The 114283-nt window shown below is 71.2% G+C and carries 100 protein-coding genes and 1 riboswitch (2 of these 101 running past the window's edge); of the genes, 45 read left to right on the top strand and 55 right to left on the bottom strand.

Going from position 1 to position 114283, the window contains the following annotated elements; genetic code table 11:
• Positions 1–641, bottom strand: the 5' portion of a protein-coding gene (locus AC3IYJ_RS27175; RefSeq protein ID WP_489397343.1) for a flavodoxin family protein. Its footprint begins 97 nt before the window's first position; the window shows 641 of its 738 coding nt (coding positions 1–641); its start codon is at positions 639–641; its stop codon lies off the left edge, out of view.
• A gap of 48 nt (positions 642–689) precedes the next feature.
• Positions 690–883: riboswitch (cobalamin riboswitch) on the top strand.
• 29 nt (positions 884–912) lie between these two features.
• Between AC3IYJ_RS27175 and AC3IYJ_RS27170 the strand changes: the two genes are divergently transcribed.
• The 5 genes from AC3IYJ_RS27170 (at position 913) to AC3IYJ_RS27150 (ending at position 4230) form a co-directional block, all read left to right on the top strand.
• On the top strand, positions 913–1614 hold the full coding sequence (locus AC3IYJ_RS27170; RefSeq protein ID WP_489397342.1) for an energy-coupling factor ABC transporter permease: 702 nt from the start codon (positions 913–915) through the stop codon (positions 1612–1614).
• Positions 1611–1955, top strand: coding sequence for an energy-coupling factor ABC transporter substrate-binding protein (locus AC3IYJ_RS27165; protein ID WP_489397341.1), 345 nt, complete (start codon positions 1611–1613; stop codon positions 1953–1955). The genes AC3IYJ_RS27170 and AC3IYJ_RS27165 overlap by 4 nt, the downstream gene beginning before the upstream one ends.
• 3 nt (positions 1956–1958) lie before the next feature.
• Complete coding sequence (cbiQ, locus tag AC3IYJ_RS27160; protein ID WP_489397340.1) at positions 1959–2708, top strand: cobalt ECF transporter T component CbiQ; 750 nt, start codon at positions 1959–1961, stop codon at positions 2706–2708.
• A 5-nt stretch (positions 2709–2713) separates the two neighbouring features.
• On the top strand, positions 2714–3544 hold the full coding sequence (locus AC3IYJ_RS27155; protein WP_489402947.1) for an energy-coupling factor ABC transporter ATP-binding protein: 831 nt from the start codon (positions 2714–2716) through the stop codon (positions 3542–3544).
• A gap of 89 nt (positions 3545–3633) precedes the next feature.
• A complete protein-coding gene (locus tag AC3IYJ_RS27150; RefSeq protein ID WP_489397339.1) occupies positions 3634–4230 on the top strand; it encodes a PadR family transcriptional regulator in 597 nt (198 codons plus the stop codon).
• A 64-nt stretch (positions 4231–4294) separates the two neighbouring features.
• On the opposite strand, the gene AC3IYJ_RS27145 is transcribed toward AC3IYJ_RS27150, so the two are convergent.
• The gene (locus AC3IYJ_RS27145) at positions 4295–4507 is read right to left on the bottom strand and encodes an EF-hand domain-containing protein (protein WP_266625258.1); all 213 of its coding nucleotides are present in this window, start codon (positions 4505–4507) and stop codon (positions 4295–4297) included.
• A gap of 255 nt (positions 4508–4762) precedes the next feature.
• Between AC3IYJ_RS27145 and AC3IYJ_RS27140 the strand changes: the two genes are divergently transcribed.
• Positions 4763–5584, top strand: a complete 822-nt coding sequence (locus tag AC3IYJ_RS27140) for a tRNA-dependent cyclodipeptide synthase (RefSeq protein WP_489397338.1) — start codon at positions 4763–4765, stop codon at positions 5582–5584.
• Complete coding sequence (locus tag AC3IYJ_RS27135) at positions 5565–6803, top strand: cytochrome P450 (protein ID WP_489397337.1); 1239 nt, start codon at positions 5565–5567, stop codon at positions 6801–6803. Before AC3IYJ_RS27140 ends, AC3IYJ_RS27135 begins: the two co-directional genes overlap by 20 nt.
• Before the next feature lie 101 nt (positions 6804–6904).
• Here the strand turns inward: AC3IYJ_RS27135 and AC3IYJ_RS27130 are convergent, their stop codons facing one another.
• The 8 genes from AC3IYJ_RS27130 to AC3IYJ_RS27095 all read right to left on the bottom strand — a co-directional run bounded on the left by AC3IYJ_RS27130 (position 6905) and on the right by AC3IYJ_RS27095 (position 16669).
• The gene (locus AC3IYJ_RS27130; protein ID WP_489397336.1) at positions 6905–8092 is read right to left on the bottom strand and encodes a YncE family protein; all 1188 of its coding nucleotides are present in this window, start codon (positions 8090–8092) and stop codon (positions 6905–6907) included.
• Positions 8089–8886 carry a polysaccharide deacetylase family protein gene (locus tag AC3IYJ_RS27125; protein WP_489397335.1) on the bottom strand — a complete coding sequence of 266 codons (798 nt, stop codon included), beginning with the start codon at positions 8884–8886 and terminating at the stop codon, positions 8089–8091. Before AC3IYJ_RS27125 ends, AC3IYJ_RS27130 begins: the two co-directional genes overlap by 4 nt.
• A 402-nt stretch (positions 8887–9288) precedes the next feature.
• On the bottom strand, positions 9289–9792 hold the full coding sequence (locus AC3IYJ_RS27120) for an ATP-binding protein (RefSeq protein WP_489397334.1): 504 nt from the start codon (positions 9790–9792) through the stop codon (positions 9289–9291).
• A gap of 242 nt (positions 9793–10034) precedes the next feature.
• Complete coding sequence (locus AC3IYJ_RS27115) at positions 10035–10802, bottom strand: enoyl-CoA hydratase/isomerase family protein (RefSeq protein ID WP_489397333.1); 768 nt, start codon at positions 10800–10802, stop codon at positions 10035–10037.
• Positions 10803–10906: 104 nt separating this feature from the next.
• Complete coding sequence (locus AC3IYJ_RS27110; RefSeq protein ID WP_489397332.1) at positions 10907–12151, bottom strand: L,D-transpeptidase; 1245 nt, start codon at positions 12149–12151, stop codon at positions 10907–10909.
• A gap of 112 nt (positions 12152–12263) precedes the next feature.
• Complete coding sequence (locus tag AC3IYJ_RS27105; protein WP_489397331.1) at positions 12264–13007, bottom strand: L,D-transpeptidase family protein; 744 nt, start codon at positions 13005–13007, stop codon at positions 12264–12266.
• Positions 13008–13133: 126 nt separating this feature from the next.
• Entirely contained in the window at positions 13134–15326 is a 2193-nt protein-coding gene (locus tag AC3IYJ_RS27100; protein ID WP_489397330.1) for a choice-of-anchor A family protein, read from the bottom strand.
• A gap of 161 nt (positions 15327–15487) precedes the next feature.
• A complete protein-coding gene (locus tag AC3IYJ_RS27095; RefSeq protein ID WP_489402946.1) occupies positions 15488–16669 on the bottom strand; it encodes a L,D-transpeptidase in 1182 nt (393 codons plus the stop codon).
• A 219-nt stretch (positions 16670–16888) separates the two neighbouring features.
• On the opposite strand from AC3IYJ_RS27095, the gene glgX reads away from it, so the two are divergent.
• Together glgX and AC3IYJ_RS27085 are read left to right on the top strand one after the other, a co-directional pair.
• On the top strand, positions 16889–19288 hold the full coding sequence (gene glgX, locus AC3IYJ_RS27090) for a glycogen debranching protein GlgX (protein WP_489397329.1): 2400 nt from the start codon (positions 16889–16891) through the stop codon (positions 19286–19288).
• Positions 19289–19454: 166 nt separating this feature from the next.
• Entirely contained in the window at positions 19455–20177 is a 723-nt protein-coding gene (locus AC3IYJ_RS27085; protein ID WP_489397328.1) for a CDP-alcohol phosphatidyltransferase family protein, read from the top strand.
• A gap of 55 nt (positions 20178–20232) precedes the next feature.
• Here the strand turns inward: AC3IYJ_RS27085 and AC3IYJ_RS27080 are convergent, their stop codons facing one another.
• Positions 20233–20706: an FAD synthase family protein gene (locus AC3IYJ_RS27080; protein WP_489397327.1), complete on the bottom strand. Its 474-nt coding sequence runs from the start codon at positions 20704–20706 to the stop codon at positions 20233–20235.
• A gap of 172 nt (positions 20707–20878) precedes the next feature.
• Between AC3IYJ_RS27080 and AC3IYJ_RS27075 the strand changes: the two genes are divergently transcribed.
• From AC3IYJ_RS27075 to AC3IYJ_RS27065, 3 genes are read left to right on the top strand one after another with little or no spacing between them, the layout of a single operon-like run.
• Positions 20879–22084 carry a glycosyltransferase family 4 protein gene (locus tag AC3IYJ_RS27075; RefSeq protein ID WP_489402945.1) on the top strand — a complete coding sequence of 402 codons (1206 nt, stop codon included), beginning with the start codon at positions 20879–20881 and terminating at the stop codon, positions 22082–22084.
• A complete protein-coding gene (locus AC3IYJ_RS27070) occupies positions 22081–23814 on the top strand; it encodes a lipopolysaccharide biosynthesis protein (protein WP_489397326.1) in 1734 nt (577 codons plus the stop codon). The genes AC3IYJ_RS27075 and AC3IYJ_RS27070 overlap by 4 nt, the downstream gene beginning before the upstream one ends.
• Entirely contained in the window at positions 23811–25040 is a 1230-nt protein-coding gene (locus AC3IYJ_RS27065; protein ID WP_489397325.1) for an MATE family efflux transporter, read from the top strand. The genes AC3IYJ_RS27070 and AC3IYJ_RS27065 overlap by 4 nt, the downstream gene beginning before the upstream one ends.
• A gap of 59 nt (positions 25041–25099) precedes the next feature.
• Here the strand turns inward: AC3IYJ_RS27065 and AC3IYJ_RS27060 are convergent, their stop codons facing one another.
• Both AC3IYJ_RS27060 and AC3IYJ_RS27055 read right to left on the bottom strand, forming a co-directional pair.
• The gene (locus tag AC3IYJ_RS27060) at positions 25100–25681 is read right to left on the bottom strand and encodes a TetR/AcrR family transcriptional regulator (protein WP_489397324.1); all 582 of its coding nucleotides are present in this window, start codon (positions 25679–25681) and stop codon (positions 25100–25102) included.
• 69 nt (positions 25682–25750) lie between these two features.
• Positions 25751–27259 carry a hypothetical protein gene (locus AC3IYJ_RS27055; RefSeq protein ID WP_489397323.1) on the bottom strand — a complete coding sequence of 503 codons (1509 nt, stop codon included), beginning with the start codon at positions 27257–27259 and terminating at the stop codon, positions 25751–25753.
• Positions 27260–27366: 107 nt separating this feature from the next.
• Here AC3IYJ_RS27055 and AC3IYJ_RS27050 point away from each other — a divergent pair, with 107 nt between their 5' ends.
• Positions 27367–27906: a WcaF family extracellular polysaccharide biosynthesis acetyltransferase gene (locus AC3IYJ_RS27050; RefSeq protein WP_489397322.1), complete on the top strand. Its 540-nt coding sequence runs from the start codon at positions 27367–27369 to the stop codon at positions 27904–27906.
• On the top strand, positions 27903–29018 hold the full coding sequence (locus AC3IYJ_RS27045; protein ID WP_489397321.1) for a glycosyltransferase: 1116 nt from the start codon (positions 27903–27905) through the stop codon (positions 29016–29018). Before AC3IYJ_RS27050 ends, AC3IYJ_RS27045 begins: the two co-directional genes overlap by 4 nt.
• Before the next feature lie 17 nt (positions 29019–29035).
• Here AC3IYJ_RS27045 and AC3IYJ_RS27040 read toward each other — a convergent pair whose 3' ends face one another.
• The 4 genes from AC3IYJ_RS27040 to gmd form a co-directional block, all read right to left on the bottom strand.
• Positions 29036–29515 (bottom strand): hypothetical protein, encoded by a 480-nt coding sequence (locus AC3IYJ_RS27040; RefSeq protein WP_489397320.1) that lies wholly within the window; start codon positions 29513–29515, stop codon positions 29036–29038.
• A 130-nt stretch (positions 29516–29645) separates the two neighbouring features.
• Entirely contained in the window at positions 29646–30320 is a 675-nt protein-coding gene (locus tag AC3IYJ_RS27035; RefSeq protein ID WP_489397319.1) for a hypothetical protein, read from the bottom strand.
• A gap of 94 nt (positions 30321–30414) precedes the next feature.
• Positions 30415–33189 (bottom strand): LamG-like jellyroll fold domain-containing protein, encoded by a 2775-nt coding sequence (locus AC3IYJ_RS27030; protein WP_489397318.1) that lies wholly within the window; start codon positions 33187–33189, stop codon positions 30415–30417.
• 262 nt (positions 33190–33451) lie between these two features.
• Positions 33452–34465 carry a GDP-mannose 4,6-dehydratase gene (gmd, locus tag AC3IYJ_RS27025; protein ID WP_489397317.1) on the bottom strand — a complete coding sequence of 338 codons (1014 nt, stop codon included), beginning with the start codon at positions 34463–34465 and terminating at the stop codon, positions 33452–33454.
• A 235-nt stretch (positions 34466–34700) separates the two neighbouring features.
• Here gmd and AC3IYJ_RS27020 point away from each other — a divergent pair, with 235 nt between their 5' ends.
• On the top strand, positions 34701–35678 hold the full coding sequence (locus AC3IYJ_RS27020; protein ID WP_489397316.1) for a GDP-L-fucose synthase family protein: 978 nt from the start codon (positions 34701–34703) through the stop codon (positions 35676–35678).
• 17 nt (positions 35679–35695) lie between these two features.
• Here the strand turns inward: AC3IYJ_RS27020 and AC3IYJ_RS27015 are convergent, their stop codons facing one another.
• Positions 35696–37171, bottom strand: a complete 1476-nt coding sequence (locus AC3IYJ_RS27015; RefSeq protein ID WP_489397315.1) for a sugar transferase — start codon at positions 37169–37171, stop codon at positions 35696–35698.
• A 380-nt stretch (positions 37172–37551) separates the two neighbouring features.
• Here AC3IYJ_RS27015 and AC3IYJ_RS27010 point away from each other — a divergent pair, with 380 nt between their 5' ends.
• Both AC3IYJ_RS27010 and AC3IYJ_RS27005 read left to right on the top strand, forming a co-directional pair.
• Positions 37552–39822, top strand: coding sequence for a M4 family metallopeptidase (locus AC3IYJ_RS27010; RefSeq protein ID WP_489397314.1), 2271 nt, complete (start codon positions 37552–37554; stop codon positions 39820–39822).
• Positions 39823–40048: 226 nt separating this feature from the next.
• The gene (locus tag AC3IYJ_RS27005) at positions 40049–41539 is read left to right on the top strand and encodes a nitronate monooxygenase (RefSeq protein ID WP_489397313.1); all 1491 of its coding nucleotides are present in this window, start codon (positions 40049–40051) and stop codon (positions 41537–41539) included.
• Positions 41540–41611: 72 nt separating this feature from the next.
• Here AC3IYJ_RS27005 and AC3IYJ_RS27000 read toward each other — a convergent pair whose 3' ends face one another.
• Both AC3IYJ_RS27000 and AC3IYJ_RS26995 read right to left on the bottom strand, forming a co-directional pair.
• The gene (locus AC3IYJ_RS27000) at positions 41612–42169 is read right to left on the bottom strand and encodes a hypothetical protein (RefSeq protein WP_489397312.1); all 558 of its coding nucleotides are present in this window, start codon (positions 42167–42169) and stop codon (positions 41612–41614) included.
• 209 nt (positions 42170–42378) lie between these two features.
• Positions 42379–43917 carry an MFS transporter gene (locus tag AC3IYJ_RS26995; protein WP_489397311.1) on the bottom strand — a complete coding sequence of 513 codons (1539 nt, stop codon included), beginning with the start codon at positions 43915–43917 and terminating at the stop codon, positions 42379–42381.
• 138 nt (positions 43918–44055) lie between these two features.
• Between AC3IYJ_RS26995 and AC3IYJ_RS26990 the strand changes: the two genes are divergently transcribed.
• Positions 44056–45066, top strand: coding sequence for an Lrp/AsnC family transcriptional regulator (locus tag AC3IYJ_RS26990; protein WP_489402944.1), 1011 nt, complete (start codon positions 44056–44058; stop codon positions 45064–45066).
• 22 nt (positions 45067–45088) lie between these two features.
• Here the strand turns inward: AC3IYJ_RS26990 and glgP are convergent, their stop codons facing one another.
• Both glgP and AC3IYJ_RS26980 read right to left on the bottom strand, forming a co-directional pair.
• Positions 45089–47725, bottom strand: a complete 2637-nt coding sequence (gene glgP / locus AC3IYJ_RS26985; protein WP_489397310.1) for an alpha-glucan family phosphorylase — start codon at positions 47723–47725, stop codon at positions 45089–45091.
• Positions 47726–47835: 110 nt separating this feature from the next.
• Complete coding sequence (locus AC3IYJ_RS26980) at positions 47836–48162, bottom strand: hypothetical protein (protein WP_489397309.1); 327 nt, start codon at positions 48160–48162, stop codon at positions 47836–47838.
• Positions 48163–48550: 388 nt separating this feature from the next.
• On the opposite strand from AC3IYJ_RS26980, the gene AC3IYJ_RS26975 reads away from it, so the two are divergent.
• The 4 genes from AC3IYJ_RS26975 (at position 48551) to glgB (ending at position 56156) form a co-directional block, all read left to right on the top strand.
• Positions 48551–50545, top strand: a complete 1995-nt coding sequence (locus AC3IYJ_RS26975; RefSeq protein WP_489397308.1) for an alpha-1,4-glucan--maltose-1-phosphate maltosyltransferase — start codon at positions 48551–48553, stop codon at positions 50543–50545.
• A complete protein-coding gene (gene treS, locus AC3IYJ_RS26970) occupies positions 50542–52236 on the top strand; it encodes a maltose alpha-D-glucosyltransferase (protein WP_489397307.1) in 1695 nt (564 codons plus the stop codon). Before AC3IYJ_RS26975 ends, treS begins: the two co-directional genes overlap by 4 nt.
• Positions 52237–52389: 153 nt before the next feature.
• On the top strand, positions 52390–53829 hold the full coding sequence (locus AC3IYJ_RS26965; protein WP_489397306.1) for a maltokinase N-terminal cap-like domain-containing protein: 1440 nt from the start codon (positions 52390–52392) through the stop codon (positions 53827–53829).
• Positions 53826–56156, top strand: a complete 2331-nt coding sequence (gene glgB, locus AC3IYJ_RS26960) for a 1,4-alpha-glucan branching enzyme (RefSeq protein ID WP_489397305.1) — start codon at positions 53826–53828, stop codon at positions 56154–56156. The genes AC3IYJ_RS26965 and glgB overlap by 4 nt, the downstream gene beginning before the upstream one ends.
• Here the strand turns inward: glgB and AC3IYJ_RS26955 are convergent.
• Both AC3IYJ_RS26955 and AC3IYJ_RS26950 read right to left on the bottom strand, forming a co-directional pair.
• Entirely contained in the window at positions 56134–56511 is a 378-nt protein-coding gene (locus AC3IYJ_RS26955) for a thioredoxin family protein (RefSeq protein ID WP_489397304.1), read from the bottom strand. The two genes, glgB and AC3IYJ_RS26955, sit on opposite strands and share 23 nt — an antisense overlap.
• Positions 56512–56578: 67 nt before the next feature.
• Complete coding sequence (locus AC3IYJ_RS26950) at positions 56579–56965, bottom strand: MerR family transcriptional regulator (protein ID WP_489397303.1); 387 nt, start codon at positions 56963–56965, stop codon at positions 56579–56581.
• Between the two features lie 398 nt (positions 56966–57363).
• Here AC3IYJ_RS26950 and AC3IYJ_RS26945 point away from each other — a divergent pair, with 398 nt between their 5' ends.
• A complete protein-coding gene (locus AC3IYJ_RS26945; protein WP_489402943.1) occupies positions 57364–57987 on the top strand; it encodes an XRE family transcriptional regulator in 624 nt (207 codons plus the stop codon).
• Positions 57988–58166: 179 nt separating this feature from the next.
• Here the strand turns inward: AC3IYJ_RS26945 and AC3IYJ_RS26940 are convergent, their stop codons facing one another.
• Positions 58167–59192: an ATP-dependent 6-phosphofructokinase gene (locus AC3IYJ_RS26940; RefSeq protein WP_489397302.1), complete on the bottom strand. Its 1026-nt coding sequence runs from the start codon at positions 59190–59192 to the stop codon at positions 58167–58169.
• A 365-nt stretch (positions 59193–59557) separates the two neighbouring features.
• Here AC3IYJ_RS26940 and pta point away from each other — a divergent pair, with 365 nt between their 5' ends.
• The 3 genes from pta to pyk all read left to right on the top strand — a co-directional run bounded on the left by pta (position 59558) and on the right by pyk (position 64400).
• Positions 59558–61639 (top strand): phosphate acetyltransferase, encoded by a 2082-nt coding sequence (pta, locus tag AC3IYJ_RS26935; RefSeq protein ID WP_489397301.1) that lies wholly within the window; start codon positions 59558–59560, stop codon positions 61637–61639.
• A 52-nt stretch (positions 61640–61691) separates the two neighbouring features.
• A complete protein-coding gene (locus AC3IYJ_RS26930) occupies positions 61692–62906 on the top strand; it encodes an acetate kinase (RefSeq protein WP_489397300.1) in 1215 nt (404 codons plus the stop codon).
• A gap of 63 nt (positions 62907–62969) precedes the next feature.
• Positions 62970–64400, top strand: a complete 1431-nt coding sequence (gene pyk / locus AC3IYJ_RS26925) for a pyruvate kinase (protein WP_489397299.1) — start codon at positions 62970–62972, stop codon at positions 64398–64400.
• A 113-nt stretch (positions 64401–64513) separates the two neighbouring features.
• Here the strand turns inward: pyk and AC3IYJ_RS26920 are convergent, their stop codons facing one another.
• The 4 genes from AC3IYJ_RS26920 to AC3IYJ_RS26905 form a co-directional block, all read right to left on the bottom strand.
• On the bottom strand, positions 64514–65824 hold the full coding sequence (locus AC3IYJ_RS26920) for a hypothetical protein (RefSeq protein ID WP_489397298.1): 1311 nt from the start codon (positions 65822–65824) through the stop codon (positions 64514–64516).
• A complete protein-coding gene (locus AC3IYJ_RS26915) occupies positions 65814–66401 on the bottom strand; it encodes a DUF6114 domain-containing protein (protein WP_489397297.1) in 588 nt (195 codons plus the stop codon). Before AC3IYJ_RS26915 ends, AC3IYJ_RS26920 begins: the two co-directional genes overlap by 11 nt.
• A gap of 133 nt (positions 66402–66534) precedes the next feature.
• Positions 66535–67185 (bottom strand): DUF6230 family protein, encoded by a 651-nt coding sequence (locus AC3IYJ_RS26910; RefSeq protein WP_489397296.1) that lies wholly within the window; start codon positions 67183–67185, stop codon positions 66535–66537.
• Positions 67186–67814: 629 nt separating this feature from the next.
• Entirely contained in the window at positions 67815–68819 is a 1005-nt protein-coding gene (locus AC3IYJ_RS26905) for a co-chaperone YbbN (protein WP_489397295.1), read from the bottom strand.
• A gap of 253 nt (positions 68820–69072) precedes the next feature.
• Between AC3IYJ_RS26905 and AC3IYJ_RS26900 the strand changes: the two genes are divergently transcribed.
• Positions 69073–69735, top strand: a complete 663-nt coding sequence (locus AC3IYJ_RS26900) for a TetR/AcrR family transcriptional regulator (RefSeq protein WP_489397294.1) — start codon at positions 69073–69075, stop codon at positions 69733–69735.
• Here AC3IYJ_RS26900 and AC3IYJ_RS26895 read toward each other — a convergent pair.
• The 5 genes from AC3IYJ_RS26895 to AC3IYJ_RS26875 form a co-directional block, all read right to left on the bottom strand.
• On the bottom strand, positions 69668–70222 hold the full coding sequence (locus tag AC3IYJ_RS26895) for a hypothetical protein (RefSeq protein ID WP_489397293.1): 555 nt from the start codon (positions 70220–70222) through the stop codon (positions 69668–69670). The genes AC3IYJ_RS26900 and AC3IYJ_RS26895 overlap by 68 nt on opposite strands.
• A 61-nt stretch (positions 70223–70283) precedes the next feature.
• Positions 70284–71984 carry a coenzyme B12-dependent isobutyryl-CoA mutase large subunit gene (gene icmA, locus AC3IYJ_RS26890; protein WP_489397292.1) on the bottom strand — a complete coding sequence of 567 codons (1701 nt, stop codon included), beginning with the start codon at positions 71982–71984 and terminating at the stop codon, positions 70284–70286.
• A gap of 98 nt (positions 71985–72082) precedes the next feature.
• Positions 72083–72412: a DUF3817 domain-containing protein gene (locus AC3IYJ_RS26885; protein WP_489397291.1), complete on the bottom strand. Its 330-nt coding sequence runs from the start codon at positions 72410–72412 to the stop codon at positions 72083–72085.
• A gap of 68 nt (positions 72413–72480) precedes the next feature.
• Positions 72481–72990 carry a MarR family winged helix-turn-helix transcriptional regulator gene (locus AC3IYJ_RS26880; RefSeq protein WP_489397290.1) on the bottom strand — a complete coding sequence of 170 codons (510 nt, stop codon included), beginning with the start codon at positions 72988–72990 and terminating at the stop codon, positions 72481–72483.
• Positions 72991–73076: 86 nt separating this feature from the next.
• Entirely contained in the window at positions 73077–74336 is a 1260-nt protein-coding gene (locus tag AC3IYJ_RS26875) for an MFS transporter (RefSeq protein WP_489397289.1), read from the bottom strand.
• A 75-nt stretch (positions 74337–74411) separates the two neighbouring features.
• Between AC3IYJ_RS26875 and AC3IYJ_RS26870 the strand changes: the two genes are divergently transcribed.
• Complete coding sequence (locus AC3IYJ_RS26870; protein WP_489402942.1) at positions 74412–75401, top strand: ArsR/SmtB family transcription factor; 990 nt, start codon at positions 74412–74414, stop codon at positions 75399–75401.
• 126 nt (positions 75402–75527) lie between these two features.
• Positions 75528–76544 carry a glycoside hydrolase family 6 protein gene (locus AC3IYJ_RS26865; protein ID WP_489397288.1) on the top strand — a complete coding sequence of 339 codons (1017 nt, stop codon included), beginning with the start codon at positions 75528–75530 and terminating at the stop codon, positions 76542–76544.
• Here AC3IYJ_RS26865 and AC3IYJ_RS26860 read toward each other — a convergent pair.
• From AC3IYJ_RS26860 to AC3IYJ_RS26825, 8 genes are all read right to left on the bottom strand, one after another.
• On the bottom strand, positions 76541–76789 hold the full coding sequence (locus AC3IYJ_RS26860; protein ID WP_489397287.1) for a hypothetical protein: 249 nt from the start codon (positions 76787–76789) through the stop codon (positions 76541–76543). The two genes, AC3IYJ_RS26865 and AC3IYJ_RS26860, sit on opposite strands and share 4 nt — an antisense overlap.
• Before the next feature lie 89 nt (positions 76790–76878).
• The gene (gene glxA, locus AC3IYJ_RS26855; protein WP_489397286.1) at positions 76879–78885 is read right to left on the bottom strand and encodes a radical copper oxidase GlxA; all 2007 of its coding nucleotides are present in this window, start codon (positions 78883–78885) and stop codon (positions 76879–76881) included.
• A 6-nt stretch (positions 78886–78891) separates the two neighbouring features.
• The gene (locus AC3IYJ_RS26850; protein WP_489397285.1) at positions 78892–80652 is read right to left on the bottom strand and encodes a glycosyltransferase family 2 protein; all 1761 of its coding nucleotides are present in this window, start codon (positions 80650–80652) and stop codon (positions 78892–78894) included.
• 189 nt (positions 80653–80841) lie between these two features.
• Entirely contained in the window at positions 80842–81483 is a 642-nt protein-coding gene (locus tag AC3IYJ_RS26845; RefSeq protein ID WP_489397284.1) for a TetR/AcrR family transcriptional regulator, read from the bottom strand.
• Entirely contained in the window at positions 81480–82160 is a 681-nt protein-coding gene (locus tag AC3IYJ_RS26840; RefSeq protein WP_489397283.1) for a DUF4166 domain-containing protein, read from the bottom strand. The genes AC3IYJ_RS26845 and AC3IYJ_RS26840 overlap by 4 nt, the downstream gene beginning before the upstream one ends.
• Positions 82157–82876 (bottom strand): hypothetical protein, encoded by a 720-nt coding sequence (locus AC3IYJ_RS26835; protein WP_489397282.1) that lies wholly within the window; start codon positions 82874–82876, stop codon positions 82157–82159. The genes AC3IYJ_RS26840 and AC3IYJ_RS26835 overlap by 4 nt, the downstream gene beginning before the upstream one ends.
• Positions 82877–83068: 192 nt before the next feature.
• Positions 83069–83365: an MTH1187 family thiamine-binding protein gene (locus AC3IYJ_RS26830; RefSeq protein WP_371617955.1), complete on the bottom strand. Its 297-nt coding sequence runs from the start codon at positions 83363–83365 to the stop codon at positions 83069–83071.
• On the bottom strand, positions 83362–83706 hold the full coding sequence (locus tag AC3IYJ_RS26825; protein ID WP_489397281.1) for a DUF3817 domain-containing protein: 345 nt from the start codon (positions 83704–83706) through the stop codon (positions 83362–83364). The genes AC3IYJ_RS26830 and AC3IYJ_RS26825 overlap by 4 nt, the downstream gene beginning before the upstream one ends.
• Positions 83707–83877: 171 nt before the next feature.
• Between AC3IYJ_RS26825 and AC3IYJ_RS26820 the strand changes: the two genes are divergently transcribed.
• From AC3IYJ_RS26820 to AC3IYJ_RS26800, 5 genes are all read left to right on the top strand, one after another.
• Positions 83878–84516, top strand: coding sequence for an AIM24 family protein (locus AC3IYJ_RS26820; protein ID WP_489397280.1), 639 nt, complete (start codon positions 83878–83880; stop codon positions 84514–84516).
• Complete coding sequence (locus tag AC3IYJ_RS26815; protein ID WP_489397279.1) at positions 84516–85166, top strand: AIM24 family protein; 651 nt, start codon at positions 84516–84518, stop codon at positions 85164–85166. The genes AC3IYJ_RS26820 and AC3IYJ_RS26815 overlap by 1 nt, the downstream gene beginning before the upstream one ends.
• 11 nt (positions 85167–85177) lie before the next feature.
• A complete protein-coding gene (locus AC3IYJ_RS26810) occupies positions 85178–85981 on the top strand; it encodes an AIM24 family protein (protein WP_489402941.1) in 804 nt (267 codons plus the stop codon).
• Between the two features lie 80 nt (positions 85982–86061).
• Positions 86062–86538 (top strand): MarR family winged helix-turn-helix transcriptional regulator, encoded by a 477-nt coding sequence (locus tag AC3IYJ_RS26805; protein WP_489402940.1) that lies wholly within the window; start codon positions 86062–86064, stop codon positions 86536–86538.
• Positions 86539–86663: 125 nt separating this feature from the next.
• Complete coding sequence (locus tag AC3IYJ_RS26800) at positions 86664–87278, top strand: PepSY domain-containing protein (protein ID WP_489397278.1); 615 nt, start codon at positions 86664–86666, stop codon at positions 87276–87278.
• A gap of 86 nt (positions 87279–87364) precedes the next feature.
• Here the strand turns inward: AC3IYJ_RS26800 and AC3IYJ_RS26795 are convergent, their stop codons facing one another.
• The 3 genes from AC3IYJ_RS26795 to AC3IYJ_RS26785 all read right to left on the bottom strand — a co-directional run bounded on the left by AC3IYJ_RS26795 (position 87365) and on the right by AC3IYJ_RS26785 (position 89757).
• Positions 87365–87439: a 50S ribosomal protein bL37 gene (locus tag AC3IYJ_RS26795; RefSeq protein WP_383947182.1), complete on the bottom strand. Its 75-nt coding sequence runs from the start codon at positions 87437–87439 to the stop codon at positions 87365–87367.
• 39 nt (positions 87440–87478) lie between these two features.
• Entirely contained in the window at positions 87479–88465 is a 987-nt protein-coding gene (gene meaB / locus AC3IYJ_RS26790) for a methylmalonyl Co-A mutase-associated GTPase MeaB (protein ID WP_489397277.1), read from the bottom strand.
• A 92-nt stretch (positions 88466–88557) separates the two neighbouring features.
• Complete coding sequence (locus AC3IYJ_RS26785) at positions 88558–89757, bottom strand: acetyl-CoA C-acetyltransferase (protein ID WP_489397276.1); 1200 nt, start codon at positions 89755–89757, stop codon at positions 88558–88560.
• A 137-nt stretch (positions 89758–89894) separates the two neighbouring features.
• On the opposite strand from AC3IYJ_RS26785, the gene mce reads away from it, so the two are divergent.
• Positions 89895–90338, top strand: a complete 444-nt coding sequence (gene mce, locus AC3IYJ_RS26780) for a methylmalonyl-CoA epimerase (RefSeq protein WP_489397275.1) — start codon at positions 89895–89897, stop codon at positions 90336–90338.
• Positions 90339–90359: 21 nt separating this feature from the next.
• On the opposite strand, the gene AC3IYJ_RS26775 is transcribed toward mce, so the two are convergent.
• Positions 90360–90638, bottom strand: coding sequence for a hypothetical protein (locus AC3IYJ_RS26775; protein ID WP_489397274.1), 279 nt, complete (start codon positions 90636–90638; stop codon positions 90360–90362).
• Between the two features lie 303 nt (positions 90639–90941).
• Here AC3IYJ_RS26775 and scy point away from each other — a divergent pair, with 303 nt between their 5' ends.
• From scy to AC3IYJ_RS26745, 6 genes are all read left to right on the top strand, one after another.
• Positions 90942–95498 carry a polarized growth protein Scy gene (scy, locus tag AC3IYJ_RS26770; RefSeq protein ID WP_489397273.1) on the top strand — a complete coding sequence of 1519 codons (4557 nt, stop codon included), beginning with the start codon at positions 90942–90944 and terminating at the stop codon, positions 95496–95498.
• 201 nt (positions 95499–95699) lie between these two features.
• Positions 95700–96638: a coiled-coil domain-containing protein gene (locus tag AC3IYJ_RS26765; RefSeq protein ID WP_384658720.1), complete on the top strand. Its 939-nt coding sequence runs from the start codon at positions 95700–95702 to the stop codon at positions 96636–96638.
• Positions 96639–96720: 82 nt separating this feature from the next.
• Entirely contained in the window at positions 96721–97755 is a 1035-nt protein-coding gene (locus AC3IYJ_RS26760; RefSeq protein ID WP_489397272.1) for an ABC transporter ATP-binding protein, read from the top strand.
• Between the two features lie 2 nt (positions 97756–97757).
• Positions 97758–98537: an ABC transporter permease gene (locus AC3IYJ_RS26755; RefSeq protein ID WP_489397271.1), complete on the top strand. Its 780-nt coding sequence runs from the start codon at positions 97758–97760 to the stop codon at positions 98535–98537.
• 134 nt (positions 98538–98671) lie between these two features.
• The gene (locus AC3IYJ_RS26750) at positions 98672–99829 is read left to right on the top strand and encodes an ABC transporter ATP-binding protein (RefSeq protein WP_489397270.1); all 1158 of its coding nucleotides are present in this window, start codon (positions 98672–98674) and stop codon (positions 99827–99829) included.
• The gene (locus tag AC3IYJ_RS26745; protein ID WP_489397269.1) at positions 99826–100689 is read left to right on the top strand and encodes an ABC transporter permease; all 864 of its coding nucleotides are present in this window, start codon (positions 99826–99828) and stop codon (positions 100687–100689) included. Before AC3IYJ_RS26750 ends, AC3IYJ_RS26745 begins: the two co-directional genes overlap by 4 nt.
• Positions 100690–100705: 16 nt before the next feature.
• Here AC3IYJ_RS26745 and AC3IYJ_RS26740 read toward each other — a convergent pair whose 3' ends face one another.
• Positions 100706–101047: an ATP/GTP-binding protein gene (locus tag AC3IYJ_RS26740; protein ID WP_250744750.1), complete on the bottom strand. Its 342-nt coding sequence runs from the start codon at positions 101045–101047 to the stop codon at positions 100706–100708.
• A gap of 263 nt (positions 101048–101310) precedes the next feature.
• Between AC3IYJ_RS26740 and AC3IYJ_RS26735 the strand changes: the two genes are divergently transcribed.
• Entirely contained in the window at positions 101311–102354 is a 1044-nt protein-coding gene (locus AC3IYJ_RS26735) for an LLM class flavin-dependent oxidoreductase (protein WP_489397268.1), read from the top strand.
• Positions 102355–102427: 73 nt separating this feature from the next.
• Here the strand turns inward: AC3IYJ_RS26735 and AC3IYJ_RS26730 are convergent, their stop codons facing one another.
• A complete protein-coding gene (locus AC3IYJ_RS26730; protein ID WP_030660337.1) occupies positions 102428–102820 on the bottom strand; it encodes an SCO5389 family protein in 393 nt (130 codons plus the stop codon).
• 219 nt (positions 102821–103039) lie between these two features.
• Here AC3IYJ_RS26730 and nucS point away from each other — a divergent pair, with 219 nt between their 5' ends.
• Entirely contained in the window at positions 103040–103711 is a 672-nt protein-coding gene (gene nucS, locus AC3IYJ_RS26725; protein ID WP_489397267.1) for an endonuclease NucS, read from the top strand.
• A 171-nt stretch (positions 103712–103882) separates the two neighbouring features.
• Here the strand turns inward: nucS and AC3IYJ_RS26720 are convergent, their stop codons facing one another.
• From AC3IYJ_RS26720 to AC3IYJ_RS26710, 3 genes are all read right to left on the bottom strand, one after another.
• Complete coding sequence (locus AC3IYJ_RS26720) at positions 103883–106378, bottom strand: ATP-binding protein (protein WP_489397266.1); 2496 nt, start codon at positions 106376–106378, stop codon at positions 103883–103885.
• Positions 106379–106564: 186 nt separating this feature from the next.
• Positions 106565–106888, bottom strand: coding sequence for an STAS domain-containing protein (locus AC3IYJ_RS26715; protein ID WP_031150506.1), 324 nt, complete (start codon positions 106886–106888; stop codon positions 106565–106567).
• 200 nt (positions 106889–107088) lie between these two features.
• Positions 107089–107937 (bottom strand): 3-hydroxyacyl-CoA dehydrogenase family protein, encoded by an 849-nt coding sequence (locus AC3IYJ_RS26710; RefSeq protein ID WP_330298610.1) that lies wholly within the window; start codon positions 107935–107937, stop codon positions 107089–107091.
• Between the two features lie 217 nt (positions 107938–108154).
• Here AC3IYJ_RS26710 and AC3IYJ_RS26705 point away from each other — a divergent pair, with 217 nt between their 5' ends.
• Positions 108155–108727, top strand: a complete 573-nt coding sequence (locus tag AC3IYJ_RS26705; protein WP_489397265.1) for a cob(I)yrinic acid a,c-diamide adenosyltransferase — start codon at positions 108155–108157, stop codon at positions 108725–108727.
• 242 nt (positions 108728–108969) lie between these two features.
• Positions 108970–110835: a glycosyl hydrolase family 18 protein gene (locus AC3IYJ_RS26700; RefSeq protein ID WP_489397264.1), complete on the top strand. Its 1866-nt coding sequence runs from the start codon at positions 108970–108972 to the stop codon at positions 110833–110835.
• Positions 110836–110935: 100 nt separating this feature from the next.
• Here AC3IYJ_RS26700 and AC3IYJ_RS26695 read toward each other — a convergent pair whose 3' ends face one another.
• The 4 genes from AC3IYJ_RS26695 to AC3IYJ_RS26680 all read right to left on the bottom strand — a co-directional run.
• Positions 110936–111385: a DUF2550 domain-containing protein gene (locus AC3IYJ_RS26695; RefSeq protein WP_489397263.1), complete on the bottom strand. Its 450-nt coding sequence runs from the start codon at positions 111383–111385 to the stop codon at positions 110936–110938.
• A gap of 156 nt (positions 111386–111541) precedes the next feature.
• Entirely contained in the window at positions 111542–111916 is a 375-nt protein-coding gene (locus tag AC3IYJ_RS26690; RefSeq protein ID WP_330298604.1) for a F0F1 ATP synthase subunit epsilon, read from the bottom strand.
• A gap of 129 nt (positions 111917–112045) precedes the next feature.
• The gene (gene atpD, locus AC3IYJ_RS26685) at positions 112046–113485 is read right to left on the bottom strand and encodes a F0F1 ATP synthase subunit beta (protein ID WP_330298603.1); all 1440 of its coding nucleotides are present in this window, start codon (positions 113483–113485) and stop codon (positions 112046–112048) included.
• A protein-coding gene (locus AC3IYJ_RS26680; protein WP_489397262.1) for a F0F1 ATP synthase subunit gamma crosses the window boundary here: on the bottom strand, positions 113485–114283 show its 3' portion. The gene runs 119 nt beyond the window's last position; the window shows 799 of its 918 coding nt (coding positions 120–918); its start codon lies off the right edge, out of view — the gene reads right to left on this strand; the stop codon is at positions 113485–113487. The genes atpD and AC3IYJ_RS26680 overlap by 1 nt, the downstream gene beginning before the upstream one ends.

Here is a 114283-nt window from a genome sequence, read left to right as displayed (position 1 = left end):
AGGGCCGCCAGGTGCATGAGGTTCCAGCTCATGAAGGCCGTGTTCCGGTTGGTGAAGTCGTTCTCGGGGCCGCCGGAGCCGGGGTCCAGGTACGAGGGACCGGGCCCGGCCTCCCCGATCCATCCGGCGTCGGCCTGCGGCGGGATCGCGTAGCCGAGGTGCTGGAGGCTGTAGAGGATGTTCATGGCGCAGTGCTTGACGCCGTCCTCGTTGCCGGTGATCAGAGCACCGCCGACGCGCCCGTAGTACGCGTACTGGCCCTGTTCGTTCAGGATCGAGGAGCAGGCGTAGAGCCGCTCGATGACCTGCTTCATCACCGAGCTGTTGTCGCCGAGCCAGATCGGGCCGCACAGCACGAGGATGTCGGCGTCCATGATCTGGCTGTAGAGCACCGGCCACTGGTCCTCCTCCCAGCCGTGCTCCGTCATGTCCGGCCAGACGCCCGTGGCGATGTCGTGGTCGACGGCCCGGATGAGCGAGGTCCGCGCTCCGGCCGCCTCCATCGCGGCGCGGCTCCTGGCGATCAGACCCTCGGTGTTGCTGGGCTCGGGTGACCGCTTGAGCGTGCAGTTCACGTACACGGCGGTGAGGTCGGAGTAGTCCACTCCCCCACCCTCCGCGCCGCCGGGCACGGTCGCCACCGGACCGCGCCCGTACGGGTTCCGGTTTGTTGCCGCCCGTGCCGCCGACTAGGGTCAATGGGCCTTGGTGTTCGGGAAACCGGTGAGAAACCGGTGCGGCCCTCGCCACTGTGATCGGGAAGTCCGGCTCCACTCCTGCGGGAAAGCCACTGGGCTGCGCGGGAGGTTCCGTGCTGCCCGGGAAGGCGGAGAGCGGACGTCAACCCGTGAGCCAGGAGACCGGCCGGGGCGCGTTGTCCATCCACGAGGTGCTGGAGAGGTCTCCCCACTCATGCATATAGCCGAGGGGTTTCTACCCCCTTTGCACGCGGCCGCCTGGGGCGCCGCGTCCGCTCCCTTCGTCGTCCACGGCGTCCGCTCGCTGACCCGCGAGGTGAAGGCCAACCCGGAAAGCACCCTGCTGCTCGGCGCGGCCGGGGCGTTCACCTTCGTCCTGTCCGCCCTGAAGATCCCCTCGGTCACGGGCAGTTGCTCGCACCCCACCGGGACCGGGCTCGGGGCGATCCTGTTCCGGCCGCCGATCATGGCGGTGCTCGGGACCATCACCCTGCTCTTCCAGGCCCTGCTACTGGCCCACGGCGGCCTCACCACCCTCGGCGCCAACGTCTTCTCGATGGCCATCGCCGGCCCGTGGGCGGGCTACGCCGTCTACCGGCTGCTGCGCGGCGCGGGCCTCCCGCTGATGGTGACCGTCTTCTTCGGCGCCTTCTTCGCGGACCTGGTCACCTACTGCGTCACCAGCGTGCAGCTCGCCCTGGCCTTCCCGGACCCGGCTTCCGGTTTCCTCGGCGCGCTCGTGAAGTTCGGCGGGATCTTCGCGGTCACCCAGGTGCCGCTGGCCGTGAGCGAGGGGCTGCTGACCGTCCTCGTGATGCGGCTTCTGATGGCGTCGAGCAAGTCGGACCTGGTCCGGCTGGGTGTCGCCCAGCTGACCTCCGGCCGTACCGGGAAGCAGGAGGCGGCGGCCGGATGAGCAGGAACGCGAAGATCAACACCCTGCTGCTGCTCCTGGTGGCCGCACTCGCCGTCCTCCCGATCGCGCTCGGCCTCGGCGAGGGCAAGGAGGAGCCGTTCGCGGGCGCCGACGCGCAGGCGGAGGCGGCTATCACCGAGCTCAAGCCGGACTACGAACCGTGGTTCTCCCCGCTGTACGAGCCCCCCTCCGGGGAAGTGGAGTCGGCGCTGTTCGCCTTGCAGGCGGCGCTGGGCGCGGGCGTGCTCGCGTACTACTTCGGCGTCCGCAAGGGCCGCCGCCAGGGCCTCGCCCAGGCCGCCGCCGGAGCCGGTACGGCCGCCGCCGCCCGGGAGTCGTAGGCGGTGCTGCCGATCGACGTGGCCGCGCACGGCAGTCGCTGGCGCGGCCGGCACCCCCTGGAGAAGGCCCTGCTCGGGATCGGGCTGACGGTCACCGCCGTCTGCCTGCCGCCCTGGCCGGGCGGCCCGCTGGTGGCCGCCGCCACGCTCGCCGTGCTGCTCGGCCCGGCGGGCGTGACCGGGCGGCAGCTGTGGCGGGCCTTCCGGATCCCGCTCGGCTTCTGCTTCACCGGAGCGCTGCCGCTGCTCTTCGCCGTGGGCGGCCCCCAGGGCCTGGTCGCCATGGCCCCGGACGGCCCGCGGCACGCCGCCGAGCTGCTCCTGCGCACCTCGGCGGCCTCGCTCGGGCTGCTGCTGTTCGCCTTCACCACCCCGGTCTCCGACGTGCTCCCCCGGCTGGTCCGGGCCGGGGTGCCGGCGGCCGTGGTGGACGTGGCCCTGGTCATGTACCGGATCACGTTCCTGCTCCTGGACTCCGTGGCCCAGGTCCACCGGGCCCAGGCGGCCCGCCTGGGGCACACCGGCCGGGCGGCGGCATGGCGTTCCCTGGCCGGGCTCGCCGCGACCTCCTTCGTACGGGCCTTCGACCGCGCGGCCAAGCTCCAGGCGGGGCTGGCCGGACGCGGCTACGACGGCTCGCTGCGGGTCCTCGTACCGGAGGCGGCCCTGTCGTGGCGGTTCCTGGCGGCCACGACCGCGCTGCTGGCGGCGCTGATCACCCTGACCCTCGTACTGAAGGGGCTGTACCCGTGAACCCGTTGGAGACCCCGACCCCCCTGATCGAGCTGGCCGGAGCGGGCTACGCCTACGAGGACGGCCCGGCCGTGCTGACCGGCGTCGACTTCTCCATCCCGGCGGGCCGGGCGCTGGCCCTGCTGGGCCGCAACGGCAGCGGCAAGACCACGCTGATGCGGCTGCTGAGCGGCGGCCTGCGGCCCGGTTCGGGCACGCTGTGGCTCGACGGCACGCAGGTCGCGTACGACCGCGCCGGCCTGACCCGGCTGCGGACCTCCGTCCAGCTGGTGGTGCAGGACCCCGACGACCAGCTCTTCGCGGCCTCCGTCGAACAGGACGTGTCCTTCGGCCCGATGAACCTGGGCCTGCCGGCCGCCGAGGTCCGCGCCCGGGTGGACTCGGCGCTCACCGCGCTGGACATCACCGCGCTGCGCGACCGCCCCACCCACCTCCTGTCCTACGGCCAGCGCAAGCGCGCGGCGATCGCGGGTGCGGTGGCGATGGCTCCGCGCGTGCTGATCCTGGACGAGCCGACGGCCGGGCTCGACCCGGACGGCCAGGAGCGGCTCCTGGCCGTCCTGTCGGGACTCCAGACCTCCGGCACCACGGTGGTGATGGCCACCCACGACGTGGACCTGGCGGTCCGCTGGGCCGACGACGCGGCGGTCCTGACCCCGTCCGGCATCCGCGTGGGCCCGGCGGGAACCCTCCTGTCGGACCCGGAACTCCTCGCCGCGGCGGGCCTGCGCACGGCCTGGTCCCCGGCGGTGACGGCCGTCCTGCGCGCGCACGGCCTGCTGGCGGCGGACGCCCCCGGGCCCCGTAATCCGGAGGCGCTGGCAGCCTGGCGGTAGGTAGGTTCGCGGTTCGTGAAGACCTTGAGGGCCACCCCGGACGGGTTCGGGAGCGAAGTGGCCGCCTGCCCCGAACCTAGGATGGCCGCATGTCGCTCCCGCACGCCATCCTCACCGCCCTGCTCGAGAAGCCCTCGTCCGGGCTGGAGCTGACGAGGCGGTTCGACAAGTCGATCGGGTACTTCTGGTCCGCGACGCACCAGCAGATCTACCGGGAGCTCGGCCGGCTGGAGGACGCCGGGCTGATCCGGGCGCTGCCCAGCGAGGTGCCCGTACGGGGGCAGAAGAAGGAGTACGAAGTGCTGCCCGCCGGAAGCGCGGAGCTGGCGCGGTGGGTCGGGGACAGCCAGGACCCGAAGCCGATGCGCGACCCCCTGCTGCTGCGGATCCGCGCGGCGGGTGTGGTCGGGCCGCAGAGGCTCGGGGTCGAGCTGCGGCGGCATCTGGAGCTGCACCGGGGCCAGTTGGCGGAGTACGAGGCCATCGAGGCGAAGGACTTCCCCGCGGGCCGGGACGCCGTCGAGGACCGGCTGCGCCGGCTCGTCCTGCACGGCGGGATCGCCCTGGAGAGCTTCTGGCTGGCCTGGCTGGAGGAAGCGCTCGCCGAGGTCCAGGACATGGAAGAGGCGGGGCCGGCGGCAGGGGCAAAGGAAAAGGAAAAGGAAACAGAAAAGGGCACGGCCTGATCCGCCTCCCGCCCCGCCCCGGCAGGGGGGCGGGCGGGGGCGGCGCGGGGGCTGCCCGCGGGGCTTACTTGTTCAGGGAGGCCCAGAACTCGTCGAAGCTCAGCAGGCCGTCGCCGTTGGTGTCCTTGGCGGCGATCACGGCGTCCGCGACCGCGCCGGTGACGTACGCGTCACCCATCGCCTTCATGGCAGCGCTGTACTCGTCGGCCGTGACGAAGCCGTCGCCGTCCGCGTCGAACTTGCCGAACGTCGCCCGTGCGCTCTCGATGTCCGCCACTGGGTCCACCCCTTCTTGGTGCTTGTTGACCGGCTCAGGGTAGCCGCACCCGGACACCCCTCGGGCCCCGGGTCCCGGTCGGACGGCAGATATGAATTCAATTACCCTTCCGTAAGGCGGAAGTTTATCATTACGGTCAACAATTCCCACTTCCACTTGTCACGCTCCGGGACCACGGCATAACGTACCGACATTGCCGCCACACCAGGAGCGCAGGGCTCCCAGGGACTAGTGGCAACAAGGGCGATCACACAGATGACGATCCATGTCGACGCATCATTCGAAGTTCTGCCCTTCACCCGCACCTGCCGCCATATCTGGGAAGACGGCGACCATGTGCTCATCGGAGTGAGTCCTGGAAACAGCTACTTCAGTTCCGAGCGCATCACCAGCCTTGCCCGATGGGCCACGACCCGCTTCGCCCAGGTGGACTTCGTCTACGCCGACCTCCACGTGGACCGCATGTTCGCCGCCTTCGGGTACACCGAGGAGCACGCCGGGAAGCGGGCGGCGAAGGAAATCAAGGCGGTCCGGCGCAGGATCCTCAGGGGCGTCGAGGAATCGGGGAACCCCCGTACCGAGATCCGGGTCCGGGCGCTTTCCGAGTTCCTGCCGAATCCCGTCTACCAGCTCCTCCACCGGCGAGTTCTGCATTTCCTGGAGACCGACGACGAGTTCCGCAAGAGCTGCGAGGAAATGGCCTTGCATTTTGTCGGTTCGAAGTTGCCGGAGGGTGAATCGATCACGGACTCGCAGTTGCAGGTCTGCTTCGATTACATGGCGGCCGAACTGCCCTTCTTCATCGACACCCCCAGCATTCTCGACGTGCCGTCGTCGGTGGCGGCCTACCACGTCAAGATGCCGCTGACGGATGTCCTCTTCGCGCGCGGCGGGGGACTGCGCGCGACCAGGAATCAGGCTTATGCCGTCGTAAGGCCTGAAACCCTCGAAACCTCCCAAACACCTCAAACAACTCAAACACCTGAAATACCTGAACCAGATCCGACCGACCCGAACCGCACGACCCCGGACACCTCACCAGCCGAAGGGACCGTCGATGACCGTCGAGCAGCTTGAGGGCGCCGGGCAGACCAGCGAGCCCCTCCTCGACTTCCCGCTCTCGCGGCGCGGTGACGTGCTGCCCGAGGAGTGCGCCTGGCTGCGCGAGAAGGCTCCGGTCGCGAAGGTCCGTACCCTCACCGGGGATCCGGCCTGGCTGGTGAGCAGCTACGCGCTGGCCAGGCAGGTGCTGGAGGACGAGCGCTTCAGCCTCCGGGACACGGCGAACGCCGGCGTACCGCGCCAGTACGCGCTGACGATCCCGCCCGAGGTCGTCAACAACATGGGCAACATCCAAAGCGCCGGACTGCGCGACGCGGTCATGAAGGCGCTCAGTCCGCGCCAGAAGGGCCTGCGGGACCGGCTGCGCGCCACGGCCGGGGAGCTCATCGACGGGATCGTGGCCGAGGGGGGTCCCGCCGACCTGCGGGCCGGGTTCGCGGATCCGTTCTCGGCGGCCCTGCACTGCATGGTGCTGGGGGTGCCGTTCGAGGACTGGCGGCGGCTGATGTCGGGGCTGGACGTGGCGTTCATGACCGCGCGCGAGCCGTTCGTCGACTCGGCGCTCAACTGGTACAAGGACGTCGGCTACTTCGCCGAGCGGCTCCGGGTCCAGCTCGCGCTGCCCGCCGGGGAGCGTACGGGGCTGCTGGGCACCTTCGCCGGGCTCAAGGAGGCCGATCCGGAGTCGGCGCACCTGACCGACGACATGTTCGCCACCGTAGCCGTCTCCCTCTTCGGCGCCGGCGCGGTCTCCACCTCCGCGTTCCTGAACCTGGCGGTCCTCGCGCTGCTGCAGAGGCCCGAGCTCATCGGGTACCTGCGCGAGCATCCGGAGCGCATGGGCGGTGCCGTGGAGGAGCTGCTGCGGTGGAACCTGTCCGTCGGTGACGGCCTGCCGCGCATCGCCATGGCGGACGTCCGGGTCGGCGACGTACTGATCAAGGAGGGTGAGCTCGTACTCGTCCTGCTGGAGGGGGCCAACTTCGACCCGGCGGCCTTCGAGCACCCGGACGAACTGGACCTGGAGCGCGAAAGCCCCGGCCCCCACCTGGCCTTCGGCGCCGGCCGGCACTTCTGCCCGGCGACCGCCCTCGCCCGGACGCACGCCGAGATCGCGCTGGAGGTGCTGGTGGAACGGTTGCCCGGACTGCGGCTCGCGGTGCCGGCGGAGAACCTGGTGTGGCGCACCGGCTTCATCAAACGCCTCCCGGAGCGGCTTCCCGTCGCCTGGTGACGGGAAGCCGGATGCCCGGGGGCGCACCGCGCCCATGAGGGTGCCCCGGGAGCCGTGCGTACGGGCTCCCGGGGCACCTGTGCTCGCCGCGTACGGGCTTCCTACCGGAAGATGCCGGTGTGGCCGAGCGAGTAGCGGCCGGGCTGCGGGTACACGGCGAGGCCGTGGGGGCCGCTGCCCACCGGGATCCTGGCGAGCTCCTTGCCGGTGACGGTGTCGATCGCGTAGACCTCGGAGTTGTAGCGGCCCGACAGCCACAGCACCTTGCCGTCGGCGGAGACGCCGCCCATGTCGGGGCTGCCCCCGTCCGGCAGTTCCCACTTCTTCGTCAGCTTGTTCTGGGTGAAGTCGAAGACGGAGATGGAGCCTTCGCCGCGGTTGGAGATGTACATCTCCTTGGAGTCGCGGCTGACGTACAGCCCGTGGCAGCCCTTGCCGGTGGGCAGCAGCTTGGGCTCGTCGAACTTGTCGCCGCTGAGCACCCACATGCCGTGCGCCATCATGTCCGCGACGTAGAAGGTCTTCCCGTCCGGGGAGACCTTGACGTCCTGCGGCATCGCGCCTTCGAAGGGCAGCTTCTGCTGGCCGATGACCTCCATCTTCTCGGTGTCGACCTTGAGCAGCTCGCCGGAGAACTCGCAGCTCACGATGAAGTAGCGGCCGTCGGCGGAGAAGTCGGCGTGGTTGACGCCGAAGCAGCTCACCGGGACGGTCTTCACCCGGTCCATCGTGTGCGGGTCGCGGAAGACCAGTTCCTTGTCCATCGAGGCCATGACGATCGCGTACTTGCCGTTGGGCGTGAAGTACAGGTTGTACGGGTCGTGCACCTCTACGGGCTTGCCGGCCTCGCCGGTGGCCGGGTTGATCGGGGTGAGCGTGTGGCCGCGGTTGTTGTTGACCCAGAGGGTCTTCATGTCCCAGGAGGGGACCACGTGCTGGGGTTGGACGCCGACCGGGATGGTGTCGATGACCTTGTACGTCGCCGGGTCGATGACCGACACCGTGTTGGAGCTGGTGTTCGGGACGTACACGCGGGACGGGAAGTTCTTGACCACCGGGGAGAGCTTGTTGGGCCGGTCGGCGGCGTACACGTCCTGGGGATCGAGGAGCGGCGGCATCCCGGTCAGGCCCGGCGGCACGGCCGGTACGGCCTTGGCCGGTACGGCCGGTCCCTTCGAGCCGAGCGCCTCGGCGGGTCCCTTGTCGGCTGATCCGCAGCCGGCCAGGGCGGCGAGGACCAGACCGGCCAGCAGCGCGGTGGCCTTGCGGGGAAGGCAGGTGGTCGTCATGGGGTCAGCAGCTCCGTGGTGGTCACCGCGCGCAGTTTGCGGCGCGCGAGTTCTTCGAGGAGGGGTGGCATCGCGTCGACCGTGTCCGCGTAGCCGAAGTGCAGGCTCACCACCGATCCGCCTTGGATCGTGCCGATGACGTTGCGGATGACGGCCGCGGCACCGGGCGAGGTGAAGTCGAGGGAGTCGACGTCGTACGAGAGGACGTGCGGGTAGCCCGCCCGCTGGGCCAGTTTTCGCACCAGCGGGCTGGCGTACTGGGTCTGCGACGGCCGGAACCAGGTGCCGATGGACCCGGTCAGCCGCTTGAGCCGGTCGGCGCAGCCGGTGATCTCGGCGTACGCCTCCGCCTCGGGCATGGTGTTGATCGCGAGGTGGCGCTGGGTGTGGTTGCCGAGCTCGTGGCCGCCGTCGAGGACCCGGCGGGCCATCTCCGGATGGCTGTCGAGCCAGGCGCCGATGGCCAGTACGGTGACGCGCGCACCCGCGCGCTCCGCTTCGGCGAGCACCGCCTTGGCGATGGCGGGGTCGCCGTTGCCGTGGAAGGTCAGCGCGACGGCGGGGCGGCCGCGCGGACCGTTGCCGATCTCCACGGGCTGCCCGGCGAACCGGCGGGGTGCGGGGGCCGCCTTCGCGGGCGCCGCCTTGGCCGGGACGGGTTTGTCCGGGGCCGCCTTCGCGGCGGACGGCGTTGTCACCGGGCGGCTGCCCGTGCCACAGGCGGCGGCGAGGGCACCGGCGGCGACCGCCGCGCCGGCGAGGAGAGCGGATCGGCGGTCCGGGTAGCAGAGCACCTGCCTATTTAAGGGGCGGATGCCCCCGTAAGTAATGATTGACCCAATTCAGGACCTTGGGCCAATCCGGCTGACCTGGGGATCCGTCCGCTATGTGATCAACGATTTACTCATAGCGATCGATACTTATTCATTGATTACGAGGTGAGTGGCCCACCTCACCTAAGATTTAGGTAGAAACTCTTACTATTTGCACACTTATGCCCGACTTGGGACTTTTGGCATTTGGTCCCTCGTCTGCCATAGTCGGAATCACGGCTTCCCATTGACCCGAGCGAAGCCCCCCGCCGAGGATCACACCCCCTTCGATCCTCGGCACACCCATGAAACCCCCGCAGCGCCCCACCACCGGCGACAGGGGGTTTCTGGCGTTCCAGGTGACATGCGGTCCGGGGGAGCCGGTCAGCGGTCGGCCACCCGCATCTCGAACCAGGTGATCTTGCCGCGCGGCAGCAGGTCCGCGCCCCAGCGGTCCGAGAGCTTGTCGACGAGGAAGAGCCCCCGGCCGGTGGTGTCCATCTCGTCGACCGGCATCAAGCAGGGCAGCCCGCGCGAGGGATCACCCACCTCCACGCGGATCCAGCCGCGGCGCCGGAGCATCCGTAAACCGAAGGACCGGGCCCCGGTGTGCCGGACGGCGTTGCCGACGAGCTCCGAGACCAACAGGACGGTGTGCTCGGCGATCTGCGGCGAGAGGCCCCACAGCCGCACCACCACGCACTGGGTGAGCCGGCGGGCCGTACTCGCCGACTCGGGCCTGGACGGCAGTGTCACTTGAGTCTCGGCCGGGTTCCCGTACAACTCCAGCAACTTGAGGCCCTGTTCGTCCTCCAGGGCCGCCGTGAGCCGCACGGCGGAAGCGCTACTGCGCTGCCGCGGCTGTTCCACACCCTCCAGACCCGCCATGCACCCATCATGGACGGCCGATACGGCCGTTCGGGCCGTTCCGCAGGAAAACACCCCCCGGAATCATGGATTCCGAAGGGGTGTTCCGGCATATGCGTTCGGCAACCGGAGTGCCATCGCACCCACCCCGACCTGCTGTAACGCATCGCTCAACAGTGATCACGCAGAGTGGATCAGCTTTTCTCCTTAAGGTTCCCTTAAGGCCTGGCTAATCCACCCACAGGGAGGACCGGCGTCCGCGGCTACGCGAACTTGGCCTTGCCCGGGCCCTCTTCGACGAAGCTGCGCATCCCGCGCTCGCGGTCCTCGGTGGCGAACAGGCCCGCGAACCAGCCCCGTTCGATGGTCAGCCCGCTGTCGATGTCGACCTCCAGGCCCGCGTCCACGCACTCCTTCGCCGCGCGCAGCGCAAGGGCCGGACCCTGCGCCAGCTTCGCGGCCCAGGCGTGCGCCTGCTCGTACACCTCGGCGGCCGGCACGACCCGGTCCACCAGGCCCAGCGCAAGCGCCTCTTCGGCCTTGACCATGCGGCCGGTGAAGATGAGGTCCTTGGCCTTGGACGGGCCGATCAGCCGGGACAGCCGCTGGGTGCCGCCGGCCCCCGGGATCAGGCCGAGCAGGATCTCGGGCTGGCCGAGCTTCGCGTTGTCGCCCGCGATCCGGTAGTCGGCGCACAGCGCCAGCTCGCAGCCGCCGCCCAGGGCGTAGCCGGTGACGGCCGCGACCACGGGCTTGGGAATGCGGGCCACGGCGGTGAAGGCGTCCTGCAGCCCGCGGGACCGCGCGACCATGGCCGCGTGATCCATCGTCTGCATCTCCTTGATGTCCGCGCCGGCCGCGAACACCTTCTCGCCGCCGTAGAGGACGACCGTACGGACGTCGGTCCGGTCGGTGGCCTCCACCGCGAGCTCGCGCAGCCGGTCCTGGGTGGCGATGTCCAGGGCGTTCATGGGCGGCCGGTCCAGGCGGATCGTGCCGACGCCTTCGGAGACTTCGAGAGAGATGGTCATACGGGAAGGTTAGCGTCGGTTAACGCGGGTGCGCCCGGTGCTGTGGGTCACAGCACCGGGCGCACCCGGACTCCGCACTACGCGGGACTACCCGGCGGGAGGGACTACTTGATCCACTCCGCCCAGTCCATGTTCCAGCCGTTGAGGCCGTTGTCGGGGGCCACCGTCTTGTCCTTGGAGTTCTTCACGACGACCACGTCACCGATCAGCGAGGTGTTGTAGAACCACGCGGCCGGCTGGTCGTCGTCGCCCGCGCCGCGCACGTCCTTGAGGCCCACGCAGCCGTGGCTGACGTTCTCGCTGCCGAACGTGCTGGACGAGGCCCAGTAGTTGCCGTGGACGAAGGTGCCCGAGTTGGTCAGGCGCATCGCGTGCGGGACGTCGGAGATGTCGTACTCGCCGCCGAAGCCGACCGTCGCGCCGTTCATCCGGGTCACCTTGTACTTCTCGCTGATGACCATCTGCCCGTTGTACGTGGTGTTCGCGGGGGCGCCGGCGGTGATCGGGACGTTCTTGACGACCTGGCCGTCGCGGACGACCTGCATCGTGTGCTCCGCCGCGTCGACCGTGGTGACCTGGGAGCGGCCGATGGTGAAGGTGACCGTACGAGTCTGCTTGCCGTAGACGCCCGGGCGGCCTTCGACCCCGTCGAGTGCGAGCTTCAGGGTGACCTTGGTGCCTGCCGCCCAGTACTTCTCGGGGCGGAAGTCGAGGCGGTCGTTGCCGAACCAGTGGCCCTCGACCGGTACGGAGGGCTCGGCCGTCACCGTGATGGCCTTCTCGACGGCTTCGGGGTTGGTGATGCCGCGGGAGAAGCTGATCGAGACCGGCATGCCCACGCCGACGGTCGCGCCGTCCTCGGGCGTGTACTGGCCTATGAAGGTGTTGGCCGGGGTGAGGGTCGTGAACGTGGTGTCCTTCGCGGACTCCCGGCCCGCCTCGTCCTTGGCCACCGCGTGGACCTTGTACTCGGTGGCGGAGGCGAGGTTGCGGGAGGGCTCCCAGCTCGCGCCGTCCTCGGCGAGCTTGCCCTCGACCGCGTTGCCCTTGGTGTCGGCGACCGTCACCGTACTGAGCTTGCCGCCGGTGCTGGATATCTTCAGGACGCCGCTGGTGGCGACCTCCTTGGCCCCGTCGTCCGGCTTGATGCTCACGACGGCCTTCGACGCCTCGGTGCCGGTCGTACCAGTACCCCCGGTGCCGCCACCGCTCCCGCCGGTGCCGCCACCGTTGCCGCCACCGCCACTGCAGGCGGTGGTGAACAGCAGGGCCGCGCCCAGCAGGAGGGCCGGCAGGCCGGTGCGGGCGCGGCCGCGAATCGGCTGCAGGTTCACTCTTGTTCTCCCCATGTCCCCCGCGCGCGGGCAGTCGCGCGCTTATTTCCAGGAAATCACAGGCGGGGATCACGGGATGGTACGAACGTGTCACCGTTCCGTCCCAAGAGTCGGGGTCGACGGCGTGTCAGCCCTCCGTGCCGGGCTTGGCCCCCCATACGTAGACGGCATCGCCCTCGGTGAGCAGGTCCCACAGCCGCGCGGCGTCGGGGACGGAGAGGTTGACGCAGCCGGCGGAGCCGCCGTGGGCGTAGAGGTTTCCGGGGCGTCCGTGGAGCGCCTGGCCCTCGTCGAAGAACTGCGCGTAGGGCATGGGGGCGTCGTTGTAGAGCGTGGACCTGTGGTCCTTGCTGCGCCAGTAGACCTCGTGCCAGCCGGTGCGGGTCTCCTGGTCGTCACGGCCGGTGCGCACGGGCACGGGCGGGAAGACGATCCTGCTGTCGCGCTGCACCCAGAGCAGCTGCCGCTCCAGGTCCACGCAGGTCACCCGGTGCGGGCGGACGGGGCAGGCGCGGGCCGCGTTGGGGTCGGAGCGGGCCGCGACGGCGACCATCGTCCGGTAGGTGACCAGTCCGGCGTAGCCGTCCGCGGGCCGGATCCCGTTCCCCTCCTGGAACCGCCGGATCGCCGCGCAGTCCCCCTCGTCCTGGACCCCGTCGGCCTTCCGCCGCAGGTACCCCTCCATCTCCCGCTGGTAGGGCCCGGTCCCGGCGGTGCAGGCCGTCGCGGCGTCCACCGGGGCGACAGGTCCGGTACCGGGGCCGGCTGCCGCGGCCGGGGGCGGCGGGCCGAGGACCGCCGCGAGGACCGCGGCCGTCGCGGCCGCCCTGCCTATCGCGCCTGCCGCGCGCGGCGCGTCGTCTGTGCTCATACGGGCCTCCTCGCGCCCGCCGGCCGGGCCGCTGGACCCGAGCCAACCGGACCGGGGCGGACCCGGCCCGCCGGGTGCGCCGGTAGGGTCACCGGCCCACCCGGAAGGATCAGCCGCAGCGGCTCATCAGGCGCTCGGCCGCGGCCTGGGGCCCTCTCCGTTGCCCTTGCCGTGTTCGTCGCGCTTGTTGTGGAGGGTGATCACCAGACGCCTGCCGGGGGTCTGCCCGTCCAGGTGCAGGGGGCCGGTGACGCGGTTGGGCGGCAGGACGTAGCCCTCGGGGACGTCCGTCTCGACCACGTAGTACCAGCCGTCCTCCAGGCCGTGGAACTCGCACACGCCCGCCCGGTCGGTGGCGCAGCCCGAGGAGACCTTGCGGTCCGCGTTGATCCCGCGGGTCTGGAGGCCCTTGGTGTTGTTGGACTCCTTCCAGACCTCGAACACCGCGCCGCGCAGCGGCTTCTTCGTCTTCGCGTCCTTCTTCAGGACCTTGATCGTCCCCTCGGGGTCGGGCTTCTTCGGCTTCTCGTTCGGGACGTTGAGGACGATGCCGGACTGCACGTCGCCCTCGTCGAGGTCGAACGCGACGACCGGGTCCTTCAGCAGCTCGTAGCCGGCCGGTGCCTGCGTCTCACGCCAGTAGTACCTCTCGCCGACCGGCAGCTGGACCGTGCAGCTGCCCTGCGCGTCGGTCGTGCACGAGCCGGGGAGCTTCTCGTCCGGGTCGGGTCGCACGGTCTGCAGGCCCGGGAGGTCGTTGGTCTCGCGCCACAGCTCGAAGCGGGCGCCGGGCAGGAAGGCCCCGGTGTCCTTGTCGGACTTCCGCAGCACCACCTCGGCGGCGGCCGGGATCCTCGTGTTGGCCATGCGGGCACGCGCACCGGCGGAGGCGTTGTCCGCGGTCAGCGTCAGCTCGGCGACCGGGTTGTCCGCGAGCTCGTAGCCGGTCGGCGCCTTGGTCTCGCGCCAGTAGTACGTGCCGATCGGGACCGTGCGGGAGCAGATGCCGCTCGCCGGGGTGACGCAGTCCTCTCCGACCTTGGTGTCCCCGCCCGGTTGCCCGAACTGGGCTCCGCGGATGCCGTTGGACTCCTGCCACAGCTCGTACGTGGCTCCGGCCAGCGGCCTGTCCTCGCCGTCCTGTTTGAGGACGGAGACCTGACCCACGACCGGGGGCGCGGCCCCGCAGTTCGGCAGGTCGCCGTTGAAGGGGTAGGCGTGCAGCTCCTGGCCACCGCCCCGGAGGCTGGTGTGGACGAGCTCTCCGGTGGTGAAGAAACGGCCGTTGGTGCCGGGCAGGCTCAGGACGGTGCGCGAGGTCTGCTCGCCGACGAGCACGCTGCCCTGGAACTGCCCGCTGCCGGTCAGCTCGACCGCGGTGGCGTCCGGGAAGTTCCACAGCAGCCGGGTGCGCAGGCCGTTCCACGCGTCGGCGCCCGGCCCGGTGTCGACGATGCTGCCGCTGAAGGTGCTCACCGTGCGGCGGGTGCCCAGCACGTTGACGAGGACGGTGGCGCCGGCCGGGATCCGCTCGAAGCGGATGCCGATGGCCCCGCCGGTCGCGCCCACCATGTCGAAGTCCACGTTGAAGACCTGGAGCCTGGAGCTGTTGTCCCCGGTGAAGACGGTGAAGCCGTTCTGGTTGACGGCGGTGCCCGTCGCCGGGCGCGTCCGTCCGTCGACCCGGGCGTAGCAGTGGCTCGCGGAGGTGAGCTCGTCGCGCAGGCCCGCGTACGGGGCGGCCGCGTTGGGGTCGGCCGTGAGGGGGCCGGTGACGGTGCCCGGACCCGGGGCGGTGCCCGCGTGGCGGACCACTCCGCCGTCGGAGATGAGCCGCTGGTTCGCGGCGATGTTGACGTTGCGGCCGGTGGTGAGGAAGTCCGATCCGGCCGGGGGCCGCACCAGCGAGCCCGCGCCGACGATGCCGATGTTGTAGCCGCCGCCGACCCCGGTCCCCAGGTTCTTGTTCTGGTCGAAGCTGCCGAGGACCACGACCTTGCCCTCGGCCTCGGCGGCGCGCTCGCGGACCAGGAAGTCGGCGCCGACGAAGATGTTGATGCCCTCGTCGTAGCCGTTGGGGTCGTTGCCGACCTCGATCGGCGGGAACGGATCGGGGCACCGGGGCCCGAGGCAGGGGCCGAGCCCGCCCGGCAGCGGGGCCCTGCGGGCCGCGGCCTCCCGGGCCGGCGCCGGCGGCTGCCCGCCGGGGCCCGGCGCGGCCTGCGCGGCCGACGCCGCCAGGGCCACCGGGGCCCCCGCGGCCAGCACGGCCGTGAGGGCGAGCCCCAGGGGGCCCAGGGTCCATTTCCTTGCTGACATGACGCTCCGTCCGTTGCCTGCCGCCGCGTGCGGGTGGGCCCGTACAGGCTGGCGGCGGGCTCCGGCGAGCCGGGCGGACCGACACCCCTGCGCTACGGCATTCCGGTACGACAATCACCCGACTGGGTCGAATGCCGGGGTCGGCGGCGACCGACGGGGCGTCAGCCGGTGGCGGAGCCGGCGACCCAGGCCGTCCAGGACATGTTCCAGCCGCCCAGCCCGTTGTCCGCGGCCACCGTCTTGTCCTGCGAGTTCACGACCTCCACCACGTCGCCGACCATGCTGCGGTCGAAGAACCAGCCCGCCGGGGTGTCCGAGCCGCCGCCCTTGTTGTCGCGCAGTCCGATGCAGCCGTGGCTGGCGTTGGTGGAGCCGAAGGTGTCCGGGCTGGCCCAGTAGTTGCCGTGCAGGAAGGTCCCGGAGCGGGTGAGGCGCATGGCGTGCGGGACGTCGGGGATGTCGTACTCCCCGCCGAAGCCGACCGTCTGCCCGTTCATCCGGGTGACGTCGAAGAGCTCCATCACCACCATCTTGCCGTTGTAGGTGGTGTTCTTGGGCGCTCCGGCGGTGATCGGCAGGGTGGACAGCAGCTCGCCGTCGCGCCGGACCTCCATGGTGTGGGCTGCCGCGTCCACGGTGGAGATCTGGGAACGGCCGACGGTGAAGCGGATGGTCTTGTCCTGGATTCCGTACGAGCCGGACGCGCCCTCCACGTCGCGCAGCTTCATCCGCACCGTGACCTCGGTGCCGGGCTTCCAGTACTGCTTGGGCCGGAAGTCGAGCCGCTCGTCGCCGAACCAGTGGCCCGCCACCTCCACGGCCGGGTCCGAGGTGATGGTGATGGCGCGCTCCACGTCGGCGCGTCGCTCGATGGAACGGTTGAAGCCGAAGGAGATGATCATGCCGGTGCCGACGGTCGAGCGGTTCTCTGGCTTGAAGTAGCCGATGAACCGCTCCTCGGGAACGTAGGTGGTGAAGGTGGTGTGCCGGGCCTGGCGGCGGTTGTGCCCGTCGAGGGCGACCGCGTCCACCGTGTACTTGGCCGCGAGCGCGAGCCGTCCGGCCCCCGGGGCAGGGCTCCAGCTGAGCCCGTCGTCCGCGATGGCGCCGGGCACCTTGTCCTCCTGGGCGTCCTCCACCTTGGTGACCACGACGCGTTCCAGCCGGCCCTCGGGCACGGTCACCGTCAGCGGGCCCTCGGCCGGGACGCCCTTGGCGTTGTCGTCCGGGGTGATCCGGATCGCCTCCTGCGGTGACCGGGGTTTGCCGGGCAGCTGGATCTCGATCGGGGAGCCGCCGTTCTCCGTGCATCCGGTCAGGCCTCCGAGGAGGCCCGCCCACATCGCCACGGCGGCCAATCCCGCCCCTGCCCGCCTCTTCAGATGAGTCACGCTCCTCCAACGACCGGGGCCCTCCGGGGGAAACGTGGGCGCGGCCCACGTTCCAGGCAGAACAGTCCGGGCAGAACAGTGGGAAGGACCAGACGGGGGCGGGCCCTGGCCGGGACGCCGGGGCCGCACTTGCCCTGCCCCCGCCGGTACCGAGAGCCGTGGAGGCGGGCAGTGTCGAGCGCAGCCGAGCAAGAGGCGGTGGAAGCCGTCGCGGGTGAGGTAGGGAGCGGTGGGACGGCCGCGCCCGTTCCGCACGCCGACGAGCAGGAGTTGCACCCGGAGGGACCCCCCGGGGCAACCGGAAACGGAAACGGAAACGGTGGCGAGAACGGGAACGGGAACGGAAACGGGACCCGCCAGCTGAGCGCCCTGCTCAGGGGCCGTCCGGCGCGGGCGCGGACCCTCCCGGGACCGCCGGTGTGGCCGGGGTCCTCGCATCCGCTGGGGGCCAGGTTCCACCGCGGTCCGGGCGGCGCCGCCGGGACCAACTTCGCGCTGTGGGCGCAGGGCGCGGAGGCGGTGGAGGTGTGCCTGTTCGACGAGGACGGGACCGAGACCCGGTGCCCGCTGACGGAGCTCACGCACGAGATCTGGCACGGCTTCCTGCCCGGCGTGCGCCCCGGGCAGCGGTACGGGTTCCGGGTCCACGGCCGCTGGGATCCGTGGACGGGGGCCCGGTTCAATCCGGCGAAGCTGCTCCTGGACCCGTACGCCCGTGCCGTGGACGGAGCCCCGGGCAATGACTACGGCGCCTTGCCGCCGGAGGTGTACGGACACGTCCGCGACTGGCCGCAGCAGTACATCGCGGACACCGTGCGCGACGACCGGGACTCGGCTCCGCACGTCCCCAAGGGGGTCGTGGTCCACGATGACGACGACTGGGCGGACGACGTCCGGCCGAAGACCCCGTGGGCCGATTCGGTCATCTACGAACTGCACGTGCGCGGGTTCACGATGCGCCATCCCGGCATCCCCGAGCACCTGCGCGGTACGTACGCGGGCCTCGCGCATCCGGCGGCGATCGAGCACCTGACCGGGCTCGGGGTGACGGCGGTGGAGCTGCTGCCGGTCCATCAGTTCGCGCACGAGGACCACCTGCTGCGCCGGGGGCTGCGCAACTACTGGGGCTACAACTCGATCGGCTACTTCGCCCCGCACGCCGGCTACTCCTCGAGCGGCACGGCCGGACAGCAGGTCGGCGAGTTCAAACGGATGGTCAGGGCCCTGCACGCGGCCGGGATCGAAGTCATCCTCGACGTGGTCTACAACCACACGGCGGAGGCCGGAGAGCTGGGCCCGACCCTGTCGCTGCGCGGGATCGACAACCGCGCGTACTACCGGCTCCAGTCCGACCAGCGCCGGTACGCCGATTACACGGGCTGCGGGAACACCCTGCACGCCGGGCGCCCGCACGTGCTGCGGCTGATCACCGACTCGCTGCGGTACTGGGTGACGGAGATGGGGGTGGACGGCTTCCGCTTCGACCTGGCGGCGGCGCTGGCCCGCTCGATGCACGACGTGGACATGCTGTCGCCCTTCCTCGCGGTGATCGCCCAGGATCCGGTGCTGCGGCGGGTGAAGCTGATCGCCGAGCCGTGGGACGTGGGATCGGGCGGTTACCAGGTGGGGGCGTTCCCGCCGCTGTGGACCGAGTGGAACGACCGCTACCGGGACGCCGTGCGGGACTTCTGGCGGGGCTCGCTGCCCGACGTACGGGATCTGGGGTACCGGCTGTCGGGCTCCAGCGATCTGTACGCGTGGGGCGGGCGGCGGCCGTACGCCTCGGTCAACTTCATCACCGCGCACGACGGTTTCACCCTGCGCGACCTGGTGAGCTACCAGTCCAAGCACAACGAGGCCAACGGGGAGGACGGCCGGGACGGCACCAACGACAACCGGTCGTGGAACTGCGGGGCCGAGGGCGAGACGGACGACGCGCGGATCGGTGCGCTGCGCCGCCGCCAGCTGCGCAACCTCCTCACCACCCTGCTCCTGTCGACCGGGGTGCCGATGCTGGTGGCGGGCGACGAGTTCGGCCGGACCCAGGGCGGCAACAACAACGCGTACTGCCAGGACAACGGGACGAGCTGGGTGGACTGGTCGCTGCTCTCGGACCCGTCCTGGCAGGGGCTGCTGTCGCTGACCCGGCGGCTGCTGGAGCTGCGCCGGGCCCATCCGGTCCTGCGGCGTCGGGCGTTCTTCTCCGGGAACCCGCAGGGCGCGGACGGGCTGCGGGACCTGGCCTGGTTCACCCCGGCGGGGGCGGAGATGACCGAGCGGGACTGGTACGCCCCGGCCGCCGCGGTGGGGATGTACCTGTCGGGGCGGGACATCCCGGGCCGCGACGAGCGGGGCCGTCAGGTGACGGACGACAGCTTCCTGGCGCTGCTGCACGCCGGGGACCGGCCGGTGACCTGGGTGCTGCCGGGGGCTCCGTGGGCCGATTCGTACGAGCTGGTCCTGGACACCGCCCGGGAGGACCAGGCGCTCGCCCCCGCCACCCGCCACCGCGGGGGCGAGACCCTGACGGTCCCGGCCCGCGCGGTGCTGCTGCTGAAGGTGGTGGGCTGAAGGCGGAGGGCTGAAGGCGGTGGACCGGGCCGGCCGGCGGGTCCGGTCGGCCGAACCGACGGATCCGGCCGAACCGGCGGACCGATGCGATGCCCCTCGGACACCCTGCGATGATGTGCCCTTCGTACGCACGCTCGCGTATACGGATGTTCGAGGAGTTGTGCAGATGGCCACTGTCGGGACCGCGCTGCGGGAGCTGCGCGGGGCGCAGAAGTCGGCGAAGGGGGTGTCGCTCTATTCGCGGTTCGTCAACCGTCCGGTCGGGCGGTACCTGGCCGCCGGGTCGTACGCGGTCGGGCTCACCCCGAACCAGGTGACCCTGATCAGCGCCGCCTTCAGCTTCGCCGCCGCGGCCGCCGTCGCGCTGAGCCCCCCCTCGTGGGGGCTGGGCATCGCGGTGTGGGCCGCGCTCGCGGTCGGCTTCGCCTTCGACTCCGCCGACGGGCAGCTGGCCCGGCTGCGCGGAGGCGGCAGCGCGGCCGGCGAATGGCTGGACCACGTCGTGGACTGCGCGAAGCTCACCTCGCTGCACGCGTGCGTGCTGATCGCCTTCTACCGCTTCCCCGAGTCCTACGGGACCTTCGGGGACGGCTGGCTGCTGGTGCCGCTGGGCTTCCAGTTCGCCTCGGTCGTCACGTACTTCGGGGGGCTGCTGACCGAGAAGCTCAAGCCCCGGCCGGCGCCGGGGAGCCCCGCCGCCACGCCCTCGACGGCACGCGCGGTGGCGCTGCTGCCCGTGGACTACGGGGTGTTCTGCCTGGTGTTCCTGCTGCTGGGTGGCGGGGAGTCGTTCCGCTGGGCGTACGCGGGGATGGGCGCGGTCGCCGCGCTGTTCCTGCTGGCGTTCCTCGCGAAGTGGTACCGGGAGCTCAGCGCCGTACCCAAGTAACGGGGGGGCGGGGACAGGGGCGGCGCCGGAGCGGGGGCCGATGGCGCCGGAGCGCTCAGCCCCGCTGCTCGGTCGCGAGCGGCTCCGCCAGGGCGGCCAGGGCGCGGCGCAGCTGGGTGCTGGAGGTGTGCACCGTGTACGGGAAGTAGACGACGTCGACCCCGTGCGCGGCGAAGTCCTTTTCCAGCCGATCCCCCTTGGGGGTTCCCCGCCAGTCGTCGCCCTTGAAAATGACGTCGAACCGGACCTGCTTCCACGTTTCTACTTTATCCGGGACAGTCTCGACAAATGCCGCGTCCACATATTTGACGCTGCGAACGATCTCAAGACGCTCGACCAGCGGGATCATCGGGCGCCGCCCCTTGGCGATTTCCGCCATTTCGTCGGAAACGACCCCGGCGACGAGGTAGTCGCACTGGCTCCGGGCGTGCCGAAGAATATTGAGATGTCCGATATGGAACAGATCGTAGGCCCCCGGCGCGTAGCCGACCCGGTACGGTCTGCGCGCGGGTGCAGCAAACTCGGACATATCCCGCTCCATCATCTATTACCCCACAAAAGCCACACCCCCCGGTGCGGCGGATTAGCAGACAATAGCGTGCACGTTCCACACCACGTCGGTGAACGAATAGGGTGACGTGCGCATCATCCTGGGGAGAAGGGGACGTCCCGTGTCGAGATCCGGCCACCGGCGCCTACTGCTGGTATCCACGAACTACGCCCCCGAGCACACGGGAATAGGCCCGTACGCCACCCAGATCGCGGAGCACTGGGCACATCTCGGTCACGAGACGCACGTCCTCACCGGCATGCCCCACTATCCCGCCTGGTCTCTCGACCCGGAGTACAAGGGGGCGCTCCGGCGCATGGAACAGCGCGCGGGAGTCATTGTGCACCGGCGCGCGCACACCGTGCCGCCGCGCCAGACCGCCCTCCGGCGCGCGCTCTTCGAAGGATCGATTCTGCTGCACGGCGCCGTGGCCCCGCCCCGGATGAAGAAGCCGGACGCGGTCCTCGCCCAGATGCCGAGCCTGGCCGGCGGCCTGCTGGCGGCCCGCCTCGCGGCACGCTGGAAGGTGCCCTTCGTCCCCGTGGTCCAGGACCTGATGGGCGCCGCGGCCGCGCAGAGCGGGATCAGCGGCGGCGACAAGGCGGCGGCCTGGGCCGGACGCGCGGAGGCGTACGCCCTCAAGCGCGCCGCCCTCGTGGGCGTCATCCACGAAACCTTCGTCGACCGGGTCGTCGGCATGGGCGTGGACCCGGCGAAGATACGTCTCGTCCCCAACTGGTCGCATGTGGCGCTGCCCACCAGCCCGCGCGGCCGCACCCGCCGCCACCTCGGCTGGGCTCCCGACCAGACGGTCGTCCTGCACTCCGGGAACATGGGGCTCAAGCAGGGGCTGGAGGTCCTCGTCGGCGCCGCCCGGCTGGACCCGAGCGTCCGTTTCGTCCTGATGGGTGACGGCAGCCAGCGCTCCGCCCTCGCCGACCTCGCGGCCGACGTCCCCAACCTCGACATCATCCCCCCTGCCGCCGACGGGGAGTTCCCGGATATCCTCGCCGCGGCGGACGTGCTCGCGGTCACGCAGCACGCCGCCGTGATGGACATGAGCGTGCCGTCCAAGCTGACCTCCTACTTCCAGGCAGGCCGTCCCGTCGTCGCTTCCGTGGCGGCGCTGGGCGGAACCGCCCAGGAGGTGGAACGTTCGGGCGCCGGGGTGCTCGTACCGCCGGAGAACCCCGAGGCCCTGCTGAAGGCCGTACGGGCCCTCGCCGAGGACCCCGCGGGCGCGGACGCTCTGGGTGCGGCCGGTCCGCGCCACGTGGCGGCGCACCTGAGCCGTGAGGCGGGCCTGGCCCGCATCGACGCACTGATGGACGAAGCACTTGGGGGTCCCCGGCCGTGATCGAGACCAACCGACCGGCAGCGGCTCCGGCCGAGGACGAACCGGACCTCCTCAGGGACCAGTTCCGCCAGCTCCTGCGCTACCGCCGGCTCATCGGCGCGGGCGTGGGCATCGGCCTGCTGGGCGGGGTCTACCTCGGCGTCTCCACGGCGGACACCTACGTGGCCACCGCCGACATCGTGCTGCGCGCGCCCACCGACGACCCGTTCAACCCGAGCCTCGCCCCCGACAAGGCGATCAACATCGGCTCGGAGCGCCAGGTCGCGCTCTCCAGCTCCATAGCCAACGAGGCCGCGAAGAAGCTCGGCGTCTCGGCCTCCGACTTCTCGGCCCTGCGCGCCGGTCTGCAGGTGACCAACCCGCCGCAGACGATGGTGCTGCGCTTCACCTACACCGCGAGCTCCCCCTCCGAGGCCGCGCGGCGCGCCAACGCGATGACCGAGGCGTACCTGCTCAAGCGGCAGGAGGCCCTCGACGTCACCCGCGACAAGATGGTCAAGGGGTACCAGGACCAGCGCGACCCGGTGGCCAAGCAGCTCGACGAGCTCGTCAAGCAGATCAACGGCATGCCGTCCGGTCCGGCCCGCGACGCGGCGTACTCCTCCAAGACCGACCAGCAGAGCAAGATCAACACGCTCAACAGCAACATCGCCAAGCTCCAGGCCCTGGACATGACCCCCGGCCGGGTCACCAGCGCCGCCGTCCCGCCCAAGGGCGCCGACGGCCCCGGCCTTCCGATGTCGCTCGCGCTCGGCGCGGCCGTCGGCCTGGCGCTCGGCCTGCTCGGCGCCTGGGTGCGGCTCGTCTTCGACCCCGCGCCGCGCTCCGAGGGCGACGTGGCCCGCGCCCTGCGCGCACCCGTACTGGGCTCCCTGCCCCGGGGCAAGGACGACGGCGGGCCGCTGCTCGCGGCCGGCGAGGAGGACCCCCGGCTGGCCGAGGAGTTCCGCTCGGTGGCGTTCCGGCTCGCCTACGACTCCCGGTTCGCCGACCGGCGCCGGCTCCTGGTGATCGCCCCGCGCGGCAGCAGCGAGACCGCCGCCGCCGTGGCCGTGAACCTGGCCGCCTCCTTCGCGGAGACCGGCAAGGACGTCCTGCTCATCGAGGCCGATCTGCGCACCCCGGTACTGGCGAGCCAGCTGCCGACGGACGCGGGCGGCCGGCCGCGCTGGAGCCAGCCGCAGGGCGGGCAGCACGGTGACGCCGAGTGGCCCGACGGGCGCCAGCTCGTGGTGGACGCCGGCGAATCGGGCTCCTTCGACCTGATCCCTGGCGAGCGGGTGCGCAACGTGCCGCGCGCGCTGACCTCCTCGCGCGCCTCCCGGCTGATCTCCGAGGCCGACTCCCCCAACTCCACCGTCGTGGTGCTCGCCCCGCCCGTCCTCTCCTACGCCGACGCGCTCGCGCTCGTGGACCGCGTCGACGGGGTCCTGGTGGTCTGCGACCCGCGTGCGGTGCACCGCAGCGACCTGTCCCGCATCCGCGAGCTGATCAGCGGCGCCGGCGGCACCGTACTGGGTGCCGTGCTGCACACCCCGCTGCCGGGCGAGAAGCGCGGCCGCGGCAAGGGCGGGGCCCCCGCCTCCGACACCCCGCCTCCGCCCCCGGCCCGGTCGCGCGAACCGCAGCCGATCCCTTACGAGGTGGCGGCGGCCGACGCCACGGCGCACATCCCCGGTGACGGCACGGACACGGTGGCCCTGCGTACGGTCCGCACGGGCCGGCGGTGAGCCGGCGCGGCCTCGCGGCGGTCGCCTCGATCCTGGACCAGGCCGCGTCCAGCGCCACGAACATCCTGGTGCTGGTGCTGGCCGCCCGGCTCTCCTCGGCGGCCGCTTTCGCCGACTTCTCGATGGTCTACGTGACCTTCACCGTGCTCCTGGGCCTGAACATGGCCTACGTCGGCCAAACCGTGGTCCTGGAGAAGGGCGAGGGGCTCGCCTCCGTGTGCCGCTCGGGGCTCGCGTTCACCGGGGCCGCTTCGGCCTCGGTGGGAGCCGTCCTGGCCCTGGTGGGGCTGCTGCTCCCCGGGGCCACCGGACGGGCCTTCCTCGCGCTGGGGCTCGTACTGCCCCTGGTGCTCCTCCAGGACGGGCTGCGCTACTGCTTCTCCGCCCTGCGCGCGCCCCAGCGGGCACTGGCCGCCGACGCGCTGCGCCTGGCCTGCGTGGTGACGGCGCTGCTCCTCCAGCCCGCGGGGACCTCGGCGGCCCGGCTGGTGCTGGTGTGGGGGGTCTCGGCGCTGCCCGCGCTCGCGCTGGGCCTGTGGCTGCTGCGGCCCTCGGTACGGGGAGCCGCGACAGATCTGCGGCCCTACCTGCGGCGCGGGCACCTCGGGCAGCGGTTCGTCGTCGAGTTCGCGGTGGGCAACGGCTCCAGCCAGCTCGCCGTACTGGGCCTCGGCGTCTTCGCGACCCCGCTGGCCGTGGGTGCGCTGCGCGGCGCCACCACCCTCTTCGGACCGCTGAACGTCCTCTTCAACTCCGCGAACTCCTTCGGCCCGCCCGTGATCGGCCGGGCCTCCGGCAAGCGCGGCGTGGTCCGGCTGACCGCCCTGATGGGCGGCGCGCTCGCCGTGACCGGGGCCGTCTGGGGAGCCGTCCTGTACGCGCTGCCCGACCGGCTGGGCCGTGAGCTGCTCGGCGACACCTGGACGGCGGCATCCGCGCTGCTGCCCGCGACGGGGGCGCAGTACGCGGTCATGGGCCTGGGCACCTGCGCGCTGCTGACCCTGCGGGTGCTCAACCCGAAGGCCACGCTCTCGCTCCAGGTCGTCTTCTCGCTGCTGTCGGTCGCCCTGCTGCTCGGCGGGTACGCGGTGTGGGGCGCGGCCGGGGCGGCGTGGGGCCTGGCGCTCGGCTCCGCCGCGAAGGCGGGCGCGGGGTGGCTGCGCGTGAGCCGCCTGCCGGCGCACGCTCCCACGGCCGCCGAGCCGGAGCAGGTCCGGGCGGCCTGACCCGGCCGGCGTCAGGAACCGGGCCCCGTACGCGGCTGGGCCCTCGTCCGGGATCCGGCTCAGGTGGGGTCGGAGCCGAAGCCCGCTTCCAGGAGGTCGAAGAGGGCGCGCATCGCGCCCTGCTGGTCGGCCCGGCCACGGACCAGGCTCGTGGTGTCCAGGGCGAAGCGGGCCAGGGCCGCGGACCTGAGGTCGCCCTCGGGCGCGCCCGATGCCTCGGCGATGGCCGCGGCCAGGGCGAACTCGTAGCGCTGCCACATCCGGTCCCAGTACTCCTGGAGTTCCGGCGTCTCGCGGACCAGGGTGAGGTGCGCGACGACCGCCGGGTCGTCCATACGCCGGCTCGCGCGCGTCGCCACGAGGTGGTCGCGCAGGGAGTGCAGGACGGAGCGGCCCGGCGCGCGGTCCCGTACGGCCGCGACGAGCGCGGCCTCGATGTCCTCGTCCTCGTCGAAGACCAGCGCTTCCTTGCTCGGGAAGTGCTTGAACAGCGTGGTCACGGAGACGTCGGCCGCCTCCGCCACCTCGCGGACGCCGACCTTGTCGTACCCGCGCTCCAGGAAGAGGCTCAGGGCCGCGTCGGCGAGAGCCTTGCGGGTCTGGGCCTTCTTGCGCTCGCGGCGTCCCACTGTCTCGGTCATGGCATCACTCTAACGTTGCGGTGTATCCGGTGCAAAAGTTGAGTGGTTGCACTTATCGCCGGGTCCGGGTCAGCGGAGCCGGGCGTCCTTGTCCTGGCGGTACGTGGCCACGAGCGCGAGGCAGATCCCGGCGATGGCCACCCGCCCCGAAGCCTGGAGCAGGGGACCGCGCAACAGGATGAAGGAGTACCCGGCGACCAGCGGCACCACCGTGGAGATCAGACTGCCCGGTGGCGAACGCCGGGTCGCGCGCTTCGCGTAGCGGCGGTCGACGCGGGCGGCGGCGTACCCCATGCCCAGGAGTCCCGCGCCCATCCCCAACGGCCCGAAGTCCAGCCACAGCTCCGCCCAGATCGGGGAGGAGAGGTTGGTGTTGACCGTGCCCATCCACTGGCCGACCATCACACCGGTGTCGCGGGGCTTGCCGGGCCACATCGTGCGCGGCACCGCGAAGAAGACGGATCCCGCGAGCTGGCGCCCGTAGAGGTGGCCGGGGCCCGAGTTCGAGTAGGTGATCGTGTTGGCGAACATGCCGATCTGGTCGTAGTCCTTGAGCGCCATCGGCTCCAGGAACGAGGTCGTCTCGACCGGCTTGTAGTTCTTCTCGTCGTACCGGAAGCGGTCCGCGAAGGGGAAGATCAGGAGCGCGACCACCACGGCCATGGACAGGGCCACCCGGTACATCGCGGCGCTCACCGGGAAGACCGTGAAGAGCAGCGCGAACATGACGGTCAGGAACCAGTAGCGCGGGTTCGAGATCGGGTTGTTGACGATCAGGTTGAGGACCGCGAGCGCCGACCAGACGACGATGACCGACACCTTGCGGCGGGCGTACTTCGAGGTGATCAGCCAGCGCGTGTACAGCAGCAGGGCGAGCAGGGCCGGGACGGTGCCGAAGCCGCGCAGCAGGGCCTGGCCGGCCTGGCCGTCCTGCGAGACGCCCGCCTCCTCGATGCCCGCGATGATCTCCTGGCGGCTGGAGAAGAAGACCGCCGGACCGCCGAGCTTGAGGATCAGGGCCGCACTGCCCAGGAACGCCAGCACCGTCAGCAGCTGGAGCCGCCGTCGGTGCGCCATGACCGGCCGCGGCTCCTTCTGCGAACCGCCCGCCCGCCCGGTCGGCCGGTGGCGGGCCAGCAGCACGCCCACGTCGAAGGCGGCGCAGCCGAGCAGGACGAGACCGATGGCGACGGTGAGGTCGGAGCGCGGGCCGACCACCGGGGTCGGGACCTGGCCCAGGACCGCCTGGGCCAGGGGGGCCACGCCCATGGCCATGTAGACGAAGAGCCAGAAGGAGCCCTGGAGCAGCTTGCGGCGGCTGGTGAGGACCATGGCGGACAGCCGGGCGCCCGCGTACATGGTGAGCAGCAGCTGGAGCCAGAAGGCCGCGTCGTGCTGGCCGGCACCGGACTGGACGGCCACGAAGAGCGGCAGGAAGACCGTGAATCCGAGCGCGAGCGGCACGGAGAGCGCCCGGGAGAGCAGGGTGCGCGGGGTGGTCACCCGGCCCCAGTGCTTCTCTTCGTCCGGATGCGGCGGGACGGGCCGGGCGACGGCCCCGCGTATGTCGGTTGCCACGCTTGCCCCCACCCCTGTGCCTGATTCGCGCGCAGTCTAGTCTGAGCGCTCGGCGTCCGGGGAGGCGCCCGTGGGTCGCACGACGGGGCGGACGATGAGGGGTAGCTGTGCGTGATCTTCCTGCCTTCACGCTGGCCGGATACGACAAGGGGCGCGGGCTGCTGACGCAGGCGCTCTGGTTCGCCGTGATGAACACGCTGTTCATGAGCTGGCTGTGCCCGGCGCGGCTGCGGGTCTCGCTGTTGCGCGCCTTCGGTGCCCGGATCGGCGAAGGCGTGCTGATCCGCCACAAGGTGCGGGTGCTGTGGCCCTGGAAGCTGACCGTGGGCGACCACGCGTGGATCGGCGAGGGCGCCTGGATCCTGAACCTGGAGCCGGTGACGATCGGCGCGCACGCCTGCCTCTCGCAGGAGGCGCTGCTCTGCACCGGCTCGCACGACCACCGGGCCGCCGACTTCCGCTACCGCAACGCCCCGATCACCGTCGAGGACGGCGCGTGGGTGGCGGTACGGGCCACCGTGCTGGCGGGCGTGACGGTCGGCCGGTGCGCGGTGGCGGGTGCGGGATCCGTGGTCCACAAGGACCTCCCCGCGCTGACCCTGCAGACCCAGGACGGGCGTCGCCGCCCCGTCGAGGAGCCCAAATGAGAGTCCTGCACGCCGTCACACTGCACTCCCCCACGCACGCCTTCGGCGGGCCGGTCCGGGTCGCGCTGAACCTGGCCAAGGGCCTGCGGGCCCGCGGTCACGAGGCGAGCCTGCTGGCGCTCGGCGAGGGCTTCGAGCCCTGGCCGGACTCGGTGGAGGGGGTACCGGCAAAGCTGTTCCCCGCCCGGCGCCTGCTCCCGCTCGGCTTCAGCGGGATGACCTCACCGGCCCTGCTCGCCTCGGCGGGCCGCCTGGTGCGGGGCGCGGACGTGGTCCACGTCCACCTGGCGCGGGACCTGGTCACCCTGCCCGTCGCCCTGGCGGCGCTGCGGGCCGGCAAACCGCTGGTCCTGCAGACCCACGGGATGGTCGACCCGAGCGGGAAGTTCCTGGCCAAGGTGCTGGACGCGGTGGCGGTACGCCGGCTGCTGCGCGGCGCCGACGCGGTGCTGTACCTGACCCCGCACGAGCGGGACGGACTCGACGCGGTGGTCGGAGCCCCGGCCCTGCCCCAGGCGGTCCGCCTGGTCAACGGAACTCCGGCACAGCAGGAACGCCCCCCGCTGAGCGGCCCGCCGCGGATCCTCTACTCGGCGCGCCTGCAGGCCCGCAAGCGCCCGGTGGACTTCGTGGACGCGGCCCCGGCGGTCCTGGCGGCGCACCCGGACGCGCAGTTCGTGGTGGCCGGCCCGGACGAGGGCGAACTGGCGGCGGTCCGCTCCCGCGTGTCCGCCCTCGGCCTCTCGGCCCGTTTCACGATCCCCGGCGCCCTGTCGAGCTCCGAGGTCCTGACGGAACTGCGCCGCGCCCACGTCTACGTCCTGCCCTCGGTGGACGAACCCTTCCCGATGTCGGTCCTGGAGGCGCTGTCGGTGGGCGTCCCCCCGGTGGTGACCCACTCCAACGGCCTGGCCCGCGACATCGCCGCCGCGGGCGCCGGCGAGGCGGTCGACCCGGGCCCGGCGGGCGTCGCCGCGGCGGTCCTCGCCCTCCTGGACCCGGAGCGCAACGCCGCGGCCTCGAAGGCGGCCCGCGAACTGGCCGCCTCCGCCTTCTCGATGGACGCGGTCCTGGACACCCTGCTGGACGTCTACGCGAGCGCCTCCCGCTGAGGCCCCTGGCGCGACACCTATTCGGTGTGGGCTGCGAGGCGCTGGGCCTCGGCCGTTACTTCGGCATCGAGCCAGTCAGGTGCCTCGTCGCCGTGCTCGATGGCGCCGTACTCGTCGTCGAGCTCGGCCAGCCGCGCGGTCAGGGGTGATCCGTGGCCGTAGCGGCTGTGGATCCGGAAGGTGAGCTCCCAGGGCTTCAGCTCGCCCGCGAGCATGCGGCGAGCGAGCGCGGGGGCGGCGGCCTCCCGGCCGGCCTCGCTGTCGACCGGGTAGAAGGTGAGCCCGAGTTCGTGGAGTGCTGCCGGGAGCAGGTAGTGGACGTCGTAGTCGGCCTCGGCGCGCGTGCAGGCGGCGAGGACCCGCAGGCCGGGGGTGTCGAGTCCGGCGACGAGCGCGTCGCAGGCGGCACTGACGACATCGCTCCCGGTGGCTTCTCCGACGCTCCAGAGGGCGACATGGTCCTGTAGGGCGATCGCTGCTGCTCCGGTCGATGTCACCCGCTCATCGTCGCCTTCGCGGGGTGTCCGGGTCGAATCGGTTTCGCCGCCGCGCCGCGTGGCGTGGGCATACGGATCGGCCCCGCCCCCGGGCAGTCCGGGGGCGGGGCCGAATTCGTGGAGCTGCGGGTTAGGCCGGGATCCAGGCGTAGCAGCCGTTGGAGACGAACTCCGTCGTGCCCGCGGGGATCGTGGTGGTGATCTTGTCGCCCGTCTTCAGGGGGGTTTCCGGGCCCGAGGCGAGGACGGCGCCGTCCTTGCCCTTGGCTTCCCAGGTGCACGTGGTGCTCTGGGTCAGGGCGCGGTAGCCGCCCGCCGCCGGGGACTGCTTCGTGCCGTCCGGGAAGCCCTTCGAGGCCGCCGCGAGGACCGGCAGCTGGTCGGGGCAGAGGAGGGTGATCGCGTCCTTGGCGTTCGGGATCTCCCCGGCCACGATGGAGCCGATCGCCGCGTCCTTGTCGTGCTTCGCGGTGCGCTGCACCCGCTGGCAGGACTCCTGGCCGGTCTGGAGGACGGCCGCCGGGTCCATCTTCTCGGGGACCCGCCCGCTCAGGTACTTCTTCTCCGTCGCGGTGAAGCTGCCCGTCTTCGGGGTGAGCTTCGCGTCCGGCAGGACGGGGCCCGTCGGCTTGGCGTCCGTCGAAGGCGGCGCCGAGGCGTCCGCCGGGTCGGCGACCGGCGAGGAGGCCGGCGGCTTGGGGCTCGCGGCCGAGCCCTCGGCCTTGCCGTCCCCGCCCGAACTGCAGGCGGTCAGCGTCAGGGCGGCGGCCAGCAGGACAGCAGCCGCTGCGGAGCGTCGGTACATCAGGTGGCTCCCGTACGTATGAGATGGGTGTGCGGGGCCCGGCCGCGCCCCACATCACGTGGAGTGCGGCCGGGCCCCGCATGCCCTCAAGCGGTTACTTCGCGCCGAAGGTGAGGATCAGCTGCGGCATCGCGTCCGCGGCCGTCGCCTCCGAGGACCAGATCCACAGCGGGTCGGTGCCCGTGCTCGTCAGGCCCAGGCTGTAGCTGGTGCCCAGCACCGCGGAGAGCGCCGCCGTGTCCAGCTGCGTGGTCTGCACCGCCGAGCCGTCCGGCACGCCCGCGAAGGAGCCGAGCGGGGTGGTGCCGAGGGTCGGCTTCGTCTTGAAGGTGGTGCCTGCACCGCTCCAGGTACCGGTGACCGGGACCACGGAGATGGTGTCGGTGGTACCGGCACCCGCCGCCGTCGTGGTCTTGACCTGCAGCGCGGCGGACTTCAGCACCTGGCCGGCCGGGGCCGCGGGGATGTCGAAGCGCAGGTACGTCTCGTAGGCCGAGGTACCGCGGACCGCGAGCGAGGTGGCCGCGCCGTTGGCGGCGCTGGGTGCGCCCTGGTTGATGTAGGTGTCCTCGGTCGCGTTGACCTTGGAGACCGTGTCGGTGGGCGCCTTGGCCAGGTCGAAGTGGTTCTTGGCCTGGGCCTGGGTCAGCACCTTCGGGTAGACGGCCGTCTCGTCGATCTGGCCGGCGAAGAAGTTGCTGGTCGGCCTGGAGGGCCAGCCGCTGGTGTTGTCGCCGCCGACGTGCCAGAAGCCCTCGATCGCCTGGGAGGTCGTGACGTTGCCGGTGGCCTTGGACTGACCGTCCACGTACAGCGCCATGCCGGAGGGGCCCTGGGTGGCGACGACGTGGTGCCACTTGTTGTCGTTGTACGTGTCCAGCAGACCGGTGGAGATGGTCTTCGTCCCGCCGGAGTTCACGCCGAAGAAGATCCGACCGGTGTTGGTCATGTAGATCTGCTTGTCGTAGTTGCTGCTGTTGCGGTCGGTGTTGTTGCCGAAGCCGACCAGCTTGCCGCCGCGGGTGGTGTTCGTCTTGAACCACGTCTCGATGGAGTACGAGCTGCCCACCGTCTGGCGGTGGTCGCTGTAGACCTGCTGGCTGGTGCCGTTGAAGCCCATGGCCGTGCTGGCTCCGGTGACGGCGCCGGGGGTCTGGCGCAGCGCCGGGGCGTTGAGCTGGATGCCGCTGGTGTTGCCGCCGTCCGAGGAGTCGGCGACGTACGGGCTGACGGTGTCGTCGTAGCGCCAGTACAGGTTGGCGCCGTCCGCGCGGACCTGGTTCGGGTACGCGACGACCGAGTTGGGGACCGTCACCGAGGTGCTGGCCGACAGGGCGCTGGTGTTGCCGGCGGCGTCGGTCGCGGTCACGCGGTAGCTGTAGGACAGCCCGGCCTTGACCGTGGTGTCGGTCCAGGAGGCCTGCTGGCGCAGCCACTCCAGGGAGTCGGCGCTGACGGTGGCGATCGGGGTCGTCGAACCGTTGCGGTAGATCCGGTAGGTCAGCTTGCTGTCGTCCTGGTCGTAGCTGGCGCGCCAGCGGACCTGGACCTCGCCGGGCTTGACGCTGGAGACGCTGGAGACCGGGGTGGTCGGGGCGCCGACGTCGCCGGAGGAGGCGAAGCGGGTCAGGGCCTGCTGCTCCTTGCCGTTGATCTGCGTGAACTCACCGCCGACCCACATGTACTTGGTGTCGTTCTTCTCCGCGATGGCCATGACGCGCGGGCCGATGCCCTCGCCGATGCCGTCGTTGGCGGTGGGGTGCCAGCCGAGCTTCGCGGGGCTGCGCACGAAACCGTCCACGGGCGCGGGGGCTGCGCCGGCGTAGTTGGTCAGCTGCGCGTTGAAGAAGTTGCGCTTGCCGTCGGGGAACTGGCCCTCGAGGGAGCAGTCGTGCGCGTGCGAGGAGCTGTAGAGGACTCCGTCGTAGGGCAGGACGTACTGCGTCGCGCCGAGGCAGCGGTCGCGCCACTTCTCGGTGAAGTCGCCGGCGAGACCGATGCGGCCGTCGAAGACGCCGCCGCCGGAGCCCTCGTTGCCGGTGTAGTAGCCGGTCGAGTCGGCCGCGATGTCCTTGACGACCGAGTTCGACGGGATGTTGCTGTACGTCTTGACGACGGCACCGGTGGTGGCGTTCACGACGGCCAGCGCGTGGCTGTTGGAGCCGTTGACCGTGAAGAAGTCACCGCCCAGCAGGACGTTCTTGCCGTCGTTGCTGAGCTCGATGGCACGGCCGGGCTCGTCGGCGTTGGCGACGAACGGCTTGAGCGCACCGGAGGCGGCGTCGATCGCGGCGAACCGCTCACGGGGCGCGCCCTCGACGGTGCTGAAGTCGCCGGCCGCGTACAGGGTGTCGTCGGTGACGGCGAGCGCGCGCACGGTGGCCGGGAAGCTCGGGTGGAACGAGGCCTTGGGGGTGCAGGACTCGATGTCGATGGCGGCGACGCTGGAGACCGGGGTGCCGTTGACGGCGCCGAAGTATCCGGCCGCGTAAAGGGTCTTCTTGTCCTTCGAGACGGTGAGGGCGCGCACGGTCGCGCTGCCGTCGCCGGTGGTGAAGGAGAGCTTGCAGGAGCTCGGGGCACCCGTGGCCGCGTCGAGCGCGACGAAGTTCACGGCTTCCTGCTCGGCTCCGGCCGCGCCGTTGGGCGGGCGGACGGCCGAGAAGGTGCCGCCCGCGAAGACCGTGCCGTTGGCCTGGTCCATGGCGAAGACGATGCCGTTCGGCTGCCACGTCGGCAGGTTGTCGGCGGTGAAGGCGACAGGCTGCGTGATGGCCGACGCCTCGGGTATCAGCACCAGGCCCGCGGCCGTGCCGGCGCCGGCCAGTGACAGGACGAGGGCAGCAGTCAGCCCTCTGGATCTACGCATGAGCCCCCCAGGGCAATTGCCCGGTTTGAATGGCTGGTTCGACAAGTATCAGATCAGCCATATGTACTGGCGCAGACTAGGGCTCGTGCGAGGGCCCGGTCACCTCCCTTGACACATTGCATACCAAGTTGGAATCAACAAGGTCGAGCAGCGTTCAGCACGGAGGGTGCACTGCGGACAAATGGCAGGTTTGACCCGGCCGCACCCGCATAAGCTGCGCGAATGACCGGGTCACGGCAAATCGTAGGCGAAATCTATGGCCTCAGCGGTCAATGCGGACGCTTACGCCCGCCAGTTGGTCCTCGACCTGCCGGATGTCCGAGTCGACCATGATCTTGGCCAATTCGGCCACCAGGACCGTCGGCTTCCAGCCAAGGAGCTCCTGGGCCTTGGAGGCGTCGCCGATCAGGGCGTCGACCTCGCTGGGGCGCTCGTACTTGGGGTCGTAGCGAACGTGCTCGTTCCAGTCGAGACCGGCGTGGGCGAAGGAGGCCTCGACGAACTCGCGGACGGTGGCGGCGACGCCGGTGGCCACGACGTAGTCGGTGGGCTCGTCCTGCTGGAGCATCCGCCACATGGCGTCCACGTACTCCGGGGCGTAGCCCCAGTCGCGGACCGCGTCGAGGTTGCCGAGGTAGAGCTTCTCCTGGAGACCGGCCTTGATCCGGGCGACCGCGCGGGTGATCTTGCGGGTCACGAAGGTCTCGCCGCGGCGCGGGGACTCGTGGTTGAAGAGGATCCCGTTGACGGCGAACATGCCGTACGCCTCGCGGTAGTTCACCGTGGTCCAGTACGCGAACACCTTCGCGGCGCCGTACGGGCTGCGCGGGTGGAACGGGGTGGACTCGTTCTGCGGGGGCGGGGTGGCGCCGAACATCTCCGAGGACGAGGCCTGGTAGATGCGGGTGTCCACGCCGCTGGCGCGGATCGCCTCCAGCAGCCGCAGCGCGCCGAGGCCGGTCACGTCGCCGGTGTACAGGGGTGCGTCGAAGGAGACGCGCACGTGCGACTGGGCGCCGAGGTTGTAGACCTCGTCGGGGCGTATCTCGCGGAGCAGGTTCACCAGGGCGACGCCGTCCGAGAGGTCGGCGTGGTGCAGCACGAAGGACCGGTTGGCCGTCTGCGGGTCCTGGTAGATGTGGTCGATCCGCTCCGTGTTGAAGCTGGAGGATCGACGCACGAGCCCGTGCACGGTGTAGCCCTTGGAGAGCAGCAGCTCGGCGAGGTACGAGCCGTCCTGTCCAGTGACGCCGGTGATCAGCGCGGTCTTGCCCATTGGGTCCCCCCTGGGGATCGTTGCGGTCTTGTTGTACTGAGGCTGCTGCGCGGCCCCCGGGTGGTCGTTACGGCAGGCGGCCCTGGACCGAGAGGACTGGATGGGTACCGTACACGGCCCATCCGGAACCGCTCCCGCCGCATCCACGGTGGGGCGGGGCCGCCCGCGGCCGCCCGTCCGGGCGGCCCGGACTCCCCCGTCGGGCCGCGGTCGGCGGACTGGCATCATCGGCGGTATGACAAGTTCGCCGTTCCTGCCTCCGAACGCCCGTGTCTTCGTCGCCGGCCACCGCGGTCTCGTGGGGTCCGCGGTCGTCCGTCGGCTCACCGCCGACGGGTACGAGGTGCTCACCCGCGGCCGTGCCGACCTCGATCTGCGCGACGCCGCCGCGACGGGGGCGTACCTGCGGGACGTCCGGCCCGATGCCGTCGTCCTGGCCGCCGCCAAGGTGGGCGGGATCATGGCCAACAGCACGTTCCCGGTGCAGTTCCTGGAGGACAACCTCAAGATCCAGCTGAGCGTCGTCGCCGGCGCGCACGCCGCCGAGGTCGGCCGGCTGCTGTTCCTCGGGTCCTCCTGCATCTACCCCAAGCTCGCCCCGCAGCCCATCAGCGAGGACGCACTGCTGACCGGCCCGCTGGAGCCGACCAACGAGGCGTACGCCCTGGCGAAGATCGCCGGCATCGTCCAGGTCCAGTCGTACCGCAAGCAGTACGGGGCCTCGTACATCTCCGCCATGCCGACGAACCTCTACGGGCCGGGCGACAACTTCGACCTGGAGACCTCGCACGTGCTGCCGGCCCTGATCCGGCGCTTCCACGAGGCCGCGGCCGAAGGGCGCGAGGAGGTCACCCTCTGGGGTTCGGGCACCCCGCGCCGGGAGTTCCTGCACGTCGACGACCTGGCCGCCGCCTGCGCGGTCCTGCTGCGCGAGTACGACGGCGGCGAACCGGTCAACATCGGCTGCGGCGAGGACCTGACCATCAAGGCGCTCGCCGAGACGGTCGCCGAGGTGACCGGCTTCCGCGGCCGCCTCTCGTGGGACACCTCGAAGCCGGACGGGACGCCCCGCAAGCTGCTGGACGTGACCCGTCTGACCTCGCTGGGCTGGAAGCCCGCCGTCCCGCTGCGCGAGGGCATCGCCGCCACGTACGCGTGGTGGCGCGAGCAGAGCGCGACGCAGGACGGCGTGCGGGGCGACGTGCGGGGCTGATCTCAAAGCAATGGACCTCAGTACGCTCCGCGTCCGTCGACCACGGCGCGGAGCGTGCGGCCCATGACGTCGACGTCACTGGTGAAGGACCAGTTGTCCACGTACTGCAGGTCGAGCTGGATCGTCTCGTCCCAGGACAGGTCGGAGCGGCCGCTGATCTGCCACAGCCCGGTCATCCCCGGCCGCACCGTGAGCCGGCGCAGCTCGACCTCGTCGTACTTCGCCACCTCCTCGGGCAGCGGCGGGCGCGGGCCGACCAGCGACATGTTCCCGGCCACCACGTTGATCAGCTGCGGCAGCTCGTCCATGGACGTGCGGCGCAGAAGCCGGCCGATCCGGGTGACCCGGGGGTCACGGCGCATCTTGAACATCAGGCCGTCGTTCTCGTTGGATCCGGACAACTCCGCTTTCATCGCGTCCGCGTCCACGACCATCGTGCGGAACTTCCACATGACGAACGGGACCCCGTCGCGCCCTATGCGCCGCTGCCGGTAGAAGGCCGGTCCGCGCGAGCCGAGCCGTATCGCGAGCACCGTTCCGAGGAACGCGGGCGCGAGCAGTACCAGCCCCACCCCCGCCGCCACCCGGTCCAGTACGGACTTCAGCACGGTCTGCACGCCCCGGCTCACCGGCGGCGCCACCCTCAGCACGGCCAGGCCGCCCGCGGACAGGGTCTCCAGCCGCTTGACGGAGACCTCCACCAGTCCGGGGAAGACCGCCAGTTCCAGCCCCGCGTCGTGCAGGGCCCAGGCGATCCGGCGCAGCCGCTCCCCCGCGAGCCGGGCCCCCGGGGCGACGAGCACCAGGTCGGCGTGGTGGGCGGCGACGGCGGCGAGCACCGCGCCGGAGTCCCCGTGCGGGGTCGGGGCCATGGCCGGGCCGAGCCGGGCCGCGACGGGCACCCCGCTGGCCGTCTCGCCGGGCCCGACCGGGACGACGCCGACGACCACGTAGGGGTGGTCGGTGCGCGCGGCGAGGTGCCCGATGACGGACTCGGCGGCGTCGGGCTCGCCGACGACCAGCACCCGGCTCACGGCCTGGGCCTCGCGCCGGGCGGCGGAGAGGTGGCGGTAGGTCAGTTTGTGGCAGGCGACGGTGATGAGCAGGGCGGGCAGCAGGGCCCCGAGCGCGGACAGCCGGGGGGTGTCCTCGCCCGTGATCACGCGGGCCACGGCGAGGACACCGATCAGAATCAGCCAGTCGTGCACGACGGGCAGGACACCCCGGGACTCTCCGAGCACGCGGGCCGTGTACCGGCGCCGAAGCATCTGCACGCCGGTCCAGGCGAGGGCCGCGCCGAGGGCGCAGTAACCGGGCCTGGCCTGCTGTGCGGCTTCGAAGACCAGGCCTACGGGCAGCCCCGCACCGATGAAGTCGGCGGTGACGGCGGCCGGCAGGTACCAGCGCGCCTTGTCTCCGAGCTTCCGGGCAGGCGCAACCGCCTCTTTGGCCGTTCTGGCCACTCTTTGCACAGGAATATGGACATGCCTCATGGGCCCCCCTGGCACGTGGTCTATGACAGTGGCGTGTGTCCGCGGCTTCCCCAGGCAGTGGACAACTGACGCACCGGGAAACAGTACGACAAACACCCGTACGGTAATTGCCGTTTCCGGGAACCGGACGTCTTGTTGCTCAAGCGTTAGCGGTCGGTACGGCGCATTCCGGATATTACGCGCTTCTCTCCCACACTCAAGTGAATGTTCCGGATACCGGATACGTCACTTCGGACAACGGACCATTTCCAGCCAACATTTTGACGCGGCCCTGACATTAGGCTTCGCAGATGACACTCTTCGACCGTTCTTCGCACCAGCCCGATCTGCCCGGAGGCCCACCCAGCCATCCGGAACCCCCCTTGCAGAAGGAGTCTGCGTTGAGTCCCACCCCCCAGCGGCGTGCCACCACGGCCGGCGCGCTTGTTGCCGCGGCCGCTCTTCTCGCCGTAGGCATCCAGACCGGTACCGCCACCGCCGACGCCACCGCGTCGAAGGCCGGATCGGTCGCAAAGGCCAACCCAGGCGCTTCGGCTCGTCTGCTCAGCGCTTCGGAGCGTGCGACGCTCCTGAGCGAGGCGAACTCCACCACCGTCCAGGCGGCCAAGACCCTCGGCCTCGGCGGCTCCGAGAAGCTCGTCGTCCGTGACGTGGTCAAGGACAACGACGGCACCACCCACACCACGTACGAGCGCACCTACGACGGCATACCGGTGCTCGGCGGTGACCTGACCGTCCACGCCAAGAACGGCGTCACCAAGAGCGTCACCAGAGCCACCAACCACGAGATCAAGGTCGCCGACACCACGGCCTCGGTCACCCCCTCCGCCGCCGAGGGCCAGGCCGTCTCCGCGGCCAACTCCTCGGGCTCGAAGCAGGCCAAGCCCTCCAAGAACGCCCGCAAGGTGATCTGGGCGGCCGACGGCGTGCCGGTCCTCGCCTACGAGACCGTCGTCGGCGGCCTCCAGGACGACGGCACCCCGAGCGAGCTGCACGTGGTCACCAACGCCAAGACCGGCGCCAAGATCACCCAGTGGCAGGCCATCGAGACGGGCACCGGCAATACCGAGTACAGCGGTCAGGTGACCCTCGGCACCTCCGCGTCGGGCAGCAACTTCACACTGACCGACGCCGGGCGCGGCGGCCACAAGACCTACGACCTCAACGGTGGTACGGGCAGCGGCACGGGCACCCTGTTCAGCGGTCCGGACGACATCTGGGGCAACGGCCTGCCCTCCAACCGGGAGACCGCCGGCGCCGACGCGCACTACGGCGCCCAGCTGACGTGGGACTTCTACAAGAACGTGATGGGCCGCAACGGCCTGCGCAACGACGGCGTGGCCCCGTACAGCCGGGTCCACTACGGCAACGCGTACGTCAACGCGTTCTGGAGCGACAGCTGCTTCTGCATGACGTACGGCGACGGCACGGGCAACAACCACCCGCTGACCTCGATCGACGTGGCCGCGCACGAGATGACCCACGGCCTGACCTCGGTCACCGGCAACATGACCTACAGCGGTGAGCCCGGCGGTCTGAACGAGGCCACCTCCGACATCATGGGTTCCGCGGTCGAGTTCTACGCGAACAACCCGACCGACGTCGGCGACTACCTCATCGGCGAGAAGATCGACATCAACGGCGACGGCTCGCCGCTGCGCTACCAGGACAAGCCGAGCAAGGACGGCAGCTCCGCGGACGCCTGGTACTCGGGCGTGGGCAACCTCGACGTCCACTACTCCTCGGGCCCGGCCAACCACTGGTTCTACCTGGCCTCCGAGGGCTCGGGCGCCAAGGTCATCAACGGGGTCAGCTACAACTCGCCGACCTCCGACGGCCAGCCGGTCGTGGGGATCGGCCGCGACGCCGCCTCGAAGATCTGGTTCCGTGCGCTGACGGTCGGCTACTTCAAGTCGAACACCAACTACGCGGCCGCCCGTACCGCCACTCTGCAGGCCGCCGCCGACCTGTACGGCCAGGGCTCGACCACGTACAACAACGTGGCCAACGCCTGGGCCGGTATCAACGTCGGCGCCCGCATCGTCAACGGTGTCACGGTCACCAACCCCGGTAACCAGAACACCGTCACGGGCAGCGCCGTCAGCCTCCAGGTCCAGGCCACCAGCACCAACGCGGGTGCCCTGAGCTACTCGGCGACCGGTCTGCCGACCGGCCTGTCGATCAACGCCTCGACCGGTCTGATCTCCGGGACCGCCTCCACCGCCGGTTCGTACAACACCACGATCACGGTGACGGACTCGGCGAACCAGACCGGTACGGCCTCCCTCGTCTGGACGGTCGGCACCTCGCAGCAGTCGGTCTTCGAGAACACGACCGACTACCAGATCGCGGACAACTCCACGGTCGAGTCGCCGATCGTGGTCAACCGCACGGGCAACGCCCCGAGCACCCTCAAGGTGGACGTGAACATCGTCCACACCTACGTCGGTGACCTGGTGGTCGACCTCGTCGCCCCCGACGGCTCCGTCTACAACCTGCGCAACCGCACCGGCGGCAGCGCGGACAACATCATCCAGCAGTTCACGGTCAACGCCTCCTCCGAGGTCGCGGCCGGAACCTGGAAGCTCCGGGTGGCCGACAAGGCCAGCCTGGACACCGGCTACATCAACAGCTGGAAGCTCACCTTCTGATCCCCACGAGGGAGCAGGCGTGAGCCAGAGCTGAACCGCTAGATCACGGGGCCGCCCGGGAGCAGACTCCCCCGGGCGGCCCTGTTCCATTGGCCCCTGCAGGACAGGGTCGACTTCCCCCCGTGGCCGGGACCTTCGGCGCCCGCCGGCGGGCCGCTCCAGCCTCATAGTGGAAATCAGCGAACCTACGGAACCGTAGGTTCGGGTGATTCCGAGGACGTGACCCATGCCGCAGCCCCCCACGACCACCCCCGCCGCGCAGCACCCCTGGCTCATCCAGGGCGGTATGGGCGTCGGCGTCTCCGGCTGGAGGCTGGCCAAGGCGGTATCCGGCGAAGGGCAGCTGGGCGTGGTCTCGGGAACGGCCCTGGACGTCGTACTGGCCCGCGTGCTCCAGACCGGCGACCCGGGCGGTCACGCCCGCCGGGCCCTGGCCGCCTTCCCGCTCCCCGAACTCGCCCAGAGCGCGCTCGACCTCTACTTCCGCGAGGAGGGCCTCGCGGAGGGCGCGGCGATGCGCACCACCCCGCGGCTGCGGGCGACGGGCGGGGCGCAGGCCGAAATCCTCACCGTCCTCGGCAACTTCGCCGAGGTCTGGCTCGCCAAGGAGGGACATGACGGTGTCGTCGGCATCAACTACCTGGAGAAGATCCAGCTCGCCACGGCCCCCGCGATGTTCGGCGCGATCCTGGCAGGCGTCGACTACGTGCTCGTGGGCGCGGGAGTCCCCGGTCAGATCCCTGCCCTCGCCTCGCGGCTGGCGCGCTACGAACGCTGTGTGAGCAAGATCCACGTGGAGGGCGACGAGGAGCCCCTGGACCACCTCTTCGACCCGTGCGCCCTGCTCGCCGGACACCTGCCCGGCCCGCTGCGCCGCCCCCACGTGCTGGCCATCGTCTCGCTCCCGGTCCTGGCCACCTATCTGGCCCGGGACGAGATCACCCGCCCCGACGGCTTCGTGATCGAGACCAGCCAGGCGGGCGGGCACAGCGCCCCGCCGCGCGGGCCGATGAAGCTCGACGAGGCCGGAGAGCCCGTCTACGGCCCGCGCGACAATCCGGACCTCGCCAAGATGACGGCCCTGGGGCTGCCGTTCTGGCTCGCCGGCGGCCAGGCCAGTCCCGAGGCGGTGGCCGAGGCCCTCGCCGCGGGGGCCGCCGGAGTCCAGGTCGGCAGCGCGTTCGCGCTGTGCGAGGAGTCCGGGATGGTCCGCCACCTGCGCGAGGAGCTGCTGGGCCGGGCCCACACGGGCACCCTGTCGGTGCGCAACGACCCCGAGGCCTCGCCGACCGCGTTCCCCTTCAAGGTGGCGGACCTGCCGGGGACCGTCTCCGAGCCCGAGGTGGCCGCGGCCCGGCGCCGGGTCTGCGACCTGGGGTTCCTGCGCACGCCGGTACGGGGTCCTCGCGGGCTGGTCTACCGCTGTGCGGCCGAGCCGGTCGCCGCGTACGTGCGCAAGGGCGGCGAGGAGGCCGACACCAAGGGCCGCCAGTGCCTGTGCAACGGCCTGCTGGCCACCATCGGACTGGCGCAGCGCCGGCCGCACGGCCGGGTGGAGCCCCCGCTGGTGACGATCGGCAAGGACCTGTCGTTCCTGCCGAAGCTCGCCCCGGACGCCCGGCCGTACACGGCGGCGGACGTGGTGCGCTGGCTGTCGGAGGGCGCGGACACCGCCGCCCCCGCGACCGCCGTGCCCGCGGTGACCGCCGTCGGCTGAGCCGCGCCCGTACGTACGCGGGAGGGCCCGGTACCCCGAGGGGTACCGGGCCCTGCCGTCGATCGGCGGGGGTCAGCCGATGGTGCGGAAGATGGACCGGAAGAAGTCCGGGGCCGACTGGGTCGGGCCCTGGGCGGCGCGGGGGCCGTGGCTGCGGTCGTCGTCGTCGCGGCCCTCACCGCGCCCGTCGTGGCGGCCCTCGTCGTCGAAGTCGTCACCGCGGCCGTCGTGGCGCCCGTCGTGACGGCCCTCGTGGCGGTCGTCGTTGTCCGTCGGCTTGAAGTAGGCGGAGCGCACCTCGGTGTTCCGCAGCTCCTCGCCCGGCTCCAGTTCCGCCTCCGGCGCCCCGCCGCAGTTGCGGTCCTCGAAGAGCAGGGCGAGGGACCGGGTGTCGTTCTCCACCCTGGTGGCCGGCCGGTGCCCGGTGGTGTTCGTCAGCCGGTAGCAGGTGTCGTTGTCCGCCGGGTGGATCCGCCCGTCACGCCGGTCGCCGTCCTCGTCGACGTAGCGGTAGTGCAGCGTGCCGAGGTGCTCGCGGTCGTCGTGGTCGTTCGCGTACGAGAGTCCGGCGGTGGGCAGGACGAGCGCGAGAGCTCCGACGAGTGCGGTGGCGGTGGTGCGAAGACGCATGGGGAGTCCGTTCCTCGGGTTCCTCGGACGCCCGGTCCGGTGGGCATCCGCGGGCAGCGTAGGAGCGGACGATGCTGCCGAAACGATTTGGCACGGAGGCGCGTTCGAAGGTTCACCCTCCCGGTCCCCCACCCCGTCCCGAACGCCCGGACGCCCCGAATCCGCTCGGGATTCGGGGCGTACGGGGCTGCGTGCGCGGCCGGGACCACTCAGACGGCGGCCCGTTCGACGGCCGGGACCCCGCCCTTGCGGGGGCCCTTCGGGCCGGCCGGACCCTGCGGGGCCTGCGGGGCCGCGGCCGGCCGGCGGACCAGCGCCACCAGGATCACCGCTCCCGCCAGGCCCATCGCCCCGGAGACCCAGAAGGTGTCCCGGAGCCCGCTCGCGAAGGCCTCCTCCACCCAGTGGCCGGCCCCCGGAACCGTCTGCAGCAGCCGGGCCGCACCGCCCGAGGCCAGCGCCTCGGCCGTGCCGTGCGGCTGGCCGGAGCCCGCCAGTCCGTCCTCCAGGCCGGACTGGAAGACCGCGCCGAGCACCGCGATGCCCAGGGCCATGCCCAGCTGGCGCGCGGTGTTGAGGGCGCCGCCCGCCATCCCGGCGCGGGCCGGGGGAACGGCCCCCATCGCGGCGGCCGCGAGGGCCGGGGAGATCATGCCGACGCCCACACCGGTGACGGCGAGACCGGCCACCAGTGCCGTCCAGCCGTCCCCGGCGTCCAGCATCCAGCCCTGGAGCAGGGCGCCCGCTCCGATCAGGAACAGCCCGCCGCCGATGGTGAGCCGGGCCGGGGCCCCGTGCATCAGCTTGCCGGTCACGGCGGCGACCACGAAGGCGGCCAGGCTCATCGGCAGCATCGTCAGACCGGCAGCGACCGGGCCCATGCCCTCGGCGCTCTGGAGCCACAGGGACACGTACATCAGGTACCCGAAGGCGGCGCCGGACATCAGCAGCGCGGCGGCCATGACGGCCACGAAGGTCGGGCTGCGGAACAGCGAGAGGTCCAGCATCGGTCGGGAGCTGCGCAGTTCGACGAGGACGAAGACCGCGAAGGCGGCGGCGCCGAGGGCGAACAGGGCCAGGGTGGTCGCGGAGGTCCAGCCGTTCTCGCCGACCCGGATCAGGGCGTAGGTGACGGCCGCGGCGCCGGTGGTGAAGGTGACCATGCCGGGCAGGTCCAGGCCCTTGGCGTGCGGGTCGCGGGACTCGGTGACGGCCTTGAGGGTGACGTGGACGGCGAGGGCGCAGACCGGCAGGTTGATGAAGAAGATCCACCGCCAGCCGAACTGCTCGGTGAGCAGTCCGCCGATGATCGGACCGGCCGCGGCGGCGGCTCCGTTGACCGCGCCCCAGACACCGAAGGCGACGCCCCGGTCGCGGCCCTGGTAGGCGGAGCTGAGCAGGGCCATGGTGGTGGCGAACATCGCGGCGCCGCCGATGCCCTGGACGGCGCGGAAGGCGATCAGCGCGGCCGGTCCACTGGCCAGACCGCAGGCGAGCGAGGCGAGGGCGAAGAGCCCGAGCCCGCCGAGGTAGACGCGGCGGCGGCCGATCCGGTCGGCGAGCGATCCGGCGCCGAGGAGCAGGGCGGCCAGGGCGAGGGCGTAGATGTCCATCACCCACTGGAGGCCGGAGAATCCGGTCTTCATGTCGGCGGCCATGTCGGGCAGGGCGACGGTCACGATGGTGACGTCGACCAGGAGCATGAAGGCCCCGAGGCACACCGCCGTCAGGGGCAGCCATTTACGCATGGGGATTCTCCTCGGAGCACGGAGGGGCAGGGGTCCAGGGGTGGATCCCCGGTGACGCCAAGGTCTCAGTGGACCGCCCCGATCCCCCACTCAGCGGCTCTCTTCCAGCGGATTTCCATCATCAGGGGCTCTGTCATGATGGAAACCGTGAACGACACGGAGCTCGACGCACTCGACCGGTCCCTGGTCCAGGCCCTCACGATCGACGGCCGGGCCCCCTTCAGCCGGCTCGCCGAGGTGCTGGAGGTCTCCGACCAGACCGTCGTGCGCCGCTACCGGCGGCTGCGGACCACCGGCCTGATCCGGGTCGTCGGGCTGCCGCTGGGCAGCCGGGTCGGGCTGTTCGAGTCCTGGCTGCGGGTGCAGTGCGCACCCGACGCGGCGCTCCCGGTGGCCGAGGCGCTCGCCCGCCGCCCGGACATCGCGTGGGTGAACCTGAACTCGGGCGGCACCGAGATCCACTGCATGACGCGGGCCCGGACCCGCAAGGACCGGGACACCCTGCTGCTGGAGAAGCTGCCGCGCACCCGCCGGGTGACCGGCATCAGCGCCCACACCATCCTGCGGAAGTTCTTCGGAGGGCCCGACTCCTGGGCCGGCATGGACCTCATGCGCCCCGACCAGATCGCCGCCATGCAACGGCCTCCCGCCGAGCCGGGCCCGGACCGGTACGTGCTGGACGAGGCGGAGCACAGGCTGCTCTCGGTGCTGGGCAGCGACGGCCGCGCCGGATATCCGGAACTGGCGCGCGCCAGCGGCCTGTCCGAGTCCACCGCCCGGCGCCGGCTGGAGCGGCTGCGCGATCTCGGGGCGGTCTTCTTCGACGTGGAGTTCGCTCCCGCGCTCCTCGGCTACGAGGCGGAGGCGACGCTGGTGCTGACCGTCCCGCCGGCCCGCCTCGCGCAGGTGGGGGCCGCCCTGGCGAGCCACCGCGAGGTGGCGTTCGCGGCGGCCGTGACCGGGGCGGCCTCCTTGATGGCGGTGGTGCTGTGCCGGGACACCGAGGAGCTCTACACCTATCTGACCGAGCGGATCGGCGCGGTGGAGGGCGTGGGCCAGGTGGAGGTGATCCCGACCCTGCGCAGCGTGAAGCGGGCCGGGATGCTGGTGGAGGACGGGCGGCTGGTGGACCCGCCGCCCGCCCCCTGAGGCCCCGTCCCCGGGGCCCCCGCTACCGCAGGAGTACGCCGCCTCCCGCGTCCGTGTCCACGGGGCCCGCGACCAGGCCCAGTTCGGCCGGGGTCGCCAGCAGCGGGTGCGCCGGCAGGATCCGTACGGTGTACCCGAAGGGCCCCGTACGGTCGAGGGCGAGCGGGCCCTCGTACAGCCAGCGGCCCTCCAGGTCCGGTCCGCCGGCGGGCTTGAGCGGGAAGGTCCGCCCGCCCTGGATCACGTCCTGGGCGTCGACCCGGCCCGCGACGGCCTGTACCTCCACGTCCTCGGGCGCCAGCGCGTCGAGCGAGACCTGCACGCGCAGGGTGAGGGTGGCCCCGAGTTCGGCGGTGCCGCCGACCGGGCCCGCCGCCAGTGCCTCCACGTGCTCGACGGTGAGCTGCGGCCAGGCCGCCCGGACCCGCCCCTTCCACCAGGCGAGGTCCCGGGCCGCGTCCGGGGTCAGGGCGCGGTGGGCGAGCGCGGCCGGCGCGTAGAGCCGCTCCACGTACTCCCGCACCATCCGCCCCGCCAGCACCTTGGGTCCCAGGGAGACGAGGGTGCGCCGGACCATCTCGATCCACCGCACCGGAAGTCCGCCGCGTCCGGCCCGGTCGTAGAACCGGGGCGCGACCCGGCCTTCGATCAGGTCGTAGAGGGCGTTCGCCTCCAGGTCGTCGCGCCGGTCCTCGTCCGTGCCGAGGCCGTCGGCGGTCGGGATGGCCCAGCCGAAGTCCGGCTCGAACCATTCGTCCCACCAGCCGTCCAGCACGGACAGGTTGAGGCAGCCGTTCAGCGCGGCCTTCATCCCGCTCGTCCCGCAGGCCTCCAGCGGGCGCAGCGGGTTGTTGAGCCAGACGTCGCAGCCCGGGTAGAGCTTCTGCGCCATGGCCATGCCGTAGTCGGGCAGGAACACGATCCGGTGGCGCACGCGCGGGTCGTCGGCGAACCGCACCAGCTCCTGCACCAGCCGCTTCCCGCCGTCGTCGGCCGGGTGCGCTTTGCCCGCGACCACGATCTGCACGGGCCGGTCCGGGTCGAGCAGGAGCCTGCGCAGCCGCTCGGGGTCGCGCAGCATCAGCGTGAGCCGCTTGTAGGACGGGACCCGGCGGGCGAAGCCGATGGTCAGCACGTCCGGGTCGAGTACGGAGTCCACCCAGCCGAGTTCGGCGTCGGCGGCCCCGCGCTGGCGCCACGAGGCGCGCAGACGGTCCCGCACCTCTTGCACGAGCTGTTCCCGCAGGACCCGGCGCAGGTCCCAGACGTCCTGGTCGGGGATGTCGGCGACGGCGTCCCAGCGCTGGGAGCCGCCGACGGACAGCGCGTCCTCGGTCCGCCCGGCGCCAATCTGCTTCGCACCGAGCCGGACGACCTCGGGCGCCACCCACGTCGGGGCGTGCACCCCGTTCGTCACGGAGGTGATGGGCACGTCGGCGGGGTCGAAGCCCGGCCAGAGCCCGGCGAACATCTCCCGGCTGACGGCCCCATGCAGGGTGGAGACCCCGTTGGCCCGCTGGGCCAGGCGCAGCCCCATGACCGCCATGTTGAACACCCCCGGGTCACCGCCGGGGTACGTCTCGGCGCCGAGCTCCAGGATCCGGTCGACCGGTACGCCGGCCAGCTCGCCGCCCTCGCCGAAGTGGCGGGCCACCAGGGTCCGGTCGAAGCGGTCGATGCCGGCGGGCACGGGGGTGTGCGTCGTGAAGACGGTCCCGGCGCGCACGGCTTCGACGGCTGCGTCGAAGCCGAGCCCCTGCTGCCCTTCCAGTTCCCTTATGCGCTCCAGCCCCAGGAACCCAGCGTGTCCCTCGTTGGTGTGGAACACCTCGGGGTCGGGATGCCCGGTGATCCGGCAGTAGGTCCGCACGGCCCGCACCCCGCCGATGCCGAGCAGCATCTCCTGCAGCAGCCGGTGGTCGCTGCCGCCGCCGTACAGCCGGTCGGTCACCTCGCGGGCCACGGCGTCGTTGTCCTCGACGTCCGAGTCCAGGAGCAGCAACGGCACCCGGCCGACCCGGGCCTGCCAGATGTGCGCGTGCAGGGCCCGCCCGCCGGGCAGGCTCAGCGAGACCCGCGCCGGGGTTCCGCCCTCCTCCCGCACGAGGGCGACGGGCAGTTCGTTGGGGTCGAGCACCGGGTAGTGCTCCTGCTGCCAGCCGTCCCGGGAGAGGGACTGGCGGAAGTACCCGTGGCGGTAGAGCAGTCCGACGCCGATGAGGGGTACGCCGAGGTCGCTGGCGGCCTTGAGGTGGTCCCCGGCCAGGATCCCGAGCCCGCCCGAGTACTGGGGCAGGGCGGCGGTGATCCCGAACTCGGGAGAGAAGTAGGCGATGGCGGCGGGCAGCTCCTCGGCCGCCTCGTGACCTTGGTACCACCTCCCGCCGTGGACGTAGTCATCGAGATCGGCGACGGCGACGGCGAGCCGCCGCAGGAACCGCCGGTCCCCGGCGAGTTCGGCGATCCGCGCGGCGGACACGGCGCCGAGCAGCCGGACGGGATCCCCGCCGGCTGCCTGCCAGCCCTCGGGATCGACGGATTGGAAGAGCTCCCTGGTCTCCGCATGCCAGGACCAGCGCAGATTGCGCGCGAGATCGGCGAGCGGCGAAAGGGGCTCGGGGAGGACGGGGCGCACGGTGAATCGACGGATAGCCTTCACGCGTTCCACCTTCGCAGGGGATTACGGATCGAAGCGGCCGCACCACGCTGTGCACCGCGAGCGTCACCCTCGGAAGGCTAGCGCCGCGGCCCCCGCCGGACCATGGCGCCTCAGTGGGGCTCCTGTTCGAGCAGGTCGTCCAGGTACTCCCGCAGCGCCTCGGGCGGCGCGGCCCGCTCCAGCGTGCGCAGCACGGCGAGCGCGGGCTCCGCCAGGTGGCTGCCCAGCTGGATCAGGGCGTGCAGCTCGGATTCCGGCGCGCGCGGGTCCCGCTCCCGTACGGCGGCCGTCGCCAGCGCCCCGCACAGGTACCGGCCGACCTCCGGCTGCCAGGAGTCCGGCCAGTCGGAGGCCTCGGCGGCGGCGAGCTCCCGCACCCGGGGGTCGGGCGAGCGGAGTCGGGTGCGGAGCGATTCGTGCCGGTCCTCGGTACGCATGCGGCGTACTCCTTTCCCGCCACTCGGGGCGACGGACCCTTGCCTCCCGCGCGCCGCTCACGGACGCTGCGGCGAGCCCGACTTGACTGAGCCTCGACGAATGGTGAGCCAGGGCTTGGGGACACCCGTGCGACTACGTACGAGTAGTTAACCAAGGACGCGGAATGGTCCGGGCTGGAGTGGGAAGGGCTCCCGGGTACGCGCACGGCGCACCCTCCCCCGAACCTCTCCCGCCACCCGAGTGAACGCGGACAGGAGCGGCCATGCCCGCAGCCCAGCCGTCTTCCGAGCAGCTAGAAACAGAGCGAACAGAGCGTGCACTACCAGCCGCCATGCCGGCTGGCCTGTTGTCACCGAGCCCTGCGAACTGCCCCCAGGTGATCCCATCATGATCGGTCGCATTCCCGTGCTGGACGTCCGCCCTGCCGTCGACTGCGGCGTCAGACCCGCCAAGGCGGTCGTGGACGAGGTCTTCGAGATTTCCGCCACCGTGTTCCGCGAGGGCCACGACGCCGTCGCCGCGCACGTCGTGCTGCGAGATCCCAGCGGGCGGCTGCGGCCTCCCGTGCCCCTGTCCGAGCTCGCCCCCGGCACCGACCGGTGGGGGGCCCGGGTATCCGCCGAGGTCGAGGGGAGGTGGACGTACACCGTCGAGGCGTGGAGCGACCCGCTGGCCACCTGGCGGGCCCACGCGGCGATCAAGATTCCCGCCGGGATCGACCCGGGGCTCACCCTCCTGGAAGGCGCCGAGCTCTACGAGCGGGCCGCCGCGAAGATTCCCAAGCGGGACGGGCGCGAGACCGTGCTCGCCGCCGCCGACGCGATGCGCGACGAGGACCGCGAGGTCGCCGTACGGTACGCGGCCGCCGTCGATCCGCGGGTCGCGCAGACCCTGGCCAGGCGCCCGTACCGGGAGCTGGTCACCGCCTCCAAGCCGCTGCCGCTGCTGATCGAGCGCAAGCGGGCCCTCTTCGGCTCCTGGTACGAGATGTTCCCCCGGTCGGAGGGGGCGGTGCTGGAACCGGGCGCCGAGCCCGTCAGCGGAACCTTCCGCACGGCCGCCGAGCGGCTTCCCGCCGTGGCCGCCATGGGCTTCGACGTGGTCTACCTGCCGCCCGTCCACCCCATCGGGAGCACCTTCAGGAAGGGCCCCAACAACACCCTCTCCGCCGGGAGTTGGGATCCAGGTGTGCCGTGGGCCATCGGTTCCACCGAGGGCGGCCACGACGCCGTCCACCCGGACCTGGGCACCATCGAGGACTTCGACGCCTTCGTGGCGAAGGCGCGGGAGCTGCGCATCGAGGTGGCGCTCGACTTCGCCCTGCAGTGCTCCCCGGACCACCCCTGGGTGGAGAAGCACCCGGAGTGGTTCCGCCACCGCGCCGACGGGACGATCGCCTACGCGGAGAACCCGCCGAAGAAGTACCAGGACATCTTCCCGATCCACTTCGACGCCGACATGCCCGGCATCATCGAGGAGACGGTACGGATCCTGCGGCACTGGATGGCGCACGGCGTCCGCATCTTCCGGGTGGACAATCCGCACACCAAGCCGGTGGTCTTCTGGCAGAAGGTGATCGCGGACATCAACAAGTCCGACCCGGACGTGATCTTCCTGGCCGAGGCCTTCACCCGGCCCGCGATGATGCGGACCCTGGCCGCCATCGGCTTCCAGCAGTCCTACACCTACTTCACGTGGCGCAACACCAAGGCCGAGCTCACCGAGTACCTGACCGAGCTCGCGGACACCCGCTCCGCCTCCGTCATGCGGCCGAATTTCTTCGTCAACACCCCCGACATCCTGCACGCCTACCTTCAGCAGGGCGGGCGTCCCGCCTTCGAGGTCCGCGCCGTCCTGGCCGCCACCCTCTCCCCGACCTGGGGGGTCTACGCCGGCTACGAGCTCTGCGAGAACTCCCCGGCCGAGGAGGGCAGCGAGGAGTACCTGGATTCGGAGAAGTACGAGCTGCGGCCGCGCGACTGGGCCGCCGCCGACCGCGAGGGCCGCACGATCGCCCCGCTGATCACCGCCCTGAACCGGTTGCGCCGCCGCAACCCCGCGCTCCAGCAGCTGCGCGACATTCATTTCCACCCGACCGACAACGAACAGGTGATCGCCTATTCGAAGCACTCCGGAGCAAATTCCGTACTGGTGGTCGTCAACCTCGATCCGCACCACACCCAGGAGGCGACGGTCTCGTTGGACATGCCGGTACTCGGCCTCGACTGGCACGCGTCCCTCGCGGTGCGCGACGAGCTCACCGGCGAGACCTATCACTGGGGCAGGGCGAACTACGTACGTCTGGAGCCGGGCCGCACGCCCGCGCACGTACTGGCCGCTCTGCGACCGTCCCCGCCCACCGGAGGGTCACCCACCTCATGATGATCAACGATCCCGTCCACGACACCTTCGAGGACACCCCCGTCAAGGACCGCGACCCCGACTGGTTCAAGCGGGCGGTCTTCTACGAGGTCCTCGTCCGCTCCTTCCACGACAGCAACGGCGACGGCGTGGGAGACCTCAAGGGGCTCACCGCCAAACTGGACTACCTCCAGTGGCTCGGCGTCGACTGCCTCTGGCTCCCGCCGTTCTTCGCCTCGCCGCTGCGCGACGGGGGCTACGACGTCTCCGACTACACCTCGGTGCTGCCCGAGTTCGGCGACCTCGCCGACTTCGTGGAGTTCGTGGACGCCGCCCACACCCGGGGCATGCGGGTGATCATCGACTTCGTCATGAACCACACGAGCGACCAGCACGAGTGGTTCCAGCAGTCCCGCAAGGACCCGGACGGGCCCTACGGCGACTACTACATGTGGGCCGACAACGACAAGCAGTACCAGGACGCCCGCATCATCTTCGTCGACACCGAGACCTCGAACTGGACGTACGACCCGGTCCGCAAGCAGTACTACTGGCACCGGTTCTTCTCCCACCAGCCGGACCTCAACTACGAGAACCCGGCCGTCGTGGAGGAGATCATCTCCTCGCTCCGGTTCTGGCTCGACCTCGGCATCGACGGCTTCCGCCTCGACGCCGTGCCCTACCTGTACGCGGAGGAGGGCACCAACTGCGAGAACCTGCCGCGCACCCACACCCTCCTCAAGCGGGTCCGCGCCGAGATCGACGCGCACTACCCGGACACCGTGCTGCTCGCCGAGGCCAACCAGTGGCCCGAGGACGTCGTCGACTACTTCGGCGACTTCGCCAAGGGCGGGGACGAATGCCACATGGCATTCCACTTCCCCGTCATGCCGCGCATCTTCATGGCCGTGCGAAGAGAGTCCCGCTACCCGGTCTCGGAAATCCTCGCCAAGACCCCGGCCATCCCGCAGAGCTGCCAGTGGGGCATCTTCCTGCGCAACCACGACGAGCTCACCCTCGAAATGGTCACGGACGAAGAGCGCGACTACATGTACGCCGAGTACGCCAAGGACCCGCGCATGCGGGCCAACATCGGCATCCGGCGCCGGCTCGCCCCGCTGCTGGACAACGACCGCAACCAGATGGAGCTCTTCACCGCCCTGCTGCTGTCGCTGCCCGGTTCGCCGGTGCTGTACTACGGCGACGAGATCGGCATGGGCGACAACATCTGGCTCGGCGACCGCGACGGGGTCCGCACCCCGATGCAGTGGACCCCGGACCGCAACGCCGGTTTCTCCTCGTGCGATCCGGGCAGGCTGAACCTGCCGGTCATCATGGACCCGGTCCACGGGTACCAGGTCACCAATGTCGAGGCGGCCATGGCGTCGCCCTCCTCCTTGCTGCACTGGACCCGCCGGCTGATCGAAGTCCGCAAGGCGAACCCCGCCTTCGGTCTCGGCTCGTACACCGAACTGCCTTCGTCGAACCCGGCGGTGCTCGCTTTCCTCCGCGAGTACGGAGACGACCTGGTGCTGTGCGTGCACAACTTCTCGCGCTTCGCGCAGCCCACCGAACTGGATCTGCGGACGTTCCACGGACGGGTCCCGGTGGAACTCACCGGTGACGTCCGCTTCCCGCCGATCGGCGAGTGGCCGTACCTGCTGACCCTGGCGGGCCACGGCTTCTACTGGTTCCGCCTGCGCTCGGAATAGGCACCGGACCCGGGGCGGGCGCGGCGAATGGGTCAACCGCCCGCCCCTGTACGGACCATCCTGACCCGACACTCGCACACACCGGAGAAGCAAACACCGCGATCCGGGACACTCTGCGCATTCTTTGACGGCCCGGGGAAAGGACGCGACGCCATGTCGGAGGCTGCATCCGCCCGGGAATGGCTCACGGCCGACCGGGCCGCCGGGCTGGGCCCGCTGGAGCCGATGCTGAGGGCCTGGCTGCCCGCGCAGCGCTGGTTCGCGGGCAAGGGCCGCGCCATCTCCGGGCTGCGGACCATCTCGGCCGCCGAACTGCTGCCGCCGGGCTCCGCGCCCGGACTCCTGCACCTGCTGCTGGACGTGGACGGGGACTGCTACCAACTGCTGCTCGGCATCCGCCCGAGCCCGCTGCCGCCCGCGCTCGCACCCGCGCTGATCGGCCGCGCGGAGCAGGGCCCCTACGCCGGCCAGTCGGTCTACGAAGGCCTCGGCGATCCGCGGATCGCCTCGCTGCTGCTGGAGCGGCTGCGCACCCCCGGAACCTTCGGACCGCTGCGCTTCGACCGGGACCCGGCCGCCGTGATCCCCGAGGCCCCGACCCCCCGGCCGCTGTCCGGCGAGCAGACCAACTCCTCGCTGATCTACGGGGATTCGTACATCCTCAAGGTGTTCAGACGGGTCGGCCCCGGGGTCAATCCCGATCTGGAGCTCCCCCGCGCCCTGGCCGCCGCCGGCTGCGCCCGGGTGCCCGCGCCGGTCGCCTGGTACGAGGCCGAGCTGCCCGGCTCCGAACCCCTGACCCTGGGCGTGCTCCAGCCGTACCTGCGCGGCTCCGACGACGGCTGGCAGCTCGCGCTGCACCGGCTGCGCTCCGGGGCCGACTTCACCGCCGAGGCGCACGCGCTGGGCCGGGCCACCGCCGAGGTGCACAGCGCGCTGGCCGGAGCCCTGCCGACCATCGCGCTGGGTCCGGAGCAGACGGCCCGGCTGGCCGCCGGAATGACCGCGCGGCTCGCCGCCACCGCCCGCGAGGTGCCCGCGCTGCGGCCCTACGAAGCGGGGCTGCGCGGAGCCTTCGACGCACTGGCCGCCTCCCGCGGGACCGGGGTGCCCGCCCAGCGGATCCACGGGGACCTCCACCTGGGGCAGACCCTGCGCACCGCGGACGGCAGTTGGGCGCTGATCGACTTCGAGGGCGAACCGGCCCGGCCACTGGCCGACCGGCGCCGCCCCGAACCGGCGGTGCGCGACATCGCCGGGATACTGCGCTCCTTCGACTACGCCGCCCGCTCGCACCGGCCCTTCGCCCCCGCCTGGGCCGACGCCTGCCGGGCCGCCTTCTGCGAGGGCTACGCCCGCACCACCGGACGCGACCCGCGCGAGGACCCCGTACTCCTGCGGGCCTACGAGACCGACAAGGCGGTGTACGAGGCCCGGTACGAGTCCCGGCACCGCCCCGACTGGCTGCACGTGCCGATGGCGGCGATCCGCCGGCTGTCCGAGCCCCAGCGTCCCCCCTCCCACCGCACGCATCCCCCCACCCCCGGCTCCACCACCCCCCACCCGAAGCCCCCGAGGAGGCCGCTCGCGTGAGCGCCGCACGACAGCCGTCACCGACCGTCCGCGACGAAGCCGCTGTCGCCGTCACCGCCCCCACCGCCGGCCCCTCCCTCGAAACGAGCGGCGCCAAGAAGACCCGGCCCCCGCGGGCCCGCCGGGCCGCCCCGCCGCACGGGGTCCGGCCGGCGCCGCCGCTGGGAGCGGAGGAACGGGCCCGGCTCCTGGAGGGCCGACACCACGACCCCCACGGGGTGCTGGGCGCCCGCGTGCAGCGCAGCGGGGTGTCCTTCCGGGTGCTGCGCCCGTACGCGAAGGCGGTGACCATCCTCGCCAAGGGGCTGCGGGCCGAGCTCTTCGACGACGGGGACGGGCTGTTCTCCGGGCTGCTGCCGCTGAACGGGGTACCGGACTACCGGCTGCTGGTGGCGTACGACAGTGACGAGGTGGAGGTCCACGACCCCTACCGCTTCCTTCCCGCGCTCGGCGAGCTCGACCTGCACCTGATCGGCGAGGGCCGGCACGAGGAGCTGTGGACGGCGCTCGGCTCGGAGCCGATGGAGCACCAGGGCACGACCGGCACCCGGTTCACGGTGTGGGCGCCCAACGCCCAGGGGGTGCGGGTCACCGGGGACTTCTCGCACTGGGACTCCGTCGCCTACCCGATGCGCTCGCTCGGCTCGACCGGCGTGTGGGAACTGTTCCTGCCCGGGGTCGGCGAGGGCGCGATGTACAAGTACGACATCACCCGCCCGGACGGCTCGCACACCCTGCGGGCCGACCCGATGGCCCGGCACGCCGAGGTCCCGCCGGCCAACGCCTCCGTGGTCACCGCCTCCCGCTACGAGTGGCAGGACGCCGAGTGGATGGCCGCGCGCGGGGAGCGCCCGCCGCACCAGGCCCCCTTCTCCGTGTACGAGCTGCACCTGGCGTCCTGGCGGCCGGGGCTCTCGTACCGGCAGCTGGCCGAGCAGCTGCCCGCGTACGTCACCGAGCTCGGCTTCACGCACGTGGAGTTCATGCCGGTCGCCGAGCACCCCTTCGGCGGCTCCTGGGGCTACCAGGTCACCGGCTTCTACGCGCCGACCTCCCGGATGGGCACCCCCGACGACTTCCGCTTCCTGGTGGACGCGCTGCACCGGGCCGGGATCGGGGTGATCGTCGACTGGGTGCCGGCGCACTTCCCGCGCGACGACTGGGCGCTCGCCGAGTTCGACGGGCGGCCGCTGTACGAGCACCACGACCCGCAGCGGGCCGCGCACCCGGACTGGGGGACGCTGGAGTTCGACTACGGCCGCCGCGAGGTCAGGAACTTCCTCGTCGCCAACGCCGTGTACTGGTGCCAGGAGTTCCACGTGGACGGGCTGCGCGTGGACGCGGTGGCCTCGATGCTCTACCTCGACTACTCGCGCTCCGAGGGCGAGTGGACCCCCAACGAGCACGGCGGCCGGGAGAACCTCGACGCGGTGGCGATGCTCCAGGAGATGAACGCGACCGTCTACCGGCGCTGCCCGGGCGTGGTGACGATCGCCGAGGAGTCCACGGCGTGGCCGGGCGTCACCCAGCCCACCGACGGGGGCGGGCTCGGATTCGGCCTGAAGTGGAACATGGGCTGGATGCACGACACCCTGCGCTACGCGTCGAAGGACTCGGTGCACCGCAAGTACCACCACCACGACATGACCTTCGGGATGGTCTACGCGTTCAGCGAGAACTACGTCCTGCCGATCTCGCACGACGAGGTGGTGCACGGCAAGCGCTCGCTGGTCTCGAAGATGCCCGGGGACTGGTGGCAGCAGCGGGCCGCGCACCGGGCGTACCTGGGCTTCATGTGGGCCCACCCCGGCAAGCAACTGCTCTTCATGGGGCAGGAGTTCGCGCAGGGCTCGGAGTGGTCCGAGACGTACGGGCCGGACTGGTGGCTGCTGGACTCCTCCTACGCGGCGGCCGGCGACCACCGGGGCGTACGCAGCCTCGTGGGCGACCTGAACCGCACCTACCGGGAGGCGCCCGCCCTGTGGGAGCGGGACAGCGTCCCGGAGGGCTTCGCGTGGGTGGAGGCGGACGCCGCGGAGGACAACGTCTTCGCGTTCCTGCGGTTCGCGCAGGACGGCTCGCCGCTGCTGTGCGTATCGAACTTCTCCCCGGTGGTCCGCCACGCCTACCGCATCGGGGTCCCGGAGGAGGTGCCGCTGTGGCGGGAGGTGCTCAACACCGACCGGGAGCCCTACGGCGGCAGCGGCGTCCACCACGCGCAGCCGCTGCGGCCCGAGCCGGTGCCGGCCCAGGGGCGGGCGGCGAGCCTGCGCCTGACCCTCCCGCCGCTGGCCACGCTCTGGCTCAGGCCGGTGCCGAAGCGGTAGCCGGGGCCGTCGGCGTCGCCGGGGCCATGTGCTCCTCCAGCTCCTGGAGGAGCCTGCGCTTGGCGCGGGCCCCGACGATCTGCCGGACGGGCTCGCCGTCACGGAAGACGAGCAGGGTCGGCATGGACAGCACCCCGTACCGCACGAGGGTGGCGGGGTTGCTGTCCGCGTCGATCTGGACGACCTTGAGCCGCCCGACCTCCTCGGCGGCGATCGCCGACAGGACGGGCGCGAGCTGGCGGCACGGGCCGCACCAGTCGGCGGTGAACTCCACGAGGACCGGCCGGCCGCGCTCGCCGAGCACCTCCGCCTCGAAGTCCGCGTCGGTCACTTCTGCCACACCGTGAGCCTTCATCGTTGCTTCCCCTCTCTTCGTGTCCGTGCCTACGGTCCCGGCCGGTCCCGGCCGCCCTCGGCAGGTCTCAGCCGGTCAGTTCGCACCTGGGCCGCGCCGCCGCCTCGGCCTCGGCTTCGGCGAGCTGGCCGGCCACCTGGTCGCGCACCTCTCCGAGCCGGCCGAGCAGGGCGTCCAGCTCGTCGAGTTTGCGCCTGTAGACGACGAGCGAGGCCGGGCAGGAGTCGCCGGCCGGATGCCCGGCCCGCAGGCACTCCACGAACGGGCGGGTCTCCTCCAGCTCGAAGCCGAAGTCCTGGAGCGTGCGGATCTCGCGGAGCAGCCGCAGGTCGTCCTCGTCGTAGGTGCGGTAGCCGTTGTCGTCACGCCTGGCGGGCAGCAGCCCCCGTGACTCGTAGTACCTGAGCGTCCGGGTACTGGCGCCCGCCCGCTCGGCCAGTTCGCCGATTCGCATGGCCCGACCGTAATCCTTGACGTCGGCGTCAAGGCAAGAGGGGAATTCGGGGAGGCCCTCACCACCCCCGTGCGCGAGGGCCTCCGCCCTGGAGTACGTACTGGCCGGATGGCCGGTTCATGACGGTCCAAAGCTTGTGAGGGAGGTCATGCACGGGACTATCGCTTCGGGCGGCTGGAAACGTACGCTAGGAAGTGGATCACCGCTGGATCCGATTACCGGACAGTCGCAGGGAAAACCGACCAAAGCCCTTTACTCCATAGGACGTTCCTACGAGTTATGGGCTTGTTTGTTTGGTCTGTAGTCGCCGTGCCTCGGCCACTCCTACGGTGTGCCATGTGCACTCCAGCCCACCTTTCAATGCCCCCGCCGCGCGTCGTCTCCGCGCGGCCCTGGGCATGGCGCCCGGTCATGTCGCTTATGGCCTGCGCGCGCAGTACGGACTGATCGTCACGCCCGAGACCGTCATGGGGTGGGAGCGTGGCGAGATATCTCCCACCTCCGCCGAACTCACGGCTCTCGCCGGTGTCCTCTGGTGCTCCCCCGGCGAGCTGCTCGCCGAGCCGGTCACCCTGCGGGAGCACCGGATGGCCAGGGGGCTGGCCGCGGATGAGCTGGCCCGGCGGATCGGTCTGGAGTCGGGCTCGTACCAGAAGATGGAGGACACCGGCCGCTGGAAGGGCAACGAGCGGCAGTCCGCCGCCCTGGCGACGGTGCTCGGACTGAGCCTGGCCCAGTTCGTGACGGCCACCGGCAAGGACGAGGAACTGGCCGACATGCTGCGCAGCGCGGCCACCACCCGCTGGCAGGCGTACGTGAAGCCGCTGACCAAGCTGCTGCCGGTGCCCAAGGCCCACCTGGAGCGGGTGCTGGAGCAGCTGCACGGCGAGTACCAGTCGAAGATGGTGGCCACCCTCAGCTGGGGCGGCGGCGAGGGCGAGGCCGGCAGCGGTGACGCGGGGCGCGAGTTCCTCGCGGACATCGTGAGCCACTTCTGGTACTCCGCCGGCGGTGCGGCGTAGGACACACCGCGCGGATTCGTTCACTACGGCAAACGGCCCCGGCGCGTCCACACGAGGACTGCGCCGGGGCCGTTCGGCCTCCGAAGTCAGGGCGGAGGTCCTTCCGGAGGGGGTCGTAGGGCCTGCCCGGAATGACCGGTTTCACGGCCCCCGGGCCCGGGTCTCCCGGGCTCCCGGACCTAGAAGACCGACTCGGCCTCATACATGCGGTCCTCGGGCACGGTCTTCAGCTCGGTGACGGCGTCGGCCAGCGGGGCCATGACGATGTCGGTGCCGCGCAGGGCGGTCATGTTGCCGAAGTCGCCGCGGTGGACGGCCTCGACGGCGTGCCAGCCGAAGCGGGTCGCCAGTACGCGGTCGTAGGCGGTGGGGGTGCCACCGCGCTGGACGTGGCCGAGGATGACGGGGCGGGCTTCCTTGCCCAGGCGCCGCTCCAGTTCGACGGCGAGGCGGTTGCCGATGCCGGCGAAGCGCTCGTGGCCGTACTGGTCGATCGCGCCCTTCTCGTACGGCATGGAACCCTCACCCGGATGCGCGCCTTCGGCCACGCAGATGACGGCGAACTTCTTACCGCGGGCGAAACGTTCCTCCACCATCTTGACCAGGGCGTCCACCTCGAAGGGGCGCTCCGGCAGGCAGATCCCGTGGGCGCCGCCGGCCATGCCGGACTCCAGGGCGATCCAGCCCGCGTGGCGGCCCATGACCTCGACGACCATGACCCGCTGGTGCGACTCGGCGGTGGTCTTGAGGCGGTCGATGGCCTCGGTGGCGACCATGACGGCGGTGTCGAAGCCGAAGGTGCGGTCGGTGGAGGAGATGTCGTTGTCAATGGTCTTCGGCACGCCGACGACGGGCATCCCGGCGTCCGACAGCATCCGGGCGGCCGTCAGGGTGCCCTCGCCGCCGATCGGGATCAGGGCGTCGATGCCGTAGCGCTTCGCCAATTCGGCGGCGTTCTCCGCCGCTTCGTGGAGGCGGGCGCGCTCCATCCGGGCTGAACCGAGAATGGTGCCGCCGCGCGCGAGGATGCCACTGACGGCGTTGATGTCGAGGGGGCGGTAGTTGCCGTCGAGGAGGCCCTTGAAGCCGTCTTCGAAACCGATGACCTCGTCCCCGTGCCCGACGACGGCACGGTGTACGACCGACCGGATGACAGCATTCAGGCCCGGACAGTCGCCGCCTGCGGTGAGAACTCCGATACGCATCGTGCTGTGTCTCCTGCTCCTGGTCGCACCTGGCCGTTCGCGTGCGGGCGGACGGTCAGGCCGTACATCTGAAGGGCTGTATGGAAGGGCTGCATGGAAGGACGCATTGATGAAGCCTGTCCGATTGTTCCACGTCCGACCGGTGGAGCGCGCTCTGTGGTGCTCCCCCCACGGGGTGCCCGGAAGGCCTTTGGACCTGCCCGGACAGGCCCTTTTCCCGGCGGGCGTCCTATCGATTCCCAGGGGTATCGTCAAGAGGTCAAGCCCACACTAACCGGGACATCCGACTCGTGGATCCGCCCCGCAGCGGCGAGGATCATGGTGGGGCTGTACCGACATTCACACGATTGGGACGGAGAGCACGCGTGACGCGCAGCGTGTACGTGACCGGTATCGAGCGGGGGGACGGCCGGCAGGTCGTCGAGCTGGGGATCATGGAGCTCCTGACCCGCCAGACGGGCCGGGTGGGCGTCTACCGCCCCTTGCTGCACGACGGGCCCGACCGGCTCTTCGACCTCCTCAAGGGCCGCTACCGGATCGAGCAGGACGCCTCGACCGCCTTCGGCATGGAGTACCACGAGGCCTCCGCCATCCTGGCCGAGCACGGGACCGACGAGCTGGTCTCCCGGCTCGTCGACCGCTACCACGAGGTGGCCCGGGACTACGAGGTCATGCTCGTCCTCGGCACCGACTACGCCGACACCAACCTCCCCGACGAGCTGGCCCTCAACGCCCGCCTCGCCAACGAGCTGGGCGCGCTCGTCATCCCCGTCGTGGGCGGCACCAAGCACCCCGCCGAGGCCGTGCGCGCCGAGGCCCGCAACGCCTTCCGGGCGTACGAGGCCCTGGGCTGCCACGTGGGCGCGATGGTCGTCAACCGGGTGGCCGCCGAGGACCGCGAGGTGATAGCGGAGCGGCTGACCGCGCGGCTCCCCGTGCCCTGCTACGTACTCCCGGACGACAAGCACCTGTCGGCCCCGACCGTTGCCCAGATCACCCGGGCCCTCGGTGGCGAGGTGCTCCTCGGCGACGAGGCCGGTCTGGCCCGCGACGCCCTGGACTTCGTCTTCGGCGGCGCCATGCTGCCGAACTTCCTCAACGCCCTGACCCCCGGCTGTCTGGTCGTCACCCCCGGGGACCGTTCCGACCTGGTGATCGGCGCGCTGGCCGCGCACACCTCCGGCACCCCGCCGATCGCCGGTGTGCTCCTCACGCTGAACGAGCGCCCCAGCCGGGACATCCTGACGCTGGCCTCGAAGCTGGCTCCCGGCACCCCGGTGATCTCGGTGGCCGGCAACAGCTTCCCGACGGCCGCCGAACTCTTCTCCCTGCAGAGCCGGTTGAACTCCGCGACCCCGCGCAAGCTGGAGACCGCGCTGGGCCTGTTCGAGCGTCACGTGGACACCGCCGAGCTGCGGGGCGTGCTGTCCGTGGCCCGCTCCGAGCGCGTCACGCCGATGATGTTCGAGCACACGCTGCTGGAGCAGGCCCGCGCGGAGCGCCGCCGGGTGGTGCTCCCCGAGGGCACCGAGGAGCGCGTGCTGCGCGCCGCGGACGTGGTGCTGCGCCGCGGGGTCTGCGACCTCACCCTGCTGGGCGAGGAGCAGGCGATCCTGAAGAAGGCCGCCGACCTGGGGATCGACATCTCCGGCGCCCAGCTCATCGACCCGGCGACCTCCCCGCTGCGGGAACGATTCTCCGAGTACTACGCCAAGGCCCGTGCCCACAAGGGCATGACGGTCGAGCTGGCCGCCGACGTGGTCACCGACGTCAACTACTTCGGCACCCTGATGGTCCAGGAGGGCCTCGCCGACGGCATGGTCTCCGGCTCGGTCCACTCCACCGCCGCCACCATCCGCCCGGCCTTCGAGATCATCAAGACCAAGCCCGACGCGTCCATCGTCTCCTCGGTCTTCTTCATGTGCCTGGCCGACAAGGTCCTCGCCTACGGGGACTGCGCCGTCAACCCGGACCCCAACGCCGAGCAGCTCGCCGACATCGCCGTCCAGTCGGCGACCACCGCGGCCGCCTTCGGCCTGGAGCCGCGGATCGCGATGCTCTCGTACTCGACCGGCACCTCCGGTTCGGGCGCGGACGTGGACAAGGTCCGCAAGGCCACCGAGATCGTCCGCGCGCTCCGTCCCGACCTGCTGATCGAGGGCCCGATCCAGTACGACGCCGCCGTGGAGCCCTCGGTCGCCCTGACCAAGCTGCCCGGGTCCGAGGTGGCCGGCCGCGCGACGGTGCTGATCTTCCCCGACCTCAACACCGGCAACAACACGTACAAGGCCGTGCAGCGCTCCGCGGGCGCCGTGGCGGTCGGCCCGGTCCTGCAGGGTCTGCGCAAGCCGGTCAACGACCTCTCGCGCGGCGCCCTGGTCCAGGACATCGTCACCACCGTCGCCATCACCGCGATCCAGGCGCAGTCCCGGCCCGCGGCCGGCTGACGCTCCCCCACCGAGCCCTCCACCCAGCCATCCAGAAGGAAAGACCCTCATCGTGACCGCATCGCGCGTACTCGTCCTCAACTCCGGCTCCTCGTCGGTGAAGTACCAGCTGCTCGACATGGCGGACGCCTCCCGCCTGGCGGTCGGTCTGGTGGAGCGCATCGGCGAGGCGACCTCCAGGCTCACGCACGAGCCGCTGACCGGACCGGGCGCCGCCGGCGGCAAGCGCGTGCACGAGGGGCCGATCGCGGACCACTCGGCCGCGCTGCGGGCCGTGGCGGCGGAGCTGGCCGCCGACGGGCTGGGCCTGGACTCCCCCGAACTGGCGGCCGTGGGCCACCGGGTGGTGCACGGCGGGACCAAGTTCACGCACCCGACGCTGATCGACGACGCGGTGCTGGCCGAGATCCGCGCGCTGATCCCGCTCGCGCCGCTGCACAACCCGGCGAACGTGACGGGCATCGAGGTGGCGCGCGAGCTCCGCCCGGACCTGCCCCAGGTGGCCGTCTTCGACACGGCCTTCCACTCGACGATGCCGGAGCACGTGGCCCGGTACGCGATCGACACGGCGACGGCGGACAAGTACTCCATCCGGCGGTACGGGTTCCACGGCACCTCCCACGCCTACGTGGCCCGCGCGACGGCCAAGCTCCTGGGCAAGGCCGAGGAGGACGTGAACGTGATCGTGCTGCACCTGGGCAACGGTGCTTCGGCCTCGGCCGTGCACGGCGGCGTCTGCGTGGAGACCTCGATGGGTCTGACCCCGCTGGAGGGTCTGGTCATGGGCACCCGCTCGGGCGATCTGGACCCGGCGGTCGTCTTCCACCTGGCCCGGGTGGGCGGCATGTCGATCGACGAGATCGACTCGCTGCTGAACAAGAAGAGCGGTCTGCTGGGTCTGTGCGGCGACAACGACATGCGCGAGGTGCAGCGGCGGGCGGACGAGGGCGACGCTTCGGCGCGCCTCGCGCTGGCCTCCTACATCCACCGCCTGAAGAAGTACATCGGTGCCTACTCGGCGGTCCTGGGCCGGGTGGACGCGGTCGCCTTCACGGCGGGCGTGGGCGAGAACTCCTCGTCGATCCGGGAAATGGCCTTGGCGGGCCTGGCCGAGCTGGGTCTGGCGCTCGACCTGGAAGCCAACTCGGTACGGTCCCCCGAGCCGCGTCTGGTCTCCGCGGAGTACGCCCGGGTGGCCGTGGCCGTGGTCCCCACGGACGAGGAACTGGAGATCGCCAGCCAGACGTACGAGCTGGTTACCGGTTAGTCACTTTGGACTTTCCGCCAGACGGAATATTCCGCTACGAAACAAACCGATAGGATCCGCTCCATGCGCCGTTCCAAAATCGTCTGCACCCTGGGCCCCGCCGTCGACTCTTACGAGCAGCTGAAAGCGCTCGTAGAGGCCGGTATGAACGTGGCCCGATTCAACTTCAGCCACGGCTCCCAGGCAGAACACCAGGAGCGGTACGACCGCGTCCGGAAGGTCTCCGAGGACACCGGGCGTGCCGTCGGCGTCCTCGCCGACCTCCAGGGCCCGAAGATCCGTCTGGAAACCTTCGCCGAGGGCCCCGTCGAGCTCGTCCGCGGTGACGAGTTCACGATCACCACCGAGGACGTCCCGGGCGACAAGTCCATCTGCGGCACGACCTACAAGGGTCTGCCGGGGGACGTCTCCAAGGGCGACCCGATCCTGATCAACGACGGCAACGTCGAGCTCCGCGTGACCTCGGTCGAGGGCCCCCTGGTCAAGACCATCGTCATCGAGGGCGGTGTCATCTCGGACCACAAGGGCATCAACCTGCCGGGTGCCGCCGTCAACGTCCCCGCCCTGTCGGAAAAGGACATCGACGACCTCCGCTTCGCCCTGCGGATGGGCTGCGACATGGTCGCCCTGTCCTTCGTGCGTGACGCCAACGACGTCAAGGACGTCCACAAGGTCATGGACGAGGTCGGCCGCCGGGTCCCCGTCATCGCCAAGGTCGAGAAGCCGCAGGCCGTCGCCAACATGGAAGGCGTCGTAGCCGCCTTCGACGCGGTCATGGTGGCCCGTGGCGACCTGGCCGTCGAGTACCCGCTCGAAAAGGTGCCGATGGTGCAGAAGCGCCTCGTGGAGCTCTGCCGCCGCAACGCCAAGCCGGTGATCGTCGCGACCCAGATGATGGAGTCGATGATCACCAACTCCCGCCCGACGCGCGCGGAGGCCTCCGACGTGGCCAACGCGATCCTCGACGGCGCGGACGCGGTCATGCTGTCCGCCGAGTCCTCGGTCGGCGCCTACCCCATCGAGACCGTCAAGACGATGTCGAAGATCGTCGAGGCGGCCGAGGAGGAGCTCCTGTCCAAGGGCCTCCAGCCGCTGGTCCCGGGCAAGAAGCCCCGTACCCAGGGTGGCGCCGTCGCCCGTGCGGCCTGCGAGATCGCGGACTTCCTCGACGGCAAGGCCCTGGTCGCCTTCACCCACTCCGGTGACACCGCCCGCCGGCTGTCGCGCTACCGCGCCTCCCAGCCGATCCTGGCCTTCACCACCGACGAGGGCACCCGCAACCAGCTCACCCTGAGCTGGGGCGTCGAGTCCTACGTGGTCCCCCACGTGGACAACACCGACGCGATGGTCGACCTCGTGGACGCCGAGCTGCTCAAGCTCAAGCGCTACAACAAGGGCGACACCATGATCATCACCGCCGGTTCGCCCCCCGGCGTCCCGGGCACGACCAACATGGTCCGCGTCCACCACCTGGGCGGCGGCGCCCGCGACTGACGTCGCCCCGCCGTTCGCACTCTGCCGCACAGAGACCGAGGGCGGCACCCCTGATCCGATGAGGATCCGGGGTGCCGCCCTCGGTGCGTGCGGCCGCGCGAGGCCGTACGGTCCTATTCCGCCGGGCCGATGTAGTTCTTGAGGCCCGGGACGGTCAGGGTGCCGCCGAACTGGCCGGCCTGGACGACCTTGACGTTCGTGAAGAACGCGAAGGGGACGTTCACGGGCGGCGGGGTGTTCGGGGTGAACTCGATCGGGATCAGGCCGAAGAGGTTGCCCTTGAGGCTCTCGGTGTACATCGTCACCTTTTCCCCGCGGATCTTCGACGTCGAACCCGGACGGGACTTCAGGTGGGCGACGTTCGGCCCGGTGCCGACCGTCTGGTACAGGTCCTTGATGTCCAGCGAATCGGCCGTGAACTTCAGGACCTTCTTGGTCTTGCCGCCCGCCGTCTTCACCTCGACGATGCCCGCGTAGTCCAGGCCGTAGAGGGTCAGCAGCGAACTGTTCAGATACCAGGGCTCGTCCGGGAGCAGCGGGATGCCCTGCTCCACTTCGGCGTCGGCCAGGGCCTTGGCGTCGTAGGTCGGGCAGGGGAAGGGTTCCTTCCCGTCCGCGTCCTTCGTCGCCTCCGGCTTGGCCTCGGTCCCGTCCTCGCCCTTGGCCTTGTCCGTCGGCTTGGTGGCGCCCGTCTCGTCCTTCGGGGTGGTCGCGGTGTCCTTGACCTCCTCGGAGAGCTCCGTGACCGTGGCGCCCGCCTTGTTCGCGGCCTCGCGGATCGCGTCCGCGGCCGGGTCGGGGGCGGGCTTGTCCGCGGGCTTGTCCGCCGGCTTGGGGGCCGTCGGAGTGGGCGTCGCGGCCGGAGTGGAGGCCGGCTTGAGGGGCTTGCCGAGCTCGTCGAAGAGGCCCTTGAGCGCGTCGCCCACGCCCAGCGGGTCCAGCGGGTTCGAGGCCTTGGCCGCCGGAGCGGAGGCAGCCTGCTTCTCGGCGGGCGTCGCGGGCTTCTCGGCCGGCTTCTCCACCGGCTTGGACGCCGACGGGCTCGCGCTCGGCGAGGGCACCGCGGTCGGCGACTTGTCCGGCGCGGGCTCCGTCGTCTTCGACGGGGCCTTCGACGGGGTACCGGAGGGAGCCTTCGAAGGTGACGAGGACGGCGACGGGGAAGCCGACTCCGCGGGCTCGTCGGACCGCGTCACGCACGGTCCGGGCGCGAAGGGGATCTCCTCGTCGGCCACGGCCAGCTTCGGCGCCATGCTCATGCCGACGAAGACCGCCGTGGGCATGGCCGCCAGTGCCATCGTCTTGCCGACGGGTATCTGGAACTTGGTCAGCAGCGACTTCCTGGGCGCCGCGTGACGCGGGCCCTTTCTTTCACGGGACTCCGCATCTGGGGCCTCACCCCGCTGCGTTTCGTCACCCCGCACTGTTCCTCCCGCCATCGGCGTGGGCAGTCGTCTCGCTCGCGTATGCCGTTTCTGTCGCGCGGGGGCCGGGTACGCCCTGGAAGCCGCCCTCCACCGCGTCCGCCTTGCCCAGGTCCACGGCATGCACCGCGACCCGGTCGTCCAGCGCGCCCGTCTCGTCCTCCACCGGACTGGCAGGCACCCAGGACAGCGCGAGACAGCCGCCGACCAGGGCCAGGATGAAGCCCAGACCGAAGCCGCCGAGGTTGGACACCGGCAGGGACACCAGTGCCAGCAGGATCGAGGCGACCCCGGCGAAGATGCGGACGCCCTGCTGGAACCAGAGCGTCAGGCCCAGGGTGATCAGCAGGACGCCGATGATCAGTGAACCCGAACCGGCGGTCGTCGCCATCGCGATGGTGACGTTGCCCAGGCGCAGGTCCGCGTACGGGAAGTAGGCGATCGGCACGCCCGCGAGGAGCGTGAACACTCCCGCCCAGAAGGGGCGGCGGCCGCTCCAGCCATGGAAGCGGTAGTACACCGCGGTGAGCCAGGCGTCGTCTTCGGCGCGCACGTAAACCGGGGCCTGGGGGTTCATGGACAACAGCTCCCTGGAAACGGTGGTACTGAACTATGTGGAGCCCGGACGGACCGGGCCGGCGGTGACGGGTGCCGCCACTGCCGGCCCGGTCGTCCGGTCAGGCACCGGAACCGATACGCCGGTCAGGCGATCAGTTGACTGCCGAGTCCTGGTAGCACGGCTGGTCGCCGCCGAGCAGGCGCAGCTTGAGGTCGGGCAGCTTGAAGGTGCCGGCCGTGGTGGCCCACGCCTTCTGCTTGACGTTCGTGAGAACGGCCTTCTCGGCACGCTGCGCGAACGCGTACGGGCTGGCGACCGTACCCGCCTGCGGCTTGGTCGGGTTCGACGGGTCGCCGACCGCGACACCGATGTCCAGCTTGGTGAACTCGGCGTCGGCGTCGAGCTCGGCAACATCCAGGTAGATGTTGTCGGCAACCGCCGGCTTGCCGGGCTTGGTGCCCGTCTGCAGCTTCATCGTGATGTTGCCGAGCGGCGTCGGCGTCACCAGCGACTGGCACATGTTGGTGATCTCGGCGTGGCTGAACCCGGAGATGGTGACCGGGTGGTGTGCCTCGGCGCCCGTCTTCAGGTCGTGGCCGTTGGCAACACTGCCGTACTGGATGAGGTTGGTGCCGTCCAGCTTGTCAGTGGTGACCTTGAAGTCCTGGCCGGACACGGCGAACGAGGCCGCGAGGGCACCCTGCGCCAGACCGACACCGACCACGGCCGTGGCCGCGATGCTCGGAACCATGACGAGCGCGAAGCGCTTCCATCTGGTCCCGCCACGAATCTGAGAACTCATTTCGTTCCTCCTTCTCGGACGTACATCTCCGGTCCGGGCCGTACCCGTCCTGGGATGGGAGAAGTGCTACGTCCTCGGGAAGGAGCGCAGGCGGCCTGGCCGCGGCACTGCCGCGTCCGGTACACCGGCGTTCACCCCCGAGCGACAACCACTTGGCCACGCGTTCGCGCAACCTGGAGGACAGGCACCGCCGTGCGACGGAGACCCCCCTGTCCGGCGGCCGGTGCCACTGCCACCGACCGGCCCGGTGGGGACCCTTCACCGCGGCTCCGGATGAGCGGCTCTGCGGGAAGGACCGAGCGTCGCCGATCGTGGTCCATTCCAGGCCGGGGCACAAGGGGGTTCGTTACTGGCGGGTAACGGCCAGATAACCGATGGCTGACCTGACACTGTCGGGCCGCAACGCTGGGTGTTACCCAGGGCCACGACAGATCGGGGGAAGAGTGAACACACCGGACAGTTCACGGGGTTCGATTTACTGCGAGTAACAGCGGCCGCAATTACCAAGTTTTGGCAAAATGCGGCCGCTGTTCGTCACCGTGTCAACAAATCAACGGCGCCGGAGGGGCGCCGGGCCGGGTCCCGGACCGGACCTCGGACCGGCCTCGGACCGGGCCTCGGACCGATTCCTAGAAGAGCACCCGTGCGAGCGCCGTGCGCGCCGAGGTCACGAGCGGGTTGTCCGCGCCGACGGCCTCGAACATCTCCAGCAGCCGCACCCGGACCGCGTCCCGGTCGTCACCGAACGTCACCTTCACGGTGTCCACCAGGCGCCCGAAGGCGTCCGCCACGTGTCCGCCGGCCAGGTCCAGGTCGGCCGCGGCGATCTGCGCCGCCGGGTCGCGCGGATTCTCGGCCGCCGCGGTGCGCACCGCCTGCGGGTTCATGTCCTTGACGCGGAGCAGGAGTTCGGCCTGCGCGAGGCCCAGCTTGGCCTCCGCGTTGACCGGGTCGGAGAGCAGGACGTTCTTGTACGCCTGCACCGCCCCGCCCAGGTCGTTCGCGTCCAGCGCCTCGACCGCCGCGTCCAGCAGGGCGTCGTAGGGGCCGGCCGGCTCCTCGGCGGGCTCCGCGGCCCCGCCCGGGGTTCCGCCCTCGCCGCCCGGGGTCACCGGGACGCCGAGGACCCCGAAGCGCTCCTCGGCGATCTGGACCACCTGGGCCAGGATCGCGCGGACCTCGTCCTCGGGGGCGAAGTCCTGGAAGAGCGGCATCGCCTGGCCGGCGACCAGGGCGAAGACGGCCGGAAGGGCCTGGATACGGAAGTCGCGGATCAGGTTCTGGCTGGCCGCGACGTCGAACGAGGCCAGGGCCAGGCGGCCGTTGGCCTCGACCGTGAGCCGCTCCAGCAGCAGGCTCAGCTCACGGCCCTGCTCGAAGCCCTCGGCTCGGAAGTCGAGGATGACCGGCACCTCGTTCGAGAGCGGCACCACGTGGCTCTCGAAGCGGGTCTCGTCTGCGTCGAAGACGAGAGCGGACGACGGGACGGCCCCGGCGGATTCGGGCGCACCGCCCTCGGCCGCCCTCCGGGCCGCCTCGGCGCGGGCCTGCTCGGCCTTCGCCTTGGCCTCGCCGGCCGCCTTCACCGCGGCGAGGTCTACGACGCCGCTCATGGACATGTTTCTGGGCTGCATGCGTACATCCTCCCCCGTGTGCGCGCGCCGACGAAAAAGATCGGCCGAAACGAACCGATCGCGGTACTGGTCGTGCTGTGGCGCCGGGTCCCCACCCGGCACCGGTAGCTCTTCGCGTGGTTGTCGCTCTTACGCTACGAGCCGTAGCGTAACTCCCCGCGCCGCCGCGCGCCCCGTGATCTGAACCACACCACCAGGGGCCGCGGCGCCCGCACCAATCGACGCCGCCTTACTGACGGGTATGGTCTCGGCCATGCGCAACCCCAGCTCAGGCCCCTCCACCTCTCCGGCCGGCCGCACCGGCCGCCCGCGCAGCGCCGCGGCGGACGCCGCGATCCTCGCCGCGACCCGGGACGCACTGGTGGAGCTCGGCTGGTCGAAGCTGACGATGGGGGACGTCTCCGCGCGGGCGGGGGTCGCCAAGACCACCCTCTACCGGCGCTGGGCGGGCAAGAACGAGCTGGTCGTGGACGCCGTCGCGGAGCTCTTCGACTCCCTCGAACTCCCCGACCGGGGCTCCCTCGAAGCCGACATCGAGTACGTGGTGCTGCGGTTCGCGGAGCTGCTGCGGCGCCCGGAGGCCCGTACCGCCCTGATGGCTGTGGTCGCCGAGTCCACCCGGGACGAGGCCCTGCGCGACCGGATCCGGTCGGCCATCGTGGACCGGCAGAAACGTCTCGTCGTACTGGGCCGCGAGCGGGCGCAGGCCCGCGGCGAACTCCCCTACGAGGAGGACGCGGACCTCGCCGGCCACACCACGGACCTGATCTTCGACGTCATCGCGGGCACCGTGGTGCACCGCGCGCTGGTCAGCTCCGAGCCGGTGGACGAGATGTGGGTGGCCACCTTCACCGCCCTCTTGATGCACGGCCTCCTGGGCGCCTCCGGCGTCCCGGCCGGCCCCGCACCGGCGTGACCACCGCGGGCCGCCCGTCCGAGAGGGGCAGGAAGTCCGGGAACCAGGCGGGGGCCGCCATGAGCAGGGCCTCCGAGCGCGGGTTGTGGCCCGGCCAGGGCCGCCCGCGGCCCGGCCACTGGGCCCAGCGCAGGCTGTCCGCCTCCTCCGGCGGCAGCACTCCGGAGGCGACCAGGGCCGCGCGGCCCGCTTCCAGCCCGGCCAGCCGGTAGCCGTACTCCGAGGAGTCCGCGGGGTGGAACCCGGCGTCGGTGAGCAGCACCGAGGCCGCCACCCCCTCCAGCCCGCGCTCGATGCCTGCCCGCACGCAGGGCACGTACTGCTCGGGCAGCGCGCAGGACCGTACGGCGTTGAGGATCTCCGTCCGCCCGCCGGGGCCGGGCGGTTCGAAGTCGGCGGCGATGTACGCGTACGGCCCGCGGTTGACCTGCATGGCCACGCGGACGCTCACTCCGCGCACGGAAACGGGAAGGTGGCGGCCGTTCATGGCCGCCACCTTAAGCCTGCGGCGCCCGGCGCTCCGTCAGGCACTGCTCACCCTCGCAGCGCTAGAAGCCGGGCGGCTCCGTGTAGGTGCCCCACTCCTCGCGCAGCACGTTGCAGATCTCGCCCATCGTGGCCTCGGCGCGCACCGCGTCCAGCATGGCCGGAATCATGTTGGACCCGTCCCGGGCCGCGTCCAGCATGGCCGCCAGAGCACCCGTCACCTTCGCGTCGTCCCGGGCGGCCTTGCGCTCCGCGAGCTCCCGCACCTGGACGGTCTCCACCTCGTGGCTGACCCGGAGGATCTCCAGGTCGCCGGTGACCGAGCCGTGGTGGACGTTCACGCCGACGACGCGCTTGTCGCCCTTCTCCACCGAACGCTGGTACTGGAAGGCCGACTCGGCGATCTCGCCGGTGAACCAGCCGTCCTCGATGCCGCGCAGGATGCCCGAGGTGATGGGGCCGATCGGGTGCCGCCCGTCGGGGTGGGCGCGCAGCCCGCGCTCCTTGATCTGCTCGAAGATCTTCTCCGCGTCGGCCTCGATGCGGTCGGTGAGCTGCTCTACGTACCAGGAACCGCCCAGCGGGTCGGCCACGTTGGCCACGCCGGTCTCCTCCATCAGCACCTGCTGCGTGCGCAGGGCGATCTCGGCGGCCTGCTCGCTGGGGAGCGCGAGGGTCTCGTCGAGGGCGTTGGTGTGGAGCGAGTTGGTGCCGCCGAGGACGGCCGCGAGGGCTTCCACAGCGGTGCGCACGACGTTGTTGTACGGCTGCTGCGCGGTGAGGGAGACACCGGCGGTCTGGGTGTGGAAGCGCAGCCACATCGTCTTGTCGGACTTCGCCCCGTACACCTCCTTCATCCAGCGGGCCCAGATCCGGCGGGCGGCGCGGAACTTGGCGATCTCCTCGAAGAAGTCGAGGTGCGCGTCGAAGAAGAAGGAGAGGCCGGAGGCGAAGTGGTCCACGTCCAGGCCGCGTGAGAGGCCCAGCTCCACGTATCCGAACCCGTCGGCCAGGGTGTACGCGAGCTCCTGCGCGGCCGTGGCCCCGGCCTCGCGGATGTGGTAGCCGGAGACGGAGAGCGGCTTGTAGGCGGGGATGCCGTTGGCGCAGTACTCCATGAGGTCGCCGATGAGGCGCAGGTGCGGCTCGGGTTCGAAGAGCCACTCCTTCTGGGCGATGTACTCCTTGAAGATGTCCGTCTGGAGCGTCCCGTTGAGGACGGCCGGGTCCACGCCCTGGCGCTCGGCGGCGACGAGGTACATGCAGAAGGCGGGGACGGCGGGCCCGCTGATCGTCATGGAGGTGGTCACGTCGCCCAGCGGGATGTCCTTGAAGAGGACCTCCATGTCGGCGGCGGAGTCGATGGCGACCCCGCAGTGGCCGACCTCGCCCAGCGCGCGCGGGTCGTCGGAGTCCCGGCCCATGAGGGTCGGCATGTCGAAGGCGACGGAGAGCCCGCCGCCGCCGGCGGCCAGGATCATCTTGTAGCGCTCGTTGGTCTGCTCGGCGTTCCCGAATCCGGCGAACTGCCGGATGGTCCAGGTCCGCCCCCGGTAGCCGGTGGCGTGCAGGCCGCGGGTGTACGGGTACTCCCCCGGCCAGCCGATGCGCTCGAAGCCCTCGTACTTGTCCCCGGGCCGGGGCCCGTAGACGGGGTCGACGTCATCTCCGGAGAGCGTCGTGAAATCGGCCTCGCGCTTGCGGGCCTTGTCGTACCGGGCCTGCCAGCGACGGCGGCCCTCCTCGATGGCGTCAGCATCCATACCCATGAATTTACTAGGACGTCCTAGTAAATGTCGATGGCCAACCCCCGGGGAGTCGTCCCGGGGGGGGGTGACGCGGTCGAGTGGGAGGCGAGTGCTCAGGCCTTGGCGGTGGCCAGGCCGTCGGTCACCAGGGGCTCGACCTCGGCGCGGACCTTGCGCTCGACGAAGAAGGCCGCGAGCGGGATGGTGCCGGAGACCAGGACCCACAGGAGCTTGCCGAACGGCCACTTGGCCTTGGAGCCCAGGTCGAAGGCGAACACCAGGTAGATCATGAACAGCACACCGTGCGCCTGCGAGACCGCGAAGGTCAGGTCGGCACCGGTGTCGAAGCCGTACTTCGCCACCATGCAGGAGCAGAGGATCAGGAGCATGACCGCGGTCACGTAGGCCATGACGCGGTAGCGGGTCAGCACGCTTCGTTTCATGCCGTCGAGCCTAGCCGTCCGGTTTGCACGATCTTGACGGGGGCCGGGTTCCCCGGAGGGCGGCGCGATCAGCTCTCTTCGAAGTCCGCCGCGGCCACCCGGAGCGGGCGGAGCAGGGCGAAGATCTCCCCGCACTCCTCGGCGTCGTAGGCGCCCAGGCCGAAGTCGATCTCCATCAGCGCCTTCGTCGCCGCCTCGACCACCTCGCGGCCCCTGTCCGTGATCGACGCGAGCGTGCCGCGCCCGTCGTTCGGGTTGGGGCGCTTGGCGACGAGCCCGGACCTCACCAGCCGGTCCACCGTGTTCGTGACCGAGGTCGGGTGGACCATCAGCCGCTCGCCGATCTTCGACATGGTCAGCTCGCCGGCCTTGGAGAAGGTCAGCAGCACCAGCGCCTCGTACCGCGCGAAGGTCAGCCCGTACGGCTTGACGACCGCGTCGACCTCGCCGAGCAGGATCTGGTGCGCCCGCATGATCGAGGTGATCGCGGCCATCGAGGGCACCGGACCCCAGCGCTGCTGCCACAGTTCGTCGGCGCGGGCGATGGGGTCGAAGGGAAGGCTGAGCGGCTTGGGCACGCATCAGACCCTACCGGGCGGTCATTTGACGGCGGGACCCGTCTCACGCTTCGGCCGACCGCCCCCGCCGCCCTCCCGGCGCCCCCTCAGCCCTGCTCCCCGCCGTCCGTGCCACCGCCCGTCCCGCGCACCTCGGCCAGCAGCAGCAGGACGACCCCGGTCCCGAGCACCGCGGCGCCCGTGACGACCACGTGCACGGGGAAGAACTCCGCGGCGACCCCGGCCAGCGCCATGCCGACCCCCTGGAGGGTCATCAGACCGGTACTGAGCAGCGTCATCGCCCGTCCACGCAGCTCCTCGGGCACGGCGTCCACGTACCAGCGGTCGAGTCCGAGGGTGTAGGCGTGGGCGAGCCCGGCCAGCACCAGCGCGGCGATGAGCACCAGGACCCCGGGCCGGACGGCGTACACGAGCAGCGGCAGCATCCCGACGGCGGCGAGCGGGGCCACGATCCGCGAACGCGTTCGGGCGGTGAGCGCGGAGCCCGCCCACAGCTCCCCGGCGATGGTGCCGACCGGCAGTGCGCACATCAGCAGCCCGAGCACGGCGGTGGAGGCGCCGATCCCGGAGGCGTACGGGGTGAGCAGCGCCTCGGGGACGACCACGAAGAGCGGCGGCAGCCAGCACAGCAGGGTGAGCGCGCGCAGCCGGCGATCCCCCAGGACGGCGCGCAGGCCGGCGAGCGGGGAGGTGCGCGGGGCTCCCGGCCCGCTGCGGGCGGGCCGGGCCCGGGTGCCGAAGCGCAGGAGCAGCGCGGAGGCGAGGAAGCCGGCGGCCGTGAGGGTGACGGCCCCGCGCGGGGCGAGGACCGTGAGCAGCAGCCCGCCGAGGCCGAAGCCGATGAGCTGGGCGCTCTGGGCCACCATCCGCAGCAGCGAGCGGCCCAGGACGTAGGCGTCGCCGGAGCCGAGGACGTCGACAAGGGAGGCGGCGCGGGCGCCCTGGAACAGCGGAGCCACGAAGGCCATCGCGCAGCGCAGTACGAGGAGCAGCGCGACCGGAGTCCCCGGCAGGGCCATGGCCGCCGCGCAGGCCGCGCAGACGAGGTCGCATCCGACGAGCACCCGGCGGGCGGGGAGCCGGTCGGCGACGGGGGCGAGGAGGGTGCCGCCGAGGGCGTAGGGGAGGAAGCCGAGGGCGAAGGTGAGGGCGCTCATCAGGGGCGAGCCGGTGGCCCGGAAGACGAGGACGGTCAGGGAGATCTCGGCGATGACGACGCCGAGCACGGACAGCAGGTGCGCGGCGAAGACGGGCCGGAACTCGCGGATCCGGAAGACGGGACGGTAGCCGGACCCGGACCTGGTCCCGGCATCGGCATCGGCATCGGCCTGGCGTGCGGTGGTCATACGGGTCACCCTGGCGGCACCTAGGCTGGCGGGACAGAGATTCGAGCCCAGCCGAATCAGTCAGGAGGCCCGGCCATCCCCTTCCACTTCCGCTTCGGTCCGGCCGACCTGCTGCGCTGCCGGTTCTCCATCTCCCCGCGCTGGGAGACCCAGGAGGCGGTACGCGTCCTGCTGCGCCCGCAGCGGCAGGCCTACCACCTGCCCTGGCTCCGCCGGATCCGCGCGGCCGCGGACGGGCTGGACCTGCGGCCGCTGTGGCTGCTGATGCCACTGGCCGGGCACAATCCGGATTTCCTCAGCCCGCCGCCGACGGGCCCGTCCGTCACCTTCGAGGAGGAGCTGGCGCGGGTCAGGTCCGCCGATCCGGGGGCGGCCCGGGAGGACCTCCGGCGCTCACTGGTGTGCACCCCGGGGGCGCTGGAGAGCGAGGCCGGGCAGCGGATGCTGGCGGATCCGGAGCGGGCGGTCCAGGATCTGGCCGATCTGTACGAACGGGCCTGGCTCGCGCTGATCGCCCCGCACTGGCCACGGCTGCGGGCCCTGCTGGAGGCGGACATCCTCTTCCACTCGCGGCGGCTGGCCGCGGGCGGACTGGAGGCCCTCTTCGACGGACTCCACCCGGATCTGCGGTGGTCGGGCAGGACCCTCACCATCGACCGACCGCGCCACCACGACCGCTCGCTCGACGGCCAGGGCCTCCTCCTGATGCCGAGCGCGTTCGTCTGGCCGGAGGTGGTCGGCGGCTACGACCCGCCGTGGCAGCCGACCCTGGTGTACCCGGCCCGGGGCATCGGCGCCCTGTGGACGGCCTCGGCCGGTCCGACCCCCGAGGCGCTGGCCCGCCTGCTGGGCCGGGCCCGCGCCGACATCCTGTGCGCCCTCACCGACCCGGCTTCGACCACGGCCCTGGCCCACCGCCTGTCGCTGGCCCCCTCCACCGTCTCCTCGCACCTGAAGGCCCTGCGGGAAGCGGGCCTCCTCTTCGGCTCCCGCCAGGGCCACCAGATCCTCTACGAGCGCACCCCGCTGGCCATCGCCCTGGCGACGGGATCGAGCAACTCCTAGCGGCTGTTGCCGTCCCCCACACGCCCACCCGGCCGCACGCGGAGGTGTCGCAACCCACCCCGAGTGACCGTTATGTCACGATATCCCGGCCCGCTGCCCGCCCCTTCGTCCCGAGGAAGCCGCCGGATGCCAGGCCCTTTCAGAGCCCTCGCGGCCGCGCTCGCGCTCGCCGCCGCCGTCACGGCGACCGCCTGCACCCACACCCCGACCGTGCAGCCGGAGTCCGCGCCGCCCAACCACCCCGCCACGGTCGGCCTGGTCGACGAGTCCCCGTTCTGGGTGGACCCGCAGAGCGACGCCGCCCGGCAGGTCGCCGCCTGGGAGGCGCAGGGCCGCAACAGCGACGCGCAGGTGCTGCGCCGGATCTCCGACCGGCCGATGGCCCTGTGGGGTCCGGGGGGCGATCCCGGGCCGGAGATCCGCCGGGCCCGGGACAGCGCCAAGGCGGCCGGCCGCACCCTCGTGCTCACCGCGTACAACATCCCCTACCGGGACTGCGGCCAGCACTCCGCCGGCGGCGCGGCCGACGCCACGGCCTACCGCAGCTGGATCGGCGCCTTCGCCGACAACATCGCCGACACCAGGGCCCTGGTCGTCCTGGAACCGGACGCCGTCCCGCACATCGTCGACGGCTGCACCCAGGCCGGGCACCACGACGAGCGCCTGCGGCTGCTCTCCGAAGCCGTCGACCGCCTCAAGCGCAACAAGAACACCAAGGTCTACCTGGACGCCGGCAACCCGGCGTGGATCCCGGACCCGATGAAGCTGGTCGACCCCCTCTACAAGGCCGGGCTGGAGCGCGCCGACGGGTTCTCCCTCAACGTCTCCAACTTCCAGCCCAGCGCGGCCGGCCGGGAGTACGGGGCCGCCCTCTCCAAGGCCACCAAGGGCAAGCACTTCGTCATCGACACCAGCCGCAACGGCGACGGCCCGCTCCGGGGCGACCGTTCGCAGGCCTGGTGCAACCCGCCTGGCCGGGCACTGGGCACCCCGCCGACCGCCGACACGGGGGACCCGCTCGTGGACGCGTACCTCTGGATCAAGCGGCCCGGCGAGTCCGACGGCACCTGCCGCGGCGGCCCGCCGGCCGGCAAGTGGTGGCCCGACTACGCACTGGGCCTGGCCCGCCGGTCGACCGACTAGGTCGCCTCGAACGTCACTTCCAAAAGGGCCGCGTTGAAGGTGTCGGCCATTCTCTGCGCCCGCTCGCGCGCATCCCACAGGGGGTACGTACGGGCGTGGGCCCCCGTGGTGCGGGTGCCCTCCAGGGCGGTGAGCAGGGCGGGGCTGTGGACGCCCTTCACGCGGAAGTTCTCCAGGTGCCGGGTGTGCACCACGACCGACAGGTGGTGCCACCGGTTCTTGCGGCACCGTCCCGTCGCCCGCATCCGTTCCCCGCCGTCGCCCCACATGGGCGGGGTCAGCCGGACCAGCGCGCCGGGCGAGGGCGTTTCCGGCCCGCAGCCCCCCGTCGGACCTAGCTCATCCAGCCGTCCCGGGGCTCCCGCGACGCGGGCTTGGGGGCCTCCCGCACTCGGATCCACTTCGCCACCGACGGCGTCCCGTCCGTGTCCGTCACGAAGAGCATGTACCAGCCGGGCGGCACCAGCGTCGGGTCCGCCGGGACGGTGACCGTCACCGCGCCGGCCGTCTTGTTCTCCAGGCCGAGCTCGACCGACCGCTGCTCCACGTCCGTCGTGTGCGTGACCGCGCTCGGCCTCATCAGCCTGGCCCGCGCGATCCGCTCCGCCCGCACCGCCCCGAAGGTGGCCCGGCCGCCGAGCACGACCTCCTCGGGCCCCTCCCCCAGGGCCGGCCGCAGTGCGGCGTCCCGGTACAGGTAGGGCGGGGTGTACACCTCCAGCCGGTGTTCGAACTTGCCCAGCCTGGTGTTGTCCTTGTCCGCGAAGAGCGGGTCGGAGCCGAAGGTGGCCACCCGGCCGTCGGGCAGCAGCAGCGCCTCGGAGTGGTAGTTGCGGCCCACGGTCGGGGCGGCGGCGGGCACGAAGGTGTCGGTGCGCGGGTAGTAGAACTGCGCCTTGTGGATGTCGCTGGCGCCCCGGCCCCGGTAGTCGGCGGAGCCGCCGGTGGTGAAGACGGAGTCGTCGGGGAGCAGCACACTGCTCAGGTAGCGCACTCCCTGCGGCAGCCGGGCCGTCGAACGGAAGACCGGATAGGCCGCCTTGAGGTCGACGACTGCCGTCCGGGCGGTCGCGAGCCGGGACTCGCCGACCCCGCCGCCGCCGAGCACCATCACCTTCTGGTCCTGGGCCGGGGGGAGCAGTACGGAGGAGGAGGTCTCCAGCTGGTCGGGGTCGGCCAGTCCGCCGACCTTGTGGAACCGGTTGGTCAGCAGGTCCCACAGGCCCGGCTCGCGCCCCTTGTCCTTCGGCCCGTAGCCCGCGTTGGAGCCGGTGTAGAGCAGTTTGCCGCCGTGGGTGAGGAAGAGGGCGGGGTAGGTGGGGAAGTAGTGGAAGGGCCCCTTCGCCCACTTCTTGGTCCGCGGGTCGTAATACTCGTTGTCGCCGGGCACGACGTCGCCCACGTCGTTGAGCCCGGACACCGCCAGTACCCGCCCGTCGGCCAGCCCCACGAGGGTCGGGTACCAGCGGGCGTCCCTCATCGGGTCGACCGGTACGTACTTCTCCGCCTTGGGGTCGAACTCGTAGGCGGACTTGATGCCCTGGAAGTCCTGCTTGTCGGCGCTGAGCCGCTCCGCGAGTCCGTAGACGTTGTGCGCGTCCTTGCCGGTGAGGCCGACCACCTCGTACTGCGCGGCCTGGGTGGTCAGTCCGCCGGCGCCCTCCTCGGCCGCTTCGACGAAGACCCGCGCTTCGGCGGCGACCACCTTGGTCTTCCACGGCATCATCTGCCCGCCGCGCCCGTAGGTGACCTCGAACCGCCGGGTCGCCCTGGGGACCGTGACGTCGAACTTCGACACGTACTCCACGCCGGAGGGCGAGCGGAAGACGGTCCCCTTGGGCAGCTTCACCACCTTCTCGGGGCTCTCGTTCTTGACCCGCATGCCGCCGCCCGCGCGGGTGACCTTGCCGTCGAGCACCTCGTAGCGCGCCGTGCCGCCGGCCACCAGCAGCTGTCCGTCGGGGAGTTGGCTGTGACCGGAGCAGAAGAAATCCTCCGGGGTCGGGATCTTCTTGAAGGTGTCGTCCTTCGGGTCCCACAGGATGGTGGAGAAGGTGCCCTTGTCGAAGTTCTGCTGGTCGTTGCCGGATCCCGCGATGAGCAGCACCTTGCCGGTGTGCAGCAGCGCCGCGTGCATGGCGTTGATCCGGTATTCCTCGGGGAGGCCTATCAGCCCCCAGGAGCCGTACTGGAGGCGGTAGCTGGACTGCCCGATCTTGTACGAGTGGTACCTGCCCTCGGCGAAGGAGAGCGCGGCCGGCGCGTTGAGCGCGACCAGCAGCACGGCGGCTCCGGTGCCCAGGAGGGTCTTCTTGAACTGCTTCGACGGGCGGTACGCCATGGCTGCTCAGTTCCCTCCGGTCGTCGCGAGCGCCGGCTCCTCGCCCCGCCCCGGCCCCGGCTCCCCGCCCGGCGCGGAGTCCCCGCGGCGGCCCCGTACGGCGGTGGCGCCCCACACCACCAGCGGGGCGAGGGCGACGGCCAGGGCGAGCACCGCCCAGACGCGCATGGCCGCGTGCGTGTGCCCGTAGCGCACGGAGGCCGCGAGCGAGACGGCGAGGACGGCGGCCCAGAAGAGGTGGATCCGGAAGGTACCCGGCCGGTCGGGGCTGGCGTCGCCGCCCTTGGGGGTGACGACGAAGCGGCCCTTGGTGCGCAGCACGGCCGAGCCGAGGGACTGGAGGTAGACGGGGGCGCAGATCGCGGACATCGCCATGCCGGCCAGGCCGCCCGAGCCGGCGGGTTCGTGGGGTGAGACGTTGTGGCGGCGGTTCCACAGGTACAGACCGACCTGGAGGGCGGCGGCGTCGGCGTAGAGCATCAGCCAGACCTCGGAGGAGACCTGGGTGCCGGAGGCACCGAACCACAGGAACAGGACACAACTGAGGACGCCGAGCATCCAGTTGACGGCCGTCATCGGGTAATAGACGAGCATCAGCGTGTAGTTGAGCCAGCGGCCCGGGGGCATCCGGAAGCAGCCCCGCCAGTACTGCCGCAGGAGGGTCTCGTAGGTACCCCGGGACCAGCGCAGCTGCTGGGTGAAGAAGTCGGTCCAGGAGGTCGGGCCCTCCCCCACGGCCAGTACGTCGGGGGTGTACACGGACCGCCAGAACCGCCCGGTGGCGGGGTTGCGGCGGCGGTGCAGCTCGAAGCCGGTGGCCATGTCCTCGGTGATGGAGTCGCAGAGCCCGCCGACCTGTTTCAGGGCGCTGACGCGCACGGCGTTGTTGGTGCCGACGAACATGGGGGCGCCGTAGCGGTTGCCCGCGCGCTGGATCAGGGCGTGGAAGAGGTACTGCTGGGATTCGGCGGCCTTGGTGACCGCGGCGGTGTAGTTGCCGTAGACCTGCGGGCCGACGACGAAGGCGGTGTCGGGGTCCCGGAAGAAGCCGAGCATCCGCTCCAGGTAGTTGGGGAGCGGTACGTGGTCGGTGTCCACGGAGGCGAAGTAGTCGTAGTCGTCGCCGTGCCGGGCCAGCCAGGCGTTGTAGTTGCCGTGCTTGGTCCGCGCCCGGTGGACGCCCTTCGCGGTGTTCCACTCGGCCACGCCCCTGCGGGTGAAGTGGCGCACGCCGAGCTCCGCGCACAGGGCCCTGGCCCCGGGATCGTCGCCCTCGTCGAGGAGCCAGACGTCGAGCGGTCCCGCGTGGCGGATGAGCACGGCCCCGCGCAGGGTGGCCGCCGCCATCGCGAGGGGTTCCTTGCCGGGCACATAGGTGGTGAGGAAGGCGACCCGGGTGCCGGGTTCTGCGGGGACCGGTACGGGGTCGCGGGCGACCATCGTGGCGTGGGCGATCGAGACCACGTTGACCAGCATGAAGAGCATGATCAGGGCGATGGAGCCGAGCATCACGGAGTCGAGGCGGACCAGCCAGCGCTCGCCGCCCTCGCGGACGGTCCAGTGCGTGGGCCAGACGAGGTAGAGGAGCAGACCGGCGGCGGCGAGGGGGGCGAGCGTCATGAGGGCGACGGCCCGTATTCGGGTCCGCAGCTCCTCGCGCGAGAGCAGCGAGCGGTAGGTGACGCGGTAGGCGGCGGTGGGATCCGGCTCCTCGAACGGGCCGGCGAGACGGCTGTGGGTCTCGTAGTCGAAGCCTTCCGGCCGCACGGTTCCTCCAGTGCTCGAAACCGAGGTTGATATCCCAACGAAAGGGGAGATTCCCGGGCGTGTCGAACTGGATTCGGCCGAGCGGACGGTTCTGACGTGCGGGGTCCGCACAGGGCCGTACGGGTACCCGCGCGGCCGTCGGACCCCGAACGCCCCGACCGCCGTACGGGTACCCGTGCCCCGGAACCCTCAGCGGCGGGCGCCCTTGCGCAGCCCGTGGCGCACGGCCCGCTGACTCAGCGGCCCCAGCTCCTCCAGGGTCTGCGCCAGTCCGGCGAGCTGCTCCAGGGAGTCCAGGGCCCGCCCGGCCCCCTCCGGGTCGACCCCCTCGTAGAGCTCGATGCCGACGAAGGAGGCGGCTGCGGCGCGCGCCAGCCCGGCCGGGTCGGCGAACCCGGCGAGCGGGGAGGCCGCCAGCAGCCGGGTGAGCACCGACTCCAGCTCCGCGACCCACAGCCCGAGCCCGGCGGCGGTGGCGGCCGCGAGGGCGGGCTGGGCCTGCCCGGCGGCCAGCAGCTGCCCGAGGACCGCCACGTGCCCGGTGCCCCGCTCCTCGGTGTGCATCTGCCGGGCGAAGGCGAGCAGTTCGGCGAGGGAGCCGAGCTCCGCGAACCGCTCGCGGTAGCGGGCCACCCGCTGCTCGGCGCCGAAGACACAGGCGGCGGAGAGGAGTTCCTCGACGGAGCCGAAGTGGTAGAAGATCAGCCCCTGGTTGACCCCGGCGGTGGTGGCGATGGTGCGCGCCGAGGTCTTGCCGATGCCCTGCTCGATCAGGGTGCGCAGGGCCCCGTCGAGGAGCTTGTGCCGGGTGGCTTCGCTGGCGGCGCTCACGCGCGGACCTCCTCGCGGACGGGGCGCAGGCCCGGCCGGAGCTCGTGGTCGCGGACGTCCACGTACTCGGCGGCGAAGGAGCCCTCGTACCCGAAGAGCGGGCCGAAGCGGCGGTTGACCACCCGCACCCGGATCCGGAAGCGGCCGGTGGCATCGTCGAAGGACTCGCGGACCTCGGCGTCGCCGCCGATGAAGTCGGGGACGCGGACGTCGACGGGGCCTTCGCGGAAGCGGTGTTCGCCGGAGCGGATGAGCAGGGAGCCGTCCGGCTCGGCGCTCATGTGGAGGTCGCTGGCGAGGTGCTGGTGGGTGCCCAGGTAGTCGAGGATGCTGCCGCGCTCGGGGCTGTGGACCATCGTGGCGTCGAACCGGTGGGGCCCGCCGGGCAGCTGGAAGGTCCGCACGAAGGTGACCGTCTCGCGGCCGAAGGAGTCGAGGTAGGGGAAGTTCTCTATGACGAAGGGCACGTCCGTGCCCTCGCGCGGGACCAGGATGTTGCGCATCCCGCCGAGCCGCAGGAACGGCTTGACGTGCGCGCCGCCGTGCCAGATCCGGTCCATCGTGCCGCGTCCGACACAGGCCTCCCCGCTGTCCAGGCCGACGGAGAAGCGGCGCTGGAGCTGCGGGTGCAGGCGGTCGAAGGCGGCGCCCATGTGGGCGTGGAACATCGAGGTCATGACGGCTCCTGGGTGGGGAGGGTGGCGAGGAGGCGGGGCTCGGCGGCGGGGACCCGGCCGGGCGGGGTGCGCAGGCAGCGGCGGGCCGCGGGGGTGCCGGGGAGGGGTGGGAGCAGCAGGGCGAGGAGGCCGACGGCGAGGCCGGCCGCGAGGGGCGCGTACGCGAGGGCGGCGACGGTGGCCAGGATCCGGACGGCGCTCTCGGCGAGGGCCCGGACGAGGGCGCGGCCCGGGGTGGTTCCGCGCTCGCACCAGAGCCGCAGCCGGTCGAAGGACCAGGCGGTGGCCCAGCCCATGAGCGGCCGGAAGACCATCCGGTCGGCGAGGGCGCCGAAGCGGCCCCAGCGGGGCCGGTAGTCGTAGCCGGTCAGGAAGCGGATGCCGGGGCCGCCGTCCGGGTCGGGGACGTAGCGCCAGTAGCCGCTGCCCTCGGCGAGCAGCGAGAGCGGGTGGTGCGAGGAGAAGCGCAGGGCGGAGACCCGGGTGCCGTCGGCACGCCGGCGCTCCCCGGCGGAGATCCCGGTGCCGTCGACGGAGAGGAAGGGCAGCAGGCGCGTCGCGTAGCGGAAGCGCTGCGGCTCGTCCTCGGTGGCCCGCGGCAGGTAGGTGATGGAGGTGAACCGCAGGTCCCAGCGCTGGTGCTGGTCGGGTTCCTGGCTCCGGTCCCAGAGCCGGGCCATCCCGGTGCGGATGACCGTCTCGACGTACAGGCCCAAGGCAGGCACCCCCTTCTCGCGGTTTGAGCGATCGCTCAAACCGAAAGTTAGCGGAGTTTGAGCGGTCGCTCAATACCTTTCGGGCATGGGTTTGAGCGACCGCTCAAACCCGGGAAACGACAGCGCCCCCGGCCGCGGGGCCGGGGGCGCTGTCATGCAAGGAAGAGAGAAAGAGCGGAGGAAGGGGGCGGGTCAGCCCTGGGCGAGGTGCCGCTCGATGGTCTCCATCTTGGAGGTCATCCCGTCGGTCACACCGGGGCGGATGTCGGCCTTGAGGATGAAGGAGACCCGGGGCGCGCGCGCCTCAACGGCCTCCACCGCACGCTTCACCACGTCCATCACCTCGTCCCACTCACCTTCGATGGTGGTGAACATGGCGTCCGTACGATTCGGCAGCCCGGACTCCCGTACGACGCGGACGGCGTCGGCCACGTACTCGCCGACCTCTTCGCCGACGCCCAGCGGGGTCACCGAGAAGGCGATCATCATGCGCGGGCCGCCTCACGGGCACGGGCCGCGAGCACGCTCGCCGACTCGTCGCGCTTGAGCAGCCGGTCGCCGTAGAGCCCGCCGAAGGGCACCAGCGCCAGCAGGAAGAACAGCGCGACCTTCTTCAGCGGCCACTTCGCCTTGTTCCACACGTCCAGCAGGAACACCGCGTAGATCACGAACAGGATCCCGTGGAGGATGCCGAGCGGCATCATCAGGTAGTCGATGTCCGAGATCCGGCTCAGCACCGAGCCGAAGATCAGCAGGGCCGGGAACGACAGCGCTTCGGGTACGGAGATGAGGCGCAGCCGGTGCAGGGCGGAGGCGGTCTTGATGTCCACGTGGAACCTTCGGGGTGGAGGCCGGGGGTCCGTCCCAGTGTCTCAGCCACCCTGGGCGATCTTGCCCCGGGGGCCGGTCGGACGCCGCTTTCCCGACGGAACAGGCTATTCCCGGCCGATATCGACCAACGGACCCTGTTCGGCCCCGCCCACTGCCGATAACGTCTTCCCGTGGCTCAGTTCAGACTCCAAGGCAGCAAGGTGCTCGCCGTCGACCTGACCGGTGACGCCGTCAAAGCGAAAAACGGCGCCATGGTCGCGTACGACGGCCAGATGGCCTTCAAGAAGATGACCGGCGGCGGCGAAGGCCTCCGCGGCATGGTGACCCGGCGGCTCACCGGCGAGCAGATGACCGTGATGGAAGTGCAGGGTCACGGCACCTGCTTCTTCGCCGACCGGGCGAGTGAGATCAATCTGGTCAATCTGCGCGGCGAGAAGCTCTACGTCGAATCCAGCAACCTCCTGTGCACCGACGCCGGCCTGCGCACCGGCACCACCTTCACCGGCCTGCGCGGTGCGACGACGGGCAACGGCCTGTTCACCACGACCGTCGAGGGCAACGGGCAGGCGGCGATCACCTCCGACGGCCCGGCGGTGGTGCTGCGCGTCAGCTCCCAGTACCCGCTCTCCGTCGACCCGGGGGCGTACGTGGCGCACACCGGGAACCTCCAGCAGTCCTTCCAGTCGGGGATCAACTTCCGCACCCTGATCGGCGAGGGCTCGGGCGAGGCCTTCCAGATCCGATTCGAGGGCGAGGGCCTGGTCTACGTGCAGCCCAGCGAGCGCAACACCATCGGGGGCGACATCTGATGCCGTTCCGCGAGATCAACTCCAAAGTGGTCGAGGCCCAGGTCGTGCCGGGGCAGAAGATGTACAGCCAGCGCGGCGCGATGCTCGCCTACCGCGGCGAGGTCTCCTTCACACCGAGCCTGACCGGCGGCCAGGGCGGCGTGATGGGCATGATCGGACGCCGCGTGGCGAACGAGCAGACCCCGCTGATGAGCGTCGAGGGCAGCGGCACCGTGATGTTCGGCCACGGCGGCCACCACATCCAGGTGATCAGCCTGACCGGCGAGACCCTCTACGTGGAGGCGGACCGGCTCCTGGCCTTCGACGGCACCCTCCAGCAGGGCACGATGTTCATGGGCTCGCAGGGCGGCGTCATGGGCATGGTGCGCGGCCAGGTGACCGGCCAGGGCCTGTTCACCACCACCCTCAAGGGCCACGGCTCGGCGGCCGTGATGGCCCACGGCGGGGTCATCGAACTCCCGATCACCCCGCAGCGGCCGATCCACGTGGACCCGCAGGCCTACGTCGCCCACCACGGCGACGTCCGCAACAAGCTCTCCACCGCGCTGGGCTGGCGGGACATGGTCGGGCGCGGCTCGGGCGAGGCGTTCCAGCTGGAACTGTCCGGCCAGGGCGCGGTGTACGTACAGGCCTCGGAGGAGAAGCTGTGAACTTTGGCCCAGTGACCGGCGGCCCCGGAGGTCCGACGGTCTACGACCCGCACACCCTGCCGTCCGACGACAACGTCAACGCCTACACCTTCTGCGTGGAGCTCAAGGGGAGCCAGTGGTTCCTGCAGAAGGGCAAGATGATCTCGTACTACGGGCGCATCGAGTTCAACGGCATCGGCCACGGCCGCTTCGACCGGCTGCTGCGCACCAGCTTCCACTCGCCGCTGCACGCCAGTGACTGGGTGGTGGCCGAGGGCCAGGGCAAGATGCTGCTCGCCGACCGGGCCTTCGACGTGAACTCGTACGACCTGGACAACGGAAACCTGACCATCCGGTCGGGCAACCTGCTCGCCTACCAGCCCACCCTCGCGCTGAAGCAGTCGATCGTCCCGGGTTTTCTCACCCTGATCGGAACCGGGAAGTTCGTGGCGGCGTCAAACGGACCGGTGGTGTTCATGGAACCGCCGCTGCGCGTGGACCCGCAGGCGCTGGTGGGGTGGGCGGACTGCCCCTCCCCCTGCCACCACTACGACCACGGGTACATGTCGGGCGTGATCGGCGGCCTGCGCTCGCTGACGGGCATCGGGGGCTCCTCGGGCGAGGAGCACCAGTTCGAGTTCGTCGGGGCCGGAACGGTGCTCATGCAGTCCTCGGAGATGCTGATGGCCGAGCAGGCGATCGGCGCCGTGGGCGCCGGGGCGGCCTCGGGCAACCAGCAGGGCGTTCCGGGGGCCGGCCAGGGTCCGCTCGGGCAGCTGGGCGTGCCCCGGATGCCCGGACAGCTGGGCGATCTCCAGCGGCGCTTCGGCCTGTAGCCCTCGCCCACCCCCAGCTGCACCCCTCGTCATCTTTGTACGCAATTCAACTTCTTAGGTAGAGTTCTTTCATGGAGACCATCGAGACCGAGCCGGCCACCAGGTGGCTGAACGACGCCGAGCAGTGCGCCTGGCGCACCCACCTGGACGTCAGCAGACTGCTGATGCACCAGCTGGAAAAGGATCTCCAGCCCTTCGGCCTCACCAACAACGACTACGAGATCCTCGTGAACCTCTCGGAGTCCGAAGGCCACCGGATGCGGATGAGCGACCTCGCGACGTCGACCCTCCAGTCCAAGAGCAGGCTCTCCCACCAGATCACCCGCATGGAATCGGCGGGCCTGGTCCGCCGCATGAACTGCGAGTCCGACCGTCGCGGGCTGTACGCCGTCCTCACGCCGGAGGGCATGGAGACCATGCGCAAGGTCGCCCCGCACCACGTGGCGTCCGTCCGCCGGCACTTCATCGACCTGCTCCCGCCGGACGCTCTCGCGGCTCTACGCGCGTCCCTCGGGCCGGTCGCCGAGCACCTGCGGGCGGACCGCGGCAAGGCCTGACCGGCGCCTGACCTCGCAAACGCGCGGTCCTCGGCGGCGCCCCGGAGAATGGTTGGTAACGCTCGCTCGCCGGCCGCTCGCCGAGCAACCGTAAGCGCTCTGGCCGGCCTGAGGAGGTCCAAGCCATGAAGCGCACGCACAACCGCACGCTGTACGTCTCGTCGGCCGCGGCCGTGGTCCTGCTGGTCGGGGGCCCGGTCGCGGCCGCCGCCGCATCCACCGCCGATGCGGCGAGAACCGGCCCCGCCGCCGCCTCCGCGCTCCTGCGGGCCGGGACGGACGCCGACGGGGCCGCCTCGGCGGCCCTGCAGAAGTACCCCGGCACCATCGAGTCCCTCGACAAGGACGGCTCGATCTGGCACGTCAACGTCATCGGCAAGAACGGCGGCTACGCCGAGGTGATCGTCGACGGGACCAGCGGCTCGGCCACGGTAGGGAACACCGAGCAGAACGGGGACAACGGCAACGAGTACGCCGGCCTGGTCGCCGCGAAGTACAACGCCCAGCAGGCCATCAAGGCCGCCCTCGCCGCCTACCCCGGCACGGTCTGGTCGGTGAGCTGGGACAGCGACGACAACGACAACGGCAGTCAGCACCGCTACTGGGACGTGGAGATCAAATCCGGCGGCCGCACGACGAACGTGCACGTCGACCCCACGTCGGGCAAGGCCACCACGTCCAACTCGGACTCGAACAACGACTCCGGCAACAACAGCGACGGCGGCGACGGGAACAACTAGAACAGGAAATAGAACAGGACATGCGCAAGCCGCACTCCGTGGACGGAGTGCGGCTTGCGCATGTGGTCAGTACTGCGGCGGGACGGTCAAGAGTTGGGACGCTTGCCGTGGTTCGCCTTCTTCTTCTTGCGGGCTCGCTTCTTGTTGCCGCGCTTCGCCATGAAACCTCCCTGCGTTGGGCATTCCGGGCGTTCGCCAGTCTATGACCGGCCCGTCGGCTCCGCATCCGTTTCCGTCAAGGACGCCAGCAACGCGTCCGCCGCCGCGTACGGGTCGAGCCCGCCCGCGGCCACCCGCGCCGCCAGGGCGTCGAGCCGGGCGTTGCCGTGCAGATCGGCCAGGCGGGCCCGTAGCGCGGTGATCGCGATCGTCTCGACCTCGCGCGCCGCCCGCGCCGTGCGGCGCTCCGCCAGCACCCCGCGCTCGTCCATCCAGGCCCGGTGCTTCTCCAGGGCCTCGACCAGCTCGTCGATGCCCGTGCCGCGGGCCGCGACCGTCTTGACGATGGGCGGCCGCCAGTCGCCCTTGCCCCGGGACTCCCCCAGGCCGAGCATGTGGTTCAGCTCCCGGGCGGTGGCGTCCGCTCCGTCCCGGTCGGCCTTGTTCACCACGTAGACGTCGCCGATCTCCAGGATCCCCGCCTTCGCGGCCTGGATCCCGTCGCCCATCCCGGGGGCCAGCAGCACCACCGAGGTGTCCGCCTGGGCGGCGATCTCCACCTCCGACTGCCCGACCCCGACCGTCTCGACCAGGATCACCTCGCAGCCGGCCGCGTCCAGCACCCGGATCGCCTGCGGGGCCGCCCAGGCGAGACCGCCCAGGTGGCCCCTGGTGGCCATGGACCGGATGTAGACCCCCGGGTCGGAGGCGTGGTCCGACATCCGCACCCGGTCGCCGAGCAGCGCGCCGCCGGAGAACGGCGAGGACGGGTCGACTGCGAGGACGCCGACCCGCTTGCCCGCCTGGCGGTACGCGGAGACCAGCGCCGAGGTGGTCGTGGACTTGCCGACGCCCGGCGAGCCCGTCAGCCCGACCACGTACGCGTTGCCGGTGAGCGGCGCGAGCGCCGCCATCACCTCCCGCAGCTGCGGGGACGCCCCCTCGACCAGCGAGATCAGCCGGGCCACGGCTCTGGGCCGGCCCTCACGTGCCTGGGCCACCAGCTGGGGGACGTCCGCCGCCGTCATGGGTGCTGCGCTCCTCGGTTCTCGTACGGGTACGGGTGCTGCGGCTCCGGCCGCGGCTGCGGCCTCGGCCACGGCCTCGGCTACGGCCTCGGCTACGGGGCGACGCGGACGATCAGGGCGTCGCCCTGCCCGCCGCCACCGCACAGCGCGGCCGCGCCGACCCCGCCGCCGCGGCGCTTGAGCTCCAGCGCCAGGTGCAGCACCACGCGGGCGCCGGACATGCCGATCGGGTGTCCCAGGGCGATGGCGCCGCCGTTGACGTTCACCTTTTCCGGGGTCACACCGAGGTCCTTCATTGACTGCACGGCGACCGCCGCGAAGGCCTCGTTGATCTCGATCAGGTCCAGGTCGGCGACCTCCAGGCCCTCCTTCTTCAGGGCGTGCAGGATCGCGTTGGACGGCTGCGACTGGAGCGAGTTGTCCGGACCGGCCACGTTGCCGTGGGCGCCGATCTCGGCGAGCCACTCCAGGCCCAGCTCCTCCGCCTTGGCCTTGCTCATCACGACCACGGCGGCGGCGCCGTCGCTGATCTGCGAGGAGGTGCCGGCGGTGATGGTGCCGTCCTTGGTGAAGGCCGGGCGCAGCTTGCCGAGGGACTCCACGGTGGTCTCGGGGCGGATGCCCTCGTCCGCGGAGAAGACGACCGGGTCGCCCTTGCGCTGCGGGATCTCGACCGGGGTGATCTCGGCCTCGAAGACGCCGTTCTTCTGCGCGGCGGCGGCGCGCTGGTGGGAGGCGGCCGCGAACTCGTCCTGCGGGGCGCGCTCGATGCCCAGACGGGTGTTGTGCGTCTCGGTGGACAGGCCCATCGGGATGCCCTCGAAGGCGTCGGTGAGGCCGTCGTAGGCCATCGCGTCGAGCATCTCGATGGCGCCGTACTTGAAGCCCTCGCGGGACTTCGGCAGCAGGTGCGGGGCGTTGGTCATGGACTCCTGGCCGCCCGCGACCACGATGTCGAACTCACCGGCGCGGATGAGCTGGTCGGCCAGGGCGATGGCGTCGAGACCCGACAGGCACACCTTGTTGATGGTGAGCGCGGGCACGTTCATCGGGATTCCGGCCTTGACGGCGGCCTGGCGCGCGGGGATCTGGCCCGCGCCGGCCTGGAGCACCTGGCCCATGATCACGTACTGGACCTGGTCGCCGGAGATCCCGGCCCGCTCCAGCGCGGACTTGATGGCGAAGCCGCCGAGGTCGGCGCCCGAGAAGGACTTCAGCGAACCGAGCAGCCGTCCCATGGGCGTGCGGGCCCCGGCGACGATCACTGACGTGGTGTTGTTCGTTCCGGACATGGAGCACAGCCCCTTGAAGATGAGGAGTGAACGAGGGTTTACCCGAATGTACTGAGCGGTACCCGTGGCGTCATCGGCCCGTCAGTGTGATCGCGCGCACGTTGCGTAACCACCTCCCGGAGCGCTGCACTGTCCCCATGCTGACAAGAATCGACCACATCGGGATCGCCTGCTTCGACCTGGACAAGACGGTTGAGTTCTACCGTGCCACCTACGGGTTCGAGGTGTTCCACTCCGAGGTCAACGAGGAGCAGGGCGTCCGCGAGGCCATGCTCAAGATCAACGGGACGGACGACGGCGGAGCCTCGTACATCCAGCTCCTGGAACCCACCCGCGAGGACTCCGCGGTCGGCAAGTGGCTGGCCAAGAACGGCGAGGGCGTCCACCACATCGCCTTCGGCACCGCGGACGTCCTGGGCGACTCCGAAGCCATCCGCGGCAAGGGCGTCCGCGTCCTCTACGACCAGCCCCGCACGGGCTCGATGGGCTCCCAGATCACCTTCCTCCACCCCAAGGACTGCCACGGCGTCCTCACCGAACTGGTCACCAGCAACCCCGAGCAGTCAACTGCCCCTCACTGACGGGCTTGCGTGACGGGCGCATCACCGGCTGTGGTGCGCCACACGCGTCCAGCCACCCGCGAGTGCGGGACGGCAGGGGCCGTTGACCGGGCCCCGCTGTGCCACAACATCAGCGCGTGCGCGGATGTTGCGGGAGCCGTTGCGGTCTGCGTGATCAACGAATCCGCAGGACCGGCAGGCGAAGCGGGCCCGCGAGACCCGGTTCGCCCTGTCGGCGACGCGTTTGGCACGCAGGGTCGCTGCGAGCGCCGCCTCCTGCGGCGCCGTCGGCAGCAGCTTGACCTGCACCACGAGCTTCACGTCAACGACGGTACGTTCCAGCCGGGACACATGTCTTCGAACATCGCAAATCAGCACTCCTTGGACCTGAAGAGCGAACCCCCACAGGGTCGGCGCGCCGGGGTTCCCGCACAAGGGCACTGATGCCCCGTTTCCCCGGCCGGTACAGTGGCTGTTGGCTCGGCCGGGGTTCGGTGCAGACAGGGTCGGGGCCAGTAGGGCCTGACCCGGTATCTGACACCATTCCCCGGGGGCGTCGTTCAGCGGGCGGACGATGCTCGATTGGGAGTGAGCTTGCGACCAGGGGACGGATGGGACCGCGCTGTGCGGGGCTACGAAAGCCAGGAGAGCCATCAGGCCGAGGCCGACCATCTCTCGCGCTTCGAAGCCGAGATGGAGCGGCTGAAGAAGGAGCGTGGGAAGGCCTTCCAGCACGCTGAGGACCTGGGCTACCAGGTCGAGGTGCTGCGCGCCAAGCTCCATGAGGTACGCCGGAATCTGGCGTCCCGCCCCGCGTACGACGGCGCGGACATGGGCTATCAGGCGGAGCAGCTGCTCCGCAATGCCCAGATCCAGGCCGACCAGATGCGCTCCGACGCCGAGCGTGAGCTGCGCGACGTACGGGCGCAGACCCAGCGCATCCTGCAGGAGCACGCCGAGCACCAGGCGCGCCTCCAGGCCGAGCTGCACGCCGAGGCCGTCAACCGCCGCCAGCGCCTGGACCAGGAGCTCAACGAGCGCCGCCAGACCGTGGAAGCGCACGTCAACGAGAACGTGGCGTGGGCCGAGCAGTTGCGCGCCCGGACCGAGTCGCAGGCCCGCCGGCTCATGGACGAGTCCCGCGCCGAGGCCGAGCAGACCCTGGGCGCCGCGCGCGCCGAGGCCGCCCGGCTCGCCTCCGAGGCCACCCGCCGGCTCGCCGCCGACAACGAAACCTCTCGCGCCGAGGCCGAGGCGACGCTGCTGCGCGCCCGCAAGGAGGCCGAGCGGCTGCTGACCGCCGCCTCCGCGCAGGCCCAGGAGGCCACCGACCACGCGGAGCGGCTGCGCTCGACCACCAGCGCCGAGGCCGAGCAGACCCGCCAGCAGACGATGGACCTGGGCCGGGTCGCCGAACAGCGAACCCAGGAGGCCGACGCGGCCCTACGGGAGGCACGTGCCTCCGCGGAGAAGCTGCTGGCCGACGCCAAGGAGAGCGCCGCACGCCAGCTGGCCTCTGCGGAATCCGTCAACGAGCAGCGCACCCGGACGGCCAAGGAGCAGGTGGCCCGGCTGGTCGGCGAGGCCACCAAGGAAGCCGAGATCCTCAAGGGCGAGGCGGAGCAGTCGCTCGCCGATGCCCGCGCCGAGGCCGAGCGGCTGCGCGTCGAGGCCGGCGAGCAGGCCCGTACGGCGGCGTCCGAGGACGCCGCGGCCCAGCTGGCGAAGGCGGCCCGCACCGCCGAGGAGGTCCTGAACAAGGCTTCGGAGGACGCCCGCGCCACCACCCGGGCGGCGTCCGAGGAGGCCGAGCGGATCCGCGGCGAGGCCGAGGCGGAGGCCGAGCGGCTGCGCGCCCAGGCCGCGACCACGGCCGATGAGCTCAAGGGTGCGGCGAAGGACGACACCGAGGAGTACCGGGCCCGTACGGTCGAGCTCCAGGAGGAGGCCCGCCGGCTGCGCGGCGAGGCCGAGCAGCTGCGCGCGGAGGCCGTCGCCGAGGGCGAGCGGATCCGCGGCGAGGCCCGCCGCGAGGCGATCCAGCAGATCGAGGAGGCGGCCCGCACCGCCGAGGAGCTGCTGGGCAAGTCCCGGGCCGACGCCGACGAGGTGCGCGCCAGCGCGAACGCCGAGAGCGAGCGGGTCCGCGGCGAGGCCGTGGAGCGGGCCACCACCCTGCGCAAGCAGGCCGAGGAGACCCTGGACCGCACCCGCGCCGAGGCCGAGCGGCTGCGCGCGGAGGCCCAGGAGCAGGCGGAGTCCGTACGGGCCGAGGCGGACGCCGCGGCTGCCGTGCGGCGCGAGGAGACCGAGCAGGCGCTGGCCGCGAAGCGGGCCGAGGCCGACGAGGAGCTCGTACGGCTCCACGCGGACGCCGAGGGGCGGCTCTCGACGGCCGAGCAGACCCTGCGCGACGCCCGCGCGGCCGCGGAGAACATCCGCAGGGAGACCGCCGAGGAGAGCGACCGGCTGCGTGCGGAGGCCGCGGACCGGATCCGCACCCTGCAGACGCAGTCGGAGGCGGAGGCCGACCAGCTGCGCACGGACGCGGCGGACGACGCCGGCCGGGTCCGCGCCGAGGCCGAGCACGCTGCGGCACGGCTGACCGGCGAGGCCGAGGCCGAGGCGGAGCGGCTGCGCTCCGAGGCGCAGGAGACCGCCGACCGGCTGCGCGCGGAGGCCAAGGCCGCCGCCGAGCGGGTCGCGCAGGAGGCCGCCGAGGCCCTTTCCGCCGCCCAGGAGGAAGCGGCGCGGCGTCGCCGGGAGTCCGAGGAGACCCTGGCTTCGGCGCGCACCGACGCGGAGAGCGAGCGGGCGCAGGCCCGGGAGGAGAGCGAGGAGCTCCTCGCCCAGGCCCGCAAGCGTTCCGAGGAGGCCCAGGCCGAGGCGGTCTGGCTGACCGAGGAGGCCGAGCGCCGCGCGTCCGAGGTGGTCGCGGCGGCCGAGGCCACCGCCCAGCAGGTGCGCGACTCCGTGGCCGGGCTGCACGAGCAGGCCGACGAGGAGATCGCGGGGCTGCGCAGCGCGGCCGAGCACGCGGCGGAGCGTACGAGGACGGAGGCCGGCGAGGAGGCCGACCGGGTCCGCAGCGACGCGTACGCGGAGCGGGAGCGGGCCACCGAGGACGCGAACCGGATCCGCAGCGAGGCGCGGACCGAGACGGACGCGGCGAAGGCGCTGGCCGAGCGGACCGTGGGCGACGCGATCGCCGAGGCCGAGCAGCTGCGCGCGGACACCGCGGAGTACGCCCAGCGGGTGCGTACGGAGGCCACGGACGCGCTGGCCGCCTCCGAGCGCGATGCCGCCCGTACCAAGGCGGACGCCCGGGACGACGCGAACCGGATCCGCGGCGAGGCCGCGGAGTCCCTGGAGTCCTCGCGCGCCGAGGGCGGCCGCATCGTCGCCGAGGCGACGGCGGAGGCCGAGCGGCTGACGGCCGAGGCCGAGGCCGCGAACGCGGTCACGGTCGGCGAGGCGCAGGCCGAGGCGGACCGGCTCACCGAGGCAGCGCTCTCGGCGGCGGACGACACCCGTGCCGAGGCCGCGGGCACGCTGGACGAGGCGCGTGCCGAGGCCAACCGGCTGCGTACGGACGCCGCCGAGCAGGCGGACCGGCTCATCACCGAGGCGTCTTCGGAGGCCGAGAAGCTCACCCTGGAGACCCGGGCGGCGAACGCGGTCACGGTCGGCGAGGCCGAGGCGGCCGCCGAGGCCCTGCGCGCCGAGGCGGGCCGGCTCAAGGACCAGGCGGCGCAGACCCTTGCGGGCGCCGAGCGGGACGCGGCCCGGGTGCTGGTCGACGCCCGTACCGAGGGCGACCGGCTGGTCGACGAGACGCGCGTGGCGAACGAGGCCACGGTCGGCGAGGCGCGTGCCGAGGCCGACCGGCTGCTGGCCGAGGCTGCGCGGACCCTGGACGACGCCCGTGCGGACGGCGGCCGGATCATCGGCGAGGCCACCGCCGAGGCGGACCGCATCACGGTCGCGGCGAACGAGACGCTGGCGAGCGCCGAGCGGGAGTCCGAGCAGACGCTCGACGAGGCGCGCGCCGAGGCGGGCAGGGTCCGTACCGAGGCCGCCGAGCAGGCCGACCACCTGATCGGCGAGGCGGTCGCGGAGGCGGACCGGCTCACCGAGCAGACCCGCAAGGACAACGAGCGCACGGTCGGCGAGGCCTCGAACGAGGCGGAGCGGCTGCGTGCGGAGGCCTCGGAGTCGCTGGCTTCGGCGCAGGAGCACGCGACCCGCACCCGGTCCGAGGCGGAGCGGGTCAAGGCGGAGGCCGCGACCCACGCCGAGCGGGTGCGCGGCGAGGCGCGTTCGGAGTCGGAGCGGCTGCTGGACGAGGCCCGCGAGGAGGCCAACAAGCGCCGCAGCGAAGCTGCGACGCAGGTGGACCGGCTCATCACGGAGGCCTCTTCGGAGGCCGAGAAGCTGATCGGGGACGCGCAGAAGCAGGCCCTGGCCGCCACGACGGCGGCCGAGGAGCAGGCCGACGCGATGGTCGACGCGGCGCGCAAGGAGGCCTCGCGGATCACCTCCGAGGCGACCGTGGAGGGCAACTCCCTGGTGGAGAAGTCCCGTACGGATGCCGACGAGCTGCTGGTCGGGGCGCGCAGCGATGCTTCGGCCATAAGGGAGCGGGCGGAGGAGCTGCGGGGCCGCGTCGAGGCGGAGGTCGAGGAGCTGCACGAGCGGGCCCGCCGGGAGTCGGCCGAGCAGATGAAGTCGGCCGGCGAGCGCGTGGACAAGCTGGTGCGGGCGGCGACCGAGCAGAGCGTGGAGGCCGAGTCGAAGGCCAAGGCGCTGGTGTCGGACGCGAGCAGCGAGGCGGGCAAGGTCCGCATCGCCGCGGTGCGCAAGGCGGAGGCCCTGCTCAAGGAGGCCGAGCAGAAGAAGGCGGAGCTGGTGCGGGAGGCCGAGGGCCGTCTCGCGGAGGCGAGGGTGGAGGCCGAGCGGCTCGTCGACGAGGGCCGGCGTGAGCTGGAGGTCCTGGTGCGCAGGCGCGAGGACATTCAGGCGGAGATCTCCCGTGTCCAGGACGTTCTTGAGGCGTTGGAATCATTCGAGGCGCCTTCGGGTGGCGCGAAGCCCGGGGTCGGCGGCCAGGGCGCGGGGGGCGTGAAGGCCGGTGCGGCAGCGGGTTCGACTCGTTCGGGTGGCAAGACGTCAGACGGCTAGTCAGCGCACATGAAAGTGTGCTCCTGATAGAAGTTCAGGCGAACGAGTGACAAGCATTCTGTCGCCTTGCCACTCAAAAGGGGTGTCATTGTCCAGATCAAACGCGGATTGACTCGATGACACGCCGTCCGGGCGCCTAGGATTCCCCTTAACATCCATCTCCTCACGTAGCACCTCATCGTCTCATTCGACAGGAACCCCATGAGCGACACTTCCTCCCCCTTCGGCTTCGAGCTCGTGCGGCGTGGTTACGATCGCGGTCAGGTGGACGACCGCATCACCAAGCTGGTCTCCGACCGTGACAGCGCCCTAGGACGTATCAACTCTCTGGAAAAGCGGATCGAGGAGCTGCACCTCGAGACGCAGAACGCCCAGGCCCAGGTGAGCGACGCCGAGCCGTCGTACGCCGGCCTCGGTGCCCGGGTCGAGAAGATCCTGCGCCTGGCCGAGGAGGAGGCGAAGGACCTGCGTGAGGAGGCCCGTCGCGCCGCCGAGCAGCACCGCGAGCTGGCCGAGTCGGCCGCCCAGCAGGTGCGCAACGACGCCGAGTCGTTCGCCGCGGACCGGAAGTCGACGGCCGAGGACGAGGGTGTCCGGATCGTCGAGAAGGCCAAGGGTGACGCTTCCACCCTGCGCGCCGAGGCCCAGAAGGACGCGGCCTCCAAGCGCGAGGAGGCGGACGCGCTCTTCGAGGAGACCCGCGCCAAGGCCGCCCAGGCCGCCGCGGACTTCGAGACCAACCTGGCCAAGCGCCGCGAGCAGTCGGAGCGCGACCTGGCCGGCCGTCAGGCCAAGGCCGAGAAGCGCCTCGCGGAGATCGAGCACCGCGCGGAGCAGCTGCGCCTGGAGGCCGAGAAGCTCCGTACGGACGCCGAGCGCCGCGCCCGCCAGACCGTGGAGACCGCGCAGCGTCAGGCCGAGGACATCGTGGCCGACGCCAACGCCAAGGCCGACCGGATCCGCAGCGAGTCCGAGCGCGAGCTGGCGGCGCTCACCAACCGCCGCGACTCGATCAACGCGCAGCTGACCAACGTCCGCGAGATGCTGGCCACGCTGACCGGCGCCGCCGTCGCGGCCGCCGCTTCGCCGATCGACGACGAGCCGGTCACCCGCGGCGTTCCGGCGCAGCAGAGCCGCTAGTCGTTTCACGTCCGACGGCCCGAGGGCCCCGCGACACCTCCAAGAGGTGGCGCGGGGCCCTTCGGCGTTCTAGCGTGGCCCAATGATCGAGCTTGAGGGCCTTACCAAACGATTCGGCGCGAAGACCGCCGTGGACAACCTCAGCTTCCAGGTCAGACCGGGGGTGGTGACCGGCTTCCTCGGCCCCAACGGGGCAGGGAAGTCCACGACCATGCGCATGATGCTCGACCTCGACAACCCGACCAGCGGTACGGTCCGGATCGACGGGAAGCACTACCGGGACCTGCCGGAGCCGCTGAAGTACATCGGGGCACTGCTGGACGCGAAGGCCATGAACGGCGGCCGCAGCGCGTACAACAACCTGCTCTGCCTTGCCCAGTCGAACCGGATCCCGCGCAGCCGGGTGTCCGAGGTGCTGGACCTCGTCGGCCTGACGGCCGTGGCGAAGAAGAAGTCGAAAGGATTTTCGCTGGGGATGGGCCAGCGGCTGGGAATCGCCTCCGCACTCCTCGGCGATCCGGAGATCCTGATGTTCGACGAACCCGTCAATGGTCTGGACCCGGAAGGAATTCTCTGGATCCGCAATCTTATGAAGGGGCTGGCGTCCGAGGGAAGGACGATCTTCGTTTCCTCCCACCTGATGAGTGAAATGGCTCTGACCGCGGAGCATTTGGTCGTCATCGGACAGGGAAGGCTGCTCGCCGACCTGTCGATGGCCGATTTCATCCAGCAGAACTCCCGCAGTTACGTCCGCATGCGCTCTCCTCAGCAGGAACGGCTGAAGGACGTGCTGCACCAGGCCGGGATCGACGCCATCAGCGTCCCGGCCACCGGCACGCTGGAGATCGACGGCGCGGGTGCCGAGCAACTCGGCGAGCTGGCGGCCCAGCACCAGATCGTGCTCCACGAACTCAGCCCGCAGCGGGCTTCACTGGAAGAAGCGTTCATGCGGATGACGGCGGACTCCGTCGAGTACCACGCCCACTCGCCGGGGACACCGGGGTACGCGACCCAGGGGGCGCCGGCTCCCGGCATGGCGGCCGACAACCCGGCCCGGCCGGCCGACGTACCCGCGTGGGGCGCCGGCTTCGAGGCGAAGCGCAAGGACGGTAAGTGATCATGTCCTCCTTCTCCGCCGTCCTCCAGTCCGAGTGGACCAAGATCCGCACGGTCGCCTCGACCACCTGGACCCTGGCCAGCGCCGCCCTCGTCACGGTCGGCATCAGCTCCCTGCTCTGCGTGTTCATCAGCTCGTCCTTCAAGGACATGCCCCCGCAGGAGCAGGCGACCTTCGACCCGACCCTGGCCAGCTTCACCGGCATGTCCCTCGGCCAGCTCGCGCTGATCGTCTTCGGCGTGCTGGTCGTCGGCACCGAGTACAGCTCGGGCATGATCCGCACCTCGCTGGCCGCCGTACCGCGGCGCGGCCACTTCCTCGCCGGCAAGCTGCTCGTCGCCACCGGGCTCGCGCTGGTCGTCGGCCTGATCACCAGCTTCGCGTCCTTCTTCGTCGGACAGGCGATCCTGGGCGACCGCAGCATCGGCATCGACGAGCCCAACGTGCTGCGCGCGGTGATCGGTGCCGGTCTCTACATGGCGATGCTCACGCTGTTCTCCATGGGCGTGGCCACCATGCTGCGCAGCTCGATGCTCTCGCTCGGCATCCTGATGCCGTTCTTCCTCCTGGTCTCGAACATCCTCGGGGCGGTCCCGGCGACCCGGAAGGTCGCCCAGTACTTCCCCGACCAGGCCGGCTCGAAGATCATGCAGGTGGTTCCGGGTGCGATGGGCAGCGACCCGGTGCCCTACAGCGCCTGGGGCGGCTTCGGGATCATGGCCCTGTGGGTGCTCGCCGCCGTGCTCGGCGGGTACCTCGTCCTCAGGAAGAGGGACGCCTGAGGTACTACGGGGGATCCCCGGGTCGGTTCTCAGGGGCAGGTCAGGGTTGGGGACGAGGTGGAACCGTAGGAGACTGGATATCCTCTTAACCCTTACAGGGCGAACTTCGTCCCCGCCGGGCAAGGGGCAGAGCAATGATCGAGGCTGTCGGCCTGACCAAGCGCTTCGGCGCGAAGACCGCCGTCGACGACCTGTCCTTCCAGGTCAGGCCCGGTCACGTGACGGGATTCCTGGGGCCCAACGGCTCCGGGAAGTCCACCACGATGCGCCTGGTCCTGGGCCTGGACCGCCCCACATCCGGCCGGGTCACGATTCACGGCGTGCCCTTCCGCGACCTGCCCAACGCCCAGCGGCACGTCGGCGCCCTCCTGGACGCCAAGGCCATGCACGGCGGCCGCCGCGCCCGCACCCACCTCCTGGCGACCGCGCAGCTCTCCGGGATCCCCGAGAAGCGGGTCGACGAGGTACTGGGCGTCGTGGGCCTCCAGGACGTCGCCCGCCAGCGCACGAAGGGCTTCTCGCTCGGCATGGGCCAGCGGCTCGGCATCGCGACCGCCCTGCTCGGCGACCCGGAGGTGCTGCTCTTCGACGAGCCGGTCAACGGTCTCGACCCCGAGGGCATCCTGTGGGTCCGCAATCTGATGCGCGGGCTCGCCGCCGAGGGGCGCACCGTCTTCGTCTCCTCGCACCTCATGAGCGAGATGGCGCTGACCGCCGACCACCTGATCGTGATCGGCCGGGGCCGGCTGCTCGCCGACATGAGCACCCAGGACTTCATCACGCACAACTCGGCCGGATTCGCGCGGGTCCGCACCGCCGACACCGACCCGCGCGGCTGGGACACCCTGGGATCAGTCCTCACCAAGGCCGGCGGCCGCGTGCTCAGGGAGCCCGACGGGGCGCTGCGGGTGACCGGGCTGGAGCTGCCCCGGATCTCGGATCTCGCGCACGAGGCGGGCGTACGGCTGTGGGAGCTGTCCCCGCACCGGGCCTCGCTGGAGGAGGCGTACATGCGGATGACCCAGTCCTCCGTCGAGTACACCTCCACCGAGGACCCCCGCGCCGAGCTGTGGGAGCCGGAGCCGCTCAGCGTCCCCCAGTGGGAGGAGGACGCCGCCGAGGCCCTCCAGGTCCCGCAGGCCGGCTTCTTCGCGCCTCCGCCGCCCGGGTCGGACGGCAGGCCGTTCCTGATGCCCGGCACCCCGGGCGAGCTGGCCGGAGCCGGGGCCGCGCCCGAACCCGTACGCACTCCCCCGCACGCCCCCGCACCCACCCCCGAGGACTCCCGATGACGGCCCCGACGACCACGGACCGGGCGGAGCAGCGGCAGCCCGAGGGCTACAGCTCGCCGCTGCCGAACCCCCGCCCGCACCTGGGGCACGCCCTGGCTTCGGAGTGGACCAAGCTGACCTCGGTGCGCTCCACGGTGTGGACGCTCGGGTCCCTGGTGCTGCTCGTGGCCGGCATCGGCGGTGCGGTCATCCTGCAGACCAAGGACACGGACTTCGAGCAGATGCCGTTCCCGGCTCCCGCCCTGTTCGGCCTGCTGGTGGGCCAGCTGCCGGTGATGGTCCTCGGAGTGCTCACGATCACCTCCGAATACGGCACGGGCCTGATCCGCACCACCCTCACGGCGGCCCCCGACCGGTACCGGGTGCTCACCGCCAAGTACCTCGTCTTCGGCATCACCGCGTTCCTCACCATCGCCGGATCGGTCTCGCTGGTCGGGCTGACCGCGGCGATGCTGCGCGGTGGTCCCGGTTCCGGGGTGCACTCGGGATCCGAGTGGGGCGCGATGCTGCTGGGCAGTTTCTACGTCACCCTGCTCGGCCTGCTGGCCGCGTCGGTCGGGGCGCTCGTGCGGCACTCCGCCGGGGCGGTCGCCGTCATGCTCGGCGTGGTCACGCTGCCGCCGGTGATAGGGGCGGTGCTGAACATCTGGGAGGCCGTGGCCCCGATCGGCCGGGCGCTCATCGAGTACAACGTGCCGGTGGCGCTGATCCAGCTGTTCGGCATGCCGACCGGCGGGCCCGATCCCACCACGGGCGGCTCGTCTCTCCCGGGCAGCCTGAGTCACATGCTGCTGATCCTGCTGGTGACGGGCTGCACCGTCACCGCCTCGTACGTAGTGGTCGGCCGCCGGGACGTGTGACCCCGGCCATCGGCCCTCAGTACTTCGGCGCGTTGCGGGACCGCTGCACCTTGGAGGTGCGGCGGTCCTTCGCGTTCCAGCAGGCCTTGTGCCAGTGCCGGCGGTCGTCGACCCCGCCGTACTCCGGCCAGGCCACCAGGTGCGGGGTGCCGGAGGGGATCTCCTGGTCGCAGCCGGGGCAGCGGTAGCGCTTGCCCGCCGCGCTCGCGCCCGCGACGTGCCGGACCTTCCACTCCTCGCCCTGGTACTCCTCCGTGCGCTCCAGCCCGTACCTGTCCAGGCTCCCCGGGCCCGAGCCCTGGTCCGAACGATCGGCTGGATTCTCGCCGCCCCTGGGGCGGTTGTGGCGCGGTGACACGTATACCTCACGGATGGGCGGACGGCAGTGACTTTCTCTCAGACTACGCGCAGCGAGCCCCGGTGCCCGCAGGGTGGCTGAAGGACGACCATCGGGCAGACCATCGGGAAAACGTGCGACTGGCCTGACAATCCCAATAACTTTGCCAACAGGCCGTGCCTTTGGCACGTGTCAGACGTTGTTGCCGAGTAAGGAGTTGTCACCAAGCAAGGAAACCGGTCCGCCTGGGGGAGGCCGCGTCAGCCGCTAGGAGGCTAAAGGCGATGCGCGTAGGAGCGTTTGTACTGGCTGCCCAGTTCCCTGGCCAGGGACAGGGGGAGGTTCTGCACCGGTCGGTGCGGACCGCGGAGGTGGCCGAGGAGGCCGGGCTCGACTCGGTCTGGGTCGCCGAGCACCATTTCGTGCCGTACGGGGTCTGCCCGTCGGCGGTGACCCTCGCGGCCCTGATGCTGGGCCGCACGCGGCGGCTGCGCGTGGGCACCGCGGTGAGCGTGCTGCCGAGCACGCACCCCGTGGCCCTGGGCGAGCAGGCGGCGCTGCTGCACCTGACCTCGGAGGGGCGGTTCACCCTGGGCGTGGGCCGGGGCGGCCCCTGGGTGGACCTGGAGGTCTTCGGCGGCGGGCTCGACGCGTACGAGAACCGCTTCCCGCAGGACCTGGACCTGTTGCGGCGCTGGCTGACGGAGCCCCGGGTGGGAACGGCCGGGCCGGCCGGACCGGGAGCGGTCGGCGAGCGGTACGGCTTCCGCGAGGTGGCCGTCGTACCGCGTCCCTCGGAGGCGCTGGACGGGGACGGGACGGGGCCGGAAGTGATCGTCGCCTGCACCTCCCCCGCGTCGGTCCGCCTCGCCGCGGAGCGCGGGCTGCCGATGCTGCTCGGCATGCACTGCGGTGACGAGGACAAGGCGGAGATGGTCGGGCTGTGGCGGCGTACGGCACGGGCCGCGGGCCACTCGCCGGAGGCGGGCCACGTTTCGGCCGGGGTCTGCCAGCTGGCGGACCGGACGGCGGACGCCCGGGAGACGCTGCTGAAGGCGATGCCGGGCTGGTTCAAGCAGGGTCTGGACGCGCACGTGACCGTGGACGGGCGCCAGCGCGCGATGCGGGACCCGGTGGCGTACACGGAGCTCCTGTGCGACCTGCACCCCGTCGGCACCCCGGAGCTGGCGGCCGACCGCCTGGCGGCCACCTCGGAGCGTACGGGCATCACGCGGTTCGCCCTGCTGACGGAGGGGTCGGGGGACCTCGCCGCGACCGAGGAGAACCTCCGCCGGCTCGGCGCCGAGGTCGTGCCCAGGCTCGGCTGACCAGGGCTGCCGCTCCGTTGGCACCGGAGCGGCAGCGGGTTAACGGTCACACCACGGTTCGGTACTGGTACTGCTAACAGTCGCGCAGCTCCGGCGACTGGTTGAGCAGCTGACCCCGGATCGAAGTGAACTTGGCCAGCCGGTCGTCCACCGAGGGGTCCAGCGGGAACACCGCTACTCGGTGGCAGTTCTGGAATGCCAGGCGCACTCCGAAGTGGCGCTGCAGCGCACCTCGTATCGCGTCACTCGCGAGAGCGCGCAGCAGCTGACCACGCGCCTGCTCGTCGGGCGGCGGCGTCTGGTTGTCGGCGAACTGTCCGCCGTCCACCTTGAGCTGGGCCACCAACGAGCTGATCATCTCCCATGCGTAGGGCAGGGAGGTCCGGACGCAGTCGACGAAAGCGGCTTCGTCGACCTCGCCTCGCTCGGCCTGTTCGAGTAGGGCCGGTGAGACGTCGAGCGACATGGGTTCTCCTCTCGCGACCCCGGCGGTTTGGTTGCCGGAGTCTTACGGGCAGGGAGGGAGGCCGCGACGCAGCGTGCACGCTCGGCAACCTCCCGCTCACCACGGTAGGCGCCCGGTGGGGACCGCACCAGGAGAATGCGCATACAACGCGCCATCCGCGAACGGGGCTTTCGGGGGCGAATCGCGTGCATGGCCATCGGTCGAGTAGCGTTGCCGACCATGCGTCTCGTCATTGCCCGCTGCTCCGTCGACTACGCGGGCCGGCTCACCGCCCATCTGCCCTCGGCACCCCGTCTGATCCTCGTGAAGGCCGACGGCAGTGTCTCGATCCACGCTGACGACCGGGCGTACAAACCGCTCAACTGGATGTCGCCGCCCTGCACCCTCAAGGAGGGGAGTGGTGACGAGGCCGGCGTCTGGACGGTCGTCAACAAGGCGGGCGAGAAGCTCATCATCACCATGGAAGAAGTCCTCCACGACTCCTCCCACGAGCTGGGCACCGACCCGGGCCTGATCAAGGACGGTGTCGAGGCACACCTCCAGGAGCTCCTGGCCGACCGGATCGACACCCTCGGCGAGGGCTACACGCTGATCCGCCGCGAGTACATGACGGCGATCGGCCCCGTGGACATCCTGTGCCGGGACGCCTCCGGCGGGACAGTCGCCGTGGAGATCAAGCGTCGCGGCGAGATCGACGGAGTCGAGCAGCTCACGCGCTACCTGGAACTCCTCAACCGCGACCCGCACCTGGCCCCGGTGAAGGGCATCTTCGCCGCCCAGGAGATCAAGCCCCAGGCCCGCGTCCTGGCGAACGACCGCGGCATGGACTGCGTGGTCCTGGACTACAACGCCATGCGCGGCATCGAGGACGACAAGCTCAGGCTGTTCTGAGGAATCACAAACGCCGGCGGGGCTGGAAATCCAGCCCCGCCAGGGGGCACCTCCCAGCGGTAGCTGGGGGAGTTTGAGGCGCGGGGTCTGGGGCGGAGCCCCAGGGAACGGGCGAAGGGTGGGTAGGGGACAAGCCCCGCAGGGCCCGCCCCAAGGGACGGGCGCGGACCGTCAGGGCTGAGTGATCCCCGGGGCTGCCCCCGTAGCGGGCGGGCTCGTCACAGGCGGGCTCGTCGACGGAGTCGGGTCCGGGCTCGGCACCGGCGAAGTCGGGCTGGCCGGGCTCGACGCCGGCGGAGTCGGAACCACCGGACTCGAAGACTGCGGCGCAGGCGACGGCTTCCGCGAAGGCGACCTCCGCACGGACGGCGTCGCACTCGGCTCCTCCGAGGCCTCGGGCGCGGCGGAAGACTCCCCCGGCTCCGGCGAAGGATCGTTCCCGCTCGGCCCCGAACCGCTCGGCGGATTCTGCGCCGGCCCCGTCGTCGGAGCGGTCGAGAACCCCGGCCCCTGCGCCGGCGGCGCCGATTCGTCGCTCGCGGTCATCGCCAGCGCGACCACCGTGCCGAGCGCCACCACCGTCAGCGCCCCGGCCACGGCCAGCAGAACCTTCTTACGGCTGGATTCCGGCTTCGGACCGGGCTCGGGGAGCACCGGTTCCGGCTCGGGCGTGAGCGGGAACGCGTCCTCGAACACCTCCGCCAGCGTCGAGGCCGCCACCGAACCCGCCGGAGCGAGCGCCGGCACGACCGTGGTCACCGCCTCCGAGGCCGCGGGATCCGCCGCGACAGGCAGCACGACGGTGCTCAGCGGGCGCACTCCGGAAACGGCGGAAACAGGTGGCACGCCGGGTATGGACGACCCGGACAACCCGGACGACCCGGCCGGCCGAACCGACCCGGCACCCCCGGCGGACCCACTTGCCCCACCCGACCCACCGGCTCCGGAAGCCGCCGACCCGGCCGACCCGGCCGGACCGCCACCACCGAAGGCCGACCCCGAAGCCGGCGCCCCGCCCGTGGTCGGCGGAGCCAGCCGCAGCGGCGGCGACACCTCCACCCCCGCCGTCTCCCGGTCGGTGACCAGCGCCAGCGCCCGCCGTCCGGCCACGGTGCCCCGCTTGTCGGCGAGGGCCCCGCGCAGCCCGATCGAGGTCTCCAGCTCCGCGCGTGCCCGGTCGAGCCGTCCCTCGCACAGGGCCAGCACCCCGAGCTCGTGGTGGAAGTACGCCTGTTCCGCGACCTCCCCCGCCTTGCGGGCGGCCTCCGCGCCGGAGCGCAGCACCCGCTCCCACGCCTCCCAGTGCAGCGAGGCGGCGAACGCCGGGGCCGCCGTCCGTGCCAGCAGCACCGCGGCCACCACATCGGCTCCGGCCAGCGACGCGAGCACCGCGTCGGCCTCCGCCGCGACCCGCTCCGGGGTCACCGAGGTGTGCCCGGTCCACCAGGCGTAGTGCCGGGCGGCCGTACGGGCCTCCTCGGCAGCGGTGTCCCCGTAGCCGACCTCCTCCAGCTGCCGCGCGACCCCGGCGGCCAGCCGGTAGCGCGTGCCGACCGGGCTCAGCAGCCCGCAGGCGAGCAGCTCCCCCACCGCCGTGTCGGCGTGGGTGTCCCCGACCAGCGCCGGCAGGTGCGCGTGGTGCGGCAGCTCCCCGCCCAGCGCGCAGGCGATCCGCAGTGCGGCCCGCGCCGATTCGCTGACCCGCGAGGCCAGGAGTTCCGCCGGGGCGGCGCCCTCGGCGAGCGTGGGCAGGGGGACGAAGGCGGCTTCGCGCGGCCGTTCCTCGAAGACTCCGGGCTCCTCGTCCTCGTCCTCGGAGTCGGACCGGTTCAGCTCGTCCCGCTGGCGCAGCAGTGCGGCGGCCTGGACGAAGCGCAGCGGCAGCCCTTCGGCGGCGAAGCGCAGGTCCCCCGCCCAGGCGGTCTCCGCTTCCGTCAGGGCCCGTCCGGTGCCCGCTTCGAGCAGGGCCAGGCAGTCGGCCTGGGAGAGCCCGCCGAGGAAGACCTCTTCGAGGTGCGAGTCGTCGGAAGGGGCGCGGGTGTCGGGGGTGGCGGCGAGCAGGTACGCGCACTCCGGCGTGGCCCGCAGCAGTTCGTCGAGGGCGGGGCCGCCCATGTCGAGGTCGTCGAGGAGGACCACGGCGCCGATCTCGCGGACGCGGGCGAGGAGTTCGGCCCGTTCCGGTCGCTCGGCCGAAGCCTCGTAGACGGTGGCGTACAGGGCGTGGAGCAGCTCGCCGGGCTGCTGGTGCCCGTACGCGCTGAGCCGTACGACCCCGTCGGGGGCGAGGTCCGCGCAGGCGTCGGCGACGGCGTCGAGCAGTGCCGTGCGCCCGGATCCGGAGGGACCGGTCAGTCGTACGGAGCGGCCGCGCCCGAGGAGGCGTACGAGGCGCTCGCGCTCCTCCTCGCGGCCGAGCAGCGGGCGGGTGCCCGCCGGGGCGCCCGGCGGCACGGGGGGCCGTACGGCGGCCGCTCTGGAGGCGCGGGCGGCGAAGGCGCGTTTGGCGGGTATTCGGGCGGGTTCGCCGCCGGGGCGGTGCGTCGGCTCGATCTCGCTGCCGTCGACGGGGTTCACCGTGAGGGTGAAGTCCCCTGCGGTGAGCGTCACCACCCGGGCGGGTTGTTCTGCCGGAAGGGTCGACCCCTGCGTACTGCTGCGGTCCATGACCAAGTCCCCCGATCGCGCCGTGCGCCGTTGTCGCCGTCTACCACCCGGCCTTCGCACACGCCGCTGTCGCTACTGGTCCGGTTTCGCCCGAACCCTAGACCGTGCCCGGCCGCGCGGGAACCGCAGGGGTGCCTAAACCACCGGACCGTTACGTTTCCGCAGTCCGTGTACACCCCGGCATCGTCACACGCGCGGCAGGGATTCCGCTTCGAGGCCGCCCTCGATGGCCAGAATCCGGTGGAGCCGGGTGGCGACGAGGAGCCTCTGCATCTGCGGGGGCACCCCGCGCAGGACGAGCCGCCGGCCGCTGCGGCCGGCCCGCCGGTGGGCGCCCATGATCACGCCGAGGCCGGTCGCGTCCCAGGAGTCGAGCCCGGTGAGGTCCAGCACGAGGTCGCCGTGACCGTCGTCCAGTGCGGTGTGCAGGACCGTACGGGCGTCCGCCGCGCTGCGCACGTCGAGGCGGCCCCCGACAGCGAGTTCGGCGTGGTCGCCCCTGATGTGCATGTGTGCTCCCGGCAGTGCGGTACTGCGTACGTATGATCCGGCTGATCGACTGGCCCGTGGTCGGCAACTCTCACTGCAACTGACTGCCTCGAGGGCGGGGAAGTTGCCGACCGTGAGCGAACCGATACCTAATTCACTCCGAGGGGTGAAGGAACGCGTTCGAACGAGCCGTACCGGCCCGGCACTCGCGCCGGCCCGTCTCAGTGCTTGTAGAAGCCCTGGCCGCTCTTGCGGCCGATGTCGCCCGCGTCCACCATGCGGCGCATCAGCTCCGGCGGAGCGAACTTCTCGTCCTGCGATTCGGTGTAGATGTTGCTGGTGGCGTGCAGCAGGATGTCCACGCCGGTGAGGTCGGCGGTGGCCAGCGGGCCCATCGCGTGGCCGAAGCCGAGCTTGCAGGCGATGTCGATGTCCTCGGCGGAGGCGACGCCCGATTCGTACAGCTTCGCGGCTTCGACCACGAGCGCGGAGATCAGGCGGGTCGTCACGAAACCGGCGACGTCGCGGTTGACGACGATGCAGGTCTTGCCGACGGACTCGGCGAACGCCCTGGTGGTGGCGAGGGTTTCGTCGCTCGTCTTGTAGCCGCGCACGAGCTCGCACAGCTGCATCATCGGGACGGGCGAGAAGAAGTGCGCGCCGACGACCCGCTCCGGACGCTCCGTCACGGCGGCGATCTTGGTGATCGGGATGGCCGAGGTGTTGGAGGCGAGGATCGCGTCCTCGCGCACCAGCTTGTCGAGCGCGCGGAAGATCTCGTGCTTGACCTCCAGCTTTTCGAAGACGGCCTCGACGACGATGTCGGCGTCGGCGACCGCGTCGAGGTCGGTGCTCGTGGTGATGCGGGCGAGCGCGGCCTCGGCGTCCTCGGCGGTCAGCTTGCCCTTGGCGACGAACCGGTCGTACGAGGCTTTGATCCCGTCCGTCCCACGGGTCAGCGCGGCGTCGGTGACATCGCGCAGCACGACGTCCCAACCCGCCTGGGCGGAGACCTGCGCGATTCCGGAACCCATCAGTCCGGCACCGATGACGGCGAGCTTCCCAGCCACTGCACACCCCACGCTCTTGAAAACGGCACGGCGCCTTCGACTCGGCGCAGCCTCGGAAATCGGCACGGTCTCGTACCTTCTCCGGCGGAGACTAGCGTCCGTGAGGGGTCGTGTGACCGCGAAGTAACACGCGTCACGTCTCAGATGACGGACATCACACCGGGACGGCCCAGCAGTCCAGCAGGGGGCCCCAGTTGGCCCGCACTACGCTGAGGACATGGTGAACCTCACGCGTATCTACACCCGCACCGGCGACAAGGGCACTACCGCGCTCGGCGACATGAGCCGTACCGCCAAGACCGATCTGCGGATCTCGGCGTACGCCGATGCCAACGAGGCCAACGCGGCCATCGGGACGGCGATCGCGCTCGGCTCGCTGCCCTCCGATGTCGCGAAGGTCCTGGTCCGGGTGCAGAACGACCTGTTCGACGTGGGTGCGGACCTTTGCACGCCGGTGGTCGAGAAGCCCGAATACCCTCCGCTGCGCGTCGAGCAGTTCTACATCGACAAGCTGGAGGCGGACTGCGACCTGTTCAACGAGCAGCTGGAGAAGCTCCGCAGCTTCATCCTCCCCGGCGGCACCCCCGGCGCCGCCCTCCTGCACCAGGCCTGCACGGTGGTCCGCCGCGCCGAGCGCTCCACATGGGCGGCGCTGGAGGTGCACGGCGAGGTGATGAACCCGCTGACGGCCACCTACCTCAACCGTCTCTCCGACCTCCTCTTCATCCTGGCCCGTACGGCCAACAAGGAGGTCGGGGACGTGCTCTGGGTCCCGGGCGGCGACCGCTGAGCAATCGGCCTTTCCCGCACGGGAGTTGAGGATCCGCTGGGGATCCGCTCGGGTCGTGCTGGGGTGCCCGCACAAGGAGGTCTGGACCTCTTGACGCTTGGTCCAGACCTTTCTAATCTCCAACGCAACTGTGGTGAACGTGCCATGACAAGAACTGGTGTCGGGCACGCTCACGGGCGGCGCAGGTCCCACCCCATGCCGCGGCCGGCCCCACGGCCGCGACGGACCTCGGAGGAGCACCCTTGAGCACAGCACCCCCACGACGCGCACCGTTTTTCCGAAGAGTGGCGGCCGCCCTGGCCGTGCTCACCCTGCCCGTGGCCGGGCTGGTGGCCCTCGCGGGACCGGCCGAGGCCGCCGCCTCGGCGACCGCGACGTACACCAAGGTCTCCGACTGGGGCTCCGGCTTCGAGGGCAAGTGGACGGTGAAGAACACCGGCACGACCACCCTCAGCAGCTGGACCGTGGAGTGGGACTACCCGGCCGGCACCTCCGTCACCTCCGCCTGGGACGCCACGGTCACCAGCTCCGGCACCCACTGGACCGGCAAGAACGTCGGATGGAACGGCACCCTCGCCCCGGGCGCCACCATCAGCTTCGGCTTCAACGGCGCGGGCCCCGGCGCCCCCAGCGGCTGCAAGGTCAACGGAGGCACCTGCGACGGCGGCACCACCCCGCCCACCGACACCCCGCCCACCGCCCCTGGCACCCCCACGGCCAGCGGAGTCACGGACACCGGGCTGACCCTCGGCTGGTCGGCGGCCACCGACGACAAGGGCGTCAAGAACTACGACGTCTACCGCGGCGGCGCCAAGATCGCCACCGTCACGACCCCCTCCTACACCGACTCCGGTCTGACCAAGGGCACGACGTACAGCTACACCGTCACCGCCCGCGACACGATCGACCAGACCGGCCCCTCCTCGGGCGCCCTGTCGGTGACCACCACCGGCGGCACCACACCGCCCGACCCCGGCGACCCCGGCACCCCGGGCTCCACGGTCAAGCTCGGCTACTTCACCGACTGGGGCGTCTACCAGCGCAACTACCACGTGAAGAACCTGGTCACCTCGGGCACCGCCTCGAAGATCACGCACATCAACTACGCCTTCGGCAACGTCCAGGGCGGCAAGTGCACCATCGGTGACGCATACGCCGACTACCAGAAGACCTACGACGCCTCCTCCAGCGTCTCCGGCGTCGCCGACACCTGGGACCAGCCGGTCGCGGGCAACTTCAACCAGTTGCGCGAGCTGAAGAAGAAGTACCCGAACATCAAGGTCCTGTACTCCTTCGGCGGCTGGACCTGGTCCGGCGGCTTCGGCCAGGCGGCCGCGAACCCGGCGGCCTTCGCCCAGTCCTGCTACGACCTGGTCGAGGACCCGCGCTGGGCCGACGTCTTCGACGGCATCGACATCGACTGGGAGTACCCGAACGCCTGCGGCCTGTCCTGCGACACCAGCGGGGCCGCAGCCCTGAAGAACGTGCTCTCCGCCCTGCGCGCCAAGTTCGGCGGCAGCAACCTGGTCACCGCCGCGATCTCGGCGGACGGCTCCAACGGCGGCAAGCTCGACCTCGCCGACTACGCGGGCGCCGCGCAGTACGTCGACTTCTACAACGTCATGACGTACGACTTCTTCGGCGCGTGGGACGCCAAGGGCCCGACGGCCCCGCACTCCCCGCTCACCTCGTACACCGGCATCCCGATCGCCGGATTCAACTCCGAGGCCGCGATCACCAAGCTCAAGGGCAAGGGCATCGCCGGCTCCAAGCTCAACCTCGGCATCGGCTTCTACGGCCGCGGCTGGACCGGCGTCACCCAGGCCACCCCCGGCGGCACCGCCACCGGACCGGCCCCGGGCACCTACGAGCAGGGCATCGAGGACTACAAGGTCCTCAAGAGCAGCTGCCCGTCGACCGGCACCATCGCCGGCACGGCGTACGCCAAGTGCGGCAGCAACTGGTGGAGCTACGACACCCCCGCCACCATCGCCGGAAAGATGACCTCGGTGAAGCAGCAGGGCCTCAGGGGAGCCTTCTCCTGGGAGTTCAGCGGTGACACCACGAACGGCGAGCTCGCGAGCGCCATCTCCACCGGCCTCTCCTAGGCCCCACGCACCGGCCCGGTGACCGATGCCCCGGTGAAGAACAGAAGCCGGGGAGACGGGTCCGCCCCCGTCTCCCCGGCTTCCTCACGTCTGAAATAGATCAGGCCACATTCACCCTCTGGCCAGGAGGCGCCGCCTCCAGCCAGGCCAGGAACCCGGTCAGCGCGTCGTCGCTCATCGCCAGCTCCAGGCGGGTCCCCTGGTGCACGCAGCCCAGTACGACCGCGTCCGACAGCAGGGCGAGCTCTTCCTCGCCCTCGGGGGCGCGGCGGGCGATGACCTCGATGGAGGCCCGCTCCAGCAGCCGGCGCGGCCGGGGGGAGTAACTGAAGACGCGGAACCAGTCGATGCGGTCACCGCTGTAGCGCGCGACCCCGTACACCCAGCCCTTGCCGGAGACGTCGGGTTCCTCGGCCACACCCCAGCGCATGCTGCAGTCGAAGGTGCCGCCGGATCGCTGGATCAGTCTGCGGCGCAGTCCGAAGACGAACAGCCCGATCGCCAACAGGGCTACTAGGACCAGGGCGCTCACAAGCAGAGCGAGGAGCATCTTTCACCGACCTCCTCGCTCATCGAATACCGCAACCGACAGAGTGCCTGCCAGACAGAGTCTGGGCCGGACCTGCATCGCCTCAGCCGCGACCCGCTCCGGAAAATTCCGGAAGGGGCCGCGGCTGAGGTTTCAAACTCTTACCAGTTCCGGGACTCAGCGCCCCGAAACCGCGCGCAGCCGGACATCGGCGCGACGCTCGGAGACCGAATCGGTCTCCGCCTTCGCGCGCTCCAGTGCCCGCTCCGCCCGCTCGACATCGATCTCGTCGGCAAGCTCGGCGATCTCGGCCAGCAGGGACAACTTGTTGTCCGCGAACGAGATGAATCCGCCGTGCACCGCGGCGACAACAGTGTTGCCGTCCGTGGTGCGGATGGTCACCGGGCCCGATTCCAGCACACCGAGAAGCGGCTGGTGACCGGGCATGACGCCGATGTCGCCGGACGTGGTGCGGGCGACAACCAGGGTGGCCTCGCCGGACCAGACACTCCGGTCCGCCGCGACCAGCTCGACGTGCAGCTCAGCAGCCAAGGTGGCTCCTCGGGTCACCACCCGGCGGGAAAGCCGGGTGTTGGGTCAAATTCTAATGGGCGTGGGGAGAGAGGCGGGACATACCCGCCTCTCTCCGTCAATCAGCTGTGCTCAGGAACGAGCCCGGCTTCAGGAGACGCCCAGCTCCTTGGCGTTGGCCTTGAGGTCCTCAATGCCACCGCACAGGAAGAACGCCTGCTCGGGGAAGTGGTCGTAGTCGCCGTCGCAGATCGCGTTGAAGGCGACGATCGACTCGTCGAGCGGAACGTCCGAACCGTCCACGCCGGTGAACTGCTTGGCGACGTGGGTGTTCTGCGACAGGAAGCGCTCGACACGACGGGCACGGTGGACAACGAGCTTGTCCTCCTCGCCCAGCTCGTCGATACCGAGGATCGCGATGATGTCCTGGAGGTCCTTGTACTTCTGCAGGATCCCCTTGACGCGCATCGCCGTGGCGTAGTGGTCCGCCGCGATGTACCGCGGGTCGAGGATGCGGGACGTCGAGTCCAGCGGGTCCACGGCCGGGTAGATGCCCTTCTCGGAGATCGGACGGGAAAGAACCGTCGTCGCGTCGAGGTGGGCGAAGGTGGTGGCCGGCGCCGGGTCGGTCAGGTCGTCCGCGGGGACGTAGATCGCCTGCATCGAGGTGATCGAGTGACCGCGGGTCGACGTGATGCGCTCCTGCAGCAGACCCATCTCGTCAGCCAGGTTCGGCTGGTAACCCACGGCGGACGGCATGCGGCCCAGAAGGGTCGACACCTCCGAACCGGCCTGGGTGTAACGGAAGATGTTGTCGATGAAGAAGAGCACGTCCTGCTTCTGCACATCGCGGAAGTACTCCGCCATGGTCAGACCGGCAAGGGCGACGCGCAGACGGGTGCCCGGGGGCTCGTCCATCTGGCCGAAGACGAGCGCCGTCTTGTCGATGACGCCGGACTCGGCCATTTCCTCGATGAGGTCGTTGCCCTCACGGGTACGCTCACCGACGCCCGCGAAGACCGACACACCGTCGTGGTTGTTGGCGACGCGGTAGATCATTTCCTGGATCAGAACGGTCTTGCCGACACCGGCACCACCGAACAGACCGATCTTTCCACCCTTGACGTACGGGGTGAGAAGGTCGATGACCTTGACGCCGGTCTCGAACATCTCGGTCTTCGACTCGAGCTCGTCGAAGCGGGGCGCCTTGCGGTGGATCGGCCAGCGCTCGGTGACGTTGGCGTTCTCCTCCGGGTAGTTCAGCACCTCACCGAGGGTGTTGAACACCTTGCCCTTGGTGAAGTCACCGACGGGGACGGTGATGCCCTCGCCCGTGTCGGTCACCGCGGCCTGGCGGACCAGACCGTCGGTGGGCTGCATGGAGATGGTGCGGACCAGGCCGTCACCCAGGTGCTGGGCGACTTCCAGGGTCAGCGTCTTCAGCTTGCCGTCCTCGGCCGGGTCGGCGACCTGGACCTTGAGGGCGTTGTAGATCTCGGGCATGGCGTCGACGGGGAACTCCACGTCGACGACCGGGCCGATGACCCGGGCGACGCGGCCCGTGGCGGCGGCCGTCTCAATGGTCGTCATTACTTGTCACTCCCCGCGGTCGCGTCTGCCATGGCGCTGGCGCCACCGACGATCTCGCTGATTTCCTGGGTGATTTCGGCCTGGCGGGCCGCGTTGGCAAGCCGGGAGAGGCTCTTGATGAGATCCCCGGCGTTGTCGGTTGCCGACTTCATCGCGCGGCGGCGGGCGGCGTGCTCGGAAGCGGCCGACTGCAGCAGTGCGTTGTAGATGCGGCTCTCGACGTAGCGCGGCAGAAGGGCGTCGAGGACGTCCTCCGCCGACGGCTCGAAGTCGAACAGCGGAAGGATCTCGCCCTTCCCACCGGTCTCCTCCGCAGCCTGGTCGAGGCTGAGCGGCAGCATCCGGCCGTCCACCGCGTTCTGCGTCATCATCGACACGAATTCCGTGAAGACGATGTGCAGCTCGTCGACGCCGCCCTCGGCCGTATCCGCCTGGATGGCCTCGATCAGCGGCGCCGCGATGCGCTTGGCATCGGCGTATTCCGGGCTGTCGGTGAAGCCGGTCCACGACTCCGCGACCTTGCGCTCGCGGAAGGCGTAGTAGGCGACACCCTTACGGCCGACGATGAAGGTGTCGACCTCCTTGCCCTCGCCGCGCAGCCGCTCTGCGAGCCGCTCCGCCTGCTTGATGGCGTTCGAGGAGTAGCCGCCGGCCAGACCGCGGTCGCTCGTGATGAGCACGACCGCGGCGCGGGTCGGCGCCTCGACCTCGGTGGTCAGGGCGTGCTTGGTGTTCGAACCGGTCGCCACCGCGGTCACCGCACGGGTGAGCTCGGTCGCGTACGGCATCGATGCCGCC

Source organism: Streptomyces sp. GL_140 (assembly GCF_057834465.1).
This window is presented reverse-complemented; position numbering and strand designations above follow the sequence as displayed.

Coding starts and splice junctions, on each gene's coding strand:
- AC3IYJ_RS27170 (WP_489397342.1), top strand. CDS start 913: ATGCATATAGCCGAGGGGTTTCTACCCCCTTTGCACGCGGCCGCCTGG.
- AC3IYJ_RS27165 (WP_489397341.1), top strand. CDS start 1,611: ATGAGCAGGAACGCGAAGATCAACACCCTGCTGCTGCTCCTGGTGGCC.
- AC3IYJ_RS27150 (WP_489397339.1), top strand. CDS start 3,634: ATGTCGCTCCCGCACGCCATCCTCACCGCCCTGCTCGAGAAGCCCTCG.
- AC3IYJ_RS27140 (WP_489397338.1), top strand. CDS start 4,763: ATGACGATCCATGTCGACGCATCATTCGAAGTTCTGCCCTTCACCCGC.
- AC3IYJ_RS27135 (WP_489397337.1), top strand. CDS start 5,565: ATGACCGTCGAGCAGCTTGAGGGCGCCGGGCAGACCAGCGAGCCCCTC.
- AC3IYJ_RS27130 (WP_489397336.1), bottom strand. CDS start 8,092: ATGACGACCACCTGCCTTCCCCGCAAGGCCACCGCGCTGCTGGCCGGT.
- AC3IYJ_RS27120 (WP_489397334.1), bottom strand. CDS start 9,792: ATGGCGGGTCTGGAGGGTGTGGAACAGCCGCGGCAGCGCAGTAGCGCT.
- AC3IYJ_RS27115 (WP_489397333.1), bottom strand. CDS start 10,802: ATGACCATCTCTCTCGAAGTCTCCGAAGGCGTCGGCACGATCCGCCTG.
- AC3IYJ_RS27110 (WP_489397332.1), bottom strand. CDS start 12,151: ATGGGGAGAACAAGAGTGAACCTGCAGCCGATTCGCGGCCGCGCCCGC.
- AC3IYJ_RS27105 (WP_489397331.1), bottom strand. CDS start 13,007: ATGAGCACAGACGACGCGCCGCGCGCGGCAGGCGCGATAGGCAGGGCG.
- AC3IYJ_RS27100 (WP_489397330.1), bottom strand. CDS start 15,326: ATGTCAGCAAGGAAATGGACCCTGGGCCCCCTGGGGCTCGCCCTCACG.
- AC3IYJ_RS27095 (WP_489402946.1), bottom strand. CDS start 16,669: ATGTGGGCGGGCCTCCTCGGAGGCCTGACCGGATGCACGGAGAACGGC.
- AC3IYJ_RS27085 (WP_489397328.1), top strand. CDS start 19,455: ATGGCCACTGTCGGGACCGCGCTGCGGGAGCTGCGCGGGGCGCAGAAG.
- AC3IYJ_RS27080 (WP_489397327.1), bottom strand. CDS start 20,706: ATGTCCGAGTTTGCTGCACCCGCGCGCAGACCGTACCGGGTCGGCTAC.
- AC3IYJ_RS27060 (WP_489397324.1), bottom strand. CDS start 25,681: ATGACCGAGACAGTGGGACGCCGCGAGCGCAAGAAGGCCCAGACCCGC.
- AC3IYJ_RS27045 (WP_489397321.1), top strand. CDS start 27,903: ATGAGAGTCCTGCACGCCGTCACACTGCACTCCCCCACGCACGCCTTC.
- AC3IYJ_RS27035 (WP_489397319.1), bottom strand. CDS start 30,320: ATGTACCGACGCTCCGCAGCGGCTGCTGTCCTGCTGGCCGCCGCCCTG.
- AC3IYJ_RS27030 (WP_489397318.1), bottom strand. CDS start 33,189: ATGCGTAGATCCAGAGGGCTGACTGCTGCCCTCGTCCTGTCACTGGCC.
- gmd (WP_489397317.1), bottom strand. CDS start 34,465: ATGGGCAAGACCGCGCTGATCACCGGCGTCACTGGACAGGACGGCTCG.
- AC3IYJ_RS27020 (WP_489397316.1), top strand. CDS start 34,701: ATGACAAGTTCGCCGTTCCTGCCTCCGAACGCCCGTGTCTTCGTCGCC.
- AC3IYJ_RS27015 (WP_489397315.1), bottom strand. CDS start 37,171: ATGAGGCATGTCCATATTCCTGTGCAAAGAGTGGCCAGAACGGCCAAA.
- AC3IYJ_RS27005 (WP_489397313.1), top strand. CDS start 40,049: ATGCCGCAGCCCCCCACGACCACCCCCGCCGCGCAGCACCCCTGGCTC.
- AC3IYJ_RS27000 (WP_489397312.1), bottom strand. CDS start 42,169: ATGCGTCTTCGCACCACCGCCACCGCACTCGTCGGAGCTCTCGCGCTC.
- AC3IYJ_RS26995 (WP_489397311.1), bottom strand. CDS start 43,917: ATGCGTAAATGGCTGCCCCTGACGGCGGTGTGCCTCGGGGCCTTCATG.
- AC3IYJ_RS26990 (WP_489402944.1), top strand. CDS start 44,056: ATGGAAACCGTGAACGACACGGAGCTCGACGCACTCGACCGGTCCCTG.
- AC3IYJ_RS26980 (WP_489397309.1), bottom strand. CDS start 48,162: ATGCGTACCGAGGACCGGCACGAATCGCTCCGCACCCGACTCCGCTCG.
- AC3IYJ_RS26975 (WP_489397308.1), top strand. CDS start 48,551: ATGATCGGTCGCATTCCCGTGCTGGACGTCCGCCCTGCCGTCGACTGC.
- treS (WP_489397307.1), top strand. CDS start 50,542: ATGATGATCAACGATCCCGTCCACGACACCTTCGAGGACACCCCCGTC.
- AC3IYJ_RS26965 (WP_489397306.1), top strand. CDS start 52,390: ATGTCGGAGGCTGCATCCGCCCGGGAATGGCTCACGGCCGACCGGGCC.
- AC3IYJ_RS26955 (WP_489397304.1), bottom strand. CDS start 56,511: ATGAAGGCTCACGGTGTGGCAGAAGTGACCGACGCGGACTTCGAGGCG.
- AC3IYJ_RS26950 (WP_489397303.1), bottom strand. CDS start 56,965: ATGCGAATCGGCGAACTGGCCGAGCGGGCGGGCGCCAGTACCCGGACG.
- AC3IYJ_RS26945 (WP_489402943.1), top strand. CDS start 57,364: ATGGCGCCCGGTCATGTCGCTTATGGCCTGCGCGCGCAGTACGGACTG.
- AC3IYJ_RS26940 (WP_489397302.1), bottom strand. CDS start 59,192: ATGCGTATCGGAGTTCTCACCGCAGGCGGCGACTGTCCGGGCCTGAAT.
- pyk (WP_489397299.1), top strand. CDS start 62,970: ATGCGCCGTTCCAAAATCGTCTGCACCCTGGGCCCCGCCGTCGACTCT.
- AC3IYJ_RS26915 (WP_489397297.1), bottom strand. CDS start 66,401: ATGAACCCCCAGGCCCCGGTTTACGTGCGCGCCGAAGACGACGCCTGG.
- AC3IYJ_RS26910 (WP_489397296.1), bottom strand. CDS start 67,185: ATGAGTTCTCAGATTCGTGGCGGGACCAGATGGAAGCGCTTCGCGCTC.
- AC3IYJ_RS26905 (WP_489397295.1), bottom strand. CDS start 68,819: ATGCAGCCCAGAAACATGTCCATGAGCGGCGTCGTAGACCTCGCCGCG.
- AC3IYJ_RS26900 (WP_489397294.1), top strand. CDS start 69,073: ATGCGCAACCCCAGCTCAGGCCCCTCCACCTCTCCGGCCGGCCGCACC.
- AC3IYJ_RS26895 (WP_489397293.1), bottom strand. CDS start 70,222: ATGAACGGCCGCCACCTTCCCGTTTCCGTGCGCGGAGTGAGCGTCCGC.
- icmA (WP_489397292.1), bottom strand. CDS start 71,984: ATGGATGCTGACGCCATCGAGGAGGGCCGCCGTCGCTGGCAGGCCCGG.
- AC3IYJ_RS26885 (WP_489397291.1), bottom strand. CDS start 72,412: ATGAAACGAAGCGTGCTGACCCGCTACCGCGTCATGGCCTACGTGACC.
- AC3IYJ_RS26875 (WP_489397289.1), bottom strand. CDS start 74,336: ATGACCACCGCACGCCAGGCCGATGCCGATGCCGATGCCGGGACCAGG.
- AC3IYJ_RS26865 (WP_489397288.1), top strand. CDS start 75,528: ATGCCAGGCCCTTTCAGAGCCCTCGCGGCCGCGCTCGCGCTCGCCGCC.
- AC3IYJ_RS26860 (WP_489397287.1), bottom strand. CDS start 76,789: ATGCGGGCGACGGGACGGTGCCGCAAGAACCGGTGGCACCACCTGTCG.
- glxA (WP_489397286.1), bottom strand. CDS start 78,885: ATGGCGTACCGCCCGTCGAAGCAGTTCAAGAAGACCCTCCTGGGCACC.
- AC3IYJ_RS26840 (WP_489397283.1), bottom strand. CDS start 82,160: ATGACCTCGATGTTCCACGCCCACATGGGCGCCGCCTTCGACCGCCTG.
- AC3IYJ_RS26830 (WP_371617955.1), bottom strand. CDS start 83,365: ATGATGATCGCCTTCTCGGTGACCCCGCTGGGCGTCGGCGAAGAGGTC.
- AC3IYJ_RS26815 (WP_489397279.1), top strand. CDS start 84,516: ATGCCGTTCCGCGAGATCAACTCCAAAGTGGTCGAGGCCCAGGTCGTG.
- AC3IYJ_RS26800 (WP_489397278.1), top strand. CDS start 86,664: ATGAAGCGCACGCACAACCGCACGCTGTACGTCTCGTCGGCCGCGGCC.
- meaB (WP_489397277.1), bottom strand. CDS start 88,465: ATGACGGCGGCGGACGTCCCCCAGCTGGTGGCCCAGGCACGTGAGGGC.
- AC3IYJ_RS26785 (WP_489397276.1), bottom strand. CDS start 89,757: ATGTCCGGAACGAACAACACCACGTCAGTGATCGTCGCCGGGGCCCGC.
- mce (WP_489397275.1), top strand. CDS start 89,895: ATGCTGACAAGAATCGACCACATCGGGATCGCCTGCTTCGACCTGGAC.
- AC3IYJ_RS26765 (WP_384658720.1), top strand. CDS start 95,700: ATGAGCGACACTTCCTCCCCCTTCGGCTTCGAGCTCGTGCGGCGTGGT.
- AC3IYJ_RS26760 (WP_489397272.1), top strand. CDS start 96,721: ATGATCGAGCTTGAGGGCCTTACCAAACGATTCGGCGCGAAGACCGCC.
- AC3IYJ_RS26755 (WP_489397271.1), top strand. CDS start 97,758: ATGTCCTCCTTCTCCGCCGTCCTCCAGTCCGAGTGGACCAAGATCCGC.
- AC3IYJ_RS26750 (WP_489397270.1), top strand. CDS start 98,672: ATGATCGAGGCTGTCGGCCTGACCAAGCGCTTCGGCGCGAAGACCGCC.
- AC3IYJ_RS26745 (WP_489397269.1), top strand. CDS start 99,826: ATGACGGCCCCGACGACCACGGACCGGGCGGAGCAGCGGCAGCCCGAG.
- AC3IYJ_RS26735 (WP_489397268.1), top strand. CDS start 101,311: ATGCGCGTAGGAGCGTTTGTACTGGCTGCCCAGTTCCCTGGCCAGGGA.
- AC3IYJ_RS26730 (WP_030660337.1), bottom strand. CDS start 102,820: ATGTCGCTCGACGTCTCACCGGCCCTACTCGAACAGGCCGAGCGAGGC.
- nucS (WP_489397267.1), top strand. CDS start 103,040: ATGCGTCTCGTCATTGCCCGCTGCTCCGTCGACTACGCGGGCCGGCTC.
- AC3IYJ_RS26720 (WP_489397266.1), bottom strand. CDS start 106,378: ATGGACCGCAGCAGTACGCAGGGGTCGACCCTTCCGGCAGAACAACCC.
- AC3IYJ_RS26715 (WP_031150506.1), bottom strand. CDS start 106,888: ATGCACATCAGGGGCGACCACGCCGAACTCGCTGTCGGGGGCCGCCTC.
- AC3IYJ_RS26705 (WP_489397265.1), top strand. CDS start 108,155: ATGGTGAACCTCACGCGTATCTACACCCGCACCGGCGACAAGGGCACT.
- AC3IYJ_RS26695 (WP_489397263.1), bottom strand. CDS start 111,385: ATGCTCCTCGCTCTGCTTGTGAGCGCCCTGGTCCTAGTAGCCCTGTTG.
- atpD (WP_330298603.1), bottom strand. CDS start 113,485: ATGACGACCATTGAGACGGCCGCCGCCACGGGCCGCGTCGCCCGGGTC.